The organism is Enterobacter sp. P82, from assembly GCF_037053385.1.
Taxonomy (GTDB): domain Bacteria; phylum Pseudomonadota; class Gammaproteobacteria; order Enterobacterales; family Enterobacteriaceae; genus Enterobacter.
Genome location: NZ_JBALHX010000002.1, coordinates 1 through 114,302, shown reverse-complemented (window position 1 = coordinate 114,302; position 114,302 = coordinate 1). Strand labels below are relative to the sequence as shown.

General features: G+C 52.3%; 108 protein-coding genes, 4 tRNA genes, 1 rRNA gene and 9 pseudogenes (1 of these 122 running past the window's edge). 59 read left to right on the top strand and 63 right to left on the bottom strand.

The window, feature by feature from the left end; translation table 11 throughout:
- From WB237_RS13355 to WB237_RS13265, 19 genes are all read left to right on the top strand, one after another.
- Window positions 1-108, top strand: the end of a protein-coding gene (locus WB237_RS13355) for a response regulator transcription factor (RefSeq protein WP_045908012.1). 495 nt of this gene lie to the left of the window's left edge; the window shows 108 of its 603 coding nt (coding positions 496-603); the start codon falls outside the window, past its left edge; it ends in the stop codon at window positions 106-108.
- Between the two features lie 343 nt (window positions 109-451).
- Window positions 452-937: a type VI secretion system contractile sheath small subunit gene (tssB, locus tag WB237_RS13350; protein WP_045908011.1), complete on the top strand. Its 486-nt coding sequence runs from the start codon at window positions 452-454 to the stop codon at window positions 935-937.
- On the top strand, window positions 934-2,415 hold the full coding sequence (gene tssC / locus WB237_RS13345; RefSeq protein ID WP_045908010.1) for a type VI secretion system contractile sheath large subunit: 1,482 nt from the start codon (window positions 934-936) through the stop codon (window positions 2,413-2,415). Before tssB ends, tssC begins: the two co-directional genes overlap by 4 nt.
- A gap of 24 nt (window positions 2,416-2,439) precedes the next feature.
- The gene (locus WB237_RS13340; protein ID WP_045908009.1) at window positions 2,440-2,922 is read left to right on the top strand and encodes a hypothetical protein; all 483 of its coding nucleotides are present in this window, start codon (window positions 2,440-2,442) and stop codon (window positions 2,920-2,922) included.
- Window positions 2,923-2,966: 44 nt separating this feature from the next.
- Window positions 2,967-3,389 (top strand): GPW/gp25 family protein, encoded by a 423-nt coding sequence (locus WB237_RS13335; protein ID WP_045908008.1) that lies wholly within the window; start codon window positions 2,967-2,969, stop codon window positions 3,387-3,389.
- Window positions 3,382-5,181 (top strand): type VI secretion system baseplate subunit TssF, encoded by a 1,800-nt coding sequence (tssF, locus tag WB237_RS13330; protein ID WP_045908007.1) that lies wholly within the window; start codon window positions 3,382-3,384, stop codon window positions 5,179-5,181. Before WB237_RS13335 ends, tssF begins: the two co-directional genes overlap by 8 nt.
- Window positions 5,172-6,113 (top strand): type VI secretion system baseplate subunit TssG, encoded by a 942-nt coding sequence (gene tssG, locus WB237_RS13325; protein WP_045908006.1) that lies wholly within the window; start codon window positions 5,172-5,174, stop codon window positions 6,111-6,113. The genes tssF and tssG overlap by 10 nt, the downstream gene beginning before the upstream one ends.
- 14 nt (window positions 6,114-6,127) lie before the next feature.
- Window positions 6,128-8,089: a type VI secretion system Vgr family protein gene (locus WB237_RS13320; protein ID WP_238460687.1), complete on the top strand. Its 1,962-nt coding sequence runs from the start codon at window positions 6,128-6,130 to the stop codon at window positions 8,087-8,089.
- Between the two features lie 9 nt (window positions 8,090-8,098).
- Window positions 8,099-8,539 carry a DUF6931 family protein gene (locus tag WB237_RS13315; RefSeq protein WP_336213741.1) on the top strand — a complete coding sequence of 147 codons (441 nt, stop codon included), beginning with the start codon at window positions 8,099-8,101 and terminating at the stop codon, window positions 8,537-8,539.
- A complete protein-coding gene (locus tag WB237_RS13310) occupies window positions 8,539-8,838 on the top strand; it encodes a PAAR domain-containing protein (RefSeq protein ID WP_045908003.1) in 300 nt (99 codons plus the stop codon). The genes WB237_RS13315 and WB237_RS13310 overlap by 1 nt, the downstream gene beginning before the upstream one ends.
- A 12-nt stretch (window positions 8,839-8,850) precedes the next feature.
- A complete protein-coding gene (gene tssA / locus WB237_RS13305; protein ID WP_045908002.1) occupies window positions 8,851-9,909 on the top strand; it encodes a type VI secretion system protein TssA in 1,059 nt (352 codons plus the stop codon).
- Window positions 9,909-10,526: a type VI secretion system lipoprotein TssJ gene (gene tssJ, locus WB237_RS13300; protein ID WP_045908001.1), complete on the top strand. Its 618-nt coding sequence runs from the start codon at window positions 9,909-9,911 to the stop codon at window positions 10,524-10,526. The genes tssA and tssJ overlap by 1 nt, the downstream gene beginning before the upstream one ends.
- A 1-nt stretch (window position 10,527) precedes the next feature.
- Window positions 10,528-11,886, top strand: a complete 1,359-nt coding sequence (gene tssK, locus WB237_RS13295; protein WP_045908000.1) for a type VI secretion system baseplate subunit TssK — start codon at window positions 10,528-10,530, stop codon at window positions 11,884-11,886.
- The gene (locus tag WB237_RS13290; protein ID WP_045907999.1) at window positions 11,886-12,503 is read left to right on the top strand and encodes a DotU family type IV/VI secretion system protein; all 618 of its coding nucleotides are present in this window, start codon (window positions 11,886-11,888) and stop codon (window positions 12,501-12,503) included. The genes tssK and WB237_RS13290 overlap by 1 nt, the downstream gene beginning before the upstream one ends.
- A gap of 5 nt (window positions 12,504-12,508) precedes the next feature.
- Window positions 12,509-15,922 carry a type VI secretion protein IcmF/TssM N-terminal domain-containing protein gene (locus WB237_RS13285; RefSeq protein ID WP_336213735.1) on the top strand — a complete coding sequence of 1,138 codons (3,414 nt, stop codon included), beginning with the start codon at window positions 12,509-12,511 and terminating at the stop codon, window positions 15,920-15,922.
- A gap of 18 nt (window positions 15,923-15,940) precedes the next feature.
- Window positions 15,941-18,466 (top strand): type VI secretion system ATPase TssH, encoded by a 2,526-nt coding sequence (gene tssH / locus WB237_RS13280; protein WP_336213733.1) that lies wholly within the window; start codon window positions 15,941-15,943, stop codon window positions 18,464-18,466.
- On the top strand, window positions 18,463-19,599 hold the full coding sequence (locus tag WB237_RS13275) for a VasL domain-containing protein (RefSeq protein WP_336213731.1): 1,137 nt from the start codon (window positions 18,463-18,465) through the stop codon (window positions 19,597-19,599). The genes tssH and WB237_RS13275 overlap by 4 nt, the downstream gene beginning before the upstream one ends.
- Window positions 19,600-19,729: 130 nt before the next feature.
- Complete coding sequence (locus WB237_RS13270; protein ID WP_336213730.1) at window positions 19,730-20,647, top strand: hypothetical protein; 918 nt, start codon at window positions 19,730-19,732, stop codon at window positions 20,645-20,647.
- Window positions 20,648-20,703: 56 nt separating this feature from the next.
- A complete protein-coding gene (locus WB237_RS13265) occupies window positions 20,704-21,786 on the top strand; it encodes a hypothetical protein (RefSeq protein ID WP_336213727.1) in 1,083 nt (360 codons plus the stop codon).
- A gap of 35 nt (window positions 21,787-21,821) precedes the next feature.
- Here the strand turns inward: WB237_RS13265 and WB237_RS13260 are convergent, their stop codons facing one another.
- Genes WB237_RS13260 through WB237_RS13245 form a run of 4 tightly spaced genes read right to left on the bottom strand, consistent with a single transcriptional unit; the run spans window position 21,822 to window position 24,141 of the window.
- Complete coding sequence (locus tag WB237_RS13260; RefSeq protein ID WP_336213726.1) at window positions 21,822-22,742, bottom strand: anthrax toxin-like adenylyl cyclase domain-containing protein; 921 nt, start codon at window positions 22,740-22,742, stop codon at window positions 21,822-21,824.
- Between the two features lie 36 nt (window positions 22,743-22,778).
- Window positions 22,779-23,441, bottom strand: coding sequence for a response regulator transcription factor (locus WB237_RS13255; protein ID WP_336213724.1), 663 nt, complete (start codon window positions 23,439-23,441; stop codon window positions 22,779-22,781).
- A 36-nt stretch (window positions 23,442-23,477) separates the two neighbouring features.
- Window positions 23,478-23,717: a CfaE/CblD family pilus tip adhesin gene (locus tag WB237_RS13250; protein WP_336213722.1), complete on the bottom strand. Its 240-nt coding sequence runs from the start codon at window positions 23,715-23,717 to the stop codon at window positions 23,478-23,480.
- Window positions 23,710-24,141, bottom strand: coding sequence for a fimbria/pilus periplasmic chaperone (locus tag WB237_RS13245; protein WP_336213719.1), 432 nt, complete (start codon window positions 24,139-24,141; stop codon window positions 23,710-23,712). The genes WB237_RS13250 and WB237_RS13245 overlap by 8 nt, the downstream gene beginning before the upstream one ends.
- Before the next feature lie 476 nt (window positions 24,142-24,617).
- On the opposite strand from WB237_RS13245, the gene WB237_RS13240 reads away from it, so the two are divergent.
- The 4 genes from WB237_RS13240 to WB237_RS13230 all read left to right on the top strand — a co-directional run bounded on the left by WB237_RS13240 (window position 24,618) and on the right by WB237_RS13230 (window position 30,173).
- Window positions 24,618-25,526, top strand: coding sequence for a C2H2-type zinc finger protein (locus WB237_RS13240; protein ID WP_336213718.1), 909 nt, complete (start codon window positions 24,618-24,620; stop codon window positions 25,524-25,526).
- 69 nt (window positions 25,527-25,595) lie between these two features.
- Window positions 25,596-26,168 (top strand): C2H2-type zinc finger protein, encoded by a 573-nt coding sequence (locus WB237_RS23045; protein ID WP_442892512.1) that lies wholly within the window; start codon window positions 25,596-25,598, stop codon window positions 26,166-26,168.
- A gap of 358 nt (window positions 26,169-26,526) precedes the next feature.
- Window positions 26,527-29,343: a hybrid sensor histidine kinase/response regulator gene (locus WB237_RS13235; RefSeq protein ID WP_336213716.1), complete on the top strand. Its 2,817-nt coding sequence runs from the start codon at window positions 26,527-26,529 to the stop codon at window positions 29,341-29,343.
- 92 nt (window positions 29,344-29,435) lie between these two features.
- Entirely contained in the window at window positions 29,436-30,173 is a 738-nt protein-coding gene (locus WB237_RS13230; RefSeq protein WP_336213713.1) for a FadR/GntR family transcriptional regulator, read from the top strand.
- Window positions 30,174-30,350: 177 nt separating this feature from the next.
- On the opposite strand, the pseudogene WB237_RS13225 reads toward WB237_RS13230, so the two are convergent.
- Window positions 30,351-30,518, bottom strand: a pseudogene (locus tag WB237_RS13225) (ATP-binding protein); the annotation flags it as partial.
- 27 nt (window positions 30,519-30,545) lie between these two features.
- Window positions 30,546-30,707, bottom strand: a pseudogene (locus tag WB237_RS13220) (transposase domain-containing protein); the annotation flags it as partial.
- A 73-nt stretch (window positions 30,708-30,780) separates the two neighbouring features.
- Between WB237_RS13220 and WB237_RS13215 the strand changes: the two are divergent.
- Window positions 30,781-30,900 (top strand): annotated as a pseudogene (locus WB237_RS13215) (transposase); the annotation flags it as partial.
- 212 nt (window positions 30,901-31,112) lie between these two features.
- On the opposite strand, the pseudogene WB237_RS13210 reads toward WB237_RS13215, so the two are convergent.
- The 3 pseudogenes from WB237_RS13210 to WB237_RS13200 all read right to left on the bottom strand — a co-directional run.
- A pseudogene (locus WB237_RS13210) lies at window positions 31,113-31,601 on the bottom strand (IS110 family transposase); the annotation flags it as partial.
- 99 nt (window positions 31,602-31,700) lie between these two features.
- Window positions 31,701-32,412 (bottom strand): annotated as a pseudogene (istB, locus tag WB237_RS13205) (IS21-like element helper ATPase IstB).
- Window positions 32,413-32,461: 49 nt separating this feature from the next.
- Window positions 32,462-32,842, bottom strand: a pseudogene (locus WB237_RS13200) (IS21 family transposase); the annotation flags it as partial.
- Between WB237_RS13200 and WB237_RS13195 the strand changes: the two are divergent.
- Window positions 32,839-33,051, top strand: a pseudogene (locus WB237_RS13195) (IS3 family transposase); the annotation flags it as partial. The pseudogenes WB237_RS13200 and WB237_RS13195 overlap by 4 nt on opposite strands.
- 80 nt (window positions 33,052-33,131) lie before the next feature.
- Here the strand turns inward: WB237_RS13195 and WB237_RS13190 are convergent.
- The 5 genes from WB237_RS13190 to WB237_RS13170 form a co-directional block, all read right to left on the bottom strand.
- Window positions 33,132-33,716 (bottom strand): GNAT family N-acetyltransferase, encoded by a 585-nt coding sequence (locus WB237_RS13190; RefSeq protein WP_336213711.1) that lies wholly within the window; start codon window positions 33,714-33,716, stop codon window positions 33,132-33,134.
- 206 nt (window positions 33,717-33,922) lie between these two features.
- Window positions 33,923-34,510, bottom strand: a complete 588-nt coding sequence (locus WB237_RS13185; protein WP_336213709.1) for a hypothetical protein — start codon at window positions 34,508-34,510, stop codon at window positions 33,923-33,925.
- Between the two features lie 10 nt (window positions 34,511-34,520).
- The gene (locus tag WB237_RS13180) at window positions 34,521-36,983 is read right to left on the bottom strand and encodes a fimbrial biogenesis usher protein (protein ID WP_336213707.1); all 2,463 of its coding nucleotides are present in this window, start codon (window positions 36,981-36,983) and stop codon (window positions 34,521-34,523) included.
- Between the two features lie 41 nt (window positions 36,984-37,024).
- A complete protein-coding gene (locus WB237_RS13175) occupies window positions 37,025-37,747 on the bottom strand; it encodes a fimbria/pilus chaperone family protein (protein WP_336213705.1) in 723 nt (240 codons plus the stop codon).
- Between the two features lie 211 nt (window positions 37,748-37,958).
- Entirely contained in the window at window positions 37,959-38,645 is a 687-nt protein-coding gene (locus WB237_RS13170) for a DUF1120 domain-containing protein (protein ID WP_336213702.1), read from the bottom strand.
- Between the two features lie 238 nt (window positions 38,646-38,883).
- Between WB237_RS13170 and WB237_RS13165 the strand changes: the two genes are divergently transcribed.
- Window positions 38,884-39,294, top strand: coding sequence for a transposase (locus WB237_RS13165; RefSeq protein ID WP_336213700.1), 411 nt, complete (start codon window positions 38,884-38,886; stop codon window positions 39,292-39,294).
- Between the two features lie 69 nt (window positions 39,295-39,363).
- Here WB237_RS13165 and WB237_RS13160 read toward each other — a convergent pair.
- The 4 genes and pseudogenes from WB237_RS13160 to WB237_RS13145 all read right to left on the bottom strand — a co-directional run.
- Window positions 39,364-39,573 (bottom strand): annotated as a pseudogene (locus tag WB237_RS13160) (DUF7828 domain-containing protein); the annotation flags it as partial.
- Window positions 39,574-39,674: 101 nt separating this feature from the next.
- Window positions 39,675-39,881, bottom strand: coding sequence for a helix-turn-helix transcriptional regulator (locus WB237_RS13155; RefSeq protein WP_336213698.1), 207 nt, complete (start codon window positions 39,879-39,881; stop codon window positions 39,675-39,677).
- 102 nt (window positions 39,882-39,983) lie between these two features.
- Window positions 39,984-40,196 (bottom strand): annotated as a pseudogene (locus WB237_RS13150) (hypothetical protein); the annotation flags it as partial.
- 117 nt (window positions 40,197-40,313) lie between these two features.
- Complete coding sequence (locus tag WB237_RS13145) at window positions 40,314-40,991, bottom strand: hypothetical protein (RefSeq protein WP_336213697.1); 678 nt, start codon at window positions 40,989-40,991, stop codon at window positions 40,314-40,316.
- Window positions 40,992-41,229: 238 nt separating this feature from the next.
- Between WB237_RS13145 and WB237_RS13140 the strand changes: the two genes are divergently transcribed.
- From WB237_RS13140 to WB237_RS13120, 5 genes are all read left to right on the top strand, one after another.
- A complete protein-coding gene (locus WB237_RS13140; protein WP_045907983.1) occupies window positions 41,230-41,895 on the top strand; it encodes a hypothetical protein in 666 nt (221 codons plus the stop codon).
- Between the two features lie 353 nt (window positions 41,896-42,248).
- Window positions 42,249-42,545, top strand: a complete 297-nt coding sequence (locus WB237_RS13135) for a helix-turn-helix domain-containing protein (protein ID WP_072052250.1) — start codon at window positions 42,249-42,251, stop codon at window positions 42,543-42,545.
- A gap of 196 nt (window positions 42,546-42,741) precedes the next feature.
- Window positions 42,742-43,590 (top strand): SDR family oxidoreductase, encoded by an 849-nt coding sequence (locus WB237_RS13130; protein WP_336213690.1) that lies wholly within the window; start codon window positions 42,742-42,744, stop codon window positions 43,588-43,590.
- Between the two features lie 81 nt (window positions 43,591-43,671).
- The gene (locus WB237_RS13125) at window positions 43,672-44,496 is read left to right on the top strand and encodes an AraC family transcriptional regulator (RefSeq protein ID WP_336213689.1); all 825 of its coding nucleotides are present in this window, start codon (window positions 43,672-43,674) and stop codon (window positions 44,494-44,496) included.
- 75 nt (window positions 44,497-44,571) lie between these two features.
- Window positions 44,572-45,537 carry a DMT family transporter gene (locus tag WB237_RS13120; RefSeq protein ID WP_336213687.1) on the top strand — a complete coding sequence of 322 codons (966 nt, stop codon included), beginning with the start codon at window positions 44,572-44,574 and terminating at the stop codon, window positions 45,535-45,537.
- On the opposite strand, the gene WB237_RS13115 is transcribed toward WB237_RS13120, so the two are convergent.
- Window positions 45,534-47,183 (bottom strand): methyl-accepting chemotaxis protein, encoded by a 1,650-nt coding sequence (locus WB237_RS13115; protein ID WP_336213685.1) that lies wholly within the window; start codon window positions 47,181-47,183, stop codon window positions 45,534-45,536. The genes WB237_RS13120 and WB237_RS13115 overlap by 4 nt on opposite strands.
- A 244-nt stretch (window positions 47,184-47,427) precedes the next feature.
- Here WB237_RS13115 and ytfE point away from each other — a divergent pair, with 244 nt between their 5' ends.
- Window positions 47,428-48,090, top strand: a complete 663-nt coding sequence (gene ytfE, locus WB237_RS13110) for an iron-sulfur cluster repair protein YtfE (RefSeq protein WP_336213684.1) — start codon at window positions 47,428-47,430, stop codon at window positions 48,088-48,090.
- Window positions 48,091-48,176: 86 nt separating this feature from the next.
- On the opposite strand, the gene cycA is transcribed toward ytfE, so the two are convergent.
- Both cycA and fklB read right to left on the bottom strand, forming a co-directional pair.
- Window positions 48,177-49,586, bottom strand: coding sequence for a D-serine/D-alanine/glycine transporter (gene cycA, locus WB237_RS13105; RefSeq protein WP_336213681.1), 1,410 nt, complete (start codon window positions 49,584-49,586; stop codon window positions 48,177-48,179).
- Between the two features lie 313 nt (window positions 49,587-49,899).
- Window positions 49,900-50,520 carry an FKBP-type peptidyl-prolyl cis-trans isomerase gene (fklB, locus tag WB237_RS13100; protein WP_028016460.1) on the bottom strand — a complete coding sequence of 207 codons (621 nt, stop codon included), beginning with the start codon at window positions 50,518-50,520 and terminating at the stop codon, window positions 49,900-49,902.
- 233 nt (window positions 50,521-50,753) lie between these two features.
- Here fklB and WB237_RS13095 point away from each other — a divergent pair, with 233 nt between their 5' ends.
- On the top strand, window positions 50,754-51,392 hold the full coding sequence (locus WB237_RS13095) for an OapA family protein (RefSeq protein ID WP_336213678.1): 639 nt from the start codon (window positions 50,754-50,756) through the stop codon (window positions 51,390-51,392).
- A 68-nt stretch (window positions 51,393-51,460) separates the two neighbouring features.
- Here the strand turns inward: WB237_RS13095 and rplI are convergent, their stop codons facing one another.
- Genes rplI through rpsF form a run of 4 tightly spaced genes read right to left on the bottom strand, consistent with a single transcriptional unit; the run spans window position 51,461 to window position 52,900 of the window.
- A complete protein-coding gene (gene rplI, locus WB237_RS13090) occupies window positions 51,461-51,910 on the bottom strand; it encodes a 50S ribosomal protein L9 (RefSeq protein ID WP_028016458.1) in 450 nt (149 codons plus the stop codon).
- 41 nt (window positions 51,911-51,951) lie between these two features.
- Complete coding sequence (rpsR, locus tag WB237_RS13085) at window positions 51,952-52,179, bottom strand: 30S ribosomal protein S18 (RefSeq protein WP_000135199.1); 228 nt, start codon at window positions 52,177-52,179, stop codon at window positions 51,952-51,954.
- Between the two features lie 4 nt (window positions 52,180-52,183).
- The gene (priB, locus tag WB237_RS13080; RefSeq protein WP_008502895.1) at window positions 52,184-52,498 is read right to left on the bottom strand and encodes a primosomal replication protein N; all 315 of its coding nucleotides are present in this window, start codon (window positions 52,496-52,498) and stop codon (window positions 52,184-52,186) included.
- Window positions 52,499-52,504: 6 nt separating this feature from the next.
- Window positions 52,505-52,900 (bottom strand): 30S ribosomal protein S6, encoded by a 396-nt coding sequence (gene rpsF / locus WB237_RS13075; RefSeq protein WP_014830397.1) that lies wholly within the window; start codon window positions 52,898-52,900, stop codon window positions 52,505-52,507.
- 345 nt (window positions 52,901-53,245) lie between these two features.
- On the opposite strand from rpsF, the gene yjfY reads away from it, so the two are divergent.
- Window positions 53,246-53,521, top strand: coding sequence for a DUF1471 family protein YjfY (gene yjfY, locus WB237_RS13070; RefSeq protein ID WP_028016457.1), 276 nt, complete (start codon window positions 53,246-53,248; stop codon window positions 53,519-53,521).
- 140 nt (window positions 53,522-53,661) lie between these two features.
- On the opposite strand, the gene WB237_RS13065 is transcribed toward yjfY, so the two are convergent.
- The 6 genes from WB237_RS13065 to ulaA are packed head-to-tail and all read right to left on the bottom strand — an operon-like array spanning window position 53,662 to window position 58,069.
- Window positions 53,662-54,348 carry an L-ribulose-5-phosphate 4-epimerase gene (locus WB237_RS13065; RefSeq protein WP_129996841.1) on the bottom strand — a complete coding sequence of 229 codons (687 nt, stop codon included), beginning with the start codon at window positions 54,346-54,348 and terminating at the stop codon, window positions 53,662-53,664.
- Complete coding sequence (locus WB237_RS13060) at window positions 54,341-55,201, bottom strand: L-ribulose-5-phosphate 3-epimerase (RefSeq protein ID WP_336213672.1); 861 nt, start codon at window positions 55,199-55,201, stop codon at window positions 54,341-54,343. The genes WB237_RS13065 and WB237_RS13060 overlap by 8 nt, the downstream gene beginning before the upstream one ends.
- 9 nt (window positions 55,202-55,210) lie before the next feature.
- Window positions 55,211-55,861, bottom strand: coding sequence for a 3-keto-L-gulonate-6-phosphate decarboxylase UlaD (ulaD, locus tag WB237_RS13055; protein ID WP_008502901.1), 651 nt, complete (start codon window positions 55,859-55,861; stop codon window positions 55,211-55,213).
- Window positions 55,862-55,873: 12 nt separating this feature from the next.
- Entirely contained in the window at window positions 55,874-56,341 is a 468-nt protein-coding gene (gene ulaC / locus WB237_RS13050) for a PTS ascorbate transporter subunit IIA (RefSeq protein ID WP_028016454.1), read from the bottom strand.
- Between the two features lie 9 nt (window positions 56,342-56,350).
- The gene (ulaB, locus tag WB237_RS13045) at window positions 56,351-56,656 is read right to left on the bottom strand and encodes a PTS ascorbate transporter subunit IIB (RefSeq protein ID WP_003856022.1); all 306 of its coding nucleotides are present in this window, start codon (window positions 56,654-56,656) and stop codon (window positions 56,351-56,353) included.
- Window positions 56,657-56,668: 12 nt separating this feature from the next.
- Entirely contained in the window at window positions 56,669-58,069 is a 1,401-nt protein-coding gene (gene ulaA / locus WB237_RS13040; protein ID WP_336213668.1) for a PTS ascorbate transporter subunit IIC, read from the bottom strand.
- A 358-nt stretch (window positions 58,070-58,427) separates the two neighbouring features.
- Between ulaA and ulaG the strand changes: the two genes are divergently transcribed.
- Both ulaG and ulaR read left to right on the top strand, forming a co-directional pair.
- Window positions 58,428-59,492, top strand: a complete 1,065-nt coding sequence (gene ulaG / locus WB237_RS13035; protein ID WP_104949591.1) for an L-ascorbate 6-phosphate lactonase — start codon at window positions 58,428-58,430, stop codon at window positions 59,490-59,492.
- A 109-nt stretch (window positions 59,493-59,601) separates the two neighbouring features.
- Window positions 59,602-60,357, top strand: coding sequence for an HTH-type transcriptional regulator UlaR (gene ulaR / locus WB237_RS13030; protein WP_114979639.1), 756 nt, complete (start codon window positions 59,602-59,604; stop codon window positions 60,355-60,357).
- Here ulaR and yjfP read toward each other — a convergent pair.
- Complete coding sequence (gene yjfP, locus WB237_RS13025; RefSeq protein WP_336213663.1) at window positions 60,354-61,076, bottom strand: esterase; 723 nt, start codon at window positions 61,074-61,076, stop codon at window positions 60,354-60,356. The genes ulaR and yjfP overlap by 4 nt on opposite strands.
- 137 nt (window positions 61,077-61,213) lie before the next feature.
- Here yjfP and bsmA point away from each other — a divergent pair, with 137 nt between their 5' ends.
- From bsmA to WB237_RS13010, 3 genes are all read left to right on the top strand, one after another.
- Entirely contained in the window at window positions 61,214-61,543 is a 330-nt protein-coding gene (bsmA, locus tag WB237_RS13020) for a biofilm peroxide resistance protein BsmA (RefSeq protein ID WP_336213661.1), read from the top strand.
- A 136-nt stretch (window positions 61,544-61,679) separates the two neighbouring features.
- The gene (gene yjfN / locus WB237_RS13015) at window positions 61,680-61,967 is read left to right on the top strand and encodes a DUF1471 family protease activator YjfN (RefSeq protein ID WP_442892511.1); all 288 of its coding nucleotides are present in this window, start codon (window positions 61,680-61,682) and stop codon (window positions 61,965-61,967) included.
- 170 nt (window positions 61,968-62,137) lie between these two features.
- Complete coding sequence (locus WB237_RS13010) at window positions 62,138-64,069, top strand: methyl-accepting chemotaxis protein (RefSeq protein WP_336213656.1); 1,932 nt, start codon at window positions 62,138-62,140, stop codon at window positions 64,067-64,069.
- Here WB237_RS13010 and WB237_RS13005 read toward each other — a convergent pair.
- A complete protein-coding gene (locus WB237_RS13005; RefSeq protein WP_336213654.1) occupies window positions 64,066-65,688 on the bottom strand; it encodes an isovaleryl-CoA dehydrogenase in 1,623 nt (540 codons plus the stop codon). The genes WB237_RS13010 and WB237_RS13005 overlap by 4 nt on opposite strands.
- Window positions 65,689-65,889: 201 nt before the next feature.
- Between WB237_RS13005 and WB237_RS13000 the strand changes: the two genes are divergently transcribed.
- Window positions 65,890-67,164, top strand: a complete 1,275-nt coding sequence (locus WB237_RS13000) for an MFS transporter (RefSeq protein ID WP_336213652.1) — start codon at window positions 65,890-65,892, stop codon at window positions 67,162-67,164.
- A 41-nt stretch (window positions 67,165-67,205) separates the two neighbouring features.
- On the opposite strand, the gene rlmB is transcribed toward WB237_RS13000, so the two are convergent.
- From rlmB to nnr, 14 genes are all read right to left on the bottom strand, one after another.
- Entirely contained in the window at window positions 67,206-67,937 is a 732-nt protein-coding gene (gene rlmB / locus WB237_RS12995) for a 23S rRNA (guanosine(2251)-2'-O)-methyltransferase RlmB (protein ID WP_336213651.1), read from the bottom strand.
- Window positions 67,938-68,006: 69 nt separating this feature from the next.
- A complete protein-coding gene (rnr, locus tag WB237_RS12990) occupies window positions 68,007-70,448 on the bottom strand; it encodes a ribonuclease R (protein ID WP_310816835.1) in 2,442 nt (813 codons plus the stop codon).
- A 38-nt stretch (window positions 70,449-70,486) separates the two neighbouring features.
- Window positions 70,487-70,912 (bottom strand): nitric oxide-sensing transcriptional repressor NsrR, encoded by a 426-nt coding sequence (nsrR, locus tag WB237_RS12985; protein ID WP_023293453.1) that lies wholly within the window; start codon window positions 70,910-70,912, stop codon window positions 70,487-70,489.
- A gap of 192 nt (window positions 70,913-71,104) precedes the next feature.
- The gene (locus tag WB237_RS12980; RefSeq protein WP_024907332.1) at window positions 71,105-72,403 is read right to left on the bottom strand and encodes an adenylosuccinate synthase; all 1,299 of its coding nucleotides are present in this window, start codon (window positions 72,401-72,403) and stop codon (window positions 71,105-71,107) included.
- A gap of 104 nt (window positions 72,404-72,507) precedes the next feature.
- Complete coding sequence (locus WB237_RS12975; protein ID WP_010427497.1) at window positions 72,508-72,705, bottom strand: DUF2065 domain-containing protein; 198 nt, start codon at window positions 72,703-72,705, stop codon at window positions 72,508-72,510.
- A gap of 71 nt (window positions 72,706-72,776) precedes the next feature.
- Window positions 72,777-73,781, bottom strand: coding sequence for a protease modulator HflC (gene hflC, locus WB237_RS12970; protein WP_114979644.1), 1,005 nt, complete (start codon window positions 73,779-73,781; stop codon window positions 72,777-72,779).
- Window positions 73,782-73,783: 2 nt separating this feature from the next.
- The gene (gene hflK / locus WB237_RS12965) at window positions 73,784-75,046 is read right to left on the bottom strand and encodes an FtsH protease activity modulator HflK (RefSeq protein ID WP_336213645.1); all 1,263 of its coding nucleotides are present in this window, start codon (window positions 75,044-75,046) and stop codon (window positions 73,784-73,786) included.
- A gap of 56 nt (window positions 75,047-75,102) precedes the next feature.
- A complete protein-coding gene (hflX, locus tag WB237_RS12960; protein WP_028016440.1) occupies window positions 75,103-76,383 on the bottom strand; it encodes a ribosome rescue GTPase HflX in 1,281 nt (426 codons plus the stop codon).
- 73 nt (window positions 76,384-76,456) lie between these two features.
- On the bottom strand, window positions 76,457-76,768 hold the full coding sequence (hfq, locus tag WB237_RS12955; protein ID WP_008502919.1) for an RNA chaperone Hfq: 312 nt from the start codon (window positions 76,766-76,768) through the stop codon (window positions 76,457-76,459).
- 85 nt (window positions 76,769-76,853) lie between these two features.
- Window positions 76,854-77,804: a tRNA (adenosine(37)-N6)-dimethylallyltransferase MiaA gene (gene miaA / locus WB237_RS12950; protein ID WP_049005159.1), complete on the bottom strand. Its 951-nt coding sequence runs from the start codon at window positions 77,802-77,804 to the stop codon at window positions 76,854-76,856.
- On the bottom strand, window positions 77,797-79,641 hold the full coding sequence (gene mutL / locus WB237_RS12945) for a DNA mismatch repair endonuclease MutL (RefSeq protein ID WP_336213641.1): 1,845 nt from the start codon (window positions 79,639-79,641) through the stop codon (window positions 77,797-77,799). Before mutL ends, miaA begins: the two co-directional genes overlap by 8 nt.
- Window positions 79,642-79,650: 9 nt before the next feature.
- A complete protein-coding gene (gene amiB, locus WB237_RS12940; RefSeq protein ID WP_336213640.1) occupies window positions 79,651-80,988 on the bottom strand; it encodes an N-acetylmuramoyl-L-alanine amidase AmiB in 1,338 nt (445 codons plus the stop codon).
- Window positions 80,989-81,004: 16 nt separating this feature from the next.
- Window positions 81,005-81,466 (bottom strand): tRNA (adenosine(37)-N6)-threonylcarbamoyltransferase complex ATPase subunit type 1 TsaE, encoded by a 462-nt coding sequence (gene tsaE / locus WB237_RS12935; RefSeq protein WP_028016436.1) that lies wholly within the window; start codon window positions 81,464-81,466, stop codon window positions 81,005-81,007.
- Window positions 81,459-82,982: a bifunctional ADP-dependent NAD(P)H-hydrate dehydratase/NAD(P)H-hydrate epimerase gene (nnr, locus tag WB237_RS12930; RefSeq protein WP_336213638.1), complete on the bottom strand. Its 1,524-nt coding sequence runs from the start codon at window positions 82,980-82,982 to the stop codon at window positions 81,459-81,461. Before nnr ends, tsaE begins: the two co-directional genes overlap by 8 nt.
- On the opposite strand from nnr, the gene queG reads away from it, so the two are divergent.
- A complete protein-coding gene (queG, locus tag WB237_RS12925) occupies window positions 82,981-84,120 on the top strand; it encodes a tRNA epoxyqueuosine(34) reductase QueG (RefSeq protein WP_129996850.1) in 1,140 nt (379 codons plus the stop codon). The two genes, nnr and queG, sit on opposite strands and share 2 nt — an antisense overlap.
- 270 nt (window positions 84,121-84,390) lie before the next feature.
- Here queG and WB237_RS12920 read toward each other — a convergent pair.
- The 4 genes from WB237_RS12920 to orn form a co-directional block, all read right to left on the bottom strand.
- Window positions 84,391-84,466: transfer RNA gene (locus tag WB237_RS12920), tRNA-Gly, on the bottom strand.
- A gap of 36 nt (window positions 84,467-84,502) precedes the next feature.
- Window positions 84,503-84,578 (bottom strand) — tRNA-Gly (locus WB237_RS12915).
- Window positions 84,579-84,614: 36 nt separating this feature from the next.
- Window positions 84,615-84,690: transfer RNA gene (locus WB237_RS12910), tRNA-Gly, on the bottom strand.
- Between the two features lie 196 nt (window positions 84,691-84,886).
- Window positions 84,887-85,432: an oligoribonuclease gene (gene orn / locus WB237_RS12905; RefSeq protein WP_028016433.1), complete on the bottom strand. Its 546-nt coding sequence runs from the start codon at window positions 85,430-85,432 to the stop codon at window positions 84,887-84,889.
- 107 nt (window positions 85,433-85,539) lie between these two features.
- Between orn and rsgA the strand changes: the two genes are divergently transcribed.
- The 3 genes from rsgA to mscM all read left to right on the top strand — a co-directional run bounded on the left by rsgA (window position 85,540) and on the right by mscM (window position 91,002).
- The gene (gene rsgA, locus WB237_RS12900; RefSeq protein WP_032666746.1) at window positions 85,540-86,592 is read left to right on the top strand and encodes a small ribosomal subunit biogenesis GTPase RsgA; all 1,053 of its coding nucleotides are present in this window, start codon (window positions 85,540-85,542) and stop codon (window positions 86,590-86,592) included.
- A 98-nt stretch (window positions 86,593-86,690) separates the two neighbouring features.
- Entirely contained in the window at window positions 86,691-87,659 is a 969-nt protein-coding gene (gene asd, locus WB237_RS12895; RefSeq protein WP_336213634.1) for an archaetidylserine decarboxylase, read from the top strand.
- A 19-nt stretch (window positions 87,660-87,678) separates the two neighbouring features.
- Window positions 87,679-91,002 (top strand): miniconductance mechanosensitive channel MscM, encoded by a 3,324-nt coding sequence (mscM, locus tag WB237_RS12890; RefSeq protein WP_336213632.1) that lies wholly within the window; start codon window positions 87,679-87,681, stop codon window positions 91,000-91,002.
- Window positions 91,003-91,040: 38 nt separating this feature from the next.
- On the opposite strand, the gene yjeM is transcribed toward mscM, so the two are convergent.
- Window positions 91,041-92,540 carry a glutamate/gamma-aminobutyrate family transporter YjeM gene (yjeM, locus tag WB237_RS12885; protein ID WP_336213630.1) on the bottom strand — a complete coding sequence of 500 codons (1,500 nt, stop codon included), beginning with the start codon at window positions 92,538-92,540 and terminating at the stop codon, window positions 91,041-91,043.
- A gap of 196 nt (window positions 92,541-92,736) precedes the next feature.
- Window positions 92,737-93,714 carry an elongation factor P--(R)-beta-lysine ligase gene (gene epmA / locus WB237_RS12880; protein ID WP_336213629.1) on the bottom strand — a complete coding sequence of 326 codons (978 nt, stop codon included), beginning with the start codon at window positions 93,712-93,714 and terminating at the stop codon, window positions 92,737-92,739.
- A gap of 310 nt (window positions 93,715-94,024) precedes the next feature.
- Between epmA and frdA the strand changes: the two genes are divergently transcribed.
- Genes frdA through frdD form a run of 4 tightly spaced genes read left to right on the top strand, consistent with a single transcriptional unit; the run spans window position 94,025 to window position 97,318 of the window.
- Window positions 94,025-95,815, top strand: coding sequence for a fumarate reductase (quinol) flavoprotein subunit (frdA, locus tag WB237_RS12875; protein ID WP_336213627.1), 1,791 nt, complete (start codon window positions 94,025-94,027; stop codon window positions 95,813-95,815).
- The gene (gene frdB, locus WB237_RS12870; RefSeq protein ID WP_336213625.1) at window positions 95,808-96,542 is read left to right on the top strand and encodes a fumarate reductase iron-sulfur protein; all 735 of its coding nucleotides are present in this window, start codon (window positions 95,808-95,810) and stop codon (window positions 96,540-96,542) included. The genes frdA and frdB overlap by 8 nt, the downstream gene beginning before the upstream one ends.
- Before the next feature lie 10 nt (window positions 96,543-96,552).
- Window positions 96,553-96,948, top strand: a complete 396-nt coding sequence (frdC, locus tag WB237_RS12865; protein WP_028016425.1) for a fumarate reductase subunit FrdC — start codon at window positions 96,553-96,555, stop codon at window positions 96,946-96,948.
- Window positions 96,949-96,958: 10 nt separating this feature from the next.
- On the top strand, window positions 96,959-97,318 hold the full coding sequence (frdD, locus tag WB237_RS12860; protein ID WP_013095272.1) for a fumarate reductase subunit FrdD: 360 nt from the start codon (window positions 96,959-96,961) through the stop codon (window positions 97,316-97,318).
- A 30-nt stretch (window positions 97,319-97,348) separates the two neighbouring features.
- Here the strand turns inward: frdD and ampR are convergent, their stop codons facing one another.
- On the bottom strand, window positions 97,349-98,224 hold the full coding sequence (gene ampR / locus WB237_RS12855) for a LysR family transcriptional regulator AmpR (RefSeq protein ID WP_336213621.1): 876 nt from the start codon (window positions 98,222-98,224) through the stop codon (window positions 97,349-97,351).
- A 132-nt stretch (window positions 98,225-98,356) separates the two neighbouring features.
- On the opposite strand from ampR, the gene blaACT reads away from it, so the two are divergent.
- The gene (blaACT, locus tag WB237_RS12850) at window positions 98,357-99,502 is read left to right on the top strand and encodes an ACT family cephalosporin-hydrolyzing class C beta-lactamase (protein ID WP_336213618.1); all 1,146 of its coding nucleotides are present in this window, start codon (window positions 98,357-98,359) and stop codon (window positions 99,500-99,502) included.
- A gap of 96 nt (window positions 99,503-99,598) precedes the next feature.
- Entirely contained in the window at window positions 99,599-100,129 is a 531-nt protein-coding gene (locus WB237_RS12845; protein WP_028016422.1) for a lipocalin family protein, read from the top strand.
- Here the strand turns inward: WB237_RS12845 and sugE are convergent.
- Window positions 100,126-100,443, bottom strand: a complete 318-nt coding sequence (gene sugE, locus WB237_RS12840) for a quaternary ammonium compound efflux SMR transporter SugE (protein ID WP_028016421.1) — start codon at window positions 100,441-100,443, stop codon at window positions 100,126-100,128. The two genes, WB237_RS12845 and sugE, sit on opposite strands and share 4 nt — an antisense overlap.
- A 262-nt stretch (window positions 100,444-100,705) precedes the next feature.
- On the opposite strand from sugE, the gene WB237_RS12835 reads away from it, so the two are divergent.
- Window positions 100,706-101,305, top strand: coding sequence for a response regulator transcription factor (locus WB237_RS12835; protein WP_114979660.1), 600 nt, complete (start codon window positions 100,706-100,708; stop codon window positions 101,303-101,305).
- Window positions 101,306-101,342: 37 nt separating this feature from the next.
- Here the strand turns inward: WB237_RS12835 and ecnB are convergent, their stop codons facing one another.
- The 3 genes from ecnB to efp form a co-directional block, all read right to left on the bottom strand.
- On the bottom strand, window positions 101,343-101,489 hold the full coding sequence (gene ecnB / locus WB237_RS12830) for a lipoprotein toxin entericidin B (RefSeq protein ID WP_114979661.1): 147 nt from the start codon (window positions 101,487-101,489) through the stop codon (window positions 101,343-101,345).
- 108 nt (window positions 101,490-101,597) lie between these two features.
- Window positions 101,598-101,729, bottom strand: coding sequence for an entericidin A/B family lipoprotein (locus WB237_RS12825; protein ID WP_013095266.1), 132 nt, complete (start codon window positions 101,727-101,729; stop codon window positions 101,598-101,600).
- A 48-nt stretch (window positions 101,730-101,777) separates the two neighbouring features.
- The gene (gene efp / locus WB237_RS12820) at window positions 101,778-102,344 is read right to left on the bottom strand and encodes an elongation factor P (RefSeq protein WP_010427766.1); all 567 of its coding nucleotides are present in this window, start codon (window positions 102,342-102,344) and stop codon (window positions 101,778-101,780) included.
- A 40-nt stretch (window positions 102,345-102,384) separates the two neighbouring features.
- Between efp and epmB the strand changes: the two genes are divergently transcribed.
- A complete protein-coding gene (epmB, locus tag WB237_RS12815) occupies window positions 102,385-103,413 on the top strand; it encodes an EF-P beta-lysylation protein EpmB (protein ID WP_336213610.1) in 1,029 nt (342 codons plus the stop codon).
- A gap of 47 nt (window positions 103,414-103,460) precedes the next feature.
- Here epmB and WB237_RS12810 read toward each other — a convergent pair whose 3' ends face one another.
- The 3 genes from WB237_RS12810 to WB237_RS12800 all read right to left on the bottom strand — a co-directional run bounded on the left by WB237_RS12810 (window position 103,461) and on the right by WB237_RS12800 (window position 105,917).
- A complete protein-coding gene (locus tag WB237_RS12810) occupies window positions 103,461-103,814 on the bottom strand; it encodes a DUF4156 domain-containing protein (RefSeq protein ID WP_023310115.1) in 354 nt (117 codons plus the stop codon).
- A 134-nt stretch (window positions 103,815-103,948) separates the two neighbouring features.
- Complete coding sequence (gene groL / locus WB237_RS12805) at window positions 103,949-105,592, bottom strand: chaperonin GroEL (RefSeq protein WP_114979664.1); 1,644 nt, start codon at window positions 105,590-105,592, stop codon at window positions 103,949-103,951.
- Between the two features lie 31 nt (window positions 105,593-105,623).
- Window positions 105,624-105,917 (bottom strand): co-chaperone GroES, encoded by a 294-nt coding sequence (locus WB237_RS12800; RefSeq protein WP_003855929.1) that lies wholly within the window; start codon window positions 105,915-105,917, stop codon window positions 105,624-105,626.
- Window positions 105,918-106,096: 179 nt separating this feature from the next.
- Between WB237_RS12800 and yjeH the strand changes: the two genes are divergently transcribed.
- A complete protein-coding gene (yjeH, locus tag WB237_RS12795) occupies window positions 106,097-107,335 on the top strand; it encodes an L-methionine/branched-chain amino acid transporter (protein ID WP_336213605.1) in 1,239 nt (412 codons plus the stop codon).
- A gap of 33 nt (window positions 107,336-107,368) precedes the next feature.
- On the opposite strand, the gene WB237_RS12790 is transcribed toward yjeH, so the two are convergent.
- On the bottom strand, window positions 107,369-107,833 hold the full coding sequence (locus WB237_RS12790; protein WP_028016416.1) for an FxsA family protein: 465 nt from the start codon (window positions 107,831-107,833) through the stop codon (window positions 107,369-107,371).
- 335 nt (window positions 107,834-108,168) lie between these two features.
- On the opposite strand from WB237_RS12790, the gene aspA reads away from it, so the two are divergent.
- From aspA to WB237_RS12760, 6 genes are all read left to right on the top strand, one after another.
- Entirely contained in the window at window positions 108,169-109,605 is a 1,437-nt protein-coding gene (gene aspA / locus WB237_RS12785; protein ID WP_003855923.1) for an aspartate ammonia-lyase, read from the top strand.
- A gap of 116 nt (window positions 109,606-109,721) precedes the next feature.
- The gene (locus WB237_RS12780; RefSeq protein ID WP_028016415.1) at window positions 109,722-111,023 is read left to right on the top strand and encodes an anaerobic C4-dicarboxylate transporter; all 1,302 of its coding nucleotides are present in this window, start codon (window positions 109,722-109,724) and stop codon (window positions 111,021-111,023) included.
- 113 nt (window positions 111,024-111,136) lie between these two features.
- Window positions 111,137-111,460 (top strand): divalent cation tolerance protein CutA, encoded by a 324-nt coding sequence (gene cutA / locus WB237_RS12775; RefSeq protein WP_114979666.1) that lies wholly within the window; start codon window positions 111,137-111,139, stop codon window positions 111,458-111,460.
- Window positions 111,436-113,127, top strand: a complete 1,692-nt coding sequence (locus WB237_RS12770; protein WP_336213600.1) for a protein-disulfide reductase DsbD — start codon at window positions 111,436-111,438, stop codon at window positions 113,125-113,127. Before cutA ends, WB237_RS12770 begins: the two co-directional genes overlap by 25 nt.
- Before the next feature lie 49 nt (window positions 113,128-113,176).
- Window positions 113,177-113,752 carry a transcriptional regulator gene (locus WB237_RS12765; protein ID WP_028016412.1) on the top strand — a complete coding sequence of 192 codons (576 nt, stop codon included), beginning with the start codon at window positions 113,177-113,179 and terminating at the stop codon, window positions 113,750-113,752.
- A 127-nt stretch (window positions 113,753-113,879) separates the two neighbouring features.
- Window positions 113,880-113,955, top strand: a tRNA-Phe gene (locus WB237_RS12760).
- Window positions 113,956-114,180: 225 nt separating this feature from the next.
- Here the strand turns inward: WB237_RS12760 and rrf are convergent.
- Window positions 114,181-114,296 (bottom strand): 5S ribosomal RNA (gene rrf / locus WB237_RS12755).
- Between the last annotated feature and the right edge of the window lie 6 nt (window positions 114,297-114,302).

Below are 114,302 nucleotides of genomic sequence, written 5' to 3'. Positions count from 1 at the left end.
AACAGGACAAAACAAACGATAAGTGCGCAAAAAATAAACGCCATGAAGAAAATTGGTGTCAGTTCTGACAGTGATTTTTATGATTACTTACGTTTAACTTTTATGTAATATGGGCTCAACCATTACTCAACGCAGTAACAATTTTTAAACCATCCCTTTTCTCTCTTACTTTCCATCTATCTTTCTGCTCATCGATTCCTTAACGGATGAGAAAAGTCTCTATCTTGTACGGAATATTCAGCCCTGATTATCAGGATATTCAATGGCAACACCCGCATTAATTGATGGTATTATTTTCAAAGTCAGTTAATGAGTTAATGATTTTACATCTGGAATATTGTTATTTATGCAGGCGGTAGCATGGCGTCTATAAGTTGTAAAATCATTCAAAAATTGCATCTGGCAACTCTGAATGTCTGAATGTATTTTTAATCTAATAGTGGTAAAGCCCATGAGTAATACGCAGCATAAATTAGACAAGGCCCGTCCTCCACGCGTGCAAATCACCTATGATGTTGAAGTTGGTGATGCACAGGCAGCGAAAGAATTACCGCTTGTCGTCGGAGTAGTGGGTGATTTCACCCACACAACAGATAGCTTACGCGACCGTAAGTTTCTGAATATTGATAAAGATAATTTCAATGAAATTATGTCGTCAATGAAACCTGATGCTGAATTTCTGGTTGATAGTGTCATCCCCGAACAGGAAGGCAAATTGGCTGTTGCTCTGACATTCCATAATATGGATGATTTTTCCCCGGATAATATCGTCAGGCAAGTTGAACCATTACGAAAATTAATGGAGCTGCGTGAACAGTTAAGTGATTTGCGTAATCGCGCTGCCAGCAATGAGCGCTTGAAGGAACAACTGGCGGAAATGGCTCAGCAGCAAAATGCACTGATGGGTAATATCTCGCCTGAAGGGGAAGAAGAATGAGCAGTGAACAGCTTTTAAGTCTGGCTACTGAACCCACCTTCAGTGACGACTACCTGAATCAGGTTATTGATAACACCCAGGCGATCCGCCGCGAATCAGACCGCGATCGCATGAAAAATCAGTTGAACCAATTTCTGGCTGAAGTCCTCTGCGGTACGGTGGTGGTATCCAGTGATCTGATCGGCAGCATCGAACAGCGTATAACTGCGATCGATGAGCTGCTGTCTCAGCAGGTCAGTCTGATTATTCACGCGCCTGAGTTTCAGAAAAGAGAGTCCTCCTGGCGCGGTCTGCACAAGCTGGTGCAGTCAAGTGTGACTGAAAATACGCAGATCCGTCTGCTACATTGCACCAAACAGGATCTGATCAAAGATTTTAAATCGGCCAGCGATTTTGACCAGTCTATGTTGTTCAAGTGTGTCTACGAAAGTGAATACGGCACTTTCGGCGGTACGCCTTTCTCCGCGTTTGTGGGTGATTTTCAGTTCGACAATACCCCACAAGATATTAACCTGCTGGAACAAATTTCTCATGTTGCCGCCGCTGCGCATGCACCATTCCTGAGCGCCATCGCTCCCGGTATGCTGTCGATGAATGACTTCTCAGAACTGCCGCGCCCGCGCGATCTGGCTAAGTTGTTCGATACCACGGATTACGCCCGCTGGCGTTCGTTCCGTCAGAACGATGACAGCCGATACATCGGTCTTACGCTGCCACGGGTACTGGGTCGAGTGCCATATGGCAGTAAAACCATCCCTGCAGAAACCTTCACTTTTGAAGAAAAGATCCGTGAAGATGAAGTCGGTAGCGACTACCTGTGGATTAACTCGGCCTGGGAACTGGCGGGTCGCATCATCGATTCCTTCGAAGAATATGGCTGGTGTGCATCAATTCGCGGTGTGGAAGGCGGTGGTCTGGTGAAATCGTTGCCAGCTTACAACTATGTTTCCAGCAGTGGTGAACGCGCCATGCAATGCCCAACCCAGGTTGCCGTTTCGGACCGACGCGAAAAAGAGCTTTCTGATCTGGGCTTTATCCCCTTAGTTCACTGTAAGGGTACCGACTATGCAGCGTTTTTCGCGGTTCAGTCGATCAATAAGCCGCGTCTGTATAACTCCAACGAGGCCAATGCTAACGCACGCCTTTCAAGCCAGCTACCTTATATTCTGGCGACATCACGTTTTGCCCACTATCTGAAATCGATTGTCCGCGACAAAGTCGGCAGCTTCATGTCCCGTGCGGAATGCGAAGTCTACCTGCAAAAGTGGATTATGCAGTACGTCGTTGCGTCTGATAACGCCGGTCCGGAAACCAAAGCACGCTATCCCTTACGTGAAGCGAAAGTTGAAGTGATTGAAGTACCGGGCTTCCCGGGCACCTATCGTGCTATTGCGTGGCTTAAGCCACATTTCCAGCTCGAAGGTTTAAGTATGTCCCTGCGTCTGGTCGCGGATTTGCCGTCCACTACCAGCGCTTAATCTCTAGTTATAAAGGAATATAAAATGGCTAAATTGCAAGATTGTCAGTTCATCGAAATTAAAATTGACGGTAATACTGTTGCTGGTTCTTCTGAAGAAGCAACCTATAAAAACTGGATGGAGGGTTTTGTACCTGCTGGTCTCGCGACCATTGCAGGCCCGGATGGTACTTATTTTGACACCGTTCGTGGAAGTGTTCTGGTCACAAAAGAATCCAGCGAATTGTACGAAAAATATCTGAAGCGTGGTTATAAAAATATCGTTATTACCATCGTTCATCGTGGCTCTGACAAATTAAATCAGGACTATGAAATTCAACGTACTGTATACGAAAATTGTAATTTCACCAGCCTCAATTTTGAAATGCGCGATCAGCTGTTTATGGAGTTCACATTTAACTTCGAAGAATCTGTACAGGTGACGTTTAACGTACCGAATGCCAAAGATGATGGTCTGGATAAAGTCGGTCCGATCAAATACAGCATTCCACAGAAAAAAATCGCTTAATTTCTTCCCCGGCCGCCAGCGCGGCCGGATTCAGGACGCTCATCATGACCACATCACTGCTTTCCCGGCTCAGCGATAATCATCCTTTCAATCAGGAGAATGATTATCCCTGGGCATCTCAAACAGATGAGGCCCTCCTCTGCGAATTAAAAATGCTGCTCATGTCACGTGCCCGTTTACCCGATATCGAGGAAATCCCACTGATTAATTCTTCCGTCCTTAATTATGGAATTGACGAATCTTTTAGCAACATTTATGAAATCAATTCTCGCCGCAAGGTGATGGAAAATCGAATCAGAAATACTATTACCCGCTTCGAGCCTCGTCTCGAACAGGTTGAGCTCACCAGCTATACGGACGATGCACAGGCAATCTGCTTTACCTTACGTGGAGTTTATTTTTCCAGGCCAGTTGTGCTGGTCTTAACGTGGAATGATTCTATCGGGAGATTCTATTTCAATGAATAGACTACTCTCTTATTATCAGAAAGAACTGAGCTTTCTTAAACAGCACGGTAAAGCGTTCGCCAGTCGTTTTCCCAAAATCGCTCGCCGTCTGGGCATCGTGGAAGGTGAAACAGAAGATCCGCATATCAGTCGCCTGATTGAATCTTTTGCTTTGTTAACGTCGCGTATTCATCAGCGCCTGGATGACGATATCCCTGAAGTCATTGATACCCTGCTTGCGACGCTGGCTCCCCAGTTTTTACGCCCATTTCCTTCGGCCTGCATAGTGATGATGTCACCCGACCCACAAAGATCTGGACTGACGGGTAAAAACACATTGCCAGCGGAAACAACCTTATTTACGCGTCAGAATGCACCACTCCCCTGTCAGTTTCAGACCGTCTATCCGGTGACACTATTGCCTGTATCCATTCCTAACGCCGCGCTGAGTTTTGACAGTGACGAACTGAACTGGCAACTTCAGCTCACTTTTCAGGTATGGCGTGGGGCAACGCTTGCTGATGACGCTATCCGCCTCTACCTGCATGGCCCGGGTAATACGGTCAGTATTCTTTACACTCTGCTGTGCTCTGAGATTAAAAGTTTGAGTCTGAGATGCGCAGAGATAAATACTCCTCTGACCGCCGGCGCTATTCGTCCGGTGGGCTTTGGGGTAGATGAGGCACTACTCACCCGGGATCCGCGCATTGCCCCTGTTCATATTCTGCTCCTGGATTACTTCTGGTTTCCGCAGAAATTCTCGTTTATTGATATTCAGCTTCCGCCAGGGTTTAGCGCAGCTGGCAATGCCACATTTGAGCTTCAGGCGGTCTTTAAACGCAACGCGCTGACAGAAAAGCTGGAGAAACTCGCCTCGCTGGTCGATGCAAATTTTTTCCGCCTCAACTGCACACCTGCTATTAATTTATTTTCCCAACGGGCTGAACCAATCGCCCTGAATGATGCAATAGCGGAATACCCTGTTGTGCCGGATACCCGCCATCAGGCGCACATTGACGTCTGGGCCATCGAAGAGGTTTCCGTCCAGCGTAAAATCGATAACCGTATCGATCATTTTTCCGTGACACCACTGCTGGAAAATCGTGCCGGCATGGACACAGAAAATGACTCGGGCTTGTGCTGGCAGCTCTTTTATCGGGATATTCCCGGCACAAAGGATAATGAGCGTAAGCCGTTTATTACCTTTAGCGAGCGCCCGAAACGCACGCCGTCTCTTCTACCAGAAGTGGTGACACTCAGCGTGATGTGTACCAATCACTCCGTCCCCCACCAGTTACAATACGGCAATCCCGGGGGAGATTTCGATGCGCAGGTTCCGGTTGCAGCCCTGAATATTGTGGCACTGACTCATCCCACGCGTCCGATTAATCCGCCTGACAAAAGTGCGATGCGTTGGCGCTTTTTTTCACAGATTTCGCTTAATCAGCAATTGCTGGACGGTGAGCACGGTACACAGCGGCTGAAAGATACCCTGGCGCTTTACAACACTGCAGACAATGTGGACAAATCGCGTCTGGTGTCGCTGATTCAGCATCTCTCGTATCAGCCGGTTACTACCCGGCTTGCCAGCAACGATCCCCATTCGTTAGCACGCGGTATCGACCTGACCATTACCTTTTGCCATTCCGCCCTTCAGGAACCGGAATATTATCTGCTGTGCAGCCTGTTGGATCGGCTGATGGCGTTATACGCCCCCGTCAACAGTTTTATCCGCCTTACCACCTGCGTTGAGCGTGAAGCACAAACGCGTCGCGTCTGGCCAATTCGTGCAGGAAAACTGTCATGGCTATGATACCGATAGTCAGCAAATTTCATTTCTATCAGCAAATCAGGTTGCTGTTGCGAAAATTGCGTGATGGTCGCACGGCGGATGCCACTTTGCTTGATGAAAAATTACGCATTGTTTCCACCCTCTCGCTGGATGCGCCACAAGGTGAGGTGGAAAGTATACAGCAGGATGAACCAGACGCACCGCTGCAAGTCACCGCCTGGCGTAACGGATTAACCGGTGCTCTGGGAGCCTTGCCGACAGCCTACAGTGAGTGGTTAATTGAACGTCAGTATCGGTACAGCGATCGTGGTGCAAAAGCCTTTCTAGATATCTTCGGCCACCGACTTTACTGCCTCGATTATCTGGCATGGCAAAAACATCACCTGTGTGCTCAGACGGAATCAACGGGTCAACCACCTTTGCAAACTGCCATTCAGGCACTGTCTGGTTTGCTGATGTCAGCCCCTTCCCCGGCACTGGCACAGCATGCTCCCCTGTTTGCGTCGCCCGTACGTTCAATGGTCAACCTGGAACGATGGCTGACTCTGCTATATAGCGTTCCGGCAGAGATTATTCCCTTTACCGGTGGCTGGCGGAGTGTATCTGCCGGTGAGTGTTGCCAGCTCGGCAATCCAGCGCAAACGCTGGACACTGCCCCCATGATGGGTCACACACGTCTTGAAGTGCATGCGCATTTCGATGTTGTACTGGGTCCCATGTCACCAGAAATCTCTCGCCGCTTTTTACCATCAGGAAACCTCTGGCAAGAAATCTGGCTACACATTCGGGACTACGTCGGCCCGGCGGTGGATTTCTCCGTTTCCCTGAATATCAGCAGCGCTGGCCTCGTCCCTCTCCCACTGGGACGGCGAGTGTTGGGGCTGGATCTTTGCCTTGGTCGTAACAGCGAATCGCATCTGCATCAAGTTCGACTGCCCACACCAACCGTTTAATCAGGATGATCCTTATGAAACTATCCGATTCACTCACCCCATATCAGGAAAATCATTTTCTGCGCTGGAATGGTGACATCGCTAACACGCTGCTGCTTGTCGCCCTCGAAGGTTACGAGGGGCTTTCAGCACCATTCTGTTATGAACTCCACTCACTGACCAAAAAGGGTGAAAGCGACCTGGCCCAATGGCATGGAAAAACGGTCTCCTGCCAAATCGGTGACGGCAGTCATAACCTCCCTCAGCGTCATCTGCATGGTGTTGTCACACGGATCCGTTATAAGCAGCGTACACCCGACGAAGCTGAATGTATTCTCACCCTGGAACCCTCGTTAACGCTACTGACGCTGGGACGTGTCATGCGCATCTGGCAAAACGTCAGCGTTCCCGAACTGGTGCATACCCTGCTGAGCGACCATGGTATCTCTCAGCCTGACATACAGTTGCATGGCAACTATCCAAAGCGTGAATACTGCGTGCAGTACCGTGAATCAGCGTTCAGCTTTATCCAGCGATTGCTGGAAGAGGAAGGCATTTACTACTACTTCCGCCATAGCGAGTCCGGACACACGCTGGTTCTGGCCGATCACCCCGCCAGCCACAACGCGATCCAGGGTGACAAGCTATTCTGGCACCACCACGGCAAGATACTCACCGAAGGCAATATCGATAGCTGGATGTCCAGCGCCTCACTGTTACCTGCCGGCGTGACCTTGCAGGGGGTAAACATGCCCCAGGCCTCAGCCATCGAAGACCAACAAAACGCCAGCGGATCTGACATTCACGTCGATGCGGTGACCTTCACCGATATTACCCCGCAGGGAGAACGGTCGTTGATTGCGCGCGAAGCGCAAAACGCCATGAATGCTCGCGAAGCAAACTCTCGCCGTTTTGAAGCGAACGTCAATGCTCACTGGCTGTGCAGCGGGGAAACATTTACCCTAACCGGTCACCCATCCGGGGAGAACATTTACCGCATCCAGTCACTGGCATTTAAAGCTGTCAATAATTTCGATAACAACAAGAGCAGCTATGACTGTGTGATGCAGGCCATGAACAACGCCCACCCCTGGCATCCACCTTATCCTGCACGCCCGGAGATCCCCGGTATCCTCACCGCTACCGTGGTAGGTCCGGCATCGGAAGAGATCCATACCGATGAATATGGGCGAATCAAGATTCAGTTCCCCTGGGACAAAGAGAACCCGCACGACGACACCAGCTCCTGCTGGGTACGTGTCGCCCAACCGTGGACAGGGGGTAAGTTTGGCGCGCAGTTCATTCCCCGCGTCGGCAGTGAAGTCCTCGTTAGCTTTGTTCAGGGGCACCCTGATTACCCTCTTGTCACGGGGACGGTTTACAACGGCCTGAACAAACCTCCTTTCGCCCTACCCGGTGAAAAAACGGAAAGTGGTTTTGTCACACGCAGCACCACCAACGGCAGCGTCGAAGATGGTCATCGCCTGAGCTTTAATGACAAAAAGGGCGAAGAGTTAATGACCATCGTCGCGCAGAAAGATCTCTCTGTAACCGTGAAGAACAACGCCGACACCACGATTGCCGCCAACCGGAGCACGGAACTCACCAAAGGCGATGACCAGTTGGTGCTGAAAGAGGGGAACAGGAATGTCACGCTCGAAAAGGGTGATATGAGCGTCAGCCTCAAAAAAGGCAACCTGCAGCATAAGGTCACGGGTGATGCCTCAACGGAGCTCAGTAATGGAAATTATGCCCTGAAAGTCACGGGCGGTAGCGGTAGCGTCAAAACCGACAAAGCGCTGACGCTGGAATCCACCCAGTCCATCGAGCTGAAGGTTGGCAGCAACAAAATCAGCCTCTCAGCCAGCGGCATTTCGATAAACGGCATGATGGTCAAAATCGAAGGCAGCGGCACCGCAGAGCTGAAAAGCGCGATGACGACTGTTTCGGGAAGCGGCATGACCAGAATTTCTGGCGGCATCATTAATATTGGTTGAGGACGCATTATGACACCACTGAATTCTGTATCTGCAGACAGCGACTCGTGGGAAGAGACGCTGCGGCAATGGGCGCAGCGTCTTTCACCTCTGGCTCTTGGCAAAAGACTCACCATGCTGATGCAGAGTATCGCCTCTGAGCACGAGAAACCGCTTCTGGCGGCGATCTCGCAGCAGTACCACCAGCCGGAAGAGCAGCGGCGCTGGCAGATTTTTGCCCAGGCCGAAGCACTCGGGTTCAGCACGCCGGTCGGCGCACTGGCGCTGTCGCAGTTCTTATCTCACGGCAGTATGGCTCCCGATGGTCTGGCTCCCGTCTATCCGGAACCCCAGCTCAGTTCGCAAATGCTCCACTGTGCGCTGGTCATGCTTACCACACAGCTGGCTGAAAACCCTGTGGACGGGGTCCGGCTATTGATTGAGCGCAGTTATGCGCTGGAGGTGGCGTAATGGGTCAACCTGCTGCCCGCGTCTCTGACATGCACGTCTGCCCAATGGTCACCCCTGGCCTACCGCCCATACCTCATGTCGGCGGCCCTATTCTCCCACCAGGCGTCCCGACCGTGTTAATTGGCGGTATGCCCGCCGCCACTGTTGGCGCCATGGCCGTCTGCGTGGGTCCCATGGATACCATTGTCATGGGCAGTACAAAGGTGCTGATCGGCAATAAGCCTGCTGCACGCATGGGCGACAGTAGCGCCCATGGCGGCAAAATCGTGTCGGGCTGTTCCACCGTTTTAATTGGATAAAGGAAAAACCTCATGTTATCCGAGATTAATGAGCTGTTATTGCCGATTCATCCAGAGGCTCCTGCCGGTGATAACCTCGAATATGAATCACTCTTCGATGAGATCCGCGTGGCGCGCGAAAGCGACCCGGATGGTATGCCTGAAGATGAATGGTCCGTCAGAGAGCCTCGTAAAGCTGACTGGAATCAGGTTCGCAACCTCAGCGAAAAAGCACTACGGGAGCAATCCAAAGATCTGCAACTTGCCTGCTGGTACGCCGAAGCGTTGTGCCAGCTACAAGGGCTGGCGGGTCTGAGTACTGGCATTGCATTCCTTAGCGAATTTATCACCCGTTTCTGGTTCCAGTGCTGGCCGCTGCTTGAAGAAGACGGACTGACGATGCGCCGCAGCAAACTCCAGCGTCTCGACAGGGATCTCAGCCAACAGCTGTTACGCCAGCCGATGTTGCGCCAGGCCAACACCTCATTGCTTTTCTGGCGTCAGATCCTCGCCTTTGAACACAAAATTAATACGCATCCCGGCGATCGTGACGAGCTGATCCGCAAAGAAGGCGATTTCACGATGGAGAGCTTTGACCAACAGGCAATGAACTTCTCTTCCATCGAGATCGGCCAGCAGGCAGCAAGAGTGGAGGCGCTCGCTTCAGACCTCTCGCAGCTTGAGGCGCGTTACCTCTCGCTAAGTCAGGATCCGGAAAGCGACGTGTTTATCCAGAGCCGCCAGACGCTGAAGGATCTCGCCGATTATCTTCAGCGGCTGACACAACGTGCCGTTCCTCTGGTTGATGAGTCTCTCACCCTTGAACCCATCATAGAAGATGCAGCTCCGTTGACCGCCGATACGCCAGTATGGGCACCGAAACAAACCATGAGCCGGGAAGTTGCCATTAGTCAGATGCTGGCCATTGCCGGGTATTTCCGTCAGACCGAGCCCTCCAGCCCGGTGCCGTTTCTGATGGAACGTGCAGCCCGATGGGCCACCATGACGCTGCCGGAATGGCTGGAAGAGATGCTCAACGACAGCAATAGCATCATTGAAATTAATAATGTGTTAACAGGAAATGCCCGCTAATGCGCACTTTTACTCCTTTCATGCTTGTGCTGGCGACCTCGCTGCTCGGCGGCTGCGCAACCGATCCCCTCAAGGCGATGAATGAAAAGCAGGCGATTGACCAGGTTACCGCGCCATTTGCACAAGGGGCGATAACGCTGGATGTACAAACCGATCCCGATCTGAACGCACTAAACGGTATCGCTAATAGCTGCACCCTGCTGGTTATTCAGGCGCAGAAATCCAGCACCCTCAATAAGCTGCTCTCCAGCCCATTCGCATTAAAAGCGCTGTTTAGCGCCGCCGGTGCGCAGGACGAGATTCTGAAGGTTGATCGCTACCCCGCAATGCCCGGTCAGAGTACCACCTTGCATATCGACCGCAGCGAAAACACACGCTACATCGCAATTGTGGCGGGCTACTACCCCTTCCCTCAGGAGCAGCACATGATGCTGTTAAACGTCCCCGTGACCAGCAGCAGCACCGGATGGTGGCATAAAACATGGCGTGCCCAACTTGCCCCACTGTCCCTGAAGTTACGCCTGGGCAGCACCAGTATCACCCAATTCTCGGGGGCGACAGTGCAGCCATTGACGCTCACGACTCACGACGCGAAACCTGCTGAAAAAGGAGAGTGATATGTACCCGGAACTGCAACAAATTTACTGGTACTCCGGCGTCTATCTGCAGCCACAACATTTGCAGTCGGTCGACTTACACCATAACTACATGCTTTCCAGGCAACGCCAGCTGGCTCAGCCGTGGAATGTTGGCATGATCCAGTGCGATTTCAACCCGGAGACACTCGTCGACTTCACGCTCAAAATTGAGCGATTGCAGGCAATTTTACCCTCTGGCGATTACCTTGAGTATCCCGGCAACTGCGCCCTGCCACCCCGACAGTTCCGTGATGCCTGGAAACAGATTGAAAAACCTTTCACGCTGTGGCTGGCACTTCGTCGTTTCGATCCGGGTCATGCGAATGTCGGCGACTCGCCTAACAGTCGATGGCTCAAGCCCCACGAGGAAGGGGTGATGAAAGATGTCTACTTCAACGGACCTGAATGTAGCGTTTCACGCATCCTGTATAACGTTCAAATTCTCAGCGATGAGGAAAAGGCCGCAGTCGTCGATTGTGAATTTCTGCCGCTGATACGTCTGCGCTACGAGAACGATCGGGTTGTCAGTGACAGCCATTTTTGCCCGCCGCTGGTTACCCTCAACGGCTATCCAGCTCTGAAAACGCTGCTCGACGGGTTGTACGCTGAACTGGCGAATCGTGCCCATCAGCTTGCGGAATACAAGCGACCGGACCAGCTCAGAGATGCCAGTCGGGGCGATGTCACTCAGCTGCTGGCAATGCGTTCGTTGAACCGCACTCTCCCCCTGCTGCAACATTACTGCCGTACGCCGACAATGCACCCCTGGCCGATCTACGGCCTGCTGGCACAACTGATTGGCGAGCTTTCCAGTTTTAGTGAACGTTGTTCCTTCAACGGTGAGTGGGAAGGGGAAGATCCGCTTCTGCCTTATGATCACTTCAATCTTTGTGCCAGTTTTGCCAGCGCCAGAAAATTGATTATCGCCTTGCTCAATAACCTGACTCTGGAAAACAACACCTGGGTCACGCTTAATCCTGACGAACAAAGCGTGTTCAGAGGCGATTTACAGTCAATGCCATGGAACAACGCCGGTTCCGTCCTGCTGATGCTGCGTTCAGAAAAGCTGGTCGCAGAAGTCATTGACAGCAGCAGTTTCAAAATAGCGCCGGATGCCACGGTAACGACGTTGATTCAGCATGCGTTACCCGGGATAACCGCTACATGGCTTAACCCTACGCCGCGTGGCGTTCCACACCGTCAGGACGCCTTTTACTTCCGTCTGAACCAGCAGAACAGCCTGTGGAAACAGGTTGAACAACAGAAGAATCTTGCCTTTTACTGGGATGACGCCCCTGCTGACCTCCAGGTTCAGGCTATTTTCATGGGGCGTGAATAATGGCACTGCTTGATCATTATTTACCGGTCTTTAAACAGATCCTGCAGATGACCGGCAATCCGGAACAATACGAAGATTACGAGAAGAGCCGTCATGACTGTATCGTCCTGCTTGAGCAGGCTACGGACAACGCCAGGCAACAGGACGTCGGCGAGGAAGAAAAAGAAGCCGCGCGAGTGGCGGTTATTGCCTGGCTGGACGAAACCATCCTGCGTTCCGATCTGTCATGGCGTCAATCCTGGCAGGGGGAATTGTTACAGCGTAAATACCTTAACATCACCGTTGCAGGCGAACTTTTCTTCACGCGGCTGAACCAACTCGATCCTCTTCATATTCAGGCCCGGGAAATTTTTCTGTTCTGCCTGCAGCAGGGCTTTCAGGGGCAGTACAGCTCACCCGACGATAAGTCCGCGCTGAAAGCCGTGATTTCCGGACAACGTCAACTGTGTTTACCCGAAGCGTGGCAAACATGGCCAAATGACGCCGCGATAGTCCCGATCCCCCCAGCTCCGGAAAATAACCTGACCCGACGACTGGCACCTGTGTTGACGCTGTTTGCAGGCATAGTGCTTCAGTATGTCTTCCTTTATTTCTATCTTCTCCACTATATGCCCTGACTGTCATGTTCAAAAAATTAGCCTGTTTTACCGGCTGGCTGCTGGTACTTTCATTATCACTGCTGTTTTGTTTCACTCTGGGTCTGTGGCAGGAGTGGAGCACACCAGCGATTCTGGCATTCTGGCTGGCACTGCTGATCGCGGCGACACTCTTATGGGGTGTTATTTATACCCTGTCAAAAGCGATTAAAGATAAGAAAGACCATCGCTGGTTTGAAAAGTATCGCCTCTCACGCCGGGAATATGTGCTGTTGAGCCACTGGAAACACGGTGCCAGCATCATCAAACGTATTCGTCGCCAGCAGGCAGCGCTTCCCTGGTATCTGCTTGTCGGCGAGCGCTGTGGTAAAAGCACCCTGCTGGCCAGCGCCGGGTTACCCCGATTTGACGGCGACAACGATGACAGCGTGGCTGGCCCCACCCGCACGCTACGCTGGTGGTTTTTCCGTGAGCTTTGCATTCTCGATCTGTCCAGCAATTTCCTCCATGGCGCAGCCACCTTCCGCGCAGGCTGGGTAAGATTAACTCAGTGGTGCAGGCGAATGCCGACGCCAGCAGGTATTATCGTTGCCCTGCCCGTGAATGCCCTGATGAGTGGCGATCTGTGCACTCTGCACAATCTGGCTCGTCAACAGCGATCGCTGATTGAACCACTGGTGCGGCGCTTCGGTGAACGTTTACCTCTTCACATCATGGTGACGCAGTGCGATCAGTTCCCCGGTTTTAGCCTGTGGCACAGGCAACTTTCTGCCGCCCAGCGTCAACAGCCACTCGGTTACAGCTGGCCAACTCCCCCCCATATTGACGGTGAGGATGAACTGGCAGTACAGCCGCTTTTTGCTGCCCTTAAGTCTGGAATGTCACGAGTACGCTTCAGCATGGCACGCCCGGCATCGCTCAGCACGCAGGATAACGCCACCCTGTTGGATTTTCCGGAAGCTTTCGCCTCGCTGGAGCCAAAACTGCGCTACATGCTGGCGTCACTCTGCGAACCCAATGCCTATTTCAGCCACGTTTATCTCAACAGCGTCTGGTTCAGCGCCACAGAACCACTGACGGATAATCACGGTCGGCGAGCCAGCGTTTTTGTCCACGATCTGCTCACCGGGCATTTGGGTGACCTGAGCCGGCGTCGGGGTAATCATCGCTGGTATAACCGACCACGCGGCAGGTTCGTCTGTCACGTCGTACCGATCATCTGCGCGCTGTGGTTCCTTCTCAGCGCGGCCGTGAGTTTTGGTCGCCTGCAACCCGAACTCCCCAAGCTGTCTCCGGATGCGCTGGCAGCCTTTATGATGCAGGATGAGCACTATTCACCAGACTCATTGCTTTATTTACCCTTTCGATCACTGCTGGAAAAACAACACCAGTATGCCGAGTCGCAACTGTCAAAAGTGCCAGCCATGCCGCATCAGGCACAAAAGACGCTGGTCGAGTTTCAGCAGCTGGTTCTGGCAGCAAAGCCTGCGCAACAGCGTGAATACATTCTGCAACTGACTCACGCGGTGCTCGTCTGGCAACAGATGCGTGACGGCGCTGCGCTGGAAGACCTCAGTCAGGAGAGCTCCGTCGTCCCTGCGCTTCGGCTGCAAAGCTATCCTGAGGCGCTATCGCCACTGGCAGTCACCGCACTGGAACGCCTCGCAATCCAGCGCCCAGAGGGTGAGCGCTGGTTGCAGACTGCCCGTCGATTACTGACGACGCTGGTCATTCACGATCCCGCGCTTAATTGGCTGATGGCTCCCTCTTCCACGCTGCCTCCTTTGCAAGCCTCGCTTTACTGGCCATCGTTACCCAGGAGCGTGGCTCTGCCCGGCGTCTGGACACATGATGGAGAAGCAACCCTTAGTGGCTGGATGAAGTTGATTGAGAGCGCCATTGGTGCGCCACAACAGGTGTTCCAGCAGGCACGTAAGCACAATCCCATCCAGAGGCAGAATGCGTGGAAGCAGTATCTGATTGAGGTAGCAGCCAACCTCTCCTCACTTCCCCACAACACGCTGACGCACAAACAGCTTATTGCTCTCGGGCAAAACGAAAGTCAGGCAATGAAGTTCGCTGACCGTACGCTGGATGAACTAAAAGATATCCCCCCTGAACAGGCGCAGCCGTGGTTAAGTACGTTACGCAATCTGCAACGGCTGGCAATAAACGAACACGCATCCGTTCTGGTAACCCGCACCAGCCAGCTGAATAATCGTTTTCGCCAGTCGCTGACAGCCTGGCTGCGAGGAAATATAGCGAAGCCACGTACTGATAGCACGCCACTGGCTTCACTGGCGTGGCGGCAGTGGCAGAATGCTCGAAACAGCGCAGTGACTGACGCGGTGGAACAGGAAAAACCCGATGTCCGCCTGGTTCGCGGGCTATTCAATCCGTCCCAGAACAGTAACGATCGTAACCCGTTAACCGGGCTGTTGCCCGCCCTGGCCACTCTGCAGGAAGAACTGTCGCCACAGAATAACGATGCCAGCTCTGCCGCCGTCTGGCGTTTATATCAGGATGATGCCCGTCGCCTGCTGGGGAATGCCATTACTCAAAGCGCATGCTGGCTCAATACTCAGTGGAAAAGCACGGTTCTGTGGCCACTCGACAAAGACAGCGAGCAGCGAGACTACGACGAACAGCAGGCTCAGAGCCAGCAGTCCGTTGCCGCCTTTCTGCAAGGCCCTGCAAAAGCGTTGCTTATCAATGGTGCCAACGGCCCGGACGCCGCTGATTATGCCGGCATACAGGTTCCGCTATCTGAAAACTTTATTCGCCTCGCCAGGAACGCGATGTCACCCGAAATGATGCAGAGCCTGCCCCAACGGGCATCCACCCGCCTGAACGATCGACGCACGGCGCTGTTGGCAAAGCGTGATGCATTGCGCCTTAAGCAAAGCGAACTGGAAAAGAAAAGCTGGAAAATCAGCGTTGCCAGCCTGCCTGCCACAGTACCAGGTGGAGCGAAAGTGATCCCGACGGGCACGCAGATCACCCTCAATTGTCTGAAAGGAGATCAACAGCTCACCAGTATGAATTTTGCTGAAAAGCGCGAGTTTACCTGGCAACCAGGCCAGTGCGCCAGCATGACGCTGAGCGTGAACTTCCCTGACTTCACCGCAGACTACCAGCTTCATGGGGATGATGCCTGGCCGTGGTTTATCAACCGCTTTACTGACGGTGACGTCCTGATCGACAGCGATGATTTTGGCGACAAAGCCGGCCTGTTAAAACAGCTTGGGATAAAAAAAATCCTGGCCCGCTTTACGGTATCCAGCCCACAGGAGATGGAAAGCGCATGGCAAGCCTGGAACGCTATTAACGATGATATTCACGATCTCGACGCAAAAATATCCAGCCTGGATGAACGCGTTGAATCGCAACCTCTCCCTCCCATTTCCGCCCTGCCCGATACGATCGCGCAGTGCCAGTAACCCCGCTCAGGAAAGATTATGAATCCGCATTTAAAATCTGTTATCAGTAAGCTAAACACCGAAAGCCGCACCGCCCTGGATACCGCCATTAGCCATGCCGCATCACGGCATCACCTGGTCGTTAGCCCGGAACATCTGCTATTGGCACTCATCCTTCAGGAAGAGACCCTGCTAGAGTCTCTGGTATTGCAGGCCGGGCTCGCTCCCAGCAACCTTCTGGTGGCGGTGAAAAAGACGCTTGATTACGCAGATACCGGCGCTGCCCCCACCCCGGTCTTTTCAACCGAACTGGTGGAGTGGCTGATGAACAGCTGGTTGCTGGCAAGCGCCCGCTGGGGTCAGCAACAGCTCAGCCCCTCGGCGCTGATGGCCTGTCTGCTGGATGAAACAACAACCCCTCTGGTTGTACCACGAGTCCAGCAGGCGCTGAGCTGCGATCGAGCGCAGGCATACCATGTGCTTCATGCCAGCGAAGCCCTTCCTCAGAGCCATAAGTCGATGCCCCCATCAGGTGGAACGACGCTGGCGAAATATACCCGAAATCTGAGCGAACTGGCACGCCAGGGAAAACTGGATCCGGTGCTGGGACGTGAAGCTGAAATCCGCCAGATGGTGGATATCCTGTTACGCCGCCGCCAGAACAACCCGATCCTCACCGGTGAGCCCGGCGTGGGCAAAACGGCACTGGTCGAAGGTCTGGCGCTGCGTATCGCGGCAGGCACCGTCCCCCCCCTGTTAAAGTCGATGGAAGTGATGACTCTGGATTTGGGTCTGCTACAGGCAGGTGCCAGCGTCAAAGGTGAATTTGAAAACCGCCTCCAGTCACTGCTGAAAGAGGTCGCCAGCTACCCGCAGCCGATCATTTTATTTATCGACGAAGCCCATACGCTGATTGGAGCCGGTGGCCAGGCAGGACAGAATGATGCAGCGAACCTGCTGAAACCGGCTCTGGCACGCGGGGAACTTCGCGTTATCGCCGCTACCACGTGGGCGGAGTACAAAAAGTACTTCGAAAAAGACGCCGCGCTGACGCGCCGTTTCCAGGTGGTGAAAGTGGCAGAACCAGACCTGATCAACGCCACCACCATGCTTCGTGCGATGGCTCCGGCGATGTCACAACATCATGGGATCCCGGTGCTGGAAAGTGCGATCCATGCGGCGGTAAACCTCTCCAGTCGCTATATTGCGGGTCGTCAGTTACCGGATAAGTCGGTCAGCCTTCTGGATACTGCCTGCGCCCGGGTCGCCGTTTCCCGGACGCACGAACCGAAAGAAGTTGAAGCTATTTCGGCGCAGCTTCAGGCGATCCACAGCGAATGTGAAGCGCTGAAACGAGAAAATGCGCCCGCTGAATTGCCACAAAAACTGCTGCAGCAAGCTACTGAATTGCGCACCCGTCTCGATGCACTAAATACTGAGTGGCATCTCCAGAACAGGCTGGTACAGCAGCTTCTGCAAAGCAAAGACGCGGATGAAATCGCCCGTGGACGAGCCGAGCTTGCAGCCCGTCATCAACAACATGCAATGGTTTTTGAGTGTGTTGACGCCACCTGTGTGGCAGACGTTGTCGCTGACTGGACCGGTATTCCGCTGGGCCGGATGCTGGAGAAAGAGCATCAGCAGCTCGATGCCCTGTTCGACAGGCTGGCCGGAAGAGTCATCGGCCAGCAACACGCCCTGGAGCAGATCGCTCAGCAGATTCGCATCAGCCGGGCGGGTATGGGCGATCCGTTGAAGCCCACCGGAGTCTATCTTCTGGCAGGTCCCTCCGGCACCGGAAAAACGGAAACCTCACTGGCGCTGGCAGAACTGCTGTTTGGCGGCGATCAAAGCCTGGTGACCATTAATATGTCGGAGTTCCAGGAGGCGCACTCGGTGTCAGGTCTGAAAGGTTCCCCTCCGGGCTATGTGGGTTATGGCCAGGGTGGCGTCCTGACCGAAGCCGTGCGTCGTAATCCGTATAGCGTGTTGCTGCTGGATGAAGTGGAAAAAGCACACCCGGATGTGATGGAATTGTTCTATCAGATTTTCGATAAGGGCATGATTGAAGATGCTGAAGGCCAACCGATTAACTTCCGCAACACGCTGATTATCCTGACCTCAAACCTTGCCAGCGCCGAGCTGGTGGCTGCGGTAGATAACGGGGAAACCGATCCAACAGCACTGTGTAGCCAGATAAGACCAGAATTCAATCGTGTATTTAGCCCGGCGCTGATGGGACGTATGACGCTGATCCCTTATTTACCGCTTCATCCTGAAGCCATGGCGAAAATCATCGCCCTGAAGCTCACCCGATTATGTCAGCGTTATCAGCAGGCAAGCGAAGGTAGCATTTTGCCTGACTGGAGCCCACAGGTCGTTAACTGGGTGGCAGAGCGCTGCCAGGTCAAACAGAGTGGTGCACGCGATATTGATCAGGTACTGAATCAGCACTTATTACCTCTGCTGGCGACACAGGTATTGCAAAAAGGGGCAACGGGTACGCTTAAGGTCGATGTCAAAAATAATACCCTTATCCTGCGTGCCGGGAAGAAAAAATCATGAGCGCCACGTTGATAAATAGCGGTCCTCAACCGCTCAGGATCAACTGCCACGATCCGCGCAGTCACCAAAACTTTTTGCAGTTCAGCAACGATATGCACCGCTGGCAAACTCATGCCAGCGACAGTAGCTGGTGGCTGGAGCGAGAAAAACAGTGCCTCGCATTGTTTGACCGCTACGGCTATGACCTGCAAACAGGGCTATGGTATTGCCTGATTGCGTGTCATCGTAACGGCTGGAAAGGCATTGCCAGCGCAACGCAACTGCTGGCAAATGGCTTTGCCAGACAGCAAATGCCATGCTGGCCGCCACTGGCGGCGGTGGAACTCCGCCGCCAGCTGCTGGATGGCTACTGCCGTCAGCTACTGCCGCTGATTTATGTTCTGCCGATGGCCGCCGTCAGCGCTTCTGCACTTGAGCTGTTGCAAAGCGCTGCCGGTTTGCTGGAAAAACAGGCAATCCCCCTTCAGTCACCCCAGCACACGGCCTTTCGTCAGCTGTCAGCATGGCTGGAAGCTCACATTAACACTCTTGAGCAGCAGGCCGTTGCGTCTGCCGTTTCCCCCGCTGCGGTCACCCGACCCGTTGCCTGTGATCCTCCTGTTCCGATTCTGGAGCAGGAAACTCCGGCACGTTGGCCCGGGCGCTTGATTTGGTGTGTGCTGGGTGCTGCGATGGCCCTGTCTGTAACAACCCTGATACAGAAAGCTGACGATCCGGATGTACTGCGCTTCAGCAATCAAATCTGGCCTGACAATCCACTTGTTGAACACCGCCGGATTGCGCTGGAGAAAATGAGCGCCGCGCTGCCTGTTAACAAAAGCGTTGAGCAACTCAGCCAGCAGCTAGATACACTAGAGCAACGCCTGCTGGATGCTGAGCAGAAACGTAAACCCTATATGACCATTTCAGAACTGAAAACCAGCGTGTATCAAATGCGCGACACGCTTCATCAGCAGGCAACCATGGTGGAGCAACAGCTTAATCAGTTACAACAGCAGCAACTAAAAGGTCAGCCGGTTTCTGATGCCGCACTGTATACACTCTCTCTGCAACTGGAAGCGCTAAAGAGTCGCTTACTTTTGCTCAGTGAAATCAACGCCAACAGAAATATGCAGTCATTAAATAAGGGATAAATTATCTTATACAAAATCACTTTCGGGATTTCGCTTTAAGAATAATCTCGCTTTTATTAAAGATTGCTCAAACGTACTTCTTTAATCGTATGCCTTACAATCTGTTACTTCGTCACTTTAAGGAATGAATATGAGTTTTTTCAATAACAGAAAAATCAGCGCCAGTGATAACCTTCACCAGGCGTTGACAAAAAAATCAAACAACAGCAGCATTTCACAAAAAAGCCTCAATAAAATTAACGAGAAGTTAAACAGTCTCAAAACAATTTCTGAAGTTAATTCTGCGAAAGCCGGGTTAAGTGCCTTTTCGGACAAAAATGTCAGCACGCAAATACTTGGTCTCATCAACGCGAACAGTAACGTTAAAAAAATCATTGCCATTGCCAACATCAGAAGCATCAAAATCACAAACAAGCCCTTAATACCCCATACAATGTCAACACTGGAAAGTCCAGAAAGAGAAATACATATTGACTATCAATGGGAAAATGCAATTTCAGTTTCCCCCCTTCAAAAAATACAGAGTATATATCCTGTCGAGCACTCAATTTCTCGCGACGACGATACACAGCAAAGCGAACTAAACGACTATGCAAGTAGTATTGGGGAAATCAAAAAATGCCGTCGGGTAGGTTTTTCGGAAAAAACTATCGTGGCACAAATCCCTTCTGATGACAAAGCGGCCGTGATACAACAGGAAGGAGAGAGATTACACGATACATTCCAGCCTTATAACATAAAATTAACGGAAAACGATATTCGAAAATATTTAAACATAGTTTATAAAATGATTTTAAAGAAATACACGCCGACGCAGATTCAGGACGAAATGGTTTATTACATGCAACTTCTGCCTTCTTTCTGCGGGTTCGATCACACCAGGACAATGTATCGTTTTCTGGCCGAAGAAAAAAGCGACAAACTATTTAATAATATCTACAGGAATGGTTTTCTTTATCGGGATCCGCGAACAATAAGTGCAATCGAGGTGAACAAAATTAATCCAGACAATCCTGTTTATAAGACATCACGTCATCGCAGACGGTAATAATTTCCGTTAATGAATTTTGAATATCAGATAAACTATCTCAACAGGAAAACATCATGGGGCTATTTAGCAAAAACAAAATTAGTACATACGACAGTTTAAAAGAAGCGCTTGACAAAAAAAGGATCAATAAAAGCATCTCAGCAAAAACCATCAATAAATTAACAGAGAAACTCAATAATGCAAAGACCGTAGAAGAGATACGTACTGCGCATAGCAGCTTACAAAATTACCAGAACCCACAGATTCAAGCGCGTATAGAGTCATTATTTGGCAGTAATAAAAATGTCAACCAAATCCTTGACAAAGCTGAGGCTCACAAAAAAATACAGAAAATAATTACCACAGGAATAAAACCAACACAAGCAGATATTGAAGCATACCAACGTCTGGCCAACACTCTTGCAAACGAAAATTACAGCACTGGGGCGTTAAAATCCAGCCTTGAAGAAAACATTTTCTTGCTGCCTTCTCTGAGTGGACTTCCGCGCAATAATCCGGCGTTAAATAACCAGGCCAAAGCGCTTAACAATACCCTATTTTTCCAGCTAAATTTAAATAAAATGACCTGGGTATCTACTTCAGTAGTGAAATCAGAATATCCATCACAAAACCGGCAGAATGATACCGACAAGGCCATGCAATATATCTGGTCAACCAATGCGGGATATAAGGCAATACAACATATGGGTCAGGTAAACACTGATGAAGTCATAGAAGAAATAAAACGTGTCAGCCCCGGCTTTTTTGATGGAAAAAAAGAAATAAAAACAAAAATAAAATATTTTAACGGTAATATTGCTACTGTACTTAATGATTACATTCTGAAATGCCGCACAAAAGAAAAGGACTATTACCGTGGAGTGTCACGTACTGAAGCCGAAGAACTGAGGCAGTGCGCCCGCACAAAACAACCTTATAAACCGAAACGCTTTCTGGCGACAACAACCAGCAGTACTGTAGCCCAAAATTTTCCTACACCCGATAGACATGCTGAAACAGTAAGAGTCACTGGCAGGGCTGCCGTCATCAATTCGGCTTATGCCGTCTCAGAGAGAGAACATTTATTTTCCCGGGATGATAAATTCAGGGTGGATATTAGAAGTAATAACCAGATTCATCTGACGCAAATTTCTTAAATGATACTCTGGGTCGTGCGCGCCCAGAGTATAACCTAAAACCCAAAACGAGGGCTATAGTCTGGTGAAAACCCTTGTTCCCGAAGAATTGAATAAAAACGTTTCAACTCAGTTTCAGAATGAATATGCACCACTCGTCCCTCGGGGCAAAAGAAGACAGGCTTATCATCAGGATCAAAACCCATACTGAAAGGATTCCCAGTTTCATCCCCATGCCACACAAGTTTCCCTCCGCGATAACCACAAAGTCGTATCTCTTCATTTAATTTCTTGATCAGGGTTTCACCAAAAAAATGCACATTCCCTTTATTTTCATCCAGCGCAACGTTGAGATGTGAAGTTGTCTGCAAAAAACGAATATCACGTTTCCCTTTGAGTAACCGGGGCGTCAGTCCTGTCTGACGCAAATTATAGTCCTGTTGCTTCCGTGGAATGATGGCAAAGAGATCATAATCTGCAGTTACCGCTCTGGGGGAAGCCGATAATCTGCCCACCTCAGGTGGGTTTGTCATCACTTTGACTGCTTTACCATTTTGGTCAATCACCTCTCCCTTTGAATCAATAAAAAAGTGATAACATCCGCCGGGATAGACTGCAGAGTAACGCCCATTCCCAAGGTCGTTTATGGCTTTCAGTCTGATCAGTTCCTGAATTCTGTCGCATGAAATGACTAATGATACCGCTTTCGCTCCTTTCTGTCGGGCAATAAAGATATCGTTTTCATGCATCTTATAACGCGAGCAGGCAATCTTAGAATATTTCGCCTCTTCGGGAATAAAGCCCGCGGTGGGGCCAGAGATGCTGGATTTGGCTTTAAGATGGAAATTTTTCGAAGGTGTTCCTGTTTTTAAAAGAGAAAAACTGAGTGGATTAGGATAACGTAAGCCGAGAACCACCCGGTATCTCAACGCTACGCGTTTAAAAGCCTCTTCATAAGGTATTTTCGCTATATTCACAGGACACCCCCTTACTTATTCAGGTTATATGTCATCTCAATATCGGCCATTTATTTTATGCCATACGTTCACGAGGGCGGTGTCAGTATGTACCCCCAGTTTCCGCATCGCATTTTTTTTCTGTCCACTGATGGTTTTCAGACTACGATTTAAATACGCGGCGATTTCCGTCACCGACATACCATCCACTACCAGCCGTACCACCTCAATTTCCCGCTGAGAGAGTTCAGCCTGGCAGCCATGTCCTTTAGGATCGTTGTTAATAATATGATTCAGCAGTGCCCGTGAGGTCTGACTATCGACATAGTTCTCTCCCTGATGGATACGTTGAATTATTTCCGGTAGCTGATTGATCTCATGACTGGCCTTACTGATAAATCCTTTAATACCCAGCCCCATCAATTCACGGACCAATGCAACATTATCGTATGAGCTTAAAACAATCAGCATAATATGCGGATAGTATCGACGCAGCTGCCGAATAAGCTGCATCCCATCCGGCATGGGATCGTTGTAAAAGGCGAAATCGCATATCAGTACATCGCAGGGTACACTTCTGAGCAGTTCCATTAGCTCTGTAATTGTCCGGGCCATACCGGTTACAGTTAGCTTCTGAGACTGCAATACCAGGCTGCGTAACCCGGCCAGGACGACGGCATGATCGTCCGCTAATACAATATGAGAGATAGCATTATTCATTTCCTTGTCACCGGTTTCCCTTTAATATTTCTGCCGCTAAAGCGTGGTGGTGGTCGGGGTGAAAGTCACCCGCAGTGTGCCGTGATACTGCCCGGCATTTTTATCCGCCGTGGCGAATTTATTCACCCGAAACTCCAGCGGCGTGGGGGCACACAGCACCGGGTAAGAAATAGACGGTAAGCGAACCGGCCGCACGCGGTGGGTATTCACCGTATTCCAGGTAATCAGCTCGCCGTTGCGTACATCCATCATCGCGTCGGTTTCCGGGTTATTCATTATTCACCAGAGAATGCCCATCAGGTGAACGCTCAAGGCCAAAGCGAGGATGTTTGGGTGGCACACTGACCAGCACTCCCCAGATCAAATTAACGCTCAACTGGCTGTTTGCGGCTTTACTGGTCGTGGCTACAGACTGTTCCTGTTCTCCGGCTACCGCCTCAAAACGCACGCGATACGTTTTTTCTGTATCGTTGTCGTTAAGAGCGATAAAGCGCACACGCTTGCTGCTGCCGGCGGGAAGAATAAATTTTGGTGGTGTTACGACTAATGCATTCGCATTCATTTCAACCGGAATTTCTTTTTCCTGTGGGGTGGCCGCATGAATAATTTCACTGACATCGGTTTTAACAAACTGAACATCCCGTGATTTTGAGATAACGGATGTTTTACCTTCACCACTTACCGCAACGTTGACAGCCATAGGATATGGCCGACATATTGGCTAAGGCATTACAAGTAAATAACATCCCACTAAATACCGGGCATAAAAATTTTGTGACAAAACTGGGCCTCATTACGCCCTCCTCAATCAATATAGACATCAGTTATTATGCCGACAGTTTATTAATTGTAAGCAGTTTACATAACTCCCCCGACAGAAGACACAAGAAAACCCTTGAAATGCACATCAGATTTATCTCATAAAATACAAGAATGGATAATGATTTATTCGTGTAATATACTCATGAAATAAGCTCAACTCCATACGACTATTCCTTCGCCGATAGAGAATATTCCTTGTCGTTATTCCGAATCGTATATATATAACAATAAGAATATCCTCTGTAATCTTCAGGATGTTCTCCAGTTGCTTTAATTATAAACCATATTATATTGACACTAGCTATTTACAGCCATTTCACAGCGAGAATCATTTTTATTTTAAAGGATAAGGTCATGCCATTTTGTAAGCATTGTGGTGAAAATTTTTTTGATGATGCACAACTGCATGTACATGCTAAAAAGCATAAATATATTTCTTTATTTCAGTGTGATAGATGTGAAAAAACTTTCTCTCAAAAATCTCATTTAACGAAACATATATGCATACATACTGGCGAACGCCCATATGTTTGCGAAGTCTGCGCAAGAGCTTTTAGACAATCAAGTAATTTGAAGAGACTTCTTCTGTTACATGAACGAGGGAAAACGTATACATGTTCAGTTTGCAACCAATACACAAGCAGTTCGAAACGCGCATTAGTTCGCCACGAATTAAACACCCATACATTGGCAGCACAACACTCAATAACGCCAGCACAAAGAAGCATGCCATATATTAATCTTGCTACCTCATCAAATCACAACGACATTATATGCCCTGCATATCATAATATATTTCGTGATATAAGTGGTTTAACCAAACATCTGCAAAAATATTCTGGCAAAAACCACCATGCTTGTCCAAAATACCGCCGTATATTTTCACACATAAACGACCTTACCCGCCATCAACTGACTCATATGCAGGAAAAGCGGTATACCTGTCCGATCTGTAAAGTAGGGAGTAATTCCTATAGCAGCATGATGATGCATATACGGATCCATACTAATGACCGCCCGTTTACCTGCCAGATTTGCAGCAAGGCATTCACAACCAATGGGAATCTCCAAAGACATAACCAGAACGTTCATTCATTAAAATCACGCCCCTCTGCTGCCGCAGGATCTACACATCAATATAACGATAATAGTTTCGATCATCTTCAGACAGCAGTACCTTCACCGCTGCAACTATTCAGCACTGAAGAACTTGAACAATTTTCAGAAATACATGATGCTTATGATTATTTAAATAAATTGTAAATTACTCCTATAGCATGCTAATTTAATAAGCAAACCGACTGGTTAAAAAATATATCATAAGGAAACTATATGTTCCTGTGTGAAAAATGTGGTCATTTAATAAAGAGTAGCAGAAATTTCGCCAGTCATTTACGAATCCATACGGGAGAAAAACCATTCATCTGTGATGAATGTAAAAAAACTTTCAACCAGATGTCTAGCCTGAAGCGACATCTATTGCTGCATTCTGGAGACAAATCCTATTCTTGTCCGGTCTGTGACAAAAAATTTAGTGATCAGAGTAATCTGAGGCAACATGTCCGGATACATACAGGGGATCGACCTTATACTTGCCCATACTGTAACAAGGGATTTAGAAGAAAGGATGAACTAAATTACCATATAAAACAGCATCTTGATGAAAAACCATTTCGCTGCCTAAATTGTAATGATGCATTCAAATCAAAATTTTTGTTAGAGAAGCATAAGCAACTTTGTAATAGTCAGTTCCATAGACTAAAAACAGCTCAGGCTTTACCTCAGTCATCCGGCACCGCCTCTTTTATGGACGAGCCACCATCACCATTGCAATTATTCAGCACAGAAGAGTTAGAAAAATTCAGGGAAGTAGATAACGTTGACGATTTCTTTAAGAACATGTAATTTTTGTAGGCATTCCGTTAATTGTTATTTTCTTTCCCGCCAGGCTCTTCAGCTACGAATGGTAGCTGAAGAGCCCGTACGATAATGTATTAATTAGTCCCCTTATCTGCAATCAGCTTCCCGGCAAATACCTTAAGATACCTCCCGAAGTTAGAACAAGATTTATCTCATTTACGTTTATCCATCCACCAATCATCAAATAATTAGTGCAATAATACCTGCCACGTGCTCATAATATCAGAAGAAATATCTTTTCATGCACAAAGATTATTCTTTATACACTTATCCATACTCTTATATTTAATGAAACCTGAACCCTATTAATATCCACAACAGATAACTAATGTGACATTTTATTATGAACAACGCGCAACCTTACAAACATTTTCTTTCTAAATGGCTTTCCTTTTCTTTTCTTATTTGGATATTTTTAATAGCCATCATCACGTCACATAGTGTAGAGTCTTTTTTTGCAATAAAAAAAGAAAATTTGATTGTCGCACGTGATTATGCTGAGTTGCGCTCAACTCAACTCGCCTCTTACCTTAACATGCTAGTTAGCTTATACGAAAACACAAAAAATCACACCAGCGTTACTCCTTATTCACAAAACATACATAACAATACACTCTATAAAATATTATCACCTGAAAGCCGCCACCCCGACAACTTTAAGCAATCCATGGCGCTATTAAATTACTTATCATCAACTATCGCTATTGCACGCCCGATCGAAAACATGCTAGCAGATAATTTTTTATTAGATGTTACGGGGGAATTTCTTGCATGGCACTCCAGGGACCAACATGATATTTATCAAAATATGACCAGTGATAATATGCGAACACTAATAAAGACACTAAATACCCTTTCATGCTACACAACTCAAAATTACAACACCGGGTTTATAAAAAAAAAAGGTGTTTTCTGGATCCCTATGCATGATGAGGCTGTTTCAAAAAAGCACGTCATTTATGGTATTGCCCCCGTTCTGGTTAATAATCGAGTAACACATATTATCGGCATCAGATTTCGTTCCAGAGACATTCCTTATCTTTTTATCAACCCCAAGAAGAATGAAGGAGTTTTTATTGTTTCAAGAGATAGAACCACTGCCTTTGGAATGAATGACATTACCTATACAGCATATAACAAAAGAACAGCATCAGCTATTCTTCAATCAGATAAGTGGGCATCAAACAAAGATATAAAAAAGGAGTTTCATTTCGTCTGGCCTTATATTTACATTAGCGCTATGATAAAAAACACTCAATGGACGATAGTCATTGAATTTAGCATCATGGACATATTATCCAAACTGATGCATCAACATAGTTTCTTATTTATATTGTCAGTTCCCTCCCTAATTTTAATGTGGGCAGGAGTTCTTTATGTTGCTACACGCCCTCAGCATAATACATCTCTTTTACATAGCATTGATCAAGACGAAAACTTGCTCCTTGCTGGTGTCTTTCATGAAATACGTACGCCTTTACATGGTGCTCTCGGCAACCTGGAGTTGTTGCGCAATGAAGTAAACTCGCCTGTTGCGGTGGCCAGAATTGATGTTATCAACAATACAATGTCATCATTAATGACGCTAACTAATCTCTTCCTAACCCAGAGTCAAGCAGAGGCGAATAAGTCTTCTCTGATGCATGAACATTACGATCTGACAGCACTGTTGGAGCAATGCCTTCAAACATGGGCTCCCTTAATTACAAAAAGAAATGTCGCACTCTATTTTTTAGCTGACGATATTTTAGATGTACAAATTTGGGGTGACAGCCAGCAACTTGGACAAATCGTGCTTAACCTGCTTAGTAATGCGTATAAATTTACGACTCACGGGTTAATCATTCTGCATACCCGGCTTACAGTGAACAAGGGGGGAGATAAGCGTCTTCAAATTAGCGTTTCTGATACAGGTTGTGGGATTCCTGAGGATAAACAAAAAGCGGTATTTCAACCCTTTATAAAAAATGTAGCAGCACATCCCAAGTATACCGAAGGTACCGGTCTGGGGCTGTCGATTTGTCAGCAACTCGCAAGACGCATGAAAGGTGAGATTGTTCTCGAAAGCGAGATAGGTGTTGGCACTCGCTTCATCCTTGAGATCCCTCTGGAGGAGATGTCGGTTTCACCAGACTCATCGGATACACGACTATCAGGGCAGCAGGTAGCACTTTATTGTTCATCACGCCTGTGGGAAGCATCGCTCACCCGTATGTTGTCTCACTGGGGGATTCAGGTCACTCCTCACAATATTCATGCCCTATCATCGTTGCAGCAAGTGGACAAAACTGTTCTCGTCGCCAGTACCGAATTACCGCCGCTTTCCTCTCTCACATCCACAGGATGCACGGTCATTCTACTTACACCTGATGGCCCATTAGCGCCAGAAATATCAGATAAATTTATACACCTCACCGCTTTTTCTATGACTGCGTTAAAAACGCTTTTACAGCAACAATTTGTTCCCAAGAGAAGGATATCTGTAGGAGAAGTGTTAACTGGTTCCTCCACGCAGTCGACACCCAGACTACTGGTGGTTGACGACAACCCAGTAAATCTTGCGTTAATTCATCAGCAATTGCGCACCATCGGTTACAACAACATAGATCTCGCCAGTAGTGGAGAAGAGGCATTGACTCAATTACAGTCCAGCAATTACGCTTTGATTATCACAGATTTTTACATGCCGAAATTAAGCGGTGAGGGCTTGGTTCTCTGGTTACGCCAGCAGGAATTGAAGACTCCAGTGATCGCGACGTCTGCGGCAACCGTTAATAGCCAGGAATTCGACGCTATTTTGCTGAAACCCTTTTCACTTGAGCAACTTAGGACGACGATAAACCGATTTTTACCTCAGTTCGACTCAGCTCCCTCTTATTCTGCTGATGTATTTTATAATGATGTTTACCGTCTCTTCTCCAGTGAATGGTTAGTTGAGCGAGAACGTATTCTCAGTGCAATAACGCAGGGAGATAAACAGGATTTTAACCATCTGATGCACAGGCTAAAAGGATCGCTACTGACACTGGGCTGGCGCGAACACGCAGAGTTTATAGATACAATTTGTAGTAATTTGCCTACGCTAACCCATAAGTCATGGGAACATTGCTGGTTAATGTTATCTGCCAGTCTTGAACATATGATTAAATACATCGGTTAAAATGTTGCATAGCCACGTTACAGCAGATATTTGTTATCCGTTCTGATATCCCCCATAATAAAGCTTACAGCAGAAAAAGAGGCGCAAGAGCATTGTCAGACAATCATTACAATCCTATCCAACCTCAGCGCGGAAAACGACTTTCCCAGCTTGTCTATGAACAACTCACTGATAGCATAGTAACAGGGAAACTTAAGCCCGGCGAATGGCTCCCTGCTGAGCGGAATCTGGAGAAATTGTTTATGGTCTCGCGGGCCCCCATCCGGGAAGCTTTAAACGAACTGGTCACCAAAGAATTACTGGTTAAAGTGCCTGGCGAAGGCCTTCGTGTTGCTGATACCTTTACGACCATTTTCACCCCGCCACTGGTCGCCATTCTGACGTCCCATCCACAGGCCCGTATGGACATTCTGGAGCTTCGTCGATTACTGGAAGGTGCTGCCGCTTACTATGCTGCAATCCGCAGCACACCGGAGGAACATCAGCGATTACGAGAAAGCTATCAGCGGCTAGCACATGCCTATGTTTATGGTTCTCTGGAAGATGCAGCACGCGCGGATGCTGAATATCATATGGAGATCGTTCAGGCGGCGCATAACCATGCGCTGTACGCCATGATGAACAGCTTCTTCTCGCTTTTGCAGGGTTCGGTACTCAATACAGCGGATACGATTCGTCGTAATAAAGCGAACTGGGATAAAACTGACGAGCATCATCGGGGATTATTGGATGCCATCCTGGAGGGTGAGGCTGAAAGAGCACGCGAAATTGCCTTTGATCATTTAACCTTTCTTCATACGACGCTTGGTCATGCTAATCCCTGGGAATGAATAAAATTCCCCGATAACCTCCTTTCCGGGGTTATCGGGTCGCACAAGGGAACTTCCTCCCTGCGCTCCCATGGAACCGGACGTGACAGTATCCCATAATCCGGCTCTTGTCGTTGACCGTTCATGTCAACGACAAGATTTATGGCCTTTTCGCCATTTTTAATGTTCGCTATTTGATCACTTCTGCTGCCCGCTTTCCGCCATTTCATCATCACTGATTGGCGTTGTTTTTTTGACCAGCACTCCAGCTTTGCGTTTTTCCTTTAACCTATAGCTTTCTCCTTTAATATTCAGAGTGGTTGAGTGATGCAGCAGCCGATCCAGGATCGCCATTGCCAACGTAAGCACCCCATGTAGGACGTAGGGTAAGATTTAGTTTACAGATAGGGTTACGTTCCAGGGTAGCAGCACTTTCACGCGATTGGCAGGCCAGGTACTGATTATGGTTATGACGTGCCGCAACCAAGCTTCAGGCTCGATGCCATTCAGCTTGCAACTGCCTATCAGGCTGTACATCACTGCCGCACTGTCACCACTGACCTGCTCCCCGTTGATTAATACACCCCGATGTTAGTAATGTCTTCATAAGCCATATGAGGACATCTCCATGAAGAAGCGTTTTTCCGACGAACAGATCATCAGTATTCTTCGCGAAGCGGAAACCGGAGTTTCTGCCCGTGAGCTCTGCCGTAAGCACGCCATTTCCGATGCCACTTTCTACATCTATGGACTACCTCCGTTTTGCAAGCACTGATTCTGGTTTTGGGTTGTTGCTTACATCTATCCCGCATCAGGAAAACCTGTGCCCAAATGGGTAATCCGCACACAATCGCCTCAACAACTGGACGGCCTTTGAGGCCAGTATAAAAATCAGGTTCCGATTGTGCAGGTGCAACCTGTCACCATTTCTCAGTACGCTGCAACTTTTCTGGCTGGGAATTAATTTCCAACTGCCTGATACTGTGTATCATTTCTCAGCATTGACCAGATTATTCTCGCGTTCTTATTAGCAACCGCCACGGTTGTTTTATTAAACCCGCGCCGTTCCTTCAACTGGCTAACACACTGATTCAGATAACTGTCATTGTTTTTCGTGGCAACTCTGACGACAGCACTGGCACCATGAATAAACAGGGTTCGCAGATGCTTGTCGCCTTTCTTCGTCATGTTCATGAGCACCTGTCTGTCCCCACTCGAGTGCTGACGCGGCACAAGGCCAAGCCAGGCTGCAAAGTGACGACCATTCTTAAATTCAGTTCCTTTGCCAATCGCTGCAACAACGGCTGTGGCCGTTTTAGGGCCAATGCCTTTAACTTTGGCAATACGCTGGCAGGTTTCAGATTGCCTGAACACTACATCGATTTCGTTATCAAAAAAGTTTATACGACGACCAAGATCGTTGAAGAGATCATAGAGTTCCGCAATCGTTGCGTATTCTGGCGAAGTTGACCGGGGATTCCGGAGGAACGTGAACGCGTTATTTCCTAACGCGCCCTAACTTCTTTTTATTACACCGACCGTTCACTTTCAGTCAACCTGTGCCAGTCGCTTTCTCATTGACTCACCTTTCATTTCCAGCCGGTGGGAGTTATGCATCAGCCGGTCCAGGATGGCATCCGCCAGCGTGTTATCACCCACACAGCCGTACCACTCATCCGTTGGCAACTGGCTTATTATTACCGTGGCATTTTTACCGTAACGATCGTCCACCAGCTCCAGAAGATCGTTGCGTTGTGCCGGGAGTAACGGCTCCAGCCCCCAGTCATCCAGGATAAGCAACTGTGTTTTCGACAGCTGCGCAAGCTGCTTCCTGTAGCTGCCATCCGCCCGGCTGTGCGTCAGTTCAACCAGCAACCAGCAACCGGCTCAGCCGCCAGTACTGCACGCTGTAACCCTGCTGGCAGGCATTGTTGCCCAGCGCACATCCCACGTAGGTTTTACCGCAGCCACAGGGGCCGGTTATCAGCAGGTTCTGTCCCCTGAGTACCCACTCGTTCTGGCTTAACTGGGCTATCCGCGAACGCTCCAGGTTCCTCGGTGGCTGGTAGTCTATATCGTGGACTGAGGCCTCCAGCCTCAGCCGGGCCTTCTGCAACAGACGTTTCTGTTTGCGCTGATCCCTTTCGAGGGATTCATGCGTGACCAGCAGGGCCAGCCTTTCCCGGAAGGAGAGGTCTTCGTAAGTGCCGGGTTGCTCCATCTGTGAGGACAGCGCGGCCGCCATTCCTGTCAGTTTCATTTCTGTCAGCTGTTACATCAGCGTATGTGGCATGTTCGGGTTTCCTGTTTCAGTGGAAGTGGCGCGGGCCACGGATGTTCTCATGTTCCTGAGGGAGCTCCTGAGACGGATGCAGATCACCGTCCACCGGAACAAGGTCCCTGTTATTTTTCTGGATCGACTTTATCTGCTTCAGCCGGGTCAGCCCCTCTGTATTGGCCAGCCGGCAGCTGTTGTTGACGCGTTCAGAAGGATACTCCCGCGTCAGGCTCAGCAGCCCCAGACACAGGCGGTATGCCTGATCCGGATGCGCTTTTTCTGCCAGACGCACGCTGATCCATGTCAGTATGTCGGGCCCCACACCGGCCGCCCAGTTTTTCAGCCGTCCCGGGGTCCACTCCTGGTGATGGCGGTGACGCTCCGGCATATGCTCTGCCGTGGTGCTGTTACCGTATTTATCACCTTAATGGACTGAGCGTAAAACGCAGACGACGCCGTAAAGGGCTGGCAACCGAACGGTTTCCGCTTCTGCGCCCGGATGCGCCGAACCTGACATGGTCGATGGATTTCGTTATGGACGCACTGGCCAACGGTCGGAGGATCAAGTGCCAGACCTGTGTGGATGATTTCACGAAGGAGTGTCTGACGATCACCGCGGCTTGACTCGGAATACGCAATGGGGTAGAAATGCCACTGCACACTCCCCAATAACCGGGTGAACTCTACGGACCCTGTCGCATCTAGGTGATAATATCCCAGGACTTTAAGATGGCTGATCGTAGTACCGGAAGAATCATATATGCATTACCGACCCAGGTCGATTGTCTAAAAGATGGGTTCAAGAATGTGCACCGCTCGAAATTCATAAGCCATTCTGTATTAATCCTCCCTTTCGTTATTTTATCAATTTGGCCTTCATTAACTAAATGGTTTGGGTCGTTACTTTTGGGGTAGAATCCCATCTTCAGATAAAAGCCGTGTGAGCCATCTACAGGTAGCAATTTTACCGTGTGTATATTCAGTTCAACACCGAACTTTACAGCTGCAAAGACTAAAATCATTCCTAACCCTGAATATCTGTTTGGATTTTTACGAGTTGGATAGTTAGAATTCCCCTCCACATATATGGCTGAAATATACAAATAATCCTTATCGTTATCATCTTTCTGCAAACTACATCTTCCGCTCGCAAGCTCCTGACCTTCTGAAGTTATCAATGAAAAGTTCATTGCATGCCCCTCATATTCAGGAGGATACTCACGCTCTTCAGTCAGGTACAGGGGGAGGGGATGTTTGTTGACTGGTTTCTTTTCGATAAATTTCATTTTATGACCTTATGATGCCACTACTACTGAAGCGCAAACACAAATATCTGATGAATAAAACAACCAGACGTTCTCGTTTATTGGCTTCCAGTTTTTGGTTTACTTCGCTGCGTCACAGGAGCAACATTGCTGTCGGGCCCATCTCACTCATGTTGTATGGAGTAGCGCCAGCGACATGTTATTTGACAGCCCCCTTTTCTCCTGGTTTATGGCGCTGGCGCATTACAGGCATCAGGAGTCTCCACCCGTATCCGAATATTTTCCAGCAGTTGCAGACGCTCCCGCTGACTCAATACCGTTTTTTTCAGCCAGGGCATTATCGTCAGCTGTATACTCGCCGTTTTGCCACTGACCTCACGCCCGTCAACCAGGCTCAGTCCGTCTCCGGCGTGGATGTTCAGGGCATCACGCACAACCTGTTCCCCCCCCGCCGTCACGCGTCTTAGCCGCACCGGGCGATTATCCATCACCGCGGATGAGGCCTGTACCCGCACGACTCCCTCTTCGCCATAACGAAACAGCCCCCTGCTGGCGCTGTCTCCGTCAAAATAGAGCCGGATGCGACCGGGTTGCGGACAAACCACGCTCACCGTCAGGTCCCGGGCAGCCAGTGCCCCCCAGCCATGTTCTGTCGGGTATTTCCCGGCAGGGGCCTGGAGTTGCGCCTCCGTCACGGCACCATAATCAATTTGCTGCTGACTCATCAGCACCTGACAGTCAGGTGCTGTTGCGCTGGCCGGCATTCCCGCCAGGCCAGCCAGCATACAGACTATCACCGTGATTACTCTTCTCATCTGTACCTCCTCACTGCATAACCGACTGGCATTCGGCAGTCAGTGTTTCATAATAATCGGTCAGATTTTCCTCCGGTCCCGCCTGGAAAATCAGTCTGCAGCGCCGGCTGTCGGGCAGTTCTGCATACAACACCCCGGTCTGGCTCAGGTCTGCCAGGAATACCACCCCTTCCGCAACGGCCTGTGTCACATATTTTCCCTGTGCATCAACAATCACCGCGCCACGCGGCAGTAAACCGTTATCCGGCAGGCTTACGTGCAGCATGCCGCGACGTACGCTCGACAGCGCGAAGTTCAGCGTCGGTACCGCGCCATGCCCTGCAGTCACCATCCGGGTTCCGTTATCCACATCGGCGTTTTTGGGCAGCGTGGCGGCATCAAGTTCCACCCGCCCGGTGCGGTATGCCGGTAACGATGGCACGACTGCCTGGCCCCACGCATCGGTCCATACCGTCCCCTGCGGGGTGGATACCGCGACTCCACTCACGTTCCGGCCGAGATCAATCACCCCAAATGTTTCCTGTACCGGTGAGGGTGAGAAGGTGACGCCATGCTGATGGGCAACAATACCGCCGCTCAGCGAGGCACCGTAGTTTTGCTGGCTGTAACCATGGCTTCCGGCATTGAGACCCAGTCGGGTATAATGCAGATTACTGTTCAGGCTGCCGTTAATACTGCTGGCATGATGGTCAATATCCCGGTCCGCCGACACCGAGTAGTCCAGCGTGGGGGTCAGCCTGCCGCTAGTCTGTACGCCGGTACTGGACCCTGTGCCATCATTGCGGACATAGGTATTCACGCTCTGTTCCCCCCATGGGATACTCACACTGGCATAAAAGATATCGTTGTCGTTACGCACTGTGGTTCCGTCACCACCACCATTCCCCCCCACCTGACCCTGCCAGTTCACCGAAACAGATGCCCCACCAAAGTTCCTGCGCCAGGAAGTGATAAGCCGTCGGGTATCATTGGCTGTATCAAATCCCTGCGTACGCGCATATCCCAGAGAAAATGCGCCCAGAAAGTCCTGCGACCATCCCATCGTCATATTCCAGCTGTTTTTGTCATACCCGGTGTGCCCGTCGTCCTGCAGAGCGTCATTCAGGTCACGAAATCCTGGCGTATTCTGCGTCCCACTGAAGGAGAAGCTCAGATTGTGCGGCGCGCGGTAGTTAGCCGACAGTGTAAACTGATTGCCCTGAACATGGTGGTTTCGGTCGGCGGCACTCAATGTATCGGCCGACAGCGTGAGTGCCGGCCACGGTACAATATCCAGCCCGCCCGCCACCGAGCCGTAATTCTGTACCATCATGCCGCCGGCACGGGTGTTCAGATAAGACTTTACTTTCCAGCCATCAGTAGCGGTCAGCAACCACGGGTCACCATACCGGGAGTCTGTGTCACGGACCTGGCCTGCAGCCAGCGCAAAGCCCAATGGGCTGCCCAGCCCGCTACCGGCAAACGTTCCTGATGACACGGTAAACTGATTCCTGCTCCCGTCCGTTTCCACCACCGTCACATCCAGGTCGGTTCGGACGTTCAGTACCGGAATTTTCGTCAGTGTGAAAGGACCTGCAGGCACCAGCGTTGAGTAAATCAGCGCCCCGGCCTGGCGTATCTCAACCCGGGCCTGAGCCGTGCGGGCGATACCACTGACGGTGATACCGTCATCATTATTGCCGGATTGTGTACTCAATGCTGAATCCGGTATCCACTGAGCACCCAGAACAGGTGCACTGGCAAACAGCGTGTTTGCCAGGTTTATCTGCCCCGTCTGCAGCATCATGCCGGTATCGGCAAAGGTGTGCTGAGCATAGGTATATTGCGTATCCAGCGCCATGCTGCCGTTATTGTTGCTGAGCAGCTGGCTGCTGCGTATCAGCCAGTCCCCCATATTCAGACCGGAGATAAAGGTGCCCTGGGTGTAATCGGTGCTGCGCCCACCAGTACGGCTGCGGGTGGCAAAGGCGTTATAGTTAAGCAACCCGGCTGTTCCACCTTCGAGGTAACCGCCCGGGATACTGCTCTGGCGCTCCAGGGCCTCCGGCGGCACGACCAGGGACACCCTGTTCTCGCCCGGAGAAAGCGTCACTGACGTCCCGGGGAAATCCAGTGCGTAGTCGTAACAGCCATTAGCATCAGCCTGAGTCTCCTTCGGCACCTTCAGCCCCGCCTGGCGTAGCAGCGCCGCATCGGGGCACAACTGACCCTCACTGCCAAAGCGCGCGGACACGGTTCCCCGCGCGTCACCGTTAACCGACAACCGCACTGGCTTAACTCCCGGCATAAAGCGCGGAGCCTGCGAAAAATAGTTCACCACGTCCGCCGGGATACCGCGTGATTTGAGAATGCTGGTGTCAAACTGGTCAGCAGTATCGTTTGCAGGCTGCGCGGACCATGCCATGCCGCTGACGGCAAGGCTGACGGGCAGCCAGATTAAAAGCCAACAGGGCTGTCTGAATGTTAGTATCATGATGATATCTGAATGCGAATACACCGGGTGCAAAGGGCACCCTATTTATTACCGGCAGTGCTTGCGGTAAGGGGGGCCGTATAATCCTGGGCCTGAAAGCCATAACGGGTGGCCGGAAACAACCTGACCTGCGTGCTACCGGCCAGTGCTGATGGTGTTTTCAGGCTGATATTCAGTGTTTCTCCCGGCAGGATATAGGTCTTGTCCAGCATCCCGCTCTGCTTTGACGGCAGCAACTGCACCTGTTGTGACAGGCGTACCACATAAGGACTTGAGTTGTTCACTTCCAGATGCTGACCACGTACACGCCACGTCAGGCGTTTCCAGGGAGCCACGTCGTCGGCCAGTCCTTTCGGACTGATAATCAGCGGCAGGTCCTGACGCAGGGTCATACTCAGTTCGTTTTTGCCAGATTTTTTTACCGGAATACCCTCAAAAGTGACGCGCTTGAGATGTTGCACCGTCAGGGGGGTTTTATCGGTGAGCACAAAACGGACCTGCTGGGTGCCGCCGGCCTCCACGCGGGAAATTGGCTGGGTGACAATCACCTGCGGTCTCGGGTCATCCTTCAGGTCGCGGACAGTCACGTACAGCAGCTCCGGACCCGTATCGGTGTTTTTGACGTTAATGGTGCCCCCCTGGGCGGCCTCATCCAGCAGGACGACCGTGGTGTCCGGCACCATGCCGGTGGCGGATGAGAAAAAGGGGATGCCCAGACACGCTGACACCAGCAGTGCTCCGGTTGCCCGGCGGAAATAAGACATAAAGATACCTCATAAAATATGCGCAGCCATCCGCAGTGAAATAAAGTCACTGTTCGCCTGCATGCGGAAACTATTTTTTGTATCGCGACAGATAAAATAAATAATACCCTCACGGCACAAAAAATAATTTATAGATACCACGGGCGGTATATCACCGCCCGCTGTTCATTTATTCATGCATTGTGATGAATAACTTAAATCTTCAGAGAACTCAGAGATAAACCAGGTCAATGGTCAGTGAACCGTGCAAATTAACGGTATCAGAAATGCTGCCCAGTTCGGAGGTCGGGCGGATTACAGCCTGAACATCCAGAGGCGCAGTCACATCCGTAAACGCCAGAGGCGTCAGCTCACCGGGTTGTGCCCAGGTACTATATGCCACCCCATTCGGATAAGCATGACCTAGGGCGTTGGCGGTATTAGACTTAATCCATGCCCCGGATGTAGAACCATTCTGAAGTAACGCGTCAACATTTGCACCGTCTGCGTGTGCCTGCCCGGCATAAGGACCAACCCTGGTCCGCCAGGCACCGATGGAAACACCTGGTGAAACCTCACCAAGACCAAGAGATACGGCACCACCATCAATCTTGGTAGCGTACCCGTCGACGTTTGGATTATTGTCATGGCCGATAATCGCAACATTTGTCGGGGCCGAACAGTGAATTGACATTTGAATCACCTGTGAAGGCAGATTTGTCTGTTTTGTACTGTCCGCATTCAGGTCCGCCGTCGAAAGTGCACCAAAATCCACATTTGACTGGCTCAGGGTTGGCACACAGGTGCCCGGGGTGATAGTACCACTGACAGTCAGAGTGGTGCTGTCTGCCGCCATGGCATGACAGGCAGTCCCTGAAATCAGGGCAGCCAGTGCCACTTTTTGAAATACATGTTTCATTTGTTAATAAGTCCTTGTATAACTTTTTAAGTTAATTCTTCCAAGCATGCTTCCAAGCATGCAAAGAAGTGCTCTTTGTTCGTTTTTATTATCATATTTTCCAGACCATAATCAGACAGGATAAATGCCATAAAGAAGCGAGAATACTCTCATTAATTTGACAGGAGTCTGACTCCAGCTGCAGTGTAAGCGCCCCACCAAGGACGTCTGGATAAGCTGACTCATCCGGGTAACGATAATGTCCACTATTTTTCCGGATAATGGACACAGAATATTGAATAATCGGGCATGGATAAACAAAGCTCTGCATCTTCGCCTTGATAAAAAAGTAAAAGAGAAACAAATAAGTAAACAAATCAGTATTCCCAGAACCACCCTGCAGAGCCTGTTCCGGCGCTTTGCCCGCTCAGGTCTGAACTGGCCCGTTCCCGGTCACTTATCACCTGAGCAACTTGAACGACTTCTCTACCCCGGGAAAAGCCAACAATACGAACCTGTTCCCGCCAGAGAAATACCCGAAAAACGTCGGCGACCTAATTTCTCCACGGAGTTCAAACTTCATCTTGTGGAACTGTCGATGCAACCTGATACCAACGTGGCACGCCTTGCCCGGGAGCACGGTATTAATGACAATCTGCTGTTTAACTGATGCCACCAATATAAACAGGGAAAACTGAATCGCATGGATAACCTGCCAGCCGGTACCAGAATCCACCCATGCACATTTCATGAGCTGTTGGTGGGAAACGGAATGCGGAATGTGATCAAACCTGGGGAGCTCTCCCATTCCCCCTTTTTGCAGAATTAACTCACAACCGCAACTGGCACATGTCCAGTACCCGGCATCATCACTGGTCTTAGCGGCTTCTTTGGCATCAACAAACTGATTACGGCTGTTGTTCGCCAGATAACATTTCAGAATACGCATGGTACAACTCCTCCCGCAGCAGGCCATGGGGGTAGGCAATCCAGTCGCTGCTAGCGGGGAAAAAGATAAGTGATTAGTCAGCAGTGACTTCGGTACTGTGGTTACTGACGGGACTGTGCTATGCGTTGCTGCAGCCAGGCTTTCACTTCGCTCTGCAACCAGCGGGAGCTACGCCCAAGCTTAATGGGCTTTGGGAATTCACCCAATGAAATCAGTTTGTAGAACCATTTATCCTTCAGGCCGGTAAGTCGGGTTATGAAGGCCATATCGACAAACTTGTCGGTAAGAAGGCTGCCAAGTGTGGTCATCGTTTGTTCTCCGTTGGTGATAAGGGAGAAGAAGCCTGAGACTGGAATGGTGCAGACTTCTTCAAACGATGTGTCCAGGGAATTATTTTTTACCGGAGAGTATCAACGGTCCTTTCGCCGTCTGCCTGCCACGGGCGCTGCGGGTATGTCACTCAACTGGCAGATAACGCCTGGAGTCTTCTGAGCCTGCTTGCTGGGGTAGCTCAGGATGTACTGCATGCCCCTGCGGCCCCTGGTGTCATCATAGGCCGTCACCCATTCTCCCCGCACGCGATAGTGCTCCTTAGGCTCACACCGGTAAGCATACCCCTCTCCCTAGGTCACGCACATCCAAGTATGCTGAACGTAGTTGAGATTGATGTCGGGAATGTCGTGGTTAGCCATGTCTGAATCTCCATGTGAGTGTAATCGTCATGGGAATGGACATAGGCATTAGTTTTGAAACGAGGATCGGTACCCGGGCACCTGCGCATAGTAAAAATCATGCTGTGACCCACCGGAGGTATCCTGTCCGACCTGCGTGTTGCTGGCGTCATAGCGATAGGTACACCCCTGACTTTTGGTCCCTTGAATATTGTTCACCCGACCCAGTGCGTCATAACTTAAGGTATGGCCCACTCCATCGTCAGTAAGCTGTCCGGCGTTATCATAGGTAGGCGTCTGTAATGCCGGATAATCTTTATGGGTGTGCGTGACACTGGACAACTGAGTCGGGTCATTAGCGGCATACGTATAGCTGGCGATATCCTTACCCTCCTCAAACTCCGCCACCAAGGAGGTGATATTGCCCAGAACACCGTAGGTAAAGGCCTGATGGGTGATAGCCTTCCCGTAAGCATCCAGCGACTTCTCAGTGCCGCTACAGATGTAGTCGATTAACTGATTACGGTTATTGTAGGTATATTTTTCATCCCGCAGGGATTCATCTCCCCGGGTTGTGGTACGGTTTTTCACCTGACCGTTGGGATAATACGTCTGGGCAATGCTGCATACGGACTGACCTTTCTGGTCGGTAATATCCCGGCGGATTTCCCGGCTAAAATCATCAAACGTTAGCTTTATGGTTAACATCGCTTTACTGGCAATATCGGTGGCGGTATAGCTCTCCATTCTGCCAATATCATCATATTTCAACGTGGCGCTGATGCCGGGCGTCGTGATACCGGTACACCGAATTTGATGTCAGTGGTAACACGACAAAAAAGTTTAACCTGATGACATGACGACGACCTGGGACTACTATCCTGCAGATGGCGATGGTGATGCCAAATGGTTTTGTGCACTGCGTAAGGACTGAAACCGTGACGCTGGGGCCTCCGTTCCTGCATCGGCGACCTATATCGCACCCGTGCACAAGAAACAGTACGCCTTTGAAAAATTGCCTGCGGCGAACATTCCGGGCTCGCCTGTGCCCTACGTCCTCTCAACCGCCACTGAAAAATACTTGAGTGATGATGTGGTCAACAGCAGTAAACAGATGACCTATATAAATGCCCCGGACTCAGCCGACCATGGCCGTCTCAGTTCCCTTTATGCCGCAGAATCGGTCCCCAAGGCCACCCAGTCCTTTACCCGTCAGCATGAGTTCACCTATGAACGCGCCGACGGTGTTCTGGTCACCACAACCACCATCACCGGTCATGAAAACATTGCCACCACCAGTGTGTCTGGCCGTCAGCTCCTGACGGGATTACTGGCTTCCACCACTGACGTTCTCGGTAACACGACAGACTATACCTATGACGGACTTGGCCGTTTTCAAAGCAAAACGCTTAGTGCTAAGTCTGCGTACGAACACACCACCACGTACAGCTATACCGTGGATGAGAACGGCTCCACGATCACCACAACGGATCCGTCAGGCAATCAAATCCGTACTGGCTACGATGCGCTAGAGCGGATGGTACAAAAAGAACAGTGGAATAACGATGACCTCCGCCTGCAGGGTGCTCCCCTTTGTGACAGAAAGCCATCAGCCATCAGTATGATGCGCTGGGACGCAAATCGCAGATAACGCTGACCGACCAGCTCAATGCCGGTGCCGGCGACGCAACGACCGTCGTGAACGGTATTCTGAGTTACGACAGTTGAGGCAATCCGTCGAAAAAAACATTCAACGATGGACGCGAGGAAAACAGCCATTACGTTCTGATTAACGCTTATCATTCACCTGTAGAGATCTTACGACAGACTGATTATTCCCTCTGAGGATATCAGCATGCGCAAAGCCCTTTCAAATAACAGCCTACGAGTTACCACATTCCTGTTTAACAACCTATAGATTGTATTCTTGTTTTAACACCCTATACGTTGTTAAATGAGTCTACAGAAGCATGTTTTGGACACAAACTCAATGGTTATCTCAAAATGAATACAGCCTATCCGATAAAGCAACTTAATCATTTACGTCCAATATTGATTGGTTTTCGCAAAGAGAAAAGGCTCACACAGAAAGCTATTTCAGAGCGATTAGGGGTGTCACAGCAAGCCTATGCACGTTTCGAATCCAATCCAGCCAGCGCCAGTTTTGAGCGTCTATTCAGAGTGTTTACTCATTTAGGGATTGAGCTTTCCTTATCTTCGATACAGTCTTCAACTCCAATTCCCTCAACAGAAGTGAAAGAAAAATGTGATGATTCTCCCACCAGACGGGAGAAATGGTGACGATTCGTATTCATCCATTCTTTTCTTGAACGATCAGATCACACTGCTCAGCAATCATTACTTTAAGGGGAAAACGCACAAAGACTGTGCGTAACCTATTCTTTTAAAGTTCAATCACAACACTTAGCGGTACAACTTTAATGTCATTTTTTAATTTAAGAATACAACTTTATTGTCACTCAACAGGAGTTCTCTCATGATCGCAATTACCGGTGCTACCGGCCAGCTTGGCCAACTCGTTATTGAACACCTGCTTAAAACCGTTCCGGCCAGTCAGATTGTGGCCATTGTGCGTAATCCGGCAAAAGCCGGGGTACTCAGCCAGCAAGGTATTGTCGTGCGTCAGGCGGATTATACTGACCAGGCAGCGTTTACCACGGCGCTGGACGGCGTGGATAAACTCCTGCTGATCTCCTCCAGCGAAGTCGGCCAGCGCGCTACTCAGCACCAGAATGTGATTAACGCCGCCAAAGCGGCGGGCGTGAAATTCATCGCCTACACCAGCCTGCTGCATGCAGATAAATCACCGCTCGGCCTGCACGTTGAACACGTTGCCACTGAAAAAGCGCTGGCGGCCTCCGGCATTCCTTATGCCCTGCTGCGCAACGGCTGGTATACCGAAAACTATCTGGCGAGTGCACCGCCTGCTCTGGAGCATGGCGTGTTTATTGGCGCTGCGGGTGACGGCAAAATTGCCTCTGCCACACGTGCGGATTACGCTGCTGCGGCAGCAAAAGTCATCGCTGAAGAAGGTCATGCAGGCAAGGTTTACGAACTGGCGGGTGACAATAGCTGGACACTGAGCGATCTGGCTGCAGAACTCAGCAAGCAAAGCGGCAAGAACGTGACGTATCAGAACCTGAGTGAAGCGGACTTTGCCGCCGCATTGAAGGGGGTTGGCCTTCCGGCCGGGCTGGCGGATATGCTGGCGGACTCTGACGTGGGCGCATCCAAAGGCGGCCTGTTCGATGACAGCCACACCCTGAGCAAACTGATCGGTCGCCCAACCACTTCGCTGGCAGACAGCGTCAGCGCTATTCTGTAATTGTTACGAACTGGTTATTTTTTGTGGCATCCCCTCGGGTCATCTTTGATAATGGAAAGATGACCCGTGAGGAGATTCAACGTGCAAGGTGTACCGGAACAGTTTTTTGATGAGAGAGACAGTGCGCGCTTTCGCCATCTGGCGGAACTGCCGGGTCTTGAACTTTATCACGCGCATATTTCTGAATACGCCTTTGAGCCTCACACTCACGAAGCCTTTGGTATCGGCACCATTGAGACCGGTGCGGAACGCTTTCGCTATCGCGGTACCCAGCACCTCGCGTCTGAAAAATCCGTTGTCACCATGAATCCGGACGAGATCCATACCGGCGAGTCCGCCACTGAAGGTGGCTGGCGTTACCGGATGGTCTATATCGACCCCAATCTGCTGGAAGAGGCGACAGGCCTTCGTCACTGGTGGTTTAGCGATGCCACCCGGTATGACCCGCTACGCTCACAGCAAATCGGCAGGCTCATCTATGGTCTGTGGCATACGGACGACCCGCTGGCTCAAAAAGGGCTTTTGTTGGATCTCATTGACACTTTCCAGCCGCTCGCCCATCACGCGCCGCTGATCCGCGAAGGCGCACACCGCTTCGAACGAGTACGCGAGTATCTGCACGATAACTATATGCACGCCCTGACGCTGGATGAACTGGCTAACGTTGTCTCGCTGAGCCCGTACCATTTCCTGCGCCAGTTCAAAGCCCATTTTCACGTTACGCCGCATCAGATGTTGATGGCCATCCGTCTGTGGCGGGCCAAAGCGTTCCTCACGCACGGTATGCCTGCAGCCGAAGTCGCCGCCGCAACCGGGCTAACCGACCAGTCACATTTAACCCGCGCGTTTACCCGTCGCTACGGCATTACCCCCGTGCGCTACCAAAAGCAGGTCACCCGGCGCTAAAGCGCAATCTCATACAATACGCGCCACTTTGCCCCTCCTACACTGAGTACAGCGTAAATACCTGTGGATGGAAAAATGATTAGTGGTGTGTTGTATGCCCTGCTGGCAGGGATGATGTGGGGGTTAATCTTTGTCGGCCCGCTGATCGTGCCCGAGTATCCGGCAATACTACAGTCGACCGGACGTTACCTGGCGCTGGGGCTGATTGCCCTGCCCCTGGCGTGGCTGGGACGTGCGCGCTTGCGTCAGCTCAGCCGTCAGGACTGGGGTACCGCGCTGGCGCTGACCATGACGGGCAATCTTATCTATTACGTTTGCCTCGCGAGCGCAATTCAGCGTACCGGGGCGCCAGTGTCTACCATGATTATCGGCACGCTGCCGGTCGTTATCCCCGTCTTTGCTAACCTGCTCTATAGCCAGCGCGATGGTAAACTGGCGTGGTCAAAAATGGTGCCAGCGCTGGGATGCACCGCCGTGGGGCTGGTATGTGTCAATATTGCCGAGCTGCGTCATGGGCTGGCGAATGTTGATCTGTGGCGTTACGGTTCCGGTATCCTTCTGGCGTTTATTTCCGTGGCATGCTGGGCATGGTATGCCCTGCGTAACGCACGCTGGCTGCGGGAAAATCCGGATAAACACCCGATGATGTGGGCGACGGCGCAGGCGCTGGTCACGCTGCCCGTTTCACTGGTGGGATATGCCGGCGCGTGCATCTGGTTAGGTCACCAGCAGCCAGAATTCGCCCAACCCTTTGGGCCGAGACCCTGGGTGTTTATTGGCCTGATGGTTGCGATTGCGGTGCTGTGCTCATGGGTGGGCACGCTGTGCTGGAATATTGCCAGCCAGAAGCTGCCGACGGTGATCTTAGGGCCGCTGATTGTTTTCGAAACCCTGGCCGGGCTGCTTTACACCTTCCTGATGCGCCAGAGCGTGCCGCCGTTATTCACAGCCTGCGGGATCGCGTTACTGGTCATCGGGGTGGTGATGGCGGTAAGAGCGAAGCCGGAAAAACCGATGGTTGTTCCGGCGTCGGAGAGTTAGAACGTTTCCCAGTTGGCCTCAGACGCAGCCGCTACGGGCTGCGCCTTTGGTGCATAGGTTTTCACCGGAGCCGCTTTGACCGTCTGGTTGCGGATAATTTTAAATACCGCCACCGCTTCGTTCAGGCGAGCTGCCTGATCTTCCAGCGCTGCCGCTGCTGCCGCAGACTCCTCCACCAGCGAGGCGTTCTGCTGGGTGACGCGATCCATCTCTGCCACGGCCTGACCAACCTGATCAATACCACGGCTCTGTTCGTCAGACGCAGAAGCAATTTCGCCCATGATGTCGGTGACGCGAGTAACTGCACTGACAATTTCCGCCATCGTCGCACCCGCTTCATTCACCAGCTGAGAACCTGCGTTCACGCGCTCGCCGGAATCATCGATCAGCGCTTTGATCTCTTTCGCGGCCTGGGCGCTGCGCTGTGCCAGGGTACGCACTTCACCGGCTACCACCGCAAAACCACGTCCCTGCTCGCCTGCACGGGCAGCTTCCACCGCTGCGTTCAGCGCCAGAATATTGGTCTGGAAGGCAATTCCGTCGATCACGTTAGTAATTTGCGCAATTTTGCTGGAACTGGTAGCAATTTCATCCATGGTGCGTACCACTCCTTCCACCACATGACCGCCCTTCTTCGCGGTTGAAGAGGCATCCAGTGCCAGACGAGAAGCCTGACGCGCGTTATCGGCGTTCTGTTTCACGGTTGCCGTTAGCTGTTCCATGCTGGCTGCCGTTTCTTCCAGAGAAGCGGCCTGCTGCTCAGTACGGGAAGAGAGATCGTTACTGCCCGCAGAGATTTCACCCGCCCCGGTGTAAATAGTATCAGCGCCTTGACGCACGACACCCACGGTATTCGCCAGTGACGCTTGCATCTCCTGAACGTTGTGCGCAAGGATCGCCATCTCGTTCTTACCGTCAGCCTGAATCGGCTGGGTTAAATCGCCTGCCGCAATGGCGCGGATATGGCTGATAATCTCTTCCAGCGGAAGTAACAGCACGCGACGCATGGCGATCCAGCTGGAGATAATGACCGCAATCACCAGCAGCATCACCGTCGAGAGGATCCACAGGATGCGTTTGTAGTCGCTTTCATTATCCCTGATGCCTTTATCAGTGAGCGCGGCCTGCGCTTCACGCCATTCACGATAAACCGTCTGCATCGCGTTTTGTTTTTGCTCGGCATTCTGCTTGAACATGTCTTCCAGATTACCCTGGCTCAGCAACACGTTCATTTGTGCCAGCGTCGCAGAATAATTGCGGTACTGCTCCTCCAGGCGATTAGTCAGGTTCTGATCCAGACCAGGAGTATTCGGCAAGGCATTGTATTTATCATAATGAACCTGTGCTTCAGTCAGCAGATTTTTAGCCGTCGTCACCAGCTCATTCAGCTGGCCGCCGTTAATTTGAGAGGCCATGCTGCTTTGCAGGCGCAACATCCCGCGGTTCAGGGTGACGCGGGCCTGGTTCAGACTGATCCACGCATCGGTGAATTCCGCCACATTCTTGCTGGAAAGCTGCGACACGGTGAAGTTGTCTTTATCGTTGTTCAGCGCGTTGATAAAGATACCTGCGGAGATCAGTTGCATAATGCCGAGCGCAAGCAGCACCGAAATCAGAAGGGTAATAACTTTTATACGTTTAAACATGCGTTGCCTTTTATATGCAGGTTTGTTTGACGTGGATATATCGGCAGGCGCGGCGGGTTGTTTACTGTTTCTACACCTTTAAAAACTTTCTAAACCACTTTCTTAAGTCCATTCAGGGAGTTAAAAAGAGATATTTTTTTGTGATCCGAATCTCATTTCCCCCCCTTCCCTCTAAAGGGTTATAGCGCTCGCTTAAAGATGTATTTAATATGCAATTTATATTATTGATGACGAGGTAACTGCTATGGCCTATCGCGACCAACCCCTCGGCGAGCTGGCGCTCTCCATCCCTCGCGCTTCTGCGCTGTTTCGTAAATACGACATGGATTACTGCTGTGGCGGTAAGCAAACCCTGGCGCGTGCAGCCTCGCGCAAAGAGCTGGATGTTGAGGTGATTGAAGCAGAGCTGGCGCTGCTGGCCGAGCAGCCCGTCGACAAAGACTGGCGAACTGCCCCGCTCGCTGAAATCATCGACCATATCATCGTGAGATACCATGACCGTCACCGTGAACAGTTGCCGGAACTGATCCTGCAGGCAACCAAAGTCGAGCGCGTACATGCCGACAAACCTTCCGTACCGCGCGGCCTGGCAAAATACCTGACTATGCTGCACGAAGAACTATCCAGCCACATGATGAAAGAAGAGCAGATCCTCTTCCCGATGATCAAACAGGGAATGGGCAGCCAGGCAATGGGCCCGATCAGCGTGATGGAAAGCGAACACGATGAAGCAGGTGAACTGCTGGAAGTGATCAAACACACTACCGGCAACGTTACACCGCCGCCAGAAGCATGCACAACGTGGAAAGCGATGTACAACGGCATTAACGAAATGATCGACGACCTGATGGAACACATCAGCCTCGAGAACAACGTTCTGTTCCCCCGAGCATTAGCTGGTGAATAAAAAAGCCCGGTGGCGCTAGCGCTTACCGGGCCTACAACGTCCTCGAACGTAGGCCGGGTAAGCTTCAGCGCCACCCGGCAACATCCTTAACGCATGCCTGCCATACGTTTCTTACCGATAAACATCCAGCCCAGCCCCAGCGCGATAAACCACAGCGGCGTGACGATCAGAGCCTGACGGGTATCGTCTTCCAGCGTCAGCAGAACCAGCACGAAGACGAAGAACGCCATACACACCCAGCACATCAGCTTGCCCAGTGGCATCTTGTAAATCGATTTCTCGTGCAGATGCGGACGCTGTTTGCGGTATACCAGGTATGAACAGAGGATGATGGTCCAGACGAACATAAACAGGATCGCCGAAACCGTGGTAATCATGGTGAACGCGCCGATAACACTCGGGTTCACGTAGAGCATCACCACACCACCCAGCAGGCACATACAGGAGAAAGTCAGACCTTTCGCCGGAACTGCGCGTTTAGACAGTTTTGCGAACGCGCTCGGCGCTACGCCTTCCTGCGCCAGACCAAACAGCATACGGCTGGTTGAGAACACGCCACTGTTGGCAGAAGAGGCCGCAGAGGTCAGCACCACGAAGTTAATCAGGCTTGCTGCCGCTGGCAGTCCTACCAGGACGAACAGTTCAACGAACGGGCTCTTGGTTGGCACGACGGAGCTCCACGGCGTCACGGACATAATGATGACCAGCGCGAAGACGTAGAACATGATGATACGAACCGGAATGGAGTTAATGGCGCGCGGAAGAGACTTCTCAGGATCTTTGGTCTCCGCAGCCGTGGTCCCCACCAGTTCAATGCCCACGAAAGCAAATACCGCAATCTGGAAGCCCGCAAAGAAGCCGCTAATCCCTTTCGGGAACCAGCCACCATCATTCCACAGATGAGTAAACGAGGCCTGAACGCCCGTTGGCGACTGGAAGTGCGTGAGAACCATCACCAGCCCCACCACGATGAGCCCTACGATGGCCACAATTTTGATCATCGCGAACCAGAACTCCATCTCACCAAACATTTTAACAGTGGCGAGGTTCAGGCTCAGCAGCAGAACAATGACCGCCAGCGAGGCCACCCAGTCCGAAAGACCGGGGAACCAGAACTGCGCGTACGCCGTAATCGCCACAACGTCCGCCATACCGGTGACGACCCAGCAGAACCAGTAGGTCCAGCCAGTGAAATAGCCCGCCCATGGCCCGAGGAGGTCAGAAGCAAAGTCGCTGAAGGATTTGTATTCGAGATTCGAGAGCAGCAATTCACCCATTGCACGCATCACGAAGAAAAGCATAAAACCGATAATCATATAAACGAATATGATCGACGGCCCGGCAAGACTGATAGTTTTGCCTGACCCCATAAACAGCCCTGTACCGATGGCGCCTCCAATGGCGATGAGCTGAATATGACGGTTTGTGAGATTGCGCCGTAGCGACTGTTCAGACGGCGCCTCTTCGTCGGCGACGACTTTGACCTGATCTACCATGTGATATTTTCCTGTTTATGCCTGTCTGTGTTGTTAAGGCTCTTCTGGCCTTTAAATACGTCAAAAAAATGACGGTCCCTTTGTAAGGGCTTATCGATATTAGGTAAGAATCGGCGGGATGAATACTATGATTTAGATATTATGTTAACAATATGTTGAAAGTGAGTGTCATATCACTCATACAGCGCGAAACAGCTCACAAAAATACACGCAACAGTTTCGTTTGCAAGATAAAATATTGATTACATCGTAACTATAGGTTTTAACACTATTTTCCCCTCCCCAACCGGGGAGAGGAAATAAGAAAAGTCGATTACAGAATTTCCAGCAGCTCGACTTCAAAGACCAGCGTGCTGAATGGCGGGATGGATGCACCAGCACCACGCTCGCCGTAAGCCAGGTTGTGCGGAATAGTCAGTTCCCATTTGGATCCGACTGGCATCAGGGTCAACGCTTCGATCCAGCCCGCGATAACACCATTCACCGGGAATTCAGCCGGTTCGCCACGCGCAACAGAACTGTCGAACACAGTACCGTCGATCAGTTTACCGGTGTAATGCACACGAACGTGGTCAGTGCGAGCCGGGATTGCGCCATCGCCCTGGTTGATCACGCGGAACTGCAGGCCTGACTCCGTGCTGTTCACACCTTCACGCTCGCGGTTCTCTTCCAGGAATTTAACACCTTCTGCTGCCATCTCTTCGAAACGTGCGCGACGTACAGCGTCAGCACGTTCGTGGATTTCACGCAGTGCACGGTGCACAACATCAACCGGAACGGCAGGCTGTTTGCCTTCCAGCGCATCAGCGATACCCGCCACCAGCGCTTCAGGTAACAGACCTTCCAGGCCGGATTCGCTCAGTTGCTGTCCTACCTGCAAGCCGATACCGTAACTTGCCTGCGCTTCGATAGTGTCAAAAGTCGGGGTGGTCATGGGATTTCCTTCCATCACATTTAAAGTAGCGGGCAGCATATCAGCCATGCCCTTATGGGTAAAACTTTGTCTGAAGTTAAGGTGACAAACCGCGACGAAACAGAAACAATAGAGATAACCAGGATTAATCCCGAACTGATGTCACGGATGTCGGGTTTGCTACGCCGTTCAGGCAGTTAGCAAACTATACTTTGGAGCACAGGATAAAAAATACGCGGAGCAGGAGGAGAGCCATGCCCGGGCGATTTGAACTGAAACCTACCCTGGCGAAAATCTGGCAGGCGCCGGACAATTTTCGCATCATGGACCCGCTGCCTCCTCTGCATCGCAGAGGGATCATCATCGGCGCGCTGATGGTGATCGTGGGCTTCCTGCTTCCTTCCGGCGGCGATGATGTCAATACCGCGCCCGTCACCCGTAATGCGCAACTGGACATTCAGTCGCAAACGCGGCCTCAGCCTGACGCGCAACCCATGCAGACACAGCTGGTCGCACCGTCTAACGATCCGGGCCAGGTCGCGCCTGTTCAGCCAGAGCCCGTTCAGGATGAACAGCCGCAGGAACAGACCGCTGCTGAGCCACAGACGCAGCAGCCCACCGGTATCGAGCAGCAGTGGCGTTCTTATCGCGTAGAGCCAGGCAAAACCCTCGCGCAGCTTTTCCGCGACCATAACCTACCGCCAACGGATGTGTATGCCATGGCGCAGGTGGAGGGTTCAGGTAAGCCGCTCAGCAACCTGCAAAATGGTCAGATGGTGCAGATTCGTCAGAATGCCAGCGGTGTGGTCACCGGGCTAACGATTGATACGGGAAATGGTCAGCAGGTGCTGTTTACCCGTCAGCCAGATGGCAGTTTTATCAGGGCACGTTAAGAACCCGGTTCTTTAAAAAGCAAAACGCCGGCACAAGGCCGGCGTCTCGACGTGAGCAGAGTAAAAAATTACTCAGCTACAACGTTAACAACCAGTTTAGCGAACACTTCGCTGTGAACCTGGAAGTCAACTTCGTGCTCACCAGTGGTACGCAGAACGCCGTTCGGCAGACGAACTTCGCTCTTAGCCACTTTAACGCCTGCTGCAGAAACTGCATCAGCGATATCGCGGGTACCGATGGAACCGAACAGTTTACCTTCGTCGCCAGATTTGGACGCGATGGTAACGGTGCCCAGTGCGTTGATTGACTCAGCGCGAGCGTTAGCAGCCGCCAGAACGTCAGCCAGTTTGGCTTCCAGTTCAGCGCGACGTGCTTCGAAAAACTCTACGTTTTTCTTGGTAGCTGGAACAGCTTTACCCTGTGGAACCAGGAAGTTACGAGCGTAGCCCGCTTTAACGTTTACCTGATCACCCAGGCTGCCCAGGTTTGCTACTTTATCAAGCAGAATAACTTGCATTACCTTATCCTCTTAAAGTCGTATTAATGGACCGTGCCCGATTACTGATGACGATCAGTGTACGGCAGCAGGGACAGGTAGCGAGCGCGTTTGATAGCGCGAGCCAGCTGACGCTGGTATTTTGCACGAGTACCGGTGATACGGCTTGGGACAATCTTACCGCTTTCGGTGATGTAGTTTTTCAGCGTTGCGATATCTTTATAGTCGATCTCTTGAACGCCTTCCGCGGTGAAACGGCAGAACTTGCGACGACGGAAATAACGTGCCATATGGCTAGTCTCCAGAATCTATCAAATCAATCTGCTCGGCATGCAGAACCATTTTGCTCAGACCGTTCTTTGCTTTGTGGCAAGAGATGAACCCCTGAACGATTACTGCACTACCGACCGTTAAACTGTGAGTAATGGCCTGGTTTTCGTGTCCGCTAATAATAACGGGCATTTGGCACCATGCCTGCCGGTGAAACCCGGCTTCCTCTTGCACAGAACGATGCTCAAGCACGAACTGGCAATGCGGAATTCCTGATGGACTGACCTTTCGAAGGGGAGCCCTGCATACGATGCCGGACAACGCCAGACGGTTGGTCATCAGAAATTACTCTTCAGAATCCCCAGCATCAGAATCATCTGCGGTTTCGTTTGCGAAATCATCGCGACGCTCACGGCGCTCGTCTTTCGCTTTAACCATCGGAGATGCTTCGGTAACTGCGTGTTTAGTACGCATAACCATGCTGCGGATAACGGCATCGTTGAAGCGGAAGTTAGTTTCCAGCTCATCGATCACTTCCTGCGGTGCTTCAACGTTCAGCAGAACGTAGTGAGCTTTGTGCAGTTTGTTGATCGGATAAGCCAGCTGACGGCGGCCCCAGTCTTCCAGACGGTGGATCGTGCCCGCTGCTGCAGTGATTGCACCAGTGTAGCGCTCGATCATACCCGGAACCTGTTCGCTCTGGTCAGGATGGACCATAAAAACGATTTCGTAATGACGCATCGAATTGCTCCTTACGGATTATTCAGCCTCCTGTCTGGGTCAGCCGAGGCCCGGGGAGGCAAGGAACGTGTTAAAGGTCGGCTGAAAAATTGACGCGTCATAATACTTGCACGCCCCTGGAAACTCAAGCTGATTGCACAAATAATTCGCACAAAGCGCAAAGCTGGTCTAAGTGGGTGATTTAAAATTAATCACACCAGGAAGCGTTGTTTTTTTGAACAACAGCATCAGAAATGGTCACGCTTTCCCACCGAATGAGTGATTACACTTTAATCAGAGGTCATCTGAATTAAAGAAGGAGCATCACACCACTCTCTCACAGCACGCAGTCGTGGAGCGCATATCATGAAAAAAATCGTATTAGCCATAATGGCTGCGCTTTTGCTCAGTGCAAACGCGATGGCAGCCATCAAAATAGACAGCCGGCAGGCCAGAAACATGGATGATGTGCAAAGCTTGGGCGTAATCTACATCAATCATAATTTCGCCACTGAAAGTGAAGCAGATCAGGCTCTTAATAAAGAAACCGATGCTCAGGGGGCAACATACTATCACGTCATTCTGATGCGTGAACCCGGTAGCAACGGCAATATGCACGCCAGTGCAGATATATACAGATAACGTTTTAACGCTAGCACCAGGAAAGCCAATAAAGAGAACATAGCCATAGTTTGACTTGCCCCCTGCCCGGGGGCTTTTTTTATGAATGGCTCTGAAATACCACCGGTTACAGCTGTTTTTCGGTATTTCAGAGCACTTATTCACTTCTGCCCGTAATAGGCATTCGGACCGTGCTTACGCATGAAGTGCTTGTTCATCAGGTAATCATCAATGCCCTGAAGCTGTGGGTTAATGTCGCGGGCAATCCACGCCATTCGTGCCACTTCCTCCATGACCACCGCATTATGGACAGCGTCGTGGGCATCTTTACCCCACGAGAACGGACCGTGCTGATACACCACAATGCCCGGTGTATGCAGCGGCTGACTCTCTCCCAGCGTTTCAATAATCACTTTACCGGTGTTGAGCTCGTACTCACCTTCCACTTCATCCTGCGTGAGTGCCCGTGTGCAGGGGATGTCACCAAAGAAGTAGTCTGCATGTGTTGTTCCCAGAGCGGGTATCGCCAGACCCGCCTGTGCCCAGGCCGTAGCATGCGTTGAGTGTGTATGCACAACACCACCCAGTGAAGGATAACGCCGGTAAAGCGCCAGGTGTGTGGCCGTATCGGAAGAAGGTTTCCATTTGCCATCGACAACGTTTCCTTCGAGATCCACCAGCACCATATCGTCCACTTTCATGGTTTCATACGCCACACCGCTCGGCTTAATCGCGATCACTCCCCGATCGCGATCGATAGCACTGACGTTACCCCAAGTGAAGGTCACCAGGCCATAACGCGGCAGATCCATATTGGCCTCAAAGACCTGCTGTTTGAGCTTAAGCATGTTCAACCTCCAGCATACCCGCCCGCGCCATTCGCTCACGCACCCAGTCGCGCGCTTTCGCTACTTCCGCAGCCGGGTCATCCGACGTTTCACTCCACATCTCAATCAGGTAAGGCCCGCAATACCCTGTCTGCTTGAGCGTCTGGAAGCACCGTTCGAAATCCACCACCCCGGTGCCGAACGGAACGTTTTTGAATACACCAGGCCGTGTATCTTTGACGTGAACCGCCACGATATGACCTATACCTGCCTGCAATTCCATCTGCACATCGTTATCCCATGCCGACAGGTTGCCGATATCGGGATAGAGCTGGAACCACGGATTATTCAGATAGTGTGCGTAGCCCAGCGCTTTGCTGATTGAGTTCATTAACGGATAATCCATGATCTCCATCGCCAGTGTCACCTGCGCACGGCTTGCCATCTCGACGCTCTCTTTCAGGCCATCACGGAAACGACGGCGCGTTTCATCGTTGGCTTCCTGATAGTAAACATCATAACCCGCCAGTTGGATCACCCGGATGCCGACGTCCTGAGCAAATCGAATCGCTTTCCGCATGATCTCCAGACCCTGAGCACGCACGGCATCATCTTCACTTCCAAGAGGGAAACGGCGATGGGCACTGAGACACATGGAAGGCACGCGTACGCCCGTTTCAGCAATAGCGCTCACGAGTGCCAGGCGTTGTTCACGGGTCCAGTCGAGGCGAGAAAGGCGAGCGTCTGTCTCATCCACTGACATTTCGACAAAATCGAAACCCAGCTCTTTTGCCAACCGTAACCGCGCCAGCCAGCACTCCCCCGCAGGGAGTGCCTTTTCATAGATGCCAAGCGGGACTTGTTTTGACAACATACCCGCTCCTTAGCCCCAAAGCTGAGCGATGGAGCGTTTGAACTGACGCGCTGCTTCTACCGGGGAGGCAGCATCGCGGATGCTACGACCCGCAATAAAGACGTGAATTGGAATACCCTTGAATAACGGCAGATCTTCCAGCGCCAGGCCGCCCGTAACGGTCACTTTAAAGCCCATATCAGCCAGACGTTTAATCGCACTGATATCCGCTTCACCCCATGCAACGCCCGCAGCCTGTGCATCACGGCTGCGATGATAAACCACCTGCTGAATGCCCGCGTCGCGCCACTCCTGCGCCTGCTCCCAGGTCCAGAAACCGGTCAACTCAATCTGAACGTCGCCGTTAAACTCTTTTGCCACGTCCAGCGCGCCTTTGGCGGTATTGATATCTGCACAGCAAATCACGGTGACCCAGTCAGCATTCGCTTCAAAACACATACGGGAGAGAATTTTGCCAGCATCAGCAATCTTGGCATCCGCCAGCACGATTTTGTGCGGATAGAGCGCCTTCAGGTCACGAACAGCACGAACACCTTCGCCCACACACAAAATGGTTCCAACTTCGATGATGTCCACTTCTTCTGCAATCAGACGGGTCGTTTCGTAAGCGTGGGACAGCGTCTGGTTATCCAGCGCAACCTGCAACATAGGTAATGACATTTTCAATTCCTCTTAAACTGCCGCCGCAGTGGCGATATCAATTAAATCCAGCACTTCCTGCTCGGTGCGGCAGGCACGTAAACGGTCGAAATTGGCCTCGTCATCAAACAAATTCACGATCTGCATGATGCCCACCTCCTGGTGGGTATTGGCATCAACAGCGGCCATGGTGATAAGAATGTCGACTGGGTCGTTATCTTCATGGTTAAACACCAGCGGTGTTTTCAGCGTCACCAGGGCAAAGCCAGTTTTCTTCACCCCCTCTTCCGGCCGGCCATGCGGCATGGCCAGGCCCGGTGCAATGACAAAGTAAGGACCGTGCTGGGCAACGCCATCCAGAATGGCCTGGTAATAACGAGGCTCGACAACGTCAGCCTTAACCAGTAAATCCACGCTCAGCTTCACCGCTTCCTGCCAGGTGCTGGCCTCAGCCTGTAAAAGAATGGAATTATTCTCTGCCAGAGAATCACGTAGTTTCATGTGGCGTCCTTACTTCACATCTTGTGGGAAATGTTCTTTGATCACTTCCAACAGCTTGGGTCCGAAATCTGCCGGTGACAGCATGTTGCGTACACCCACGACATATTTATTGCCTGACACGCTAATTTCACCGGCGATGTGGGTAGAGGCGATAATGATGTCCGCGCCGTTCAGCTCACTTTTGTATTCACCCACTGCGCAGCTGTTCACCGTGTGGTCAATGTTTGACTGGGTTAAAAACTGGTCCACTTTCATCTTCATGATCATGGAGCTACCTTGCCCATTGCCACACACAGCCAGGATACGTACGGTCATAATCGAAACTCCTTAATGAGCAGACACTTCTGCTGTTTGTTTTTCCGCATCTTCTTCAGCGCGCAGAGCGCGGCCCGCGAAGAACATATAAGCCAGAGCAATCAGAATGATGACGGCCATAAAGACCAGTCCGACGGATGCAAAACCCTGCATCATTGGTGGTGCCAGAATTGACCAGTCCGCCATGCCCATCCAGGCGCTCATACCGGTGAGCTTGACCGCCCACACACAACCGAAGATTTCCACCATACCCATCACCAGGCAGATCTTGAGCGCCGCGCGCCAGCCACCAAAGTGGTTCGCAAAGACGCCGATGGTGGCGTTGGAGAAGAACATCGGGATAAAGCCAGGAATGATCAGGATTGAGGAGCCGCAGCCTACCAGGATGCCAACTGCAATCAGCTGGCCAATAGTGCCCCACATAAAGCCCCAGACCACCGCGTTTGGCGCGAAGCTGTAGATAGCCGCACAGTCGATGGCCAGTACTGCGCCAGGAATCAGGCGCTGGGAGATACCGTTGAACGCTTCCGACAGTTCGGCGACGAACATACGTACGCCCTGAGTGATGATGAAGATCGCCACCGCGAAGGAGAAACCGGTCTGCAGGATGTAAACCGTCCAGTGGGTTTTGCCTGCCATCGCCTGCACTACGTCAATACCGAAGGAGAGCAGAATGGCACCGAAGAAGATGGTCATGACAATTGCGGTCGAAACGATGTTGTCGTGGAAGATATTCAGCCAGCCAGGCAGCTTGAGATCTTCAACGCTCTCTTCTTTTTTACCCAGGTACGGGGCAACTTTGTAAGCAATCCAGGAGGCAAACTGCTGCTGATGCCCAATGGAGAAGCCGCAGCCATCAGTCACTTCCTGTGTGGGCTTGTACATCATGTTGGAGGTGATACCCCAGTAGAGCGATACCAGCACTGCTGTGCAGATAATCGTGGTCCACATTGGGTAACCGAAAATATAGAGGGAAACTGCAATCAGCCCAGCCTGCTGGAACATGATGTGTCCCGTCAGCATGATGGTACGAATGCCAGTAATACGGCGCAGAAGAACGTAAATAATGTTCAGCGCCAGCGCGAGCAGCACCGCATAACCCACCCAACTATAGGCATCACCCATGCGTTCGATGGTCGCCATCATTGAGGCGTAGGTGTCAGAAATCGCACCGTTGATGCCATACACTTCCGACATTTTGGCCACTACAGGCTTAAACGTGCTGGTCAGAATGCCTGACCCTGCCTGCAACAGCATGAAACCGATAATGGTTTTGATGGTGCCTTTAATAATCACGCTAACGCTCTTGCGCAGCAGGATATAGCCCAGGCACGTCACAATACCCAGCAACAGCGGGGCGTTAGTCATTACCTGATTAAAGAACACGGTAAAGACGTTGTAGAGGATCTCCATAACTCTCTCCAGAAATGAGAACACGAGGGGCAATCCCTGTGTGGTTGGTGCCATCACTCTAGTAATCACAAATAATCACCACAAGATTGAATTTGATTATTTGTGACGAATCACGCAAATTATTTCCATGCTATGAGTAATGATTTTTACCATCATCCATAAAAAATAATTTAATCTTTATAATTCATGCAATTAATGATTTAAGGGTAATAGTCTAACAAGGTAAAAGCGGATAATCCGTGAAGTCGAACAGATAAAATTCCTCATTTTAGCCGTTGCAAAGTACGTCAAATGGTGCCAGAATTAATCACAACAAATCATTAAATGATTATTTTTGATTAAAACCAGGAGTCAAACGATGAGTAAAGTAAACACCATCACCCGCGAATCATGGATTCTGAGCACCTTTCCGGAATGGGGTAGCTGGCTGAACGAAGAGATCGAGCAGGAACAGGTTGCTCCTGGTACCTTTGCAATGTGGTGGCTGGGTTGTACCGGTATCTGGCTGAAATCAGAAGGCGGCGCCAATATCTGCGTCGATTTCTGGTGCGGCACCGGCAAGCAGAGCCACGGCAACCCGCTGATGAAAAAGGGCCACCAGATGCAGCGCATGGCGGGTGTGGAAAAACTGCAGCCGAATCTGCGTACCACACCGTTTGTGCTCGATCCGTTTGCCATTCGCCAGATCGACGCCGTGCTCTCCACTCACGATCACAACGATCATATCGATGTGAACGTGGCGGCAGCGGTAATGCAAAACTGTGCTGACGATGTGCCGTTTATCGGGCCGCAGACCTGTGTGGATCTGTGGATTGGCTGGGGCGTGCCGAAAGAGCGCTGCATCGTGATGAAGCCTGGCGACGTGGTGAAAATTAAAGACATTGAAATCCATGCGCTTGATGCCTTTGACCGTACCGCACTGATTACTCTGCCTGCCGATCAGAAAGCCGCTGGGGTATTACCAGATGGTATGGACGAACGTGCGGTGAACTATCTGTTTAAAACCCCTGGCGGCTCTTTGTACCACAGCGGTGACTCTCATTATTCCAACTACTATGCGAAGCACGGTAATGAACATCAGATTGACGTGGCGCTGGGCTCCTACGGCGAGAACCCTCGTGGCATCACTGACAAGATGACCAGCGCTGATATGCTGCGCATGGCGGAAGCATTGAACACCAAAGTGGTGATCCCGTTCCACCATGATATCTGGTCAAATTTCCAGGCCGATCCACAGGAAATCCGCGTACTGTGGGAGATGAAAAAAGATCGTCTGAAGTATGGCTTCAAGCCATTCATCTGGCAGGTTGGAGGCAAATTCATCTGGCCACTGGACAAAGACAATCTCGAGTATCACTACCCGCGTGGCTTCGATGATTGCTTCACCATTGAACCCGACCTGCCGTTCAAGTCCTTCCTCTGATTGTGAAGCCAAATCGCCAGACTTCAGTCTGGCGATTTCATATTTATTTTAGTAATTTCATGCTATTTCAAATATCATCTTTTCAAATCAATTCTTATCGGAATAGCTCATGACGGAAGCGCAACGGCATCAAATTCTCCTGGAACTCCTGGCGCAAACAGGGTTTATCACCGTCGAGAAAGTGATCGAACGTTTAGGGATCTCCCCGGCAACGGCACGGCGGGATATCAATAAGTTGGATGAAAGCGGTAAACTGAAAAAGGTCCGCAACGGTGCGGAAGCGATCAGCCAGCAGCGCCCGCGCTGGACGCCGATGAATATTCATCAGGCGCAAAATCATGATGAAAAAGTACGTATTGCCAGAGCTGCGTCGCAGTTGGTGAATCCCGGTGAAAGTGTGGTGATTAACTGTGGCTCCACCGCGTTTCTGCTGGGCCGTGAAATGTGCGGCAAACCGGTGCAAATCATCACCAACTACTTACCGCTCGCCAACTATCTTATTGATCAGGAGCATGACAGTGTCGTTATCATGGGCGGCCAGTACAATAAGAGTCAGTCCATAACCCTCAGCCCGCAGGACAGTGAAAACAGTCTCTATGCCGGGCACTGGATGTTCACCAGTGGCAAAGGCCTGACGGCAGATGGACTGTATAAAACCGATATGCTGACCGCGATGGCGGAACAAAACATGCTTAACGTTGTGGGCAAGCTCGTTGTGCTGGTCGACAGTAGCAAAGTGGGCGAGCGCGCAGGGATGTTATTCAGCCGTGCCGAGCAGATCGACATGGTGATCACCGGCAAAGGGGCTAACCCAGAGATCCTCCAGAAACTGGAGGATCAAGGTGTGAAAGTCCTGCGCGTTTAAAGGTGCTGGCAGAAAAATGCCACCGTGGCATCCAGCGCTGTTGGCGTTATACGGTGGCGCACGCCCGCTTCCCACAGGCAGGTCAGGTTGCTATCCAGTCCCTCGCGCTGCAGCGACTGTTGAAGGCGGAAGGTTCCATCGGGCGGGACCACATCATCCGCGTCACCGTGCCACAGCAACAGCGGGCGATCGGCCAGACGCGGTAATGCCCGGGTCACTTCCCACTCTTCCAGTGTCGCGATTATTTTCGTTAAATCCTGAGGGGGAAAAAGCGTCTTCGCCAGTGAAGTAAAATAGCCCGAGCCCATCAGGCAGGCTACGGATTTCACCTCAGGATGATGTGTCATAATCCCCAGCGCCGTCATGCCCCCCATCGACGCTCCCGCCACGGCCAGACGATTATCAGCCACCAGTCCTGCCTCATAGAGCGCATCACGCAAGCCGGCAAACTCGGTCAGACTACCGTGCAGAATGTGCCAGAACTGCCCATGTCGCGCCTGTTCATTGCCCGTAAAGCGTGCACCGTGGTCAGGTGCATCCGGCATCACCACCCGAAAGCCGGCCTGAGCCAGCGCCACCGCAAAATAACTGTAAACCAGCTTCGAAGACGTAAATCCATGATAAAAAACGATAACAGGCAGCGGTACATCACGTTTTCCCGCAGGTATCGCGTGTAAAATTTCATGGTCGCCGAGATGGCGTATTTCAATTTCAATCATTGTCGACCCTGTCCGAATGTATGATTCATAATGTTGAGAACTGGGTTACGCTTTCACGTCATTTTCATTCGAAATATACGTCCCAGATAACACTTCGGGAACATTCCCCCAAAACTAAATTCACAGACAACTACACTATGGCTATCAGGAAACGAGATATGGTTATGCGCAGGTTTGCTGCTTTATTGCTGGTGTCTCTGCTCAGTGGCTGTAACGCACTGCAGGGAACGCCGCAGCCCGCTCCACCGGCCGCCGATCATCCACAGGAGATTCGCCGTAATCAGACGGAAGGATTACAGCGAATGGGCACGGTTTCCGCGCTGGTTCGCGGCTCCCCGGATGATGCTGAAGAGGCAATAAAAGCACAAGCCGTCGCCGCCAAAGCAGATTATTACGTCATCATTATGATCGACGAAACCATCATAACGGGACAGTGGTACTCACAGGCAATTTTGTACCATAAGTAATGGTCTTCCTTTGAACGACATTTACACTGCTTTGCGTCCATAGACATTTTCCTGCCCACAATAAACTCCATGCCCGCGACAATGGAAGTGAGTTTATTTGCGAAGGATTGCCCGGCGGATACCGGAAATATGTGAAATGGAGCTGACGATGAAACGAACTCTTGCTTTGACCTCTCTGTTGCTCTCTGCAGGCCTTGTGAGCACAACCGCACAGTCAGCAGAATTCGCCAGTGCTGATTGTGTAACGGGTCTGAATGAAATAGGCCAGATCTCCGTGAATAATATATCGGGGAGCCCGCAAGACGTTGAACGTATAGTTGCATTAAAGGCCGATGAGCAGGGCGCTTCCTGGTATCGAATCATCCAGATGCAGGAAGATAACCATGTTGATCATTGGCGCGTACAGGCCATTCTTTATGTTTAACCCCTCCCGATAAAAGCCACTTGTTTTTAGTGGCTTTTTGTTTTTGCAAATTTTTTACCTTGCAACAAACATATCAAAAACAATTAACTAACATTTAGTTACATTAATCTGGTAAATGTAATCTCCGCTCTGCCGTTGAAGAACCATACCTTTTCAATAATGAGCAATTTATGATCAATTCTTTTCGCCATGCAGGTCTTGGTACGAAACTGTCACTGCTTACGGGTGTCAGTGTCGCCATACTGTTTTTGCTTTTCACTTTTCTGCTCAGCCAAAAAGCCAGCCAGCAGCTTGAAGAGCTTGCGGTCGAGGATCTGCATAACCAGTCCACTGGCATGGTCGATATGGTGCAGATGTTTAACACCAGCCTGAGTGAAGAGGTCGAGAGTTATACCCGCCTGTTTTCCACCTTTTTACCGCAGCCTCTGAATATTGATCGTTCCCAGCTCCAGACGATTAACGGGCTTAGCGTTCCGCTTCTGAAAGGCGGAGAAACCGGGCTGCATGAAAATAACACCCTTTCGGACGAGTTCCTGAATCGTACGGGAGCGATCTCAACGTTGTTTGTGCGCAGCGGTAACGACTTTGTTCGCGTGGCCACTTCCCTGCGCAAAGAGAACGGTGAGCGTGCAATGGGTACTGTTCTGGATGTCTCCAGCCCGGCCTTCGCTGCCGTAAACAAAGGCGAAGTCTACCGTGGACTGGCGCTGCTGTTCGGCAAGCGTTACATCACCCAGTACCAGCCCGTTAAAAACGCCGAAGGACAGATCATTGCGATCGTCTTTGTCGGGGTGGACATCACCCGCTCCTGGAACGTCATGCGCGAGAAAATCCTTAACCGCCGTCTGGGTGAGAGCGGCCACTTCTTTGTGCTGGATCGCAGCAACGGCAAAACGCGTGGCCAGTATCTGTTCCATTCCAGCGAGGAGGGCCAGTTACCGAAATGGGACAGTGCAACACAACAACAGCTGCTAAGTGACAAACCCGGCACACTGGAACGCATCACTGAAGATGGCCGCACGGTGAAAATGGCCTATACCCCGCTGCCCGGCTGGAACTGGACCATCGTCGGAGAAGTGGATAAATCCGTACTGCTCTCAAGCGTGACCACTCTGCGTGACCGTTTCCTGCTGGCTGGCGTGGTGTTGTCTGTACTCTTCTCGGGTCTGTTTGTGATGATTATTCGTCGGATGCTAACCCAACCGCTGCGAAATGTGATTCATCTGGCTCGTCAGTATGCTGCGGGCGATCTGCGTTCCAGCCTTCCCGTGACACGCCAGGACGAGGTTGGCCAGTTGATTGATGCCATCAATGGTATTGGTGGCGGACTGCAAAAAATGGTTCTGCAGGTTCGCGAAGCGGCAGGTGAAATCCATATGGGGACAAACGCCCTGGCCTCCGATACCGGCGAGATTTCAGAGCAGATCAACAAACAGGCCAGCAGCGTGGAAGAGACCTCCGCCAGCATGGAGCAGTTGGCCGCAACCGTACAGCAAAACGCGGCCAATATGGAGCAAACACAGCAGTTGGTAAGTGAAACCTCGCTCGCGGTACATCAGGGTGGCGAGACGGTAACCCATGCGGTTGCCACCATGGATGACATCCGGGAAGCGTCAAAACGCATCGAAGACATCACGCGCGTGATTGAGTCAATCGCTTTCCAGACCAATATCCTGGCGCTCAATGCGGCAGTAGAGGCGGCTCGTGCTGGTGAACACGGAAAAGGTTTTGCGGTGGTCGCGCAGGAAGTTCGCGCTCTGGCTGGCCGGAGCGCTAACGCAGTGAAGGAGATTGAACAGCTGATTGGCGACACACTCAGGAAAGTGAGTGAAGGACACGCCCTGTCCGAACAGACGCGTCTGGCGATGGACTCCATCATCCTTCATATTGATAACATCAGCCAGCTGGTCATGGAGATTAACCACGCATCACGCGAGCAATCCGCAGGAATCGGTCAGGTAAATCTTGCTATGACCCATATTGGCGAAGCATCACACATCAATGCCGATCGCGTCTCACGCAGCGAACAAACGGCACAAACGCTGCGCGAGAAGGGTTCACACCTCACCCAACTGGTGAGCTTGTTCCAGCTGAAAAACTAACCAACCCTGCCAGTGGCACGCAGCAGCAGGTCACTTTGCACTTGCTCGTTCATCAGCGTCCCACCGCGGGTATCAAGCATCATGCGGCACCATGCCTGCGCCACGGGTGGCGATGCGTGCCGCAGCATTTGGCTCCCGGCACCCAGTAAGAAAAGCTGCTGCGCGATCTCCCGCCCCTGTGCCTCCTGAGGTTTACGCAGTTTTTGCTGAAGTTGCCGCCAGCTACGATCGAAGTGTCTGTCCTGCCCTTTCACCTGCGCAAAATCTTCGGCCAGCAGGTCGAAGATACCGGGCTGCTTCGCCAGTACGCGCAACACATCCAGGCACATAATATTGCCCGATCCTTCCCAGATGCTGTTTACCGGCATCTCGCGGTAGAGTCGTGGCAGTTCGTTCTCCTCGCAGTAGCCCATACCGCCGAGAACTTCCATTGCTTCTGCCACAAAGGGAATACCTGCTTTGCACACGCTAAATTTCGCCGCAGGGGTGAATAACCGAGCCCAGGCAGCTTCTTGCGGATCCGTCCGTTTATCCCACGCCCGCGCCAGACGAAATAGCAGTGCAGTCTGCCCCTCCAGCACCAGGGCCATACGGCTCAGCACATCGCGCATCAAGGGTTGATCGATAAGGTTTTTCCCAAACGTCTGCCGCTGATGGGCGTGGTAAAGTGCCACTGATAACGCCCGACGCATCAGCCCGTGGCTGCCCAGTGCGCAGTCAAAGCGCGTCAGCCCGCCCATTCTCAGGATCTGCCGCACACCTTCGCCCTCTTCCCCGAGCAGCCAGCCGGAGGCATCGAGAAACTCTACCTCGCTGCTGGCGTTGGATCGGTTGCCGAGCTTGTCTTTCAGCCGCTCCAGACGCACGGCATTGCGTTGCCCATCAGGCAAAAAACGGGGAACAAAGAAACAGGAGAGCCCACCTTTCGCCTGGGCCAGCACCAGATGCGCATCGCTTTGAGGCACCGAGAAAAACCATTTGTGCCCCACCAGCCGGTAGCTACCATCGCTGCATTTTTCTGCTTTGGTGGTGTTGCTGAGAACGTCGGATCCGCCCTGCTTTTCCGTCATCCCCATGCCGATCAGCAGACCACGCTTTTGCGATCCTGGGGCAAGATGAGGATCGTAACGATCGCTGAGTAGCGGTGTCAGCCAGTCATGAAATATTTTGGGGAGCGTCTGCTGTAGCAAGGGTGTCGCAGCAAAAGTCATGGTTATGGGACAAAGCGTGCCGGCTTCAACCTGCGCATGCAGAACAAACCGTGCGGCTCTGGCGACAAAGGAGCCCTTTCGCGCCTCCTCTTCCCACGCAAGGTTGTGTACACGGTTGGCACAGAGTCCTTGCATCAGCAAGTGCCATGCGGGATGAAAGCGGACATCATCCAGCCGCTCCCCGGTGGCATCATAGCGTAATAGCTCAGGTGGATTCACGTTCGCCAGCCTGCCCAGCTCCAGTGACTCAGCGGTGCCTAACTGCTGCCCGATGCTGGCGAGCAGCTCACTATCCCACTCGGCACCCTCGCGGGAAACTGCGTCACGCAGGGCGCAGTCAGAGAGGAAAAGGTTACTGTTTGAGAGTGGAGCTGGTTGATTAAAAACGGTATGGGTCTGCCAGTGCATGCTGTCTCCCTCCTTCAGTGGCTCAGTGGCAATGAAGATAAGTATGGACAGACCGTGTTCACGCTGCATGGGAGTGAAGTCACACAGTGGCGATCCTGCTGATATCATTCGTGAAATAGCTCACAGAACATAAGAATAAACTATTTCATCACTTCTCTTTTGTTGAATAATTTATTCTTACCCCCTTCAGTAAGGATCGTTATGCGAACAGATGCGCACAAGCGAGCATTAATTGCAGGCTCCATTGGTAACTTTATCGAGTGGTATGAGTTTGCGGTCTACGGTTTTCTGGCGACCGTTATTGCGAAAAACTTCTTCCAGCTTGAGGGGGAAGCGGGGCTAACCAGCCTGATCCTGACCTACGCCTCGTTTGCTATCGCTTTCTTTTTCCGTCCTCTGGGCGCGGTGGTGTTTGGCCGTATTGGCGACAGGATTGGCCGTAAGCCGACGCTAATCATTGTGCTGGTATTGATGACGCTCGCTACCGCCGCTATCGGCGTGGTGCCGGTCTACGCCAGCATTGGGATTGCCGCACCGCTTATTATTACACTGCTTCGCATCCTGCAGGGGCTGTTTGCGGGCGGCGAGTACGGCGGTGCGGTCTCGCTAATGACGGAGTTTGCCCCGCGAGGGAAGCGTGGTCTGTATGGCGCGTGGCAATCCTTCACCGTGGCGCTGGGATTGCTGGCAGGCGCGGGTATTGTCGCGCTACTCTCTGCCCTCCTCACCCCTGAAGCTTTGCATGACTGGGGCTGGCGCATTCCGTTCTTCCTGGCGCTGCCCATGGGCGTCGTCGCACTATGGCTTCGGGTAAGCATGGAAGAGACACCCAGCTTTGTGCAGCAGCAGGACAAACCGGTCGTCGCTCAGGCGGATACCGCTGCGACCCTCAGAGCTATCATTATGGGGATAGGTAGGGTAATGGTCTGGTCAGCGGCGGGGTATACCTATCTGGTGATTATGCCAACCTACCTGCAGTCAGCGCTGCACACCGGCTTTAACCAGGCGTTACTAATAGCGGTGATTTCGAATATTGGTTTTGCACTCACCATCATTCCCTCTGGGATCCTGAGCGACCGGATCGGGCGTCGTACGGTGATGATTATCGCCACCACGCTGCTGCTGATCCTCGCCCTGCCACTCCTGAAAATCCTGCAGGCCGAATCCAGTACGCTGGCAGTGAAAGCGCTGGTGGTATTGATTGCGGGCGGTTTGGTGGGAATGCTGGCAGGACCAGGCCCCGCAATGCTCTCAGAGATGTTCCCGACGCGTGTACGCTATACCGGGCTTGGGTTGGCTTACTCCCTGTCGAATGCGATTTTCTCAGGCTGCGCAGGGTTGATTATTACCGGGCTGATTAAAGAGACGGGCAATCTGGATATTCCAGCATACTACGTCATGACGACAGCCGTAGTGAGTATTGTGGCGCTGATGACGCTCAGGAAGGATGACCATTTGCGGTCGTTAGAGGAGTGAGGTTAATGCCCGGTGGCGTTGTGCTTACCGGGCACGAAAGGCTAGCCCCGCTGACGCACCGCTTCAAACAGGCAGATGCCCGTCGCAACAGAAACATTCAGAGACGACACGCTACCCGCCATCGGAATACTGATGAGCTCATCGCAGTGCTCGCGCGTCAGACGACGCATACCTTCACCTTCGGCTCCCATCACCAGCGCCAGACGGCCAGTCATTTTGCTCTGATAGAGGGTATGATCGGCTTCACCGGCGGTACCAACAATCCAGATATTCTCTTCCTGCAGCAGACGCATGGTGCGCGCCAGGTTGGTAACACGGATCAACGGAACGTTCTCTGCCGCGCCGCAGGCCACTTTTTTGGCCGTGGCGTTCAGCTGTGCAGAGCGATCTTTTGGCACGATGACCGCGTGTACACCGGCAGCATCAGCACTACGCAGACATGCACCGAGGTTGTGCGGATCGGTAACGCCATCGAGGATCAGGAAAAATGGGTTATCCAGCTCGGCAATCAGATCCGGCAGATCGTTTTCCTGATACTGACGACCCGGCTTCACGCGGGCAATGATCCCCTGGTGAACCGCGCCGTCACTTTTCTCATCCAGAAACTGGCGGTTCGCCAGCTGGATCACCACACCCTGTGCTTCCAGGGCGTGGATCAGCGGCATCAGACGCTTGTCTTCACGCCCTTTCAGAATGAACACTTCCTGAAAACGCTCCGGTGCGCGCTCCATCAGGGCTTGCACCGCATGGATGCCGTAAATCATTTCACTCATTGATGGTTCTCATTATGACGATACTTTTCCCTCTCCCCGATGGGGAGAGGGTCAGGGTAAGGGGCGGAATTACTCCGCCTGCTTTTTCTTCGCCGCTCGCTTCGCTTTGGTAGCGGCGGCAATTTTTTGGGTCTTGGCGGAAGGCTTTTTCGCTGAACGAGCTTCTTTCTTCGCTGCCTTCGGTTTCTTTTTCTTCTCGCCGCGGAAGGCGCTATCTGGCTCGAAATTCACTTTCTTGCCCGCCTGACGGCGTTTGCCGCTGGTATTACCGTTGCCACCTTTTTTCGCCTTCTCACGTGCCGTTTTACCCACATTACGCGGGCCACGCTCGCTGGAAATCAGGCTGAAGTCGATCTTGCGCTCGTCCATATTGACCGCTTCGACCTTCACTTCCACACGATCGCCCAGACGATAGGTCTGACCGCCTGATTCGCCAATGAGGCGCTGCCCGACCTGGTCAAAACGGTAGTAGTCGTTATCCAGGCTGGAGACATGCACCAGACCGTCGATAAACAGCTCATCGAGACGAACAAAGAAACCAAAACCGGTCACGCTGGCGATCACACCTTTGAAAACGTTACCGACCTGATCCAGCATAAAGTCGCACTTCAGCCAGTCAGAGACTTCACGGGTCGCTTCATCCGCGCGGCGTTCGGTCATGGAACAATGCTGACCCAGTTGCAGCATCTCTTCCATCGAATAGTGATAGCCACCGGTTTCAGTCGTCTTCCCTTTATGACCCTGCTCCTGCGCCAGCAAATATTTGATTGCACGGTGCAGGGAAAGGTCCGGGTAACGACGGATTGGCGACGTAAAGTGCGCGTAGGACTGCAACGCCAGACCGAAGTGCCCACGGTTTTCCGGATCGTAAATCGCCTGTTTCATGGAGCGCAACAGCATGGTCTGCAACATTTCTGCATCCGGACGGTCGCCAATGGATTCCAGCAGCTCAGCATAATCACGCGGCTCTGGCTTGTTACCACCAGGCAGTTCCAGACCCAGTTCAGCCAGTACTGAACGGAACGAGGTAATGGCTTCCGTCGACGGTTTATCGTGAATACGGAACAGCGCAGGCTCTTTGGCTTTCTCAACAAAACGCGCCGCTGAGATATTCGCCAGGATCATACACTCTTCAATCAGCTTGTGCGCGTCGTTACGCTGGGTCTGTTCGATACGTTCAATGCGACGTTCCGCGTTGAAGATAAACTTCGCCTCTTCGCTCTCAAAGGAGATCCCGCCGCGCTCTTCGCGCGCCTGATCCAGCGTTTTGTAGAGGTTATGCAGCTCTTCAATGTGCTTCACCAGCGGAGCATATTGTTCGCGCAGATCCTGGTCGCCCTGCAGCATATGCCAGACTTTGGTATAGGTCAGGCGCGCATGTGAGCTCATGACCGCTTCGTAGAATTTGTAACCTGTTAAGCGCCCTTTGGTGGAGATGGTCATCTCACAAACCATACAGAGGCGGTCAACCTGCGGGTTCAGAGAGCACAGGCCGTTAGAGAGCACTTCCGGCAGCATCGGCACGACCTGTGACGGGAAGTAAACCGAGGTACCGCGGTTGCGCGCTTCGTTATCCAGCGGGGTGTGCGGGCGAACATAGTAGCTCACATCCGCGATGGCAACCCACAGGCGCCAGCCGCCGCCGCGTTTTTTCTCGCAGTACACCGCATCATCGAAGTCGCGGGCATCTTCGCCATCAATCGTCACCAGTGGCAGATCGCGGAGATCCACGCGGCCAGCTTTAGACTCTTCAGGTACTTCTTCACGAAGGCCTTCAATTTGTTCTTCAACCGCTTTCGGCCAGATGTACGGGATCTCATGGGTACGCAGCGCCATATCAACAGCCATGCCGGTGCCCATGTTATCGCCCAATACTTCCACGATTTTCCCGACCGCTTTAGTGCGACGGGTAGGACGCTGGGTGAGCTCAACCACCACCACAAAGCCCATGCGCGCGCCCATAACCTCTTCAGGTGGGATCAGGATATCAAAACTCAGACGGCTATCGTCCGGCACCACAAAGCCGACGCCCGCATCGGTAAAGTAGCGGCCAACAATCTGGCTGGTTTTTGGCACCAGCACACGTACCACGCGAGCTTCGCGGCGACCTTTACGGTCAGCGCCCAGCGGCTGGGCCAGGATCTGGTCACCGTGGATACACATTTTCATCTGTTCAGATGAAAGGTACAGATCGTCTTTACGGCCTTCAACGCGCAGGAAGCCATAGCCGTCGCGGTGACCAATGACGGTTCCTTTCAGCAGATCAAGGCGTTCTGGCAGCGCATAGCACTGACGGCGGGTAAAGACCAGTTGCCCGTCACGCTCCATGGCGCGCAGGCGACGGCGAAGGGCTTCAATTTGCTCTTCACCTTCAATATTTAATTCAACGGCAAGTTCTTCACGATTGGCGGGTTTTTCGCGTTTTGTTAAGTGTTCAATGATGAACTCGCGGCTGGGGATAGGGTTCGCGTATTTTTCGGCTTCGCGTTCCTGGAATGGATCTTGTGACATGTCGGTTCCTCCGTTGTCAGCTCCGGTGGAAATTTTCTTCATTCCACCAGCAATAATTTATAAAGCGGTTGATTCTCTTCAACCAAATCGGCCAGCGTGTAGTTATCCAGTTCCTTGAGAAAACTTTGCACGGCCTTAGAAAGCGCCTTTTTCAGACGGCAAGCGGGCGTAATGTGGCAGAACTCGCTGCTGCAGTTCACCAGAGACAATGGCTCCAGCTCACGTACCACATCGCCAACACGAATACTCTGCGCCGGTTTACCGAGACGGATCCCCCCATTCTTCCCGCGGACGGCAGCAACATATCCGGCACGACTAAGTTGATTGATTATTTTGACCATATGATTACGAGACACGCCGTAGACCTCTGTTACTTCAGAGATACTGGTCATTTTCCCATCGGGTAACGACGCCATGTAGATCAGCGCGCGTAAGCCGTAATCGGTGAAACTTGTTAACTGCACATCAACCTCAGGAAAAAAGGAAAACGCGGATAGACCGCAAAGTGATTCATTAATGATGATAAACCAGCCAGATAGTTAGCGGCTAATTTATTTGACAGACGGGGCGAAAAAGCGGAGATCCAGGAGCGGTCGCCGGATGGCGCTACGCTTATCCGGCCTACGGGTCACCCCGCAGGCCAGCAGTCACGAAGATTATGCGTCGAACGGGTCGCGCAGAATCATCGTTTCAGTACGATCCGGGCCGGTAGAAATAATATCGATCGGCACTTCGGTCAGTTCTTCAATACGCTTGATGTAATCCAGTGCCGCCTGTGGCAGGCCACTACGCTCTTTCACACCGAAAGTGGTCTCAGACCAGCCTGGCATGGTTTCGTAGATTGGCTCGATGCCTTCCCAGTCGTCAGCCGCCAGCGGAGTGGTGGTCACTTCGCGGCCATCTGGCATACGGTAGCCTACGCAGATTTTCACTTCTTTCAGGCCGTCCAGTACGTCCAGCTTGGTCAGGCAGAAGCCAGACAGGGAGTTGATCTGCACTGCGCGACGCACTGCAACCGCATCCAGCCAGCCGGTACGACGACGACGACCAGTGGTCGCGCCAAATTCGTTACCCTGCTTGCACAGGAACTCGCCGGTTTCATCAAACAGTTCGGTCGGGAATGGACCTGCACCCACGCGAGTGGAGTAAGCTTTGATGATACCCAGAACGTAATCCACATAACGTGGGCCCAGGCCAGAGCCGGTTGCCACGCCACCTGCGGTGGTGTTAGAAGAGGTCACGTACGGATAGGTACCGTGGTCGATGTCCAGCAGCGTACCCTGCGCACCTTCAAACATGACGAAATCGCCACGCTTGCGCGCCTGGTCCAGCAGATCAGATACATCAACAACCATACCGGTCAGAATGTCAGCAATCGCCATGACGTCATCCAGTACTTTCTGGTAGTCAACAGCGTCAGCTTTGTAGAAGTTCACCAGCTGGAAGTTGTGATATTCCATCACTTCTTTCAGTTTTTCAGCGAAGGTTGCTTTGTCGAAGAGGTCACCCACGCGCAGACCGCGACGAGCTACTTTGTCTTCGTAAGCCGGGCCGATACCACGACCGGTGGTACCGATCGCTTTCGCGCCACGCGCTTTTTCACGCGCAACGTCCAGTGCCACGTGATAATCCAGGATCAGCGGGCAGGCTTCTGAGAGCAGCAGACGCTCACGAACAGGGATACCACGGTCTTCCAGACCTTTCATCTCTTTCATCAGCGCAGCCGGAGACAGCACAACGCCGTTACCGATGATGCTGGTGACGTTATCACGAAGAATGCCTGATGGAATAAGATGGAGGACGGTTTTTTCACCGTTGATTACGAGAGTATGGCCTGCGTTGTGACCGCCCTGGTAGCGTACAACATATTTAGCCCGTTCAGTCAGAAGATCAACAATCTTCCCTTTACCTTCGTCACCCCATTGGGTGCCCAGTACGACGACGTTGTTACCCATTTTTTTCAAAATCACCGTTTGCTTAAAAATGGATTCTACCATCGCTTTTTCAGATATACAGCACTTTTTGACCTCAAAATACGCCAAATCCGACCACTTTTTGATCAGCCAATCGTTTTCTTCAACATGTAGTAGATCACGATGCCAGCAACCACAAGACCGCCGCCAAAACGACGCAAAATATTATCCGGGAGCTGGCTCATCGTCGCGATCATACGACGCCATGCGCGCGGATAAAGCATAGGGCCAAGACCTTCCAGCACTAACACCAGCGCCAGCGCGAGCCAAATGGTTGAATTCATTTTTATTCCTTATAAAAGAAAACCACCGCTCCGTGAAGAGCGGTGGTTTGAATACTCAAACGAGCCTGAGTTTATCGCGTCGCGTTGGTCGGCGTCTTCATATAACGGAAGAAATCGCTGTCCGGGCTGAGGACCATCACATCCTGGTTGCTCTGGAAGCTATTCTCGTAAGCTCGCAGGCTACGGATAAAGGCGTAGAAGTCCGGATCCTGGCTGAAGGCATCTGCAAACAACTTCGCGGCTTCTGCATCACCTTCACCACGCAGAATACGTCCCTGACGCTCAGATTCCGCCAGTGTCTTGGTGACTTCGTAGTCCGCTGCCGCGCGCAGCTTCTCAGCCTCTTCCTGACCCTGTGAACGGTGACGACGGGCGACCGCTTCACGCTCAGCGCGCATACGGTTGTAGATCGCCTCGGACACTTCCGCTGGCAGGTTGATCTGCTTAATACGCACGTCAACCACTTCAATACCCAGTGCCGCCATACTGTTAGGGTTGATCACCGGCACTTTGCCGTTGGTTTCAGCCTGAACACGTTCCGCTGCTTTAGCAATCGCATCATCAGCTGCCGGTGTTGAGACTTCGTCTTCTGTTCCTGCGGTACCGGAGTTCAGCGCATCACGCACTTCCAGTGTCAGACGACCGCGGGAATCGGTCACGATATCTTTCACATCCAGACGTCCAATCTCAGAACGCAGACGGTCAGAGAACTTACGTTTCAACAGCACTTCAGCCTGAGAAACGTCGCCACCGCCTGTCGCCAGGAAGTAACGGCTGAAATCACTGATACGCCACTTGATGTAAGAGTCAACGATCAGGTCTTTCTTCTCTTTGGTCACGAAACGGTCAGCCTGGTTATCCATAGTCTGGATACGGGCATCAAGCGTTTTCACCGACTGAATGAAAGGCACTTTGAAGTGCAGGCCCGGCTCATAGATCACCGGACGCTTGTCGCTATCACGGACGACGCTGCTGAACTGGAATTTGATCCCTCGTTCACCCTCTTTTACAACGAAAATAGAGGTGTAAAGCACGACCAGTACGATGATGATGATCGCAATAACTGACTTACGCATCCTTATTCCCCCTGACGCTGGTAGTCGTTACGCTGCGCGTTAGCACGGCGTTGGTCCATGATGTCACCATCGTTCGAAGAAGGCGTGGTTGTTGCACTTGAACTACTGGACGACGCAGGTGGCAGACGCAGCAGGTTGTTGGAACCGCTGGTGTCAGCTTTCGCCGCCGGAGCCGAACCGCCTTTCAGCATCTGGTCCAGTGGCAGCACCATCAGATTTCCGCCTTTGTTGTCGTTAACCAGCACTTTACGCGTGTGGCTCAGCACTTTTTCCATGGTCTCGATATAGAGACGTTCACGGGTAATTTCCGGAGCCGCTTTATATTCCGGCAGAATTTTCGCGAAACGCGCCACTTCACCCTGTGCTTCCAGGATGGTCTGGGTTTTATATGCGCGAGCTTCTTCAAGAATACGCTGCGCCTGACCGTTAGCACGTGGCTGCACTTCGTTGGTGTACGCTTCCGCTTCACGGATGTACTGCTGTTCGTTTTCACGGGCTGCAATCGCGTCATCAAACGCCGCTTTCACCTCTTCCGGCGGACGAGCTGCCTGGAAGTTGACGTCCAGCAGGGTAATACCCATGTTGTACGGGCGAATGGTCTCTTCCAGCTCGCGCTGGGTATCGCTACGAATAACGGTACGACCTTCGGTCAGGATACGATCCATGGTGTATTTACCGATAACACCACGCAGGGCGCTATCAGTCGCCTGGCGCAGACTGTCATCGGCGCTGGTCACGCTAAACAGATAACGTTCAGGATCGGTTACGCGGTACTGCACGTTCATCTCAACGCGCACCACGTTCTCATCAGAGGTCAGCATCACACCAGACGCCGCCAGTTCACGGACGGATTCCACGTTTACCGCGGTAACGTCGTCAATGAAGGTCGGTTTCCAGTTAAGACCTGGCTCCACCAGATGACTGAACTTACCGAAACGGGTGACGACACCGCGTTCCGCTTCTTTAATGGTGTAGAACCCGGTGGCAGCCCAGATGATCACCGCCGCAGCGGCAACAATGCCCACCACGCGGCCACCCATTTGCGGGCGCGGCCCCTGGGTAGAATTGCCACCCGGACCAGAACCTTTACCTCCGCCAAGGCCACCAAGCTTTTTGCTCAGCTTGCGGAAGATATCATCCAGATCCGGCGGCCCCTGCTCGCGACCACCTTTGTTGCCATTTCCCCCAGAGTTGCCGCCTTGATTATTGCTGCTTCCCCACGGGTCGCGGTCTTGTCCGTTGTTACCGGGCTGATTCCACGCCATGTATATGCTCCATATTTGTTATGCAAGGGCGAATTATTCAGGCATCCCCTTTCTGATCAGACGATATAGTCGACCAGCGCAGGTTCTTGTTTACAGAGGCGACGCCAGTCAACGATCGGCATACGCACCTGCATCCCCACGCTGCCGTCATCCTCCATCCACTCTTTTTCTATCGCCTGAAGCTGATAAAACCGGCTGCGCAGCCTGCCTTCCTGTGGCGGCAATCGCAGCGTGTGCTGAGCTACCTCACCGGAAAGACGTTCTGTCAAAGCCTGGAAAAGCAGTGGCACACCAATACCGGACTGGGCAGAAAGCCAGACCCGAATCGGTTTGTTCTCTTCATCTCGATCAATGCGCGGCTCGAAATCCTCCAGCATATCGATCTTGTTCATCACCAACAGAGTTGGGATCTCGTGGGCGTCGATCTCTTCGAGCACCACGTTTACCGCGTCGATGTTCTCCTGTACACGAACATCAGCCGCATCAATCACGTGCACCAGCAGGGTCGCCTGTCGCGTCTCCTGCAGGGTGGCTTTAAACGCCGCCACCAGGTCATGTGGCAGATGACGGATAAACCCTACGGTATCCGCCAGCACTGTTTCACCCACATCGGCGACGTCAATACGACGTAACGTTGGGTCCAGGGTCGCAAACAACTGGTCTGCGGCATAAACCTGGGCCTCAGTAATCTGGTTAAACAGGGTGGATTTACCGGCGTTGGTATACCCCACCAGCGACACCGTTGGGATGTCGGCTTTTGAGCGCGCACGACGACCTTGCTCACGCTGTTTCTCAACGCGTTCCAGACGTGAGAGGATCTGGGTAATACGGCCACGCAGCAAACGACGGTCGGTTTCGAGCTGGGTTTCACCCGGACCGCGTAAACCAATCCCGCCTTTCTGTCTCTCAAGGTGGGTCCAGCCACGCACAAGCCGCGTTGCCAGATGGCGCAACTGCGCCAGCTCAACCTGCAACTTACCTTCATGGGTACGCGCACGTTGAGCAAAAATATCTAAAATCAAACCCGTGCGATCGATAACACGGCATTCGCAAAGCGCTTCCAGGTTACGTTCCTGGGCCGGAGACAGCGCATGATCAAACAACACAACTGAAGCGCCAGTTGCTTTTACGGCATCCGCAATTTCAACTGCTTTACCTTCACCAACAAAATACTTTGGGTGCGGCGCTTTACGGCTACCGGTAATCACCTGCATTGCTTCGACACCGGCGGAAGAGACCAGAGATTCAAACTCCTGGAGGTCTTCCATATCTTTGTCTTGCGAAAAATAGATGTGTACCAGCACCGCCTGCTCACCGGCATCATAACGGTCAAACAAGCGTAAACCTCTCTAAAAAGATCAGCGGGGAACGCAGGATCCCTGGCTCCCCGTGTGGATAACAGCAGAGACCTTATTCGGTCTCGTCGCTGTCCTGCGCTGGCGTTGAAGAACCCTGCGCGTTGCTGCCGTGATGGTAGTTACTGCCAGTGCCGCCGCCAGCGTTATTGCTGTGATGAGATACCGGACGAGACGGAACAACAGTAGAAATCGCGTGCTTGTAGACCATCTGACTGACCGTGTTTTTCAACAGGATCACGAACTGATCGAAAGACTCAATCTGACCTTGCAGCTTAATACCATTCACCAAATAAATAGAAACTGGAACACGTTCCCGACGCAATGCGTTCAGGAACGGATCTTGTAAAGATTGCCCCTTAGCCATTCTATCTTTTCCTTATATGCTTGTTTTGTACTTAGAACCTTGCGATTCTGAAAAATTGCGCACGATACGTCTCAATTGTACACATTCAGTGAGCGATATCACCAACAACCTCAATCACTTCGTTTAACGCCTGTTGCGGTTTTTCACTGTCTAGCCAGTGAACACCCTCCCAACCGCGCAACCAGGTGATCTGGCGCTTCGCTAACTGTCTCGTGGCGCAAACACCTCGATAAACCATTTCATCGTATGAAATCTCACCTTCAAGATACGACCACATCTGGCGGTATCCCACACAACGAATGGAAGGCATATCCGTATGCAAATCTCCACGGGCAAATAGCGCCCGCACTTCTGCTTCAAAATCTGAAGCTAACATCTGATGAAAACGCTGCTCAATTCGCTGATGGAGCAGTTCACGGCTCGCCGGGGCGATGGCGAACTGATGCACCTGGTACGGCAGAGCCTCTCCTGACGTTTGCGTCAGTTCCGTTAAAGTTTTACCCGAAATGAAAAAAACTTCCAGTGCCCGGGAAAGCCTTTGCGGATCATTTGGATGGATCCGTGCTGCGGCAACCGGATCAATCTCTGCCAGTTGCTTGTGCAAAACGTCCCAGCCCTGCTCTGCCGCCTGCTGCTCAATTTTCGCTCTTACTTCTGGATCCGCTGATGGCAGAGGTGATAGCCCCTCCAGCAACGCCTTGAAATAGAGCATGGTTCCGCCAACCAACAGCGGTATACGTCCAGCCGCTGTTATCTCGGCCATCTCAGCTAAGGCATCCCGGCGGAAATCCGCTGCGGAGTAAGCCTGGGCAGGGTCGAGAATATCCAGCAAACGGTGCGGTGCCGCACGCAACTCTTCTGCGTCAGGCTTCGCCGTGCCGATGTCCATCCCCCGATAGATGAGGGCGGAATCAACGCTAATCAACTCTACGGGCAAAACTTTACGCAACTCAATGGCCAGTGCCGTTTTGCCGGAGGCCGTTGGCCCCATCAAAAAAATCGCCTTAGGCAGGCTCGCCTTGCTTACGTCAATCATGTTTCAGGGCGTTCATCGCCGTTTGTAAATCAACAGGTTGTAATAGACCCCCTGGCGGCGTTTTCACCAGCTGCGGGCAAAGACGTTCAACCTCTGCCAGCACGCTAATGGCCTGCGCCATACTCCACGGCGTGTGTTCGCTTGCCAGATGACGGGCGATCCACTGCGCGGTGTTGGCGGCATCAAACGATGTTTGCTGCGCCAGGTAGCCTATCAGTTCAGGAATCAAGTTTTGTAAATTTTGTTGGCGTAAGGGTAAAGGCACGGCACGAATTGTCACATGTTGTGGTTCGAGCACAATTTCAATGCCCATCTGCGCCAGTTGGGCCTCTGCACGTTGCAATACCCTTGTTTCTTCAGCGGATATTTTCAGACGAACCGGGATCAGCAGCGGCTGCGCGCAGGCCGAATGTTCTCCCGGCGTGAGCTGCACCTGTTTGAGCCAGCGTTCGGCTACGGGCAATGCCAGAAGCATCAATTTGCCGTCACGCTCAAGCAGTGCCATATCCGGTACGACAATCGTCAACACCCGGCCAAAGCTCTGGCTATGACCGTCCAGGTAAGACGACGCTACCGGGATGTGTTCTTTACGCTCAGCGGTTGGGGTTTCCAGCAGTTTGCGATACAACGCCCCCTGCTGCTTTTGATAGCCAGGCTGGGCGTTCGGGTAGTTTGCTCCCGTGGGGCGCGGAACGCTCCCTGCAGAGGAGAAACGCGGCGCTTCCGGCTCGCGTACCGCAGCGGGTTCCGCAAAATGGTTCCGGCCCGCAGCAACACGGTTTTCCGGGAGCGAACGTGGGGCAGGCTCTTCATTTTCCAGTGGCAACACCGGTTCAACCTGCTGTTGCAATACGCTCAGCACGCCCTGATAGATAAAATCATGTACCAGTCGTGACTGGTGGAACCTTACTTCATGCTTGGCTGGATGGACGTTCACATCGACCTGATGCGGGTCGATCTCCAGATAAAGCACAAAAGCAGGTTGCTGGTCGGCTCCGAGCTTGTCTTCGCAGGCCTGACGAATAGCGTGATTAATGAGACGGTCCCGCATCATGCGGCCGTTCACATAGCAATACTGGATCTCCGCGAACGCCGCACTGCTGGCGTTCGGGTCAGCCACCCAGCCACGTAAAGCCAAATCGCCATGCTGCCACTCAATGGCCAGCGCCTGTTCCAGAAACGGTGTCCCGCAAATAGTTCCCAGTCGACGCTCTTTCTGCCCCCCTTCGGCCACCGCTCTGTACTGGCGCATCACTTTGCCATTATGACTGAGGTTAATGGTGACATCGAAACGGGCCAGCGCGATACGGCGGATGATTTCGTCGATATGGCCGAACTCGGTTTTTTCGGTACGCATGAACTTGCGTCGGGCGGGAGTGTTGTAGAACAGATCCAGGACTTCCAGCGTCGTACCGACAGGATGCGCCGCAGGTTTGACCGTCACATCCATATCGCGCCCTTCAGCATAGGCCTGCCAGGCTTCTGCCTGGTCAGCCGTGCGGGAGGTTAGCGTCAAACGGGAAACCGAGCTGATACTGGCCAGCGCTTCACCGCGAAAACCGAGGCTTATGATGGCTTCCAGGTCATCCAGAGAAGCAATTTTACTAGTAGCGTGACGAGCCAGCGCTAACGCCAGCTCGTCTTTTTTGATACCACAGCCGTTATCACGAATGCGGATAAGCTTCGCGCCACCGCGTTCAATATCAATATCAATACGGGTCGCGCCCGCATCGAGGCTGTTTTCCACCAGCTCCTTCACCACCGACGCAGGGCGTTCTACCACCTCACCGGCGGCGATTTGGTTCGCAAGCTGCGGCGGTAGAACCTGAATCGGCATGAATTCTCCTTAGTTGGTCGCAGTTATCTCGTCAGGCTGCGCGGCACTGGCCGTCTGAGCTGCCCCGCCCTGTGGCGCGGACTGCAGAGGATGCGCCTCAAAATATTTACGCAAACCGTTATAAATGGCTTCGGCAAGTTGCTGCTGGTAGCTGTCGCTGCCCAGCAGGCGCTCTTCACTGTTATTGCTGATAAAGCCTGTCTCCACCAGAATGGATGGAATATCCGGCGAACGCAGAACCCCCAGGCTCGCATGCTCCGGACGACGCTTATGCAATGCTCCGATGCCCTGCAACTGATTCAATACGTTAGTGGCGACATCATAACCGACGCGCTGGGAATGACCGAACTGTAAATCCAGCACTGCCTGGCTGAGATATGGATCAGACTGGCTGTTTGCCAGCACATCACCCGCACCGCCTAACAGTTCAGACTGTTTCTCGTGCTCTTCCAGCCAGTTTGCCATTTCACTGTTCGCCCTGCGGTTCGAAAGCACCCATACCGATGCGCCAGTCGCGCTACGGTTTGGCGCTGCATCCGCATGAATGGAGACCAGGAAGTTGGCATTTTGTTTACGCGCCACATCTGAGCGCCCCATTACAGAGATAAAATAGTCGCCGTCACGAGTCAGCACGCCTTTGAACATCGGATCATCGTTTAACAGCGTTCGCAGCTTCCGGGCAACCGCAATCGTGACGTTTTTCTCCCGCGTGCCGCCTGGACCAATCGCGCCAGGATCCTGACCACCATGCCCTGCATCAATCGCGATAATCACTTTATCACCGCTGACCGCACGACGTGCGCTGGCCGCAGGGCGTGTAACGCTATTACTGCTGGTGACGCTGGTAATGCGGTCGCTGTCCGATTTAAACGGATTACGTGCAGGTTCAGAAGGACGCGGTGTGTAAACTGGTTCTTCGACGCGTTTTGCCACCACTGGCGGAGGCGGTGGTGGTGGAGGTGCGTCAGCATTGATGGTAAAAACCACCGTATAGTTCGCGCCGTTTTGTTGCTTGACCGCCTTCGTTTTGCCCTTTTCGGTGAGATCAACCACCAGGCGCAATGACTGGCTATCTTGTGGTGTGCCTGAGCGAATGCTCTTCACCAGATTGTTACCGCTGAACTGCAGCGGTAATCCCTGAATCACTCCGGTTTGTTTGATATCCAGCGCCACGCTGTGGCTGTCTGGCTGTGAAAAAGCGTATTCAGGGTCACCCATAAAACTGAATGTGATCCGGGCCTGGTTTTCACCATTCGATACCTGAATATCTGAGAGGTTTGCCGCCCCGGCCTGCGCGCACAGCAGCACGGTGGCAGCCAACAACCAACTTTTAACGCGATTAATCATCCCGTTATCCCTAAGCTTAACCGGCTAAACGAGCCAGTAAGGAACACCCTGATGAGGAAACCGCACTGATGCGTGCCTCACGCCCTTGTGCCTGGTAATCTAAGTGAATTTCGACATCCGGGTCAGGCAACACACCCGCACCTTGTTGCGGCCACTCCACCAGGCAGATGGCATCATTGGCAAAATAATCACGGATCCCCATAAATTCCAGCTCCTCAGGATCCGCAAGGCGGTATAAATCGAAGTGGTACACCATGAGATTTTCAAGGGTGTACGGTTCTACCAGCGTGTAGGTTGGGCTTTTCACATTCCCGCTATGCCCTAACGCCTGTAAAAAGCCCCGGCTGAAGGTGGTTTTACCCGCACCTAAATCACCATACAGATAAATGACGGTTGCCCCCTGACAGGCCTGCGCCACGCGCTTGCCGAGATCTAAAGTGGCTTGTTCATCAGGTAAAGGAATCGCTCGATTAGTCATTTTCTACGTCAATCACATCCGGGTTAACAACACGCCGCAGCGTGCAAAAAAGATCGGTGGCCAGCATACCGCGTGTACCGTAACGTGCAGCCAGTTGATCTGCCGCTGCACCATGAGCCACGCAGCCCGCACAGGCTGCATCATAAAGGGGAAGTTTCTGTCCAAGCAATGCGCCAATGATGCCTGAAAGCACATCACCCATTCCGCCACTCGCCATGCCCGCATTTCCGGCATCAATAATGCCCAGCGCCTCGTCACTGGCGACGACGGTTCCTGCCCCTTTCAAAACGGCAACACCTCCGTAACGTTTTACCAGACACTGAGCAGAAAGTAAGCGATCGCTTTCAATTTCTGCCACGCTGCAGTTAAGCAGACGCGCGGCTTCGCCGGGGTGTGGCGTCAGAATGCGATTGTGACGCTTATCCGGGTTGATTGCCAGAAGGTTCAGCGCGTCAGCATCCCACAGCATCGGTTTACGAAAATTCTCGACCTTTTGCAGGGCCTGTTTGCCCCACGCCTGCTGCCCAAGCCCGGGGCCGATAACGACCACATCTGCCCACTCGAGGCTTTCCTCGAGCAACGGGAGCGTAAGCTCATGCACCATCAACTCGGGTCTGGCAGTAACGATCGGCGCAATATTCTCAATGCGCGTGAGGACTCGTACCAGACCAGCACCGCTTCGCAATGCCGCTTCACCCGCCATGCGGATAGCCCCCGCCGTACCGTAATCCCCCCCGACAATCACCAGTTTGCCATGATCGCCTTTATGGGATGTGGGACGTCTCGGAGGTAGCCACTCTGCAAGTTGCGAAGCATCAAAGCGCGAAAGGTGCGTTTCCTGACCGGTTAGCCAGCTGTCCAGCCCCAGCGCATTGTGGTGCAGTACGCCGACCACATCCCGCGCTTTGCCGGTCAGTAAACCCGGCTTCAGGGCGATGAATGTTACCGTATGCGCCGCCTGAATCACCGCCCCCGGCGTCGCGCCGGTTTGTGCTATCAGGCCTGAGGGAATATCCAGCGCCACCACCGACGCGGAATGGCTGTTGGCATGCGTAATGAGCGCGGCAATGTTCTCACGCGGCGCACTGCGTAGACCGGTCCCGAGCAGACCATCAATAATCAGGTCTATATCCTCCGGCCAGAGGATATCAGGCGCATGAATCACACCGCCTGCATTCAGCCAGCCATCTCGTGCCGTGCTGGCCTCCTCCGGCAGCGGTTTAGCACTCTCCAGCGCCAGCAACGTGACGCGGATACCCGCAGCAACGGCAAGACGGGCGACAACATAACCGTCACCGCCGTTATTGCCGTGCCCGCACAAAATCAACCAGTGTCTGGATTGCGGGTATGCATTGTGGGCAACGTTAAATGCGGCTTCGCCTGCGCGCTGCATGAGTTCATATAGGGTGATACCGAGGCTGTCTGCTGCCTCTTTTTCGGCGCGCCGGAGGTCGTCCGCATGCCAGATGGAATGTGGTATACTTGCGGGGTTTTTCTTCACTGTATGGTCCGTCATGTCACAGCCCCTCGATCTCAATCAGTTAGCGCAAAAAATTAAACAGTGGGGTGCTGAGCTTGGCTTCCAGAAGGTAGGCATTACCGATACCGACCTCTCCGCCAGCGAGCCGAAACTACAGGCCTGGCTGGACAAACAATACCACGGCGAAATGGAGTGGATGGCGCGTCATGGCATGATGCGCGCCCGTCCGCACGAGCTTTTGCCGGGCACATTACGTGTCATCAGTGTGCGCATGAACTACCTGCCCGCCAATGCGGCTTTTGCGCGCACGCTAAAAAACCCCTCGCTGGGTTACGTCAGCCGGTACGCCCTGGGACGTGATTACCATAAGCTTCTGCGTAACCGTTTAAAAAAACTCGGGGAAACTATTCAGCAGCACTGTGTTTCGCTGAATTTTAGACCCTTTGTCGATTCTGCGCCTATTCTTGAGCGCCCGATCGCTGAAAAAGCCGGGCTTGGCTGGACAGGTAAGCACTCACTTATCCTTAGTCGCGACGCCGGATCGTTCTTCTTCCTTGGGGAACTGCTGATTGATTTACCCTTGCCGGTAGACGGCCCAGTGGAGGAAGGCTGTGGCCGCTGCGTGGCCTGTATGACCATCTGCCCCACCGGCGCGATCGTTGAACCCTATACTGTTGATGCTCGCCGCTGCATCTCCTACCTCACTATCGAACTGGAAGGTGCGATCCCTGAGGAGTTCCGGCCACTTATCGGCAACCGAATCTATGGCTGCGATGACTGTCAGTTGATCTGCCCATGGAACCGCTATTCACAACTCACGGATGAAGAAGACTTCAGCCCACGTAAGGCGCTGCACGCACCGCAACTCATTGAGCTGTTTGCCTGGAGCGAAGCCTGGTTCCTGAAAGTGACCGAAGGGTCTGCCATTCGTCGTATCGGACATCTACGCTGGCTACGTAATGTTGCCGTTGCACTGGGTAATGCGCCCTGGGATGAAGCCAATATTCAGGCACTCGAAAGCCGCAGAGGTGAGCACCCACTTCTCGATGAACACATAGAATGGGCGGTTGCACAGCAAATTGAGAAGCGAAATGCCTGCGTAGTCGAGGTGCAATTACCGAAGAAACAACGTCTGGTGAGAGTGATTGAGAAAGGGCTTACGCGCGACGCATAATATATTCACAGCCTGTGTATAAAAATACAAACTCAAGCAGCATCGGGACTGGAGAAGAGGTCAAGTGATCTCAATAACATTTTGAAATCAAATTTTATTCATATAATACAATAGATTACATGAATACTATTCACCCTGCTAAGTTTTAAGCCGATTCCGGTTAAGCGTAGTTTCTGTGGATAACTCTGTTTACAAGAGTATTTCAGAGACAACAGAAAACGTCCCCAACGACTCTTTTCGCTGTGGATATTTTAAAGATGAAGAAGAATTTGGAGCGGGAAACGAGACTCGAACTCGCGACCCCGACCTTGGCAAGGTCGTGCTCTACCAACTGAGCTATTCCCGCTTGGGTGGTCCGTGCTGTGGAAGCACTTTCAAATTTTGGAGCGGGAAACGAGACTCGAACTCGCGACCCCGACCTTGGCAAGGTCGTGCTCTACCAACTGAGCTATTCCCGCTTGGGTGGTGCATGCTTTAAAAGCACTTTCAAATTTTGGAGCGGGAAACGAGACTCGAACTCGCGACCCCGACCTTGGCAAGGTCGTGCTCTACCAACTGAGCTATTCCCGCAAATCTGTACTGCTTTTGTTGCTGTCGTAACGTGTAATTCTCTGTCGTTACGGGAGGCGCATTATACGAGAAATCCTTTTAGCTGCAACCCCCCTGAAAGCGATTTTTTTGAAATTCAGTTCAAATGCTTATTTAATCGGCAAGCTGCACAATTTAACGGCAAAAACCCGGCCACGCAAGGCGCCGGATCTCAAAATCATAGCTTAATGAAGTTTTCGCGGTAATACGCCAGCTCCGCAACAGACTCACGAATATCGTCCATTGCCTGATGCGTCCCCTGTTTTTTAAAGCCATCCAGGATTTCAGGTTTCCAGCGACGAGCCAGCTCTTTCAGGGTGCTCACATCCAGATAGCGGTAGTGGAAGTAAGACTCGAGCTCTGGCATGTACTTAAACAGAAAGCGGCGATCCTGGCCGATGCTATTACCACAGATTGGCGATTTACCTGCCGGAACCCACTGTTTCAGGAATTCAAGCGTCGCCAGCTCCGCCTCACGGTCACCCTGAGTACTGGCCTTCACGCGATCCACCAGACCGCTGCCGGTATGGGTACGCACGTTCCAGTCATCCATCAATGCAAGCTGTTCATCAGATTGATGAACCGCAATCGTCGGCCCTTCCGCCAGAATATTCAGGTTGGCATCGGTCACCAGGGTTGCAATCTCAATGATGCGATCGCGCTCGGGATCCAGCCCGGTCATTTCAAGATCGATCCAAATCAGGTTGTTTTCATCCGCGCTCATGTTATTTTCCACCCTTCTCGTATAACCGGCAGTAGCAGGTTAACTAGTATTAATTAGAGTGTATCATAGAGGTTTTGCCCCTTACGGGCGACCAGGAGCCAGCGCGATTGAGTAAAAATAAACTCTCCAAAGGGCAGCAGCGCCGCGTGAATGCCAATCACCAGCGCCGTCTTAAAACCACTTCGGAGAAGGTCGATTACGACGACAACCTGTTTGGCGAACCAACGGAAGGCGTAGTCATCAGCCGTTTCGGTATGCATGCCGATGTGGAATCCGCCGATGGTGAGATCCACCGCTGCAACATCCGCCGGACCATTCGTTCTCTGGTAACCGGTGACCGCGTCGTCTGGCGTCCAGGTAAAGAGGCGGCGGAAGGTGTTACGGTAAAAGGTATCGTTGAAGCGGTTCATGAGCGCACGTCTGTGTTAACCCGTCCTGATTTCTACGACGGAGTGAAACCGATTGCCGCCAACATTAACCAAATCGTTATCGTTTCGGCGATTTTGCCCGAACTTTCACTCAATATTATCGACCGATACCTTGTCGCCTGCGAAACACTGCAGGTTGAACCGATTATCGTGCTGAACAAAATCGATCTGCTGGATGACGAAGGGATGGCGTTCGTCAATGAACAGATGGATATCTATCGCAAGATTGGATACCGCGTACTGATGGTCTCCAGCTACACCAAAGATGGCCTGAAACCGCTGGAAGAGGCGCTCACCGATCGTATCAGCATCTTCGCAGGTCAATCCGGCGTGGGTAAATCGAGCCTGCTGAATAACCTGCTTGGTCTCCAGCAGGAGATCCTCACCAACGATGTGTCTGATGTCTCGGGCCTGGGCCAGCACACGACCACCGCATCGCGCCTGTATCACTTCCCGCACGGTGGCGATGTGATCGACTCTCCGGGGGTACGCGAATTCGGTTTATGGCATCTCGAGCCGGAACAAATCTTCAACGGATTTGTCGAATTCCATGATTATTTAGGCGCTTGCAAATACCGCGACTGTAAACACGATAACGACCCAGGTTGCGCTATCCGTGAAGCGGTAGAGAACGGTGAAATCGCGGAGACTCGCTTCGAGAATTACCACCGTATTCTTGAGAGCATGGATCAAGTAAAAACGCGTAAAAACTTTTCTGATTCTGATAACTGACAACTAAGCTAAGCATCGCTAAAATCGTCCCCCATTTTTCAGGTTCCGGTGCTTTGCCACCGGATCAGGAACGACAAAACAATGGCCTGGAGGCTACCTTGTTAAACGCATTTAAACTTTCGCTTCAATACATTCTGCCAAAACTGTGGCTCACTCGCCTGGCGGGCTGGGGCGCAAGCAAACGAGCAGGCTGGCTGACCAAACTGGTCATCGACCTTTTCGTAAAATATTACAAGGTCGACATGAAAGAGGCGCAGAAGCCGGATACCGCCAGCTATCGCACCTTCAACGAATTCTTCGTGCGCCCACTGCGCGACGAGGTTCGTCCGGTTGATACCGATCCTAACGTGCTGGTGATGCCTGCAGATGGCGTGATTAGTCAGTTAGGTAACATCGAAGAAGACAAAATCCTGCAGGCGAAAGGCCATAACTACAGCCTGGAAGCCTTACTGGCGGGTAACTACCTGATGGCAGACCTGTTCCGCAACGGTACTTTTGCCACCACATATCTGTCACCGCGCGACTATCACCGCGTGCACATGCCGTGTAACGGTATCCTGCGTGAAATGATCTACGTCCCGGGCGATCTATTCTCCGTGAACCATCTGACCGCGCAAAACGTACCGAACCTGTTTGCTCGTAACGAACGCGTCATCTGCCTGTTTGATACTGAATTTGGCCCAATGGCGCAGATTCTGGTGGGGGCAACCATCGTGGGTAGCATTGAAACCGTCTGGGCTGGCACCATCACCCCGCCACGTGAAGGCGTGATCAAACGCTGGACATGGCCTGCCGGTGAAGCGGAAGGCTCTGTCGCCCTGCTGAAAGGTCAGGAGATGGGTCGCTTTAAGCTGGGCTCAACCGTTATCAACCTGTTTGCGCCGGGCAAAGTGAAACTGGCGGAACAGCTCGAAAGCTTGTCAGTCACCAAACTGGGTCAGCCGCTGGCGGCCTCTACCGAAACTTTCGTGACGCCAGATGCAGAACCTGCTCCGCTGTCACAGGAAGAGATCAACGCTGAGCACAACGCCAGCCCGTTGGTTGACGACAAACAAGACGAAGGCTAATAACAGAAGGATCGCTGACGTGCGCCCGATTATCGTTCTACTGATGGCCTGGTGCCTCAGCATGGGGGCGTACGCAGCGACAGCCCCCGACGCCAAACAGATAACGCAGGAACTGGAGCAGGCAAAAGCGGCAAAACCCGCTCAGCCAGAGACCGTTGAGTCGCTCCAGTCCGCACTGAATGCGCTTGAGGAGCGGAAAGGCTCCCTTGAGCGAGCTCAGCAATATCAGCAAGTTATCGACAATTTCCCCAAACTTTCGCAAACGCTACGCACCCAGTTGAGCAATCAGCGCGATGAACCGCGCGATGTGCCTGCAGGCATGACCTCTGACGCGCTGAATCAGGAGATTCTGCAGGTTAGCAGTCAGCTTCTGGAAAAGAGCCGTCTGGCACAGCAGGAGCAGGAACGTGCGCGTGAAATCGCAGATTCGCTGAGCCAGCTTCCGCAACAACAAACCGATGCCCGCCGTCAGCTCAACGAAGTTGAGCGCCGCGTCGGCACACAAACCGGCAACACGCCACAAAACCAGGCACAAAACCTTGGGCTGCAGGCAGAGTCTGCCCGCCTGAAAGCGCTGGTCGATGAACTGGAGCTGGCGCAGCTCTCCGCCAATAACCGCCAGGAGCTATCGCGGATGCGTTCAGAACTGGCGCAAAAACAGAGCGAACAGCTTGATGCTTATCTCCAGGCGCTACGTAATCAGCTGAATAGCCAGCGCCAGCGCGAGGCCGAACGCGCGCTGGAAAGTACCGAGCTGCTGGCGGAAAACAGCGCGAACTTGCCCGTCGGCATCGTCGATCAGTTCAAGGTCAACCGTGAGCTTTCAGCGGCACTGAACCAACAGGCACAGCGTATGGACCTGGTCGCTTCACAACAGCGGCAGGCGACGAACCAAACCCTGCAGGTCCGCCAGGCGCTCAACACTCTGCGCGAACAGTCTCAGTGGCTTGGGTCATCAAACCTGCTGGGCGAGGCGTTACGTGCTCAGGTTGCACGCCTGCCGGAAATGCCGAAGCCGCAGCAGTTGGATACCGAAATGGCCCAGCTACGCGTTCAGCGACTGCACTTTGAAGATCTTCTCAATAAACAACCGCAAATTCGCCAGATCCGTCAGGCTGACGGGCAACCTCTGAGCAGTGAGCAAAACCGGATCCTTGAAGCCCAGTTGCGCACCCAGCGTGAACTCCTGAACTCACTACTCCAGGGCGGTGATACGCTGATCCTCGAGCTTACCAAGCTGAAAGTGTCCAACAGTCAGCTGGAAGATGCGCTGAAAGAGGTGAACGAGGCAACACACCGTTATCTCTTCTGGACCTCCGACGTGCGCCCGATGACCTTCTCGTGGCCAATTGAGATTGTTCAGGATCTGCGCCGCCTGATTTCGCTGGACACCTTTAGCCAGTTGGGAAAAGCCAGCGTGATGATGCTCACCAGCAAAGAGACCATCTTCCCGCTGCTGGGTGCATTGATTCTGGTGGGTTTCAGCATCTATTCGCGCCGGCATTTTACCCGTTTTCTGGAGCGTTCCAGTTCCCGCGTGGGCAAAGTCACCCAGGATCACTTCTGGCTGACGCTACGCACGGTGTTCTGGTCGATTCTCGTGGCCTCCCCCCTGCCGGTATTGTGGATGACGCTGGGGTACGGCCTGCGGGAAGCCTGGCCCTATCCACTCGCCGTGGCGATAGGTGATGGCGTCACCGCGACGGTTCCACTGCTGTGGGTCGTGATGATTTGCGCCACATTCGCGCGGCCAAATGGCCTGTTTATCGCCCACTTTGGCTGGCCGCGTAATCGTGTTGCACGCGCCATGCGTTACTACCTGATGAGCATCGGGCTGATTGTGCCACTCATTATGGCGCTGATTATGTTCGATAACCTCAACGACCGGGAGTTCTCAGGCTCACTGGGCCGCCTCTGCTTTATGCTGATATGCGGGGCGCTGGCTATCGTCACGCTCAGCCTGAAACGCGCCGGCATACCGCTCTATCTTGATAAATCCGGTAGCGGTGACAACATGTTCAACCGCCTGCTCTGGAACCTGCTGCTGAGCGCTCCGCTGATTGCGATGCTGGCAGCGGCGGTGGGTTACCTGGCGACCTCAAAGGCGCTGCTGGCACGACTGGAAACCTCGGTGGCGATCTGGTTCCTGCTTCTGGTGGTGTATCACGTCATCCGTCGCTGGATGTTGATTCAGCGCCGCCGACTGGCCTTCGACCGTGCCAAGCATCGCCGGGCAGAAATCCTCGCTCAGCGTGCGCGCGGTGAGGATGAGCCAAACCACGTCAACAGTACGGAAGGGACGACGGAGGCGGACGATGTCGAACTGGATCTGGATGCCATCAGTACCCAGTCCCTGCGTCTGGTGCGCTCCATCCTGATGCTGATTGCTCTCTTGTCGGTGATCGTGCTGTGGTCGGAAATTCACTCCGCATTTGGCTTCCTGGAGAACATCTCTCTCTGGGACGTGACATCTACAGTTCAGGGCGTGGAAAGTCTGGAGCCTATAACCTTAGGTTCAGTACTGATTGCCATTCTGGTGTTGATCATTACCACCCAACTGGTACGTAACTTCCCGGCGCTGCTGGAGCTGGCTCTGCTGCAACATCTGGATTTAACCCCCGGCACGGGCTACGCCATTACCACCATCACTAAATACCTGATCCTGCTCTTTGGCGGGATGGTCGGTTTCTCAATGATCGGCATTGAGTGGTCTAAATTGCAGTGGCTGGTCGCTGCGCTGACATTTGGGCTTGGCTTTGGCATGCAGGAGATTTTCGCTAACTTTGTTTCCGGCCTGATCATCCTGTTCGAAAAACCGATTCGTATTGGCGATACGGTGACGATCCGCGATCTGACCGGTAGCGTAACGAAGATCAATACCCGCGCCACAACGATCAGCGACTGGGACCGTAAAGAGATCATCGTGCCGAACAAGGCATTCATCACCGAGCAGTTTATCAACTGGTCGCTGTCAGACTCGGTCACACGTGTGGTGCTGACACTACCGGCACCGTCGGATGCCAACAGTGAAGAGGTGACACAGATCCTCTACACCGCGGCCGAGCGCTGCACACTGGTGCTCGATACCCCGGCACCGGAAGTGTTCCTGGTCGATTTGCAGCAGGGGATTCAGATTTTCGAGCTGCGTATTTACGCTGCAGAAATGGGACACCGTATGCCGCTGCGCCACGAGATCCACCAGCTGATTCTGGCTGGCTTCCGCGAGCATGGTATTGATATGCCGTTCCCACCGTTCCAGATGCGTCTGGAAAGTCTGGACGGACGTAAAACGGGAAGAACATTGACGTCGGCAGCACGTAAGCGCCCGGCGGGAAGCCTGTAAATCTTCGCCCCTCTCTTTCGGAAGGGGCGCTTTAACCGCTACACCGCTTCAGTAACATACGCCACTGAGCGTCGGCGGTAATTCTCATAAATCCCCATCGCCAGTAGCGAGAAGAAGATCGGGCCGCCAACCATCCACAGCGCGCTGTTCCAGTCATTCGCTTCAATCACCGGCTGAATGACAGTGAAGATATTCGCGAACGCCACCACCAGCACGACCACAGTCGTCGCCAGTAGCGTTGACATGCGGGTTTTAAAAATCACAAACGGACGTTCAAGATCCTGCTTCGCTTTGAAGAACGGGAACGCCAGCGTCAGGAACAGATATGGCAGCGTCATCGTTACGTTCGCCATCAGGGTCAGCTTGTTATAGAACGCTGACGCGGTATCACCGCCAAACGACACCAGCAGAATGAACACGCACACCAACAGACATTGCATCCACATCGCGTTGGCAGGCATTCCCGCCGTATTCAGTTGCGTCATACGCGCTGGCCACAGCGCTTTTGGCGTGCCCTGGATTATCGCTTTCAACGGCGAGTAGATCAGCGTGAAGAACGCGCCGGTATAGGCGAGGAACATTGACAGGCCGGTAATGCGCGCAAACCAGATGCCCATTGTCGCCGCCGCTTCCGGCGTCAGGTTCATCGCCTGTCCCAGCGTCATTCCCAGGCTTTTCATCAACACATAAGTAATGTTGCCAAGGTTAGTGGTGTTGTTGCTCAACACCTGCTGCCAGTTGGTACTGACACCCCAGAGGAAGATTGCCAGCGAATAGCCAATGGAGATGACGATAGCAGCAAATATAATCCCTTTCGCGAAGTTCTTTTCCGGGTTCTCCGTTTTGTCGACCAGACCACCTACCGCCTCGATACCCCCGTAGGCAAAAATGGCGAACACCACGAAAGAGAGCATCGCAAGGCCGGACTGATAACTTGGGTTAGGCGAAGCAACAAAGTTCACCTCCTGCGCAAAGTGACCGCCGTTCAGGCACAGAATAGCGATACTGACCAGGAGCAGCACCAGATTCAAACACATCACTGCGATCCCGCCCACGGCGGTAATCCGGGCAATTTTATTGATGCCTTTAGACGCGACCAGCGTCACAACCACCATCCAGCAAACAGCCAGAATCCCGACCACCTGCGTAGAACTGAGGCCCGCCAGAGACCAGACCTGAGTTTTATCGCTACCGAAAACAAACGTCGAGAACGGTACCCAAACTTTGGCCGCAGTACTGACCATCCAGACGACGTAAGAAGAAAACCACATAAACGTGCCAATAAACGCGTAGCGCGGGCCGATACTGTTATTCATCCACGAGTAGATCCCTCCCTCTTCTTTCCGGTATGCCGATCCCATTTCGGCCATCATCAGCGCGAATGGGATGAAGAAGAACAGGGCTGAAACGATATAGAACGGCGTCGCACTGTAACCCATCAGGTAAAAGGCCGACGGGCTATTAGCAAAGCCAAAGACGGAGGTAAAAATCATCAGGATGAGCCCGGTAAGGGTCATCTTTTTGAGTGAGTGAGACATAGAACCATCCAAAGGAAATTAATCTGCGCGGATGGTAGCAGAAGACCAGATAAATATTGTGGTTATAAGAAGCAAATTAAGAAAAAGACCCGTGTATAGAGAAAATGGCAGTTTTTAATATTGTCACACGGAAATGGAAAGGAAAATTGCCAGAGGGGGCGTAAGCCGGGTAAGCGCAGCGCCACCCGGCATTTTTTCAGGCGCGATCGACCGTAAACGCAATCACATCGCCCAACTGTTCTGCACCCAGCGCCAGCATCACCAGACGATCAACACCCAGCGCCACACCGGAGCAGTCCGGCAGGCCCGCTTTTAACGCCTCCAGCAGGTTGGTATCAATCGGCTGCTGCGGCAGACCGCGCGAGGCACGCTTGCGGTTATCCTGCTCGAAGCGCTGCTGCTGTTCGCGCGCGTCGGTCAATTCGTGGAAACCGTTCGCCAGCTCGATACCTTTGTAATAGACCTCAAAACGCTCAGCCACACGATGATCTTCCGTGCTGATCTGCGCCAGCGACGCCTGGCTTGCCGGGAAGTGATAAACAAACGCCGGGCGGTCTTTGCCAATCTGCGGTTCAACACCAAAAGTGAACAGCAACTGCAGCAGCGTGTCGCGATCTTCTTCAGTATCCGCCACATTGCTGAGATCCAGTTTTGCCGCCACTTCGCGCAGTTGAGCCTTGTCTGCTGACAACGGATCGATTTCCAGATAGCGCTGGAAAGCCTGCTGATAGGAGAGAGTTTCCGCTTCTGAGCAATCCAGCACCTGCTGCAGCAGGTCATCCACCTCATTCATCAGGCGGTACATATCATAGTGCGGTCGATACCACTCCAGCATGGTGAATTCCGGGTTGTGGTGACGCCCCATCTCTTCATTACGGAAGCTTCTGCATAGCTGATACACCGGACCACATCCCGCCGCCAGCAGGCGTTTCATGTGGTATTCCGGGCTGGTCATCAGATACAAATTCATGCCCTGAGAGTGCCCCGGGCCAACAAAACGGGTTTCAAACGGGACCAGATGAATATCGGTTACCGTTGCCTGACTCATGCACGGCGTTTCCACCTCCAGGACTCCGCGGTCGGCAAAGAAACGGCGGATCTCCGTCATAATTGCAGCGCGTTTTAACAGATTTGGGATGGATGCGCTCGGCTGCCAGGTGGCCGTTTCGCTCATGGGTAATTCTCCGATTTCAGACAAGGGCACGAAGTCTACTCGTTAGCGGGGACAGAGACAAATTTTGCGCAGTAAAAACGCGCATTTCATTTAGGTGTGTAATTACGTGACGCAATTCATCAACCACGATGATAAATCACCGTACAGAACAGCAAAAAAATCGAACACGTCAAATTTCCCTGACATCTACACGGTTATACTGTTTTACCCATAAAGGAGCAGTGGAAACGCTTTCGCAATTGTCCCTTTGGGCAGGTGAACTACCTTTAGTTTGTCGCGTTGCGAAATAACAAAAATCTGGAGGAATGTCGTGCAAATTTTTCAAGCCGATCTTGCCGTAATTGGCGCTGGCGGTGCTGGATTACGTGCTGCGATTGCTGCAGCACAAGCTAATCCCAACGCTAAAATCGCATTGATTTCAAAAGTCTATCCAATGCGCAGCCACACGGTTGCAGCTGAAGGAGGGTCCGCCGCCGTCGCGCAGGATCATGACAGCTTTGAATACCATTTCCACGACACGGTTGCAGGGGGCGACTGGCTTTGCGAACAGGATGTGGTCGACTACTTTGTGCACCATTGTCCTACGGAGATGACCCAGCTTGAACAGTGGGGATGTCCGTGGAGTCGCCGTCCGGACGGCAGCGTCAACGTTCGCCGCTTCGGTGGGATGAAAATCGAACGTACCTGGTTCGCCGCCGATAAGACCGGCTTCCACATGCTGCACACTCTGTTCCAGACCTCTCTTCAGTTCCCACAAATTCAGCGCTTTGATGAACATTTCGTCCTCGACATTCTGGTTGATGACGGACATGCCCGCGGCCTGGTGGCAATGAACATGATGGAAGGCACGCTCGTCCAGATCCGCGCTAATGCGGTGGTGATGGCAACGGGCGGTGCGGGCCGCGTGTATCGCTACAATACCAACGGCGGCATCGTCACCGGTGACGGTATGGGCATGGCGCTCAGCCACGGTGTGCCGCTGCGCGATATGGAGTTCGTACAGTATCACCCGACCGGTCTGCCGGGCTCCGGCATTCTGATGACGGAAGGCTGCCGTGGTGAAGGCGGTATTCTGGTCAACAAAAATGGCTACCGCTATCTGCAGGATTACGGTATGGGCCCGGAAACTCCGCTTGGTGAGCCGAAAAACAAATACATGGAACTCGGTCCGCGCGACAAAGTCTCCCAGGCCTTCTGGCACGAGTGGCGCAAAGGCAACACCATCTCTACACCACGCGGCGATGTGGTCTATCTCGACCTGCGTCACCTGGGTGAGAAGAAGCTGCTGGAACGCCTGCCGTTCATCTGCGAACTGGCAAAAGCCTACGTCGGTGTTGATCCGGTGAAAGAACCGATTCCGGTACGTCCAACCGCGCACTACACCATGGGCGGGATCGAAACCGATCAGCAGTGCGAAACCCGTATCAAAGGTCTGTTCGCCGTGGGTGAATGCTCCTCTGTGGGCCTGCACGGCGCCAACCGTCTGGGGTCTAACTCGCTGGCAGAGCTGGTCGTCTTTGGCCGCATGGCGGGCGAGCGCGCAATGGAACGCGCGGCTACAGCGGGCGAAGCTAATGGTGCCGCGCTTGATGCTCAGGTTACTGACGTTGAAAAACGTCTGAAAGACCTGGTGAACCAGGAAGGTAACGAGAACTGGTCTAAGATCCGCGATGAAATGGGCCTGTCGATGGAAGAAGGCTGTGGTATCTACCGTACCCCTGAGCTGATGCAAAAAACCGTCGATAAGCTGGCGGAATTGCAGGAGCGTTTCAAACGTGTGCGCATTACTGATACCTCCAGCGTCTTCAACACCGACCTGCTCTATACCATCGAGCTGGGTCACGGCCTGAACGTGGCAGAATGTATGGCGCACTCTGCGCTGGCGCGTAAAGAGTCACGCGGGGCGCATCAGCGTCTTGATGAAGGCTGTACCGAACGTGACGACGTCAATTTCCTGAAACACACTCTCGCCTGGCGCGATGCAGATGGCACCACACGTCTGGACTACAGTGACGTGAAAATCACCACGCTGCCACCGGCTAAACGCGTGTACGGCGCAGAAGCAGAAGCCGCCGAGAAGAAGGAGAAGGCGAATGGCTGAGATGCAAAAACTGAAAGTTGAAGTGGTGCGCTACAATCCGGAAGTGGACACCGCACCACATAGCGCTTTCTATGAAGTCCCCTTTGACGAGCAAACCTCTCTGCTGGATGCGCTTGGCTATATCAAAGATAACCTCGCACCAGACCTGAGCTACCGCTGGTCCTGCCGCATGGCCATCTGCGGCTCCTGCGGCATGATGGTTAACAAAGTGCCGAAACTGGCCTGTAAAACCTTCCTGCGTGATTATACCAGGGGCATCAAGGTTGAAGCGCTGGGCAACTTCCCGATTGAGCGCGATCTGGTGGTTGATATGACCCACTTTATCGAAAGTCTGGAAGCCATTAAGCCTTACATCATCGGAAATCCGCGCACGCCGGATCAGGGTCCAAATACCCAGACACCGGCCCAGATGGCGAAATACCATCAGTTCTCCGGCTGCATCAACTGTGGCCTGTGTTACGCCGCATGTCCGCAGTTTGGCCTGAACCCCGAATTCATCGGCCCGGCCGCCATTACGCTGGCGCACCGCTATAACGAAGACAGCCGCGACCACGGTAAAAAAGAACGTATGGCGCAGCTTAACAGCCAGAACGGCGTCTGGAGCTGTACTTTCGTGGGTTACTGCTCCGAAGTCTGTCCGAAGCATGTCGACCCGGCCGCCGCTATTCAGCAGGGTAAAGTGGAAAGCTCGAAAGACTTTCTTATCGCTACCCTGAAACCACGCTAAGGAGTGCATGATGACGACTAAACGCAAAGCCTATGTACGGCCTGTGCCGTCCACCTGGTGGAAAAATCTGCCGTTTTATCGCTTCTATATGCTGCGTGAAGGCACAGCGGTGCCGGCGGTCTGGTTCAGTCTTGAGCTGATGTACGGTGTTTTTGCCCTCAAGCATGGCCCGGAAACCTGGGCAAGCTTTGTTGGCTTTCTACAGAACCCGATCATTGTTGTCCTGAACCTGATCGTGCTCGCGGCCGCGTTGCTTCATACCAAAACCTGGTTTGAACTGGCGCCAAAAGCGGCGAACATTATCGTAAAAGGCGAGAAAATGGGGCCAGAGCCGGTGATCAAAGGGCTCTGGGCAGTGACGATTCTGGTCACTGTGGTCATTCTGTTTGTCGCACTGTTCTGGTAAGGAGACTACTGTGATCAATCCAAATCCAAAACGTTCTGACGAGCCGGTCTTCTGGGGGCTGTTTGGCGCTGGCGGCATGTGGAGTGCCATCATCGCACCGGTGATCATCCTGCTGGTCGGCATTATGCTGCCGCTGGGGCTGTTCCCGGGCGATGCACTGAGCTACGAACGCGTACTGGCGTTTGCAGGCAGCTTTATCGGCCGCGTATTCATCTTCCTGATGATCGTCCTGCCGCTGTGGTGTGGCCTGCACCGTATTCACCATGCGATGCATGACCTGAAAATCCATGTCCCGAGTGGTAAATGGGTCTTCTACGGCCTGGCAACCATTCTGACCGTGGTAACGCTGATTGCCGTGGTCACCATCTGACCCTTCTGGCCCGCCCTCCGGCGGGCCTTTTTAGTTCTGCATTTTACCCACCAGCCACTGCGCAAACTCACGCATTGCCGGGGTTTCGGATCTCGACTGTAGTCTTGTTAACCAGTAACTGCCCAGATCAATCTGTGTGGCAAACGGCTGTACAATACGCTCGCTGTTGAGCAAATGCGTAAACATATCGACCGGAGCGATCGCAATTCCCACACCGGCCTGCGCGGCTTCCAGCATGGTGACAGACGAATCAAACACCATCACCCGATGCGTGGGTGACGGGGGATGCTCCCCCGCCGCCTGCATCCACGCCGACCACTCATCACGTCGGTAGGAACGCAGCAGGGTAAATTTCAGAATATCGGCCGGAGTATGTAGCCCAGCGGCGATATCAGGTGAGCAAAGCGGGGACAGCGGCGCATCACAAAGGAACTGCGCTTCGGTGCCGTGCCACGCCCCGCCACCGTAGCGGATAGTGTAATCGAGCCCCTCAGCCGCCGGATCGACGCGGTTGTTATGGGTTGAAAGGTGAAGATCGATATGCGGAGAGCAGCGGCGGAAATCAGCCAACTGCGAGAATAAAAAACCGGTCGCGAAGGTTCCTACCACACCAATTTTGAGCTTCTCCTGGGCGCGATGGCTGGCGAAGCGATCCAGCATTCCCGCGATACGATCGAACGAATCGTTAAGCACTGGCAGCAAATTCTCACCTTCTGTCGTCAGCATCAGCCCGCGCGAAACACGGACAAAAAGCTGGCAGTTCAGATGCTGTTCCAGCGTCTTAACATGCTGGCTGATAGCAGAATGGGTAACATTCAGCTCTATTGCAGCATGAGTAAAACTAAGGTGCCTTGCGGCTGCTTCGAAGGCACGAAGCGAATTAAGCGGGAGATAGCTGCGAGTCATTGTCCCATCCGTTAGAAAAATTAACAGCTAATGCTAAATTTAACCGTTTGTCAGCGACAGTCAAATCCCACAGACTACAGCTGTCTGACGGGCCCGGACACTCCCTTGACCTGCTATTACGGAAGATAACTGATGATGAAAAAATCCCTTTGCTGCGCCCTGTTACTCAGCACCTCCTGTTCCGTCTTTGCTGCACCGATGTCAGAAAAACAGCTGGCTGCAGTGGTCGAACGTACCGTTACCCCGCTGATGAAAGCGCAGGCCATCCCGGGGATGGCGGTCGCGGTAATTTACCAGGGTCAGCCGCACTACTTTACCTTCGGCAAAGCCGATATCGCGGCGAACAAACCTGTTACCCCGCAAACTTTGTTCGAGCTGGGTTCTATAAGTAAAACCTTCACCGGCGTTTTGGGTGGCGATGCCATTGCTCGCGGTGAAATTTCCCTGAGCGATCCGGTGACGAAATACTGGCCGGAGCTGACAGGCAAGCAGTGGCAGGGAATTCGCATGCTGGATCTGGCTACCTATACTGCGGGTGGTCTGCCATTACAGGTACCGGATGAGGTGACCGATAACGCCTCTCTGCTGCGCTTCTATCAGGACTGGCAGCCAGCGTGGAAGCCGGGAACCACGCGTCTTTATGCGAACGCCAGTATTGGTCTTTTTGGCGCCCTTGCGGTTAAACCTTCCGGCATGAGCTATGAGCAGGCCATGACGACGCGAGTCTTTAAGCCGCTCAAGCTGAACCATACGTGGATTAACGTTCCGCAATCTGAACAAGAGCATTACGCCTGGGGATACCGTGACGGTAAAGCAGTCCACGTTTCGCCGGGCATGCTGGACGCTGAAGCCTATGGCGTGAAAACCAACGTCAAAGATATGGCGAGCTGGGTGGTGGCGAACATGTCTCCCGATACTCTGCAGGATACCTCTCTGAAGCAAGGGATCGCCCTTGCGCAATCCCGCTACTGGCGTGTAGGTGCTATGTATCAAGGGTTAGGCTGGGAGATGCTGAACTGGCCGGTAGAAGCCAAAACTGTGGTCGAGGGTAGCGATAATAAGGTGGCCCTGGCACCGTTGCCTGCGGTAGAAGTGAATCCTACAGCACCCCCGGTAAAAGCGTCCTGGGTGCATAAAACGGGCTCTACTGGCGGGTTTGGTAGCTATGTGGCGTTTATTCCAGAAAAGCAGCTTGGCATTGTGATGCTGGCGAATAAAAGCTACCCGAATCCGGCGCGAGTTGAGGCGGCATATCATATCCTCGACGCGCTGAAGTAAAACATTGCCGGGTGGCGACTCTGCTTACCCGGCAAAACACCCCGCATTTTCCTTGCCGTCATCTACACTTAACAAAAAAACAGTAAGGAAACTCCTATGCGCATTCTGCCTGTTATCGCCGCGGTGACAGCCGCGTTTTTAGTGGTTGCCTGTAGTTCCCCTACCCCACCTTCTGGCGTTACCGTTGTCACGCCTTTCGATGCACAACGCTTCCTCGGAACATGGTATGAAATCGCCCGCCTGGACCATCGGTTTGAACGGGGCTTAGAGAAAGTCACTGCGAATTACAGTCCGATGGATGATGGCGGTATTCAGGTGATCAACAGGGGCTATAATCCCGACCGGGAGATGTGGCAGCAGTCGACAGGAAAAGCATACTTCACTGGCGATCCACGGAGGGCCGCGCTCAAAGTCTCCTTCTTTGGCCCCTTCTATGGCGGCTACAACGTAATAGCACTCGACAAAGAGTACCGCCATGCGCTGGTTTGCGGGCCGGATCGCAACTACCTGTGGATACTCTCCCGCACGCCAACCATCTCGTCTGAGATGAAACAGCAGATGCTGGATGTTGCGACCCGGCAGGGGTTTGATGTGTCAAAACTCATCTGGGTAGAACAACCCCATTAATGCGTGCTGAGTTTCAACCCAATGATACCGGCCACGATCAGAGCGAGGCTGGCGATACGTGCCAGGCTCGCTGACTCTCCCAGCAGCAGAATGCCCGTGATGGCAGCGCCGACGGCGCCAATCCCTGTCCAGACAGCATAAGCCGTTCCGACAGGCAGAGAACGCATCGCCCACGACAACAGGACGATACTCACTATCATCGCGGTAACGGTAATGACGCTGGGCGTCAGACGGGTAAATCCGTGGGTGTACTTGAGACCAATCGCCCATACCACTTCGAGCAGGCCGGCAATTAAAAGAACGATCCAGGACATTTCAGGCTCCTTAACTTACAGGTAAGTTGGGGCCGTCCCCGGTGAAAGATACGCTTACGGGTCGTCCCGCAAGGCAAAGGTTACGCCCTTTATTTTGCTTAGCGTGCGATTTTTTTTCAATCCTTTTCTGCTGAACACGTTAAGGCAAGAAATAGCCGCAGTATGGCGCGGAGTTCAAGCATTTACCACTCATCTGACTTCTCTATGATGATGTGCTTTCTGATGGCAGGAAGCCAAACCACTAGCCGACTGCGAATAAAATATGTTCAAAATTCTATTGATTGACCGTTGTCACTTCACCCGCGCAGGGTTTGAAGCATGGCTCAATCACTCCGGTCTGTTCCCGGGGCACTACGTTGTGACCGGGCTGAATAATCTATTTCTTGCCAGAGAGCACATTCTGCAATGGAAACCCAATCTGGTTATCGCTGACCTTTACGGCTTCAGGCAGGATATTCACCATTACCAGCAGCTCTCTACCTTACTTAACGCCAGTGAAAGATTGCCTTTTATCTTGCTGCAATCGGGAGAAGATAGCGGCATGAAAGACTGGCTCAGGCAGTTCCCTGTCTGGTCTTCGCTGTTGAAAGATACCGTTCTTGAAGAACTGGCAACGGTGATCAACGACGCATTAATCTCACACAAGAATGCTGACAGACCAAAAGTCGCAGTCCCCCTGTTGACTCGCCAGGAAGAAAAGGTGCTGACATTGTGGATGGACGGCGCGAGCAATCAGAAAATTGCCGCTCACCTGAGTATCAACGGGAAAACGGTCTATACCTATAAGCGAAATATCCGCATGAAATTGCATATGGATACCCGTTTTTCACCGTTTTTATCCCTGCAGGAATCAGAAAGCTGACGGTACGAAACCCGTCAGGTCCCGTACCGTTTGTTAATTACTGCTGAGCTTTTGTTGCAGCACCAGAGATTGCGTTACCACCTTCAGAAATATCCTGACCTACGCCACGCGTGGTATTACAGGCAGTTAACACAGAAGAAAGAACCAGGACTGAAAAGATCGCTGCAATTGTCTTCTTAACCATAATATCTTCCTTTTATAGCCAAAGTTGTTTTGTGTATAGCAACTTAAGAATAGACAAAATCCCGTCAGTTGACGGAAAGGGAGACATTTTTAGGAAAAGTAAACGAACTTAGCTGGCTGCATGAGAAATGATATGACCAAGATCCTGGATATCTTCCCCCATTCCACGCGTAGTGTTACAACCGGAAAGCAATGCGCTGGAGAGTGCTAACAGAAGTAGAATTTTAACGGTACGTTTCATCATCCCTGCCTGCAAAAATCAGGCGCAGCGGGCGCTGCGCCTTTACTATTACTTCACGCGAGATACGTATTCGCCGGAGCGGGTATCCACTTTGATCACTTCGCCAGTCTGTACGAACAGTGGAACTTTAACCACTGCGCCGGTAGACAGTTTGGCAGGCTTACCACCAGTACCTGCGGTGTCACCTTTCAGACCTGGATCAGTTTCAACGATTTCCAGCTCAACGAAGTTCGGTGGGGTCACAGCGATAGGCTGGCCATTCCACAGGGTCACGATGCACTCGGCCTGATCCAGCAGCCATTTCGCGCTATCACCTACCGCTTTCTCATCAGCAGACAGCTGTTCGAAAGTGGAGTTGTTCATGAAATGATAGAACTCACCGTCGTTGTACAGGTAGGTCAGGTTCATATCAACAACATCAGCGCCTTCAGCAGAGTCAGTAGACTTGAAGGTTTTCTCAACACGAGTACCGGTCAACAGGCGGCGCAGCTTAACGCGTGCGAATGCCTGGCCTTTACCTGGTTTAACGAATTCGCTGGCTTCAACCGCGTACGGTTCGCCGTCCATCATGATTTTAAGACCAGCACGAAAATCGTTGCTATAGTACGTTGCCATAAGGCCCTCTAAATTTGTTAACTGGTAGCTAAGCCACAAAATGGCGCATATTGTAACCCTAAACACCCCGTCCAGAGAAGATTGGTTATCGCAACTTGCCGATGTAATCACCAGTCCTGATGAATTGCTGCGTCTTTTAGACCTCGATCAGCACCCAGAGTTGCTTGCAGGCCGTGAGGCTAAGCGCCTCTTTGCCTTGCGTGTTCCCCGCGCGTTTGTTGCCAGAATGGAGAAGGGGAACCCCGATGATCCTTTATTAAAACAAACACTTACTTCGCAGGATGAGTTTATTACTGCGCCGGGATATAGCACCGATCCTCTGGAAGAGCAGAACAGTGTGGTGCCAGGTTTACTGCATAAGTATCTCAACCGAGCTCTGCTACTGGTAAAAGGTGGCTGCGCGGTAAATTGTCGTTATTGCTTCCGTCGGCACTTCCCGTATGCGGAAAATCAGGGTAATAAACGCAACTGGCAGGTCGCGTTGGACTATATTGCCGCCCATCCCGAGCTGGACGAGATCATTTTTTCCGGTGGTGATCCGCTGATGGCGAAAGATCATGAGCTGGACTGGCTGCTAAACCAGCTTGAAGCCATCCCGCACATCAAGCGTCTGCGTATTCATAGTCGTTTACCGATTGTCATTCCAGCACGTATCACTGACGCTCTGGTTTCACGTCTCGAGCAGTCCCGTTTGCAGGTGCTGCTGGTGAACCACATTAACCACGCCAATGAAATCGACAGCGAGTTTCGTGCGGCAATGGTACGTTTGCGTAAAGCGGGGGTGACACTGCTGAACCAGAGCGTGCTGCTGCGGGGCGTGAATGATAGCGCCAGTGTACTGGCTGATCTGAGCAATGCCCTGTTTGATGCCGGAGTGATGCCCTATTACCTGCACGTGCTGGATCGCGTTCAGGGTGCGGCACATTTCATGGTGACGGACCAGGAAGCCCGGCAGATTATGCGCGAACTGTTAACGCTGGTTTCAGGCTATATGGTGCCGAAACTGGCACGTGAGATTGGCGGTGAGCCGTGTAAGACGCCGCTAGATTTACAGTTGCGGCAGCACTAATTTCCCCTCACCCTAACCCTCTCCCTGTGGGAGAGGGAAAAAGGCAATCAGTTTGGGCACTTGTAGACCTGGCCATTCATCTGGCTGGCGGTCGGCACGAAGCTGGACAGCATACTCTGCGTTGGGCTGCTTACGCCGTAAATCACGTTCCCACCCATGGCCGCAGCCTGGTTACGCAGGGCATTCGCCGCACCGCGCATAGAACCACCTTCCTCGCCATGCTGACCCGACATCCAGTTGCTTTGCTCACCGGTTGCGGTGCCTAACAGCTGACATTCACTGCCAGGCTTATCTTCCACAAAGCGAACGCCCTGGCCCGCTGCCGACAGTTCATTGCTGGAGCTACAACCCGCCAGCAGCAATGCTGCTCCTACGATCCCTGCACAGACTTTTACGCGCATGTTATTCCTCGTTTTCAATAAGCTGGACAGTAGTTGTCCGTGTGTAAACCTTATACCTAAAAGATGACCAAAAGAAAAACCCCCGAGCATTTCTGCCCGGGGGTTTTTCACATTCTACGACGTAGAGCGCACGATTACATCATGCCGCCCATACCGCCCATGCCGCCCATACCAGCAGCACCTAAGTCAGGTGCGTCGCCTTTAGGCAGGTCAGTCACCATGCACTCGGTAGTGATCATCAGACCAGCAACAGATGCCGCATACTGCAGAGCAGAACGGGTCACTTTAGTTGGGTCCAGGATACCGAAGTCGATCATGTTGCCGTATTCTTCAGTCGCTGCGTTGTAACCGTAGTTACCTTCGCCTGCTTTCACGTTGTTCGCAACCACAGATGGCTCTTCACCGGCGTTGGATACGATCTGACGCAGAGGCGCTTCCATTGCACGCAGTGCAACTTTGATACCCACGTTCTGATCTTCGTTCTGCGCAGTCAGGCCAGCCAGTTTAGCGGCAACACGCACCAGCGCAACACCACCACCAGCAACCACGCCTTCTTCTACCGCAGCACGGGTTGCGTGCAGGGCATCGTCAACGCGTGCTTTCTTCTCTTTCATTTCAACTTCGGTCGCTGCACCCACTTTGATTACTGCAACACCGCCTGCCAGTTTCGCTACGCGCTCCTGCAGTTTTTCACGGTCGTAATCAGAGGTGGCTTCTTCGATTTGCTTACGGATCTGACCAACACGGCCCTGGATAGCAGCTTCTTCACCTACACCATCAATGATGGTGGTGGTGTCTTTGTTGATCACAACGCGTTTAGCCTGGCCGAGGTCTTCCAGGGTCGCTTTTTCCAGCTCCATACCGATCTCTTCAGAGATAACGGTACCGCCAGTCAGAGTAGCGATATCCTGCAGCATCGCTTTACGGCGATCGCCGAAGCCAGGTGCTTTAACCGCAGCCACTTTCACGATACCACGCATGGTGTTAACCACCAGGGTCGCAAGCGCTTCGCCTTCAACGTCTTCAGCGATAATAACCAGCGGTTTGCCTGCTTTCGCAACGGCTTCCAGCACTGGCAGCATTTCGCGGATGTTGGAGATTTTCTTGTCAGCCAGCAGGATGAACGGGCTTTCCAGCTCAACCGCACCAGTCTCTGGCTTGTTGATGAAGTATGGGGACAGGTAACCACGGTCGAACTGCATACCTTCAACCACGTCCAGTTCGTCTTCCAGACCGGTACCGTCTTCAACAGTGATCACGCCTTCTTTACCGACTTTGTCCATCGCTTCTGCGATCAGTTTACCTACGGTTTCGTCGGAGTTAGCAGAGATGGTACCTACCTGAGCAATAGCTTTAGAGTCAGAGCATGGTACAGACAGTGATTTCAGTTCTTCAACAGCAGCAGCGACAGCTTTGTCGATACCACGTTTCAGATCCATTGGGTTCATGCCAGCAGCTACGGCTTTCAGACCTTCGGTGATGATAGCCTGCGCCAGTACGGTCGCGGTAGTGGTACCGTCGCCTGCAGCGTCGTTCGCTTTAGAGGCAACTTCTTTCACCATCTGCGCACCCATGTTTTCGAACTTGTCTTCCAGCTCGATTTCACGTGCTACAGAAACACCATCTTTGGTGATGGTTGGCGCGCCGAAGGATTTATCCAGCACTACGTTACGGCCTTTCGGGCCCAGAGTTACTTTAACTGCATCTGCCAGTACGTTTACGCCGCGGAGCATTTTTACACGAGCGTCGTTACCGAATTTTACGTCTTTAGCTGCCATGTTCTTATTTCCTCAAATTCTCGTGCGTAAATTACGCTTCAACAATTGCCAGAATGTCGCTCTCGGACATGATCAACACTTCTTCATTGTCGATCTTCTCGGATTTCACGCCGTAGCCATCGTTGAAAATTACGATGTCACCAACTTTAACGTCCAGTGGCTGCACAGTTCCGTTTTCCAGGATGCGGCCCTTACCGACAGCGATGATTTCGCCACGCGTTGATTTGGCTGCTGCAGAACCGGTCAGAACGATGCCGCCAGCAGACTTGGTTTCAACTTCTTTACGTTTGACGATCACACGATCATGTAACGGACGAATACTCATTGATAGCTCTCCTTTGAGAAAGTCATTATCAGTTATGGATGACGCCGGCCCGCATGCGGTTTTCCGGCTAGTGCCCTGAGAGATGGGGATAGCTTTTTCCCCCTTCAAGGGGGAGTTGAAAAAAAAATTTGCGAAAGTGTTACCATCGCCTCTCTTTTAGTACTGGCAGGGCGATGTCAATGAGTGGACTCAAGCAGGAGTTGGGACTGGCGCAAGGCGTTGGCCTGCTCTCAACCTCCTTGTTAGGGACGGGCGTATTTGCCGTACCCGCACTGGCGGCGATGGTATCCGGAAACAATAGCCTGTGGGCGTGGCCGATACTGATTGTGTTGGTTTTCCCGATAGCCATTGTGTTTGCCATCCTGGGGCGGCATTTTCCCAGCGCAGGCGGCGTGGCGCATTTTGTCGGGCTGGCCTTTGGCCCGCGGCTGCAGCGTGTTACCGGCTGGTTGTTCCTTTCTGTGATCCCGGTTGGTCTGCCTGCGGCGCTGCATATTGCGACCGGCTTTGGCCAGGCGCTGTTTGGCTGGCATAACGAGCAGCTGCTGTTAGCCGAACTGGGTACGCTGGCGATTGTCTGGTGGGTCGGTTCGCGCGGAGCCAGTTCCAGTGCCAATCTGCAAACGCTGGTCGCAATCCTTATCGTCGCACTGATTGTCGCTATCTGGTGGGCAGGAAATCTCACCGTAGCGGAAATTCCCTTCCCGGCACTCACGGATGTCGACCATTCGCAGCTTTTCGCTGCACTTTCCGTCATGTTCTGGTGCTTTGTTGGACTTGAAGCGTTCGCCCATCTGGCTTCTGAGTTTACGCAACCTGAACGCGATTTCCCGCGCGCGCTGATGATTGGTCTGTTGTTGGCCGGGACGGTCTATTGGGCGTGTACCGTGCTGGTATTGCACTTTAACGCATTCGGGGCGGATAAAGCGGCTGCCGCCTCGCTACCTGGTATTGTGGTGCAATTGTTTGGGGTGAAAGCCCTGTGGGTGGCCTGCGTGATTGGTTATCTCGCCTGTTTTGCCAGCCTCAATATCTACATTCAGAGTTTTGCCCGCCTGGTGTGGTCGCAAGCGTTGTACAAGCCTGAAAGCCGTCTCGCGCGTCTGTCAAAACGCCAGCTTCCGCTGAATGCCCTGAATGCCGTACTGGGCTGCTGCGTGTTGAGCACGCTGTGTATTTACGCCCTGAATATCAATCTGGATGCGCTGATCGTCTACGCCAACGGCATTTTCATCATGATCTACCTGCTGTGCATGCTGGCGGGTTGTCGTCTGCTGAAAGGTCGCTACAAAGCGCTGGCGGTCATCGGGGGTGTGCTTTGCCTGCTGTTGCTCGCGATGGTGGGATGGAAGAGCGTGTACGCTATTGTCATGCTGGTAGGGCTGTGGCTGTTTTTACCAAAACGGCAGAATCCGTAGGCCCGGTAAGCGAAGCGCCACCGGGCAAAAAAATCAGCGATCGTCTTTATGGTCTAAACGGTCGTGCTGTTCATCCTTACGCTGATACTCCCCTTCAAACGTATCACCCGGGCCGGTGCTGAACCCACCGCCCGGCATACGGCTGAAACGCAGATGCGGCAGCAGCTTCATGGTCAGGTGCTTTTGCACCGGCGGCAGAAGCAATAAAAGGCCGAGGAAGTCGGTGAAGAACCCCGGCAGAATCAGCAGCAGACCCGCAATAATCAGCGACACGCTTTTGATCATCTCCGCAGCCGGGCTTTCACCTGCAGCCATTTTCTGCTGCATTATCAGGAAATTTTTGAAACCCTGATTACGCACCAGCGACATGCCGATGACAGAGGTGAAAATCACCAGAATCAGCGTCAGCAGGACGCCCAGCACATGGGCAACCTGGATGAAAATGGAAATCTCAACGTAAACATAGAGAAAGAAAGCAATAAACGGTATCCAGCGCACTGGCATCTCCTGTGTGGCAGGTGCCGTTGGGCCCCTGTCTGAATGTGTTCGCGACGCGCGTTTGTATGAGATGGTGACGGTTAGCGAAATTTCAATCAGTTTGCACGGATATTTTTATTGGAAATATTAAAGCGGTGACTCATTTCACAGATTAATAATTATCATGGAATCGGCTCGATAATAAGTGATCCAGCTTACGGCAATTCGCTATCATCAGCATATGATCTCGAGCATCTGGCTGATTGAGGGAATAATCGTCGGTCAGAAAATATTCAAAACCACATTAATACTGTGCGTTTAGTACAATCCATCGGCAGCTTGAAAAGAAGGTTCACATGTTAAACAACATTCGTATCGAAGAAGACTTGTTGGGTACCAGGGAAGTTCCAGCGGATGCCTACTACGGTGTCCACACTCTGAGAGCGATTGAAAACTTCTACATCAGCAACAGCAAAATCAGCGACATCCCTGAATTTGTCCGTGGCATGGTGATGGTGAAGAAAGCCGCAGCACTGGCCAACAAAGAGCTGCAAACCATTCCTAAAAGCGCGGCAAATGCGATTATCGCGGCCTGCGATGAAGTGCTGAACAACGGCAAATGTATGGACCAGTTCCCGGTTGACGTTTATCAGGGCGGCGCGGGCACCTCCGTCAACATGAATACCAACGAAGTACTGGCAAACATTGGCCTGGAGCTGATGGGTCACCAGAAAGGTGAATACCAGTACCTGAACCCGAACGACCACGTTAATAAATGCCAGTCCACCAACGACGCCTACCCAACCGGCTTCCGCATCGCGGTATATGCCTCCGTGGTGAAACTGGTGGATGCGATCAACCAACTGGGTGATGGCTTCCAGCGTAAAGCGGTTGAGTTCCAGGATATCCTGAAAATGGGTCGTACCCAATTACAGGACGCAGTGCCAATGACCCTCGGCCAGGAATTCCACGCGTTTAACGTGCTGCTCAACGAAGAAACGAAAAACCTGCTGCGCACCTCCGAGTTGCTGCTTGAAGTGAACCTGGGCGCAACTGCCATCGGTACACGTCTGAACACTCCAGATGGCTATCAGCAACTGGCGGTACAGAAACTGGCTGAAGTCTCTAACCTGCCGGTTGTCCCTGCAGAAGACCTGATTGAAGCGACTTCCGACTGCGGCGCTTACGTGATGGTACACAGCGCCCTGAAACGTCTGGCGGTGAAACTGTCCAAAATCTGTAACGACCTGCGCCTGCTCTCCTCTGGTCCGCGTGCTGGTCTGAACGAAATCAACCTGCCAGAACTGCAGGCGGGTTCGTCCATCATGCCAGCCAAAGTGAACCCGGTTGTGCCTGAAGTGGTGAACCAGGTCTGCTTCAAAGTCATCGGTAACGACACGACCGTGACCATGGCCTCTGAAGCGGGTCAGCTGCAGCTGAACGTTATGGAGCCAGTGATTGGCCAGGCGATGTTCGAATCCATTCACATCCTGACCAACGCCTGCTACAACCTGCTGGAAAAATGCATTAACGGCATCACAGCGAATAAAGAAGTCTGTGAAGGTTATGTCTACAACTCCATCGGGATCGTCACCTACCTCAACCCGTTCATCGGTCACCACAACGGTGACATCGTCGGTAAGATTTGCGCCGAAACCGGTAAGAGCGTACGTGAAGTGGTTCTGGAACGCGGACTGTTGACCGAAGCCGAGCTGGACGATATCTTCTCGGCCCAAAACCTGATGCACCCGGCATATAAAGCGAAACGATATACCGATGAAAGCGAACAGTAGCAGTTCAGGCTAGGCTTCTTTAAGGCACGTCACTTGTGACGTGCCTTTTTTCTTTTTAAGCGTTACCAAAATACAACAATTCAATATCAACTTGTTAATAAGCAAGGCAGGTCCTTATGTTTGGAGCAGAACTCGTCATCGTCTTGTTGGCGATTTATTTGGGAGCAAGACTCGGGGGTATCGGCATTGGTTTTGCCGGCGGTCTCGGGGTGCTCGTTCTTACACTTATCTTTCAGATCAAACCCGGTGCAATACCTTTTGATGTTATCGAAATCATCATGGCAGTTATTGCCGCTATCGCAGCGATGCAGGTGGCAGGCGGTATGGACTACCTGGTGAGTCTGGCGGAGCGTATGCTGCGCCGCCATCCAAAATACATCACCTTCCTTGCCCCGCTGGTGACATGGTTTATGACCATTCTCGCGGGGACCGGACACACCGCATTCTCCACGCTGCCGGTGATTACCGAAGTGGCGAAAGAACAAGGTATCCGTCCGTCTCGTCCGCTCTCCATTGCGGTAGTTGCGTCGCAAATTGCCATCACTGCGTCGCCAATTTCCGCTGCCGTGGTCTTCTTCGCCGGTATTCTTGAACCGATGGGTGTGAGTTACCTGACGCTGCTGGCGATCTGTATCCCGGTAACGCTGATTGCGGTGATGATTACTGCCGTACTGTGTAACTTCCTTGGCGCCGAACTGAAAGATGATCCGGTGTATCAGGAACGTCTGGCTAAGGGTGAAGTGAAACTGCGTGGTAGCCAGGTCTTCGAACTGAAACCGCATGCAAAACGCTCCGTATTGCTGTTCCTGATCGGTATCGTCGCAGTCATGTTCTACGCGACCGCTATCAGTGACACGGTGGGCTTGATCCAGAACCCGGTGCTGCCACGTAACGAAGCGATTGTGGTGTTCATGTTGACCATCGCGACGCTGATTAGCATTACCTGTAAAATCGATACCAGCGAAGTGCTGAACGCCAGCACCTTTAAATCCGGTATGAGCGCCTGCGTCTGCGTACTGGGCGTTGCATGGCTCGGCGATACCTTCGTGAAAGCACACATCAGCGACATCCAGACCGTCGCGGGTGATCTGCTGCACAACTACCCATGGCTGTTGGCGGTAGTCCTGTTCTTCGCCGCTACCCTGCTTTACTCTCAGGCGGCGACCACCAAAGCACTGATGCCTGCGGCACTGATGCTGGGCGTAACGCCACTGACGGCAATCGCTTCGTTTGCGGCGGTTTCTGCTCTGTTTGTTCTTCCAACCTATCCAACTCTGCTGGCCGCGGTGGAGATGGACGACACCGGCTCAACCCGTATCGGTAAATACGTGTTTAACCATGCGTTCCTGATCCCGGGTGTGGTCGCCATTACGTTGTGCGTGATCCTCGGCTTTATCATTGGCGGCATCGTGCTGTAAACCATGCGTTGTTGTAAAAATAGTTAAAATCGGGCCGCTCTGCGGCCCGATTCATTAATGACCAATCGCCTCGCGTGATATAGTGAAGACTTTCGTGATGAGGAGGTCGACTTGTGAACACGCCTGATGCTGTTGTCGTATTGTGCACCGCCCCTGATGAAGCCTCTGCCCAGGATCTCGCCGCCAAAGTGCTGGCCGAAAAACTGGCTGCCTGCGTGACGCTCCTCCCCGGAGCCACCTCCCTTTACTGCTGGGAAGGTAAACTGGAGCAGGAATACGAAGTTCAGATGTTGCTAAAAACGAATCAGGTGAACCAGCAGGCACTCCTGGACTGCCTCAAATCTCATCATCCTTACCAAACCCCAGAGCTGCTGGTGTTGCCAGTAGTCCACGGCGATAACGACTATCTCTCATGGCTCAACGCTTCCTTACGCTGATCCTGCTGTTGTGCAGCACGTCAGTATTTGCCGGGTTGTTTGATGCACCCGGCCGTTCGAATTTTATCCCTGCCGACCAGGCGTTTGTTTTCGATTTTCAGCAAAACCAGCACGACCTGAATCTCACCTGGCAGGTCAAAGAGGGGTATTACCTCTACCGCAAGCAGGTAAGCATCACGCCAGCTCAGGCAAACGTGGGCGCTTTACAGATGCCTCCAGGCGAGTGGCATAAGGATGAGTTTTACGGCAAAAGTGAAATCTACCGCCAGCGCTTAAGCGTCCCGGTCATCGTGAATCAGGCCGATAAAGGTGCCACACTGACCGTGACTTATCAGGGCTGTGCCGATGCGGGCTTTTGTTATCCCCCTGAAACGAAGGTGGTTCCGCTCAGTGAAGTTAAAGCTGTGGCCGCCTTTTCCCCTCTCCCGTCGGGCGAGACAAGCGATGAGCGCACAGACCTTCCTTTCTCAGCGCTTTGGGCCTTACTGATCGGTATCGGCATTGCCTTTACACCGTGCGTGCTGCCAATGTATCCGCTCATCTCTGGCATCGTGCTGGGCGGCAAACAGCGCCTTTCCACCGCCCGTGCGCTGCTGCTGGCCTTTATTTATGTGCAGGGCATGGCGTTGACCTACACAGCCCTTGGCCTTGTGGTTGCCGCTGCCGGGTTACAGTTCCAGGCGGCACTTCAACATCCTTATGTGCTTATTGGCTTGTCGGTGGTCTTCATCCTGCTGGCACTGTCGATGTTTGGCCTGTTTACCCTGCAATTACCGTCGGCTTTGCAAACCCGCTTAACGCTGATGAGTAACCGTCAGCAGGGGGGCTCTGCAGGCGGCGTGTTTGCGATGGGGGCGATTGCCGGGCTGATTTGTTCCCCGTGCACTACGGCCCCACTGAGCGCCATCCTGCTCTACATCGCCCAGAGCGGCAATATGTGGCTCGGCGGGGGTACGTTGTACCTTTATGCTTTAGGGATGGGTCTGCCACTCATTCTGGTAACAGTTTTTGGTAATCGTCTGCTGCCGAAGAGTGGCCCGTGGATGGAAACGGTGAAAACCGCGTTTGGCTTTGTCATCCTCGCGCTGCCGGTATTCCTCCTTGAGCGTATCATTGGCGACATCTGGGGCTTGCGCCTGTGGGCGATGCTTGGCGTAGCATTCTTTGCCTGGGCATTTCTCGTCAGCCTGGGGGCGAAACAGCCATGGATGCGCCTGGTGCAAATCCTGCTGCTGACTGCCGCGCTGGTGAGCATACGCCCTCTGCAGGACTGGGCGTTTGGCACTCCGGTGGGTCAGACACAAGCGCATCTGAACTTCACCCAGATTAAAAACGTGGATGAACTCAACAGCGCCCTGGCAGAGGCAAAAGGTAAACCGGTGATGCTCGATCTCTATGCTGACTGGTGTGTTGCCTGTAAAGAGTTCGAAAAATATACCTTTAGCGATCCACAGGTGCAAAGCGCCCTGAAAGAGACTGTTCTCCTCCAGGCGAACGTTACAGCCAACAGTGCACAGGACAAGGCCCTGCTGAAACAACTTAATGTTCTCGGTCTGCCAACCATTTTGTTCTTCAATGACCAGGGGAAAGAGCAGCCGGAACAGCGCGTAACCGGGTTTATGGATGCGGCAGCTTTCAGCACACATTTGCGCGATCGCCAACCGTAAACAACACTTTAGACGGGACAAACCGTTGGGAATAACGGAGGAGAAAACCGTGCAACGTGAAGACGTACTGGGACAAGCCCTGCAATTACTTGAGATTCAAGGGATCGCCAGCACCACGCTTGAGATGGTAGCCGACCGTATCGATTACCCTCTGGATGAGCTTAAGCGCTTCTGGCCGGATAAAGAGGCGCTGCTTTATGATGCCCTGCGCTATCTCAGCCAGCAGGTTGATGTCTGGCGCAGGCAACTGATGCTGAATGAAGAGCTGACAGCGGAACAAAAACTGCTGGCGCGCTATACCGCCCTGACCGAATGTGTCAGTAACAACCGTTATCCGGGCTGTCTGTTTATTGCAGCCTGTACGTTCTATCCTGATCCTGGCCATCCTATCCATCAGTTGGCGGATCAGCAAAAACGGGCGGCGCATGACTTCACCCACGAACTGCTGACCACACTGGAAGTGGATGACCCGGCGATGGTAGCTAAGCAGATGGAGCTGGTACTGGAGGGTTGCCTGAGCCGCATGCTGGTGAATCGTAGCCAGGCTGATGTGGATACGGCGCACCGACTGGCTGAAGACATTCTGCGCTTTGCTCAATGCCGTATGGGCGGAGCACTGACGTAAGCAAATTGGTTAAATTTGGCATATTCGGTGCGTAAACCGTCAGATTGACGCAAACTTAGGCAGTTGAACGGCTTTTCCTGAAATAAGGTTGACGATAAGACCTGATTGCGGTTTAATGCGCTCCGTTGCCCGGATAGCTCAGTCGGTAGAGCAGGGGATTGAAAATCCCCGTGTCCTTGGTTCGATTCCGAGTCCGGGCACCACTATTTAAAGAACCCAGCCTATGGCTGGGTTTTTGCTTTTCTGCGTTCATCAAATCTCAAATGTTGTTTCCACTGCTTAAATCATCTTTCAAAGAAACCGAGTGGCTGGCGTTGCCATGTTCTATGGGTCCTATTGAAGGGGCAAGGCAAAGTCACCACCTGACCTTTTTTACGCACAAAGCAAAAAACCCCGCACCTTACGGTACGGGGTTCTTCTTAATTGATGCCTGGCAGTTCCCTACTCTCACATGGGGAGACCCCACACTACCATCGGCGCTACGGCGTTTCACTTCTGAGTTCGGCATGGGGTCAGGTGGGACCACCGCGCTAAAGCCGCCAGGCAAATT

What these genes read in the sequence shown, in the direction of transcription:
- WB237_RS13315 (WP_336213741.1), top strand. Translation starts at nt 8,099, where the DNA reads ATGACACCACTGAATTCTGTATCTGCAGACAGCGACTCGTGGGAAGAG.
- priB (WP_008502895.1), bottom strand. Translation starts at nt 52,498, where the DNA reads ATGACCAACCGTCTGGCGTTGTCCGGCATCGTATGCAGGGCTCCCCTT.
- tssH (WP_336213733.1), top strand. Translation starts at nt 15,941, where the DNA reads ATGAATCCGCATTTAAAATCTGTTATCAGTAAGCTAAACACCGAAAGC.
- WB237_RS13120 (WP_336213687.1), top strand. Translation starts at nt 44,572, where the DNA reads ATGATTAGTGGTGTGTTGTATGCCCTGCTGGCAGGGATGATGTGGGGG.
- WB237_RS13240 (WP_336213718.1), top strand. Translation starts at nt 24,618, where the DNA reads ATGCCATTTTGTAAGCATTGTGGTGAAAATTTTTTTGATGATGCACAA.
- frdC (WP_028016425.1), top strand. Translation starts at nt 96,553, where the DNA reads ATGACGACTAAACGCAAAGCCTATGTACGGCCTGTGCCGTCCACCTGG.
- ampR (WP_336213621.1), bottom strand. Translation starts at nt 98,224, where the DNA reads ATGACTCGCAGCTATCTCCCGCTTAATTCGCTTCGTGCCTTCGAAGCA.
- WB237_RS13285 (WP_336213735.1), top strand. Translation starts at nt 12,509, where the DNA reads ATGTTCAAAAAATTAGCCTGTTTTACCGGCTGGCTGCTGGTACTTTCA.
- rplI (WP_028016458.1), bottom strand. Translation starts at nt 51,910, where the DNA reads ATGCAAGTTATTCTGCTTGATAAAGTAGCAAACCTGGGCAGCCTGGGT.
- WB237_RS12980 (WP_024907332.1), bottom strand. Translation starts at nt 72,403, where the DNA reads ATGGGTAACAACGTCGTCGTACTGGGCACCCAATGGGGTGACGAAGGT.
- yjeM (WP_336213630.1), bottom strand. Translation starts at nt 92,540, where the DNA reads ATGTCTCACTCACTCAAAAAGATGACCCTTACCGGGCTCATCCTGATG.
- hflK (WP_336213645.1), bottom strand. Translation starts at nt 75,046, where the DNA reads ATGGCGTGGAATCAGCCCGGTAACAACGGACAAGACCGCGACCCGTGG.
- orn (WP_028016433.1), bottom strand. Translation starts at nt 85,432, where the DNA reads ATGAGCGCGGATGAAAACAACCTGATTTGGATCGATCTTGAAATGACC.
- rpsR (WP_000135199.1), bottom strand. Translation starts at nt 52,179, where the DNA reads ATGGCACGTTATTTCCGTCGTCGCAAGTTCTGCCGTTTCACCGCGGAA.
- nnr (WP_336213638.1), bottom strand. Translation starts at nt 82,982, where the DNA reads ATGACGGACCATACAGTGAAGAAAAACCCCGCAAGTATACCACATTCC.
- WB237_RS12975 (WP_010427497.1), bottom strand. Translation starts at nt 72,705, where the DNA reads ATGAATTCAACCATTTGGCTCGCGCTGGCGCTGGTGTTAGTGCTGGAA.
- WB237_RS13235 (WP_336213716.1), top strand. Translation starts at nt 26,527, where the DNA reads ATGAACAACGCGCAACCTTACAAACATTTTCTTTCTAAATGGCTTTCC.
- WB237_RS13175 (WP_336213705.1), bottom strand. Translation starts at nt 37,747, where the DNA reads ATGTCTTATTTCCGCCGGGCAACCGGAGCACTGCTGGTGTCAGCGTGT.
- yjfN (WP_442892511.1), top strand. Translation starts at nt 61,680, where the DNA reads ATGGAGCTGACGATGAAACGAACTCTTGCTTTGACCTCTCTGTTGCTC.
- rnr (WP_310816835.1), bottom strand. Translation starts at nt 70,448, where the DNA reads ATGTCACAAGATCCATTCCAGGAACGCGAAGCCGAAAAATACGCGAAC.
- WB237_RS13115 (WP_336213685.1), bottom strand. Translation starts at nt 47,183, where the DNA reads ATGTTTAAACGTATAAAAGTTATTACCCTTCTGATTTCGGTGCTGCTT.
- miaA (WP_049005159.1), bottom strand. Translation starts at nt 77,804, where the DNA reads ATGATTGACGTAAGCAAGGCGAGCCTGCCTAAGGCGATTTTTTTGATG.
- hfq (WP_008502919.1), bottom strand. Translation starts at nt 76,768, where the DNA reads ATGGCTAAGGGGCAATCTTTACAAGATCCGTTCCTGAACGCATTGCGT.
- WB237_RS12845 (WP_028016422.1), top strand. Translation starts at nt 99,599, where the DNA reads ATGCGCATTCTGCCTGTTATCGCCGCGGTGACAGCCGCGTTTTTAGTG.
- WB237_RS12780 (WP_028016415.1), top strand. Translation starts at nt 109,722, where the DNA reads ATGTTTGGAGCAGAACTCGTCATCGTCTTGTTGGCGATTTATTTGGGA.
- WB237_RS13255 (WP_336213724.1), bottom strand. Translation starts at nt 23,441, where the DNA reads ATGAATAATGCTATCTCTCATATTGTATTAGCGGACGATCATGCCGTC.
- WB237_RS13145 (WP_336213697.1), bottom strand. Translation starts at nt 40,991, where the DNA reads ATGGAGAGCTATACCGCCACCGATATTGCCAGTAAAGCGATGTTAACC.
- tsaE (WP_028016436.1), bottom strand. Translation starts at nt 81,466, where the DNA reads ATGACTAATCGAGCGATTCCTTTACCTGATGAACAAGCCACTTTAGAT.
- WB237_RS13135 (WP_072052250.1), top strand. Translation starts at nt 42,249, where the DNA reads ATGAATACAGCCTATCCGATAAAGCAACTTAATCATTTACGTCCAATA.
- ytfE (WP_336213684.1), top strand. Translation starts at nt 47,428, where the DNA reads ATGGCCTATCGCGACCAACCCCTCGGCGAGCTGGCGCTCTCCATCCCT.
- queG (WP_129996850.1), top strand. Translation starts at nt 82,981, where the DNA reads ATGTCACAGCCCCTCGATCTCAATCAGTTAGCGCAAAAAATTAAACAG.
- WB237_RS13170 (WP_336213702.1), bottom strand. Translation starts at nt 38,645, where the DNA reads ATGAAACATGTATTTCAAAAAGTGGCACTGGCTGCCCTGATTTCAGGG.
- WB237_RS23045 (WP_442892512.1), top strand. Translation starts at nt 25,596, where the DNA reads ATGTTCCTGTGTGAAAAATGTGGTCATTTAATAAAGAGTAGCAGAAAT.
- ulaD (WP_008502901.1), bottom strand. Translation starts at nt 55,861, where the DNA reads ATGTCATTACCTATGTTGCAGGTTGCGCTGGATAACCAGACGCTGTCC.
- tssF (WP_045908007.1), top strand. Translation starts at nt 3,382, where the DNA reads ATGAATAGACTACTCTCTTATTATCAGAAAGAACTGAGCTTTCTTAAA.
- WB237_RS13185 (WP_336213709.1), bottom strand. Translation starts at nt 34,510, where the DNA reads ATGAGAAGAGTAATCACGGTGATAGTCTGTATGCTGGCTGGCCTGGCG.
- WB237_RS13265 (WP_336213727.1), top strand. Translation starts at nt 20,704, where the DNA reads ATGGGGCTATTTAGCAAAAACAAAATTAGTACATACGACAGTTTAAAA.
- WB237_RS12835 (WP_114979660.1), top strand. Translation starts at nt 100,706, where the DNA reads ATGTTCAAAATTCTATTGATTGACCGTTGTCACTTCACCCGCGCAGGG.
- WB237_RS13245 (WP_336213719.1), bottom strand. Translation starts at nt 24,141, where the DNA reads ATGGCTGTCAACGTTGCGGTAAGTGGTGAAGGTAAAACATCCGTTATC.
- WB237_RS13010 (WP_336213656.1), top strand. Translation starts at nt 62,138, where the DNA reads ATGATCAATTCTTTTCGCCATGCAGGTCTTGGTACGAAACTGTCACTG.
- WB237_RS13095 (WP_336213678.1), top strand. Translation starts at nt 50,754, where the DNA reads ATGCCCGGGCGATTTGAACTGAAACCTACCCTGGCGAAAATCTGGCAG.
- WB237_RS13320 (WP_238460687.1), top strand. Translation starts at nt 6,128, where the DNA reads ATGAAACTATCCGATTCACTCACCCCATATCAGGAAAATCATTTTCTG.
- yjfY (WP_028016457.1), top strand. Translation starts at nt 53,246, where the DNA reads ATGAAAAAAATCGTATTAGCCATAATGGCTGCGCTTTTGCTCAGTGCA.
- ulaB (WP_003856022.1), bottom strand. Translation starts at nt 56,656, where the DNA reads ATGACCGTACGTATCCTGGCTGTGTGTGGCAATGGGCAAGGTAGCTCC.
- WB237_RS12770 (WP_336213600.1), top strand. Translation starts at nt 111,436, where the DNA reads ATGGCTCAACGCTTCCTTACGCTGATCCTGCTGTTGTGCAGCACGTCA.
- rpsF (WP_014830397.1), bottom strand. Translation starts at nt 52,900, where the DNA reads ATGCGTCATTACGAAATCGTTTTTATGGTCCATCCTGACCAGAGCGAA.
- tssK (WP_045908000.1), top strand. Translation starts at nt 10,528, where the DNA reads ATGTACCCGGAACTGCAACAAATTTACTGGTACTCCGGCGTCTATCTG.
- ecnB (WP_114979661.1), bottom strand. Translation starts at nt 101,489, where the DNA reads ATGGTTAAGAAGACAATTGCAGCGATCTTTTCAGTCCTGGTTCTTTCT.
- blaACT (WP_336213618.1), top strand. Translation starts at nt 98,357, where the DNA reads ATGATGAAAAAATCCCTTTGCTGCGCCCTGTTACTCAGCACCTCCTGT.
- cycA (WP_336213681.1), bottom strand. Translation starts at nt 49,586, where the DNA reads ATGGTAGATCAGGTCAAAGTCGTCGCCGACGAAGAGGCGCCGTCTGAA.
- WB237_RS13165 (WP_336213700.1), top strand. Translation starts at nt 38,884, where the DNA reads ATGTCCACTATTTTTCCGGATAATGGACACAGAATATTGAATAATCGG.
- WB237_RS13290 (WP_045907999.1), top strand. Translation starts at nt 11,886, where the DNA reads ATGGCACTGCTTGATCATTATTTACCGGTCTTTAAACAGATCCTGCAG.
- rlmB (WP_336213651.1), bottom strand. Translation starts at nt 67,937, where the DNA reads ATGAGTGAAATGATTTACGGCATCCATGCGGTGCAAGCCCTGATGGAG.
- yjeH (WP_336213605.1), top strand. Translation starts at nt 106,097, where the DNA reads ATGAGTGGACTCAAGCAGGAGTTGGGACTGGCGCAAGGCGTTGGCCTG.
- WB237_RS13340 (WP_045908009.1), top strand. Translation starts at nt 2,440, where the DNA reads ATGGCTAAATTGCAAGATTGTCAGTTCATCGAAATTAAAATTGACGGT.
- WB237_RS12825 (WP_013095266.1), bottom strand. Translation starts at nt 101,729, where the DNA reads ATGAAACGTACCGTTAAAATTCTACTTCTGTTAGCACTCTCCAGCGCA.
- WB237_RS13180 (WP_336213707.1), bottom strand. Translation starts at nt 36,983, where the DNA reads ATGATACTAACATTCAGACAGCCCTGTTGGCTTTTAATCTGGCTGCCC.
- tssC (WP_045908010.1), top strand. Translation starts at nt 934, where the DNA reads ATGAGCAGTGAACAGCTTTTAAGTCTGGCTACTGAACCCACCTTCAGT.
- tssG (WP_045908006.1), top strand. Translation starts at nt 5,172, where the DNA reads ATGGCTATGATACCGATAGTCAGCAAATTTCATTTCTATCAGCAAATC.
- WB237_RS13000 (WP_336213652.1), top strand. Translation starts at nt 65,890, where the DNA reads ATGCGAACAGATGCGCACAAGCGAGCATTAATTGCAGGCTCCATTGGT.
- tssJ (WP_045908001.1), top strand. Translation starts at nt 9,909, where the DNA reads ATGCGCACTTTTACTCCTTTCATGCTTGTGCTGGCGACCTCGCTGCTC.
- WB237_RS13310 (WP_045908003.1), top strand. Translation starts at nt 8,539, where the DNA reads ATGGGTCAACCTGCTGCCCGCGTCTCTGACATGCACGTCTGCCCAATG.
- fklB (WP_028016460.1), bottom strand. Translation starts at nt 50,520, where the DNA reads ATGACCACCCCGACTTTTGACACTATCGAAGCGCAGGCAAGTTACGGT.
- WB237_RS13005 (WP_336213654.1), bottom strand. Translation starts at nt 65,688, where the DNA reads ATGCACTGGCAGACCCATACCGTTTTTAATCAACCAGCTCCACTCTCA.
- WB237_RS12810 (WP_023310115.1), bottom strand. Translation starts at nt 103,814, where the DNA reads ATGCGCGTAAAAGTCTGTGCAGGGATCGTAGGAGCAGCATTGCTGCTG.
- groL (WP_114979664.1), bottom strand. Translation starts at nt 105,592, where the DNA reads ATGGCAGCTAAAGACGTAAAATTCGGTAACGACGCTCGTGTAAAAATG.
- WB237_RS13130 (WP_336213690.1), top strand. Translation starts at nt 42,742, where the DNA reads ATGATCGCAATTACCGGTGCTACCGGCCAGCTTGGCCAACTCGTTATT.
- yjfP (WP_336213663.1), bottom strand. Translation starts at nt 61,076, where the DNA reads ATGATTGAAATTGAAATACGCCATCTCGGCGACCATGAAATTTTACAC.
- WB237_RS13155 (WP_336213698.1), bottom strand. Translation starts at nt 39,881, where the DNA reads ATGACCACACTTGGCAGCCTTCTTACCGACAAGTTTGTCGATATGGCC.
- amiB (WP_336213640.1), bottom strand. Translation starts at nt 80,988, where the DNA reads ATGATTAATCGCGTTAAAAGTTGGTTGTTGGCTGCCACCGTGCTGCTG.
- ulaR (WP_114979639.1), top strand. Translation starts at nt 59,602, where the DNA reads ATGACGGAAGCGCAACGGCATCAAATTCTCCTGGAACTCCTGGCGCAA.
- epmA (WP_336213629.1), bottom strand. Translation starts at nt 93,714, where the DNA reads ATGAGCGAAACGGCCACCTGGCAGCCGAGCGCATCCATCCCAAATCTG.
- efp (WP_010427766.1), bottom strand. Translation starts at nt 102,344, where the DNA reads ATGGCAACGTACTATAGCAACGATTTTCGTGCTGGTCTTAAAATCATG.
- aspA (WP_003855923.1), top strand. Translation starts at nt 108,169, where the DNA reads ATGTTAAACAACATTCGTATCGAAGAAGACTTGTTGGGTACCAGGGAA.
- WB237_RS13250 (WP_336213722.1), bottom strand. Translation starts at nt 23,717, where the DNA reads ATGAATAACCCGGAAACCGACGCGATGATGGATGTACGCAACGGCGAG.
- WB237_RS13065 (WP_129996841.1), bottom strand. Translation starts at nt 54,348, where the DNA reads ATGCTTAAGCTCAAACAGCAGGTCTTTGAGGCCAATATGGATCTGCCG.
- bsmA (WP_336213661.1), top strand. Translation starts at nt 61,214, where the DNA reads ATGGCTATCAGGAAACGAGATATGGTTATGCGCAGGTTTGCTGCTTTA.
- hflC (WP_114979644.1), bottom strand. Translation starts at nt 73,781, where the DNA reads ATGCGTAAGTCAGTTATTGCGATCATCATCATCGTACTGGTCGTGCTT.
- mutL (WP_336213641.1), bottom strand. Translation starts at nt 79,641, where the DNA reads ATGCCGATTCAGGTTCTACCGCCGCAGCTTGCGAACCAAATCGCCGCC.
- WB237_RS12800 (WP_003855929.1), bottom strand. Translation starts at nt 105,917, where the DNA reads ATGAGTATTCGTCCGTTACATGATCGTGTGATCGTCAAACGTAAAGAA.
- WB237_RS13335 (WP_045908008.1), top strand. Translation starts at nt 2,967, where the DNA reads ATGACCACATCACTGCTTTCCCGGCTCAGCGATAATCATCCTTTCAAT.
- ulaG (WP_104949591.1), top strand. Translation starts at nt 58,428, where the DNA reads ATGAGTAAAGTAAACACCATCACCCGCGAATCATGGATTCTGAGCACC.
- WB237_RS13275 (WP_336213731.1), top strand. Translation starts at nt 18,463, where the DNA reads ATGAGCGCCACGTTGATAAATAGCGGTCCTCAACCGCTCAGGATCAAC.
- WB237_RS13190 (WP_336213711.1), bottom strand. Translation starts at nt 33,716, where the DNA reads ATGAAATTTATCGAAAAGAAACCAGTCAACAAACATCCCCTCCCCCTG.
- frdB (WP_336213625.1), top strand. Translation starts at nt 95,808, where the DNA reads ATGGCTGAGATGCAAAAACTGAAAGTTGAAGTGGTGCGCTACAATCCG.
- ulaA (WP_336213668.1), bottom strand. Translation starts at nt 58,069, where the DNA reads ATGGAGATCCTCTACAACGTCTTTACCGTGTTCTTTAATCAGGTAATG.
- ulaC (WP_028016454.1), bottom strand. Translation starts at nt 56,341, where the DNA reads ATGAAACTACGTGATTCTCTGGCAGAGAATAATTCCATTCTTTTACAG.
- WB237_RS13270 (WP_336213730.1), top strand. Translation starts at nt 19,730, where the DNA reads ATGAGTTTTTTCAATAACAGAAAAATCAGCGCCAGTGATAACCTTCAC.
- epmB (WP_336213610.1), top strand. Translation starts at nt 102,385, where the DNA reads ATGGCGCATATTGTAACCCTAAACACCCCGTCCAGAGAAGATTGGTTA.
- sugE (WP_028016421.1), bottom strand. Translation starts at nt 100,443, where the DNA reads ATGTCCTGGATCGTTCTTTTAATTGCCGGCCTGCTCGAAGTGGTATGG.
- tssB (WP_045908011.1), top strand. Translation starts at nt 452, where the DNA reads ATGAGTAATACGCAGCATAAATTAGACAAGGCCCGTCCTCCACGCGTG.
- WB237_RS13060 (WP_336213672.1), bottom strand. Translation starts at nt 55,201, where the DNA reads ATGTTGTCAAAACAAGTCCCGCTTGGCATCTATGAAAAGGCACTCCCT.
- tssA (WP_045908002.1), top strand. Translation starts at nt 8,851, where the DNA reads ATGTTATCCGAGATTAATGAGCTGTTATTGCCGATTCATCCAGAGGCT.